Source organism: Rhodobacter capsulatus (genome assembly GCF_052363185.1).
Lineage (GTDB): Bacteria > Pseudomonadota > Alphaproteobacteria > Rhodobacterales > Rhodobacteraceae > Rhodobacter > Rhodobacter capsulatus_E.
On record NZ_CP198955.1, the window covers coordinates 111415 to 222368 of the forward strand.

General features: G+C 66.3%; 105 protein-coding genes, 2 tRNA genes and 1 pseudogene (1 of these 108 running past the window's edge). 59 read left to right on the forward strand and 49 right to left on the reverse strand.

Going from position 1 to position 110954, the window contains the following annotated elements:
• The 9 genes from ACTTAG_RS00535 to ACTTAG_RS00575 form a co-directional block, all read left to right on the forward strand.
• On the forward strand, positions 1 to 1002 hold the 3' portion of the coding sequence (locus ACTTAG_RS00535) for an acyl carrier protein (RefSeq protein WP_444463701.1). 84 nt of this gene lie to the left of the window's left edge; only the last 1002 of its 1086 coding nucleotides appear in the window; the start codon falls outside the window, past its left edge; it ends in the stop codon at positions 1000 to 1002.
• A gap of 258 nt (positions 1003 to 1260) precedes the next feature.
• Positions 1261 to 1758 carry a malonate decarboxylase holo-[acyl-carrier-protein] synthase gene (gene mdcG / locus ACTTAG_RS00540; protein WP_444463702.1) on the forward strand — a complete coding sequence of 166 codons (498 nt, stop codon included), beginning with the start codon at positions 1261 to 1263 and terminating at the stop codon, positions 1756 to 1758.
• Complete coding sequence (locus tag ACTTAG_RS00545; protein WP_444463703.1) at positions 1749 to 1958, forward strand: biotin/lipoyl-containing protein; 210 nt, start codon at positions 1749 to 1751, stop codon at positions 1956 to 1958. Before mdcG ends, ACTTAG_RS00545 begins: the two co-directional genes overlap by 10 nt.
• A gap of 66 nt (positions 1959 to 2024) precedes the next feature.
• Complete coding sequence (gene madL / locus ACTTAG_RS00550) at positions 2025 to 2426, forward strand: malonate transporter subunit MadL (RefSeq protein ID WP_444463704.1); 402 nt, start codon at positions 2025 to 2027, stop codon at positions 2424 to 2426.
• Between the two features lies 1 nt (position 2427).
• Entirely contained in the window at positions 2428 to 3189 is a 762-nt protein-coding gene (gene madM / locus ACTTAG_RS00555) for a malonate transporter subunit MadM (RefSeq protein ID WP_444463705.1), read from the forward strand.
• A gap of 67 nt (positions 3190 to 3256) precedes the next feature.
• Positions 3257 to 4018, forward strand: coding sequence for an energy-coupling factor ABC transporter ATP-binding protein (locus ACTTAG_RS00560; RefSeq protein WP_444463706.1), 762 nt, complete (start codon positions 3257 to 3259; stop codon positions 4016 to 4018).
• Positions 4015 to 4608: an energy-coupling factor transporter transmembrane component T family protein gene (locus ACTTAG_RS00565; RefSeq protein WP_444463707.1), complete on the forward strand. Its 594-nt coding sequence runs from the start codon at positions 4015 to 4017 to the stop codon at positions 4606 to 4608. The genes ACTTAG_RS00560 and ACTTAG_RS00565 overlap by 4 nt, the downstream gene beginning before the upstream one ends.
• A gap of 22 nt (positions 4609 to 4630) precedes the next feature.
• A complete protein-coding gene (locus tag ACTTAG_RS00570) occupies positions 4631 to 5200 on the forward strand; it encodes a biotin transporter BioY (protein WP_444463708.1) in 570 nt (189 codons plus the stop codon).
• A 73-nt stretch (positions 5201 to 5273) separates the two neighbouring features.
• Positions 5274 to 6233, forward strand: coding sequence for a bile acid:sodium symporter family protein (locus ACTTAG_RS00575; protein WP_444463709.1), 960 nt, complete (start codon positions 5274 to 5276; stop codon positions 6231 to 6233).
• Positions 6234 to 6319: 86 nt separating this feature from the next.
• Here ACTTAG_RS00575 and ACTTAG_RS00580 read toward each other — a convergent pair.
• From ACTTAG_RS00580 to ACTTAG_RS00595, 4 genes are all read right to left on the reverse strand, one after another.
• Positions 6320 to 6395: transfer RNA gene (locus tag ACTTAG_RS00580), tRNA-Thr, on the reverse strand.
• A 43-nt stretch (positions 6396 to 6438) separates the two neighbouring features.
• The gene (locus ACTTAG_RS00585) at positions 6439 to 7881 is read right to left on the reverse strand and encodes a heme biosynthesis protein HemY (RefSeq protein ID WP_444463710.1); all 1443 of its coding nucleotides are present in this window, start codon (positions 7879 to 7881) and stop codon (positions 6439 to 6441) included.
• A 10-nt stretch (positions 7882 to 7891) separates the two neighbouring features.
• Positions 7892 to 8986 carry a COG4223 family protein gene (locus ACTTAG_RS00590; protein ID WP_444463711.1) on the reverse strand — a complete coding sequence of 365 codons (1095 nt, stop codon included), beginning with the start codon at positions 8984 to 8986 and terminating at the stop codon, positions 7892 to 7894.
• Between the two features lie 154 nt (positions 8987 to 9140).
• Entirely contained in the window at positions 9141 to 9839 is a 699-nt protein-coding gene (locus ACTTAG_RS00595; RefSeq protein ID WP_444463712.1) for a uroporphyrinogen-III synthase, read from the reverse strand.
• A gap of 70 nt (positions 9840 to 9909) precedes the next feature.
• Here ACTTAG_RS00595 and tsaD point away from each other — a divergent pair, with 70 nt between their 5' ends.
• The 11 genes from tsaD (at position 9910) to phoB (ending at position 19842) form a co-directional block, all read left to right on the forward strand.
• On the forward strand, positions 9910 to 10995 hold the full coding sequence (gene tsaD / locus ACTTAG_RS00600; protein WP_444463713.1) for a tRNA (adenosine(37)-N6)-threonylcarbamoyltransferase complex transferase subunit TsaD: 1086 nt from the start codon (positions 9910 to 9912) through the stop codon (positions 10993 to 10995).
• Complete coding sequence (locus ACTTAG_RS00605) at positions 10992 to 11948, forward strand: NAD(P)H-dependent glycerol-3-phosphate dehydrogenase (RefSeq protein ID WP_444463714.1); 957 nt, start codon at positions 10992 to 10994, stop codon at positions 11946 to 11948. The genes tsaD and ACTTAG_RS00605 overlap by 4 nt, the downstream gene beginning before the upstream one ends.
• Positions 11949 to 12218 (forward strand): YciI family protein, encoded by a 270-nt coding sequence (locus tag ACTTAG_RS00610; protein ID WP_444463715.1) that lies wholly within the window; start codon positions 11949 to 11951, stop codon positions 12216 to 12218. It begins immediately after the preceding gene.
• On the forward strand, positions 12218 to 12637 hold the full coding sequence (locus ACTTAG_RS00615) for an EVE domain-containing protein (protein WP_444463716.1): 420 nt from the start codon (positions 12218 to 12220) through the stop codon (positions 12635 to 12637). The genes ACTTAG_RS00610 and ACTTAG_RS00615 overlap by 1 nt, the downstream gene beginning before the upstream one ends.
• Positions 12638 to 12932: 295 nt before the next feature.
• A complete protein-coding gene (locus tag ACTTAG_RS00620; protein ID WP_444463717.1) occupies positions 12933 to 13595 on the forward strand; it encodes a CbiX/SirB N-terminal domain-containing protein in 663 nt (220 codons plus the stop codon).
• A gap of 110 nt (positions 13596 to 13705) precedes the next feature.
• Positions 13706 to 14761, forward strand: coding sequence for a substrate-binding domain-containing protein (locus ACTTAG_RS00625; protein ID WP_444463718.1), 1056 nt, complete (start codon positions 13706 to 13708; stop codon positions 14759 to 14761).
• Between the two features lie 70 nt (positions 14762 to 14831).
• On the forward strand, positions 14832 to 16292 hold the full coding sequence (gene pstC, locus ACTTAG_RS00630) for a phosphate ABC transporter permease subunit PstC (RefSeq protein ID WP_444463719.1): 1461 nt from the start codon (positions 14832 to 14834) through the stop codon (positions 16290 to 16292).
• Positions 16289 to 17620, forward strand: coding sequence for a phosphate ABC transporter permease PstA (gene pstA, locus ACTTAG_RS00635; protein WP_444463720.1), 1332 nt, complete (start codon positions 16289 to 16291; stop codon positions 17618 to 17620). The genes pstC and pstA overlap by 4 nt, the downstream gene beginning before the upstream one ends.
• A 15-nt stretch (positions 17621 to 17635) precedes the next feature.
• Positions 17636 to 18424: a phosphate ABC transporter ATP-binding protein PstB gene (pstB, locus tag ACTTAG_RS00640; RefSeq protein WP_444463721.1), complete on the forward strand. Its 789-nt coding sequence runs from the start codon at positions 17636 to 17638 to the stop codon at positions 18422 to 18424.
• Between the two features lie 11 nt (positions 18425 to 18435).
• Entirely contained in the window at positions 18436 to 19146 is a 711-nt protein-coding gene (gene phoU / locus ACTTAG_RS00645; protein WP_444463722.1) for a phosphate signaling complex protein PhoU, read from the forward strand.
• Between the two features lie 3 nt (positions 19147 to 19149).
• Entirely contained in the window at positions 19150 to 19842 is a 693-nt protein-coding gene (gene phoB, locus ACTTAG_RS00650) for a phosphate regulon transcriptional regulator PhoB (protein WP_444463723.1), read from the forward strand.
• Here the strand turns inward: phoB and ACTTAG_RS00655 are convergent.
• Together ACTTAG_RS00655 and ACTTAG_RS00660 are read right to left on the reverse strand one after the other, a co-directional pair.
• A complete protein-coding gene (locus ACTTAG_RS00655; protein ID WP_444463724.1) occupies positions 19839 to 20717 on the reverse strand; it encodes a ribokinase in 879 nt (292 codons plus the stop codon). The genes phoB and ACTTAG_RS00655 overlap by 4 nt on opposite strands.
• Positions 20718 to 20770: 53 nt before the next feature.
• Positions 20771 to 23038 (reverse strand): NADP-dependent malic enzyme, encoded by a 2268-nt coding sequence (locus ACTTAG_RS00660; protein ID WP_444463725.1) that lies wholly within the window; start codon positions 23036 to 23038, stop codon positions 20771 to 20773.
• A 111-nt stretch (positions 23039 to 23149) separates the two neighbouring features.
• On the opposite strand from ACTTAG_RS00660, the gene mutS reads away from it, so the two are divergent.
• Positions 23150 to 25789 (forward strand): DNA mismatch repair protein MutS, encoded by a 2640-nt coding sequence (gene mutS / locus ACTTAG_RS00665; protein ID WP_444463726.1) that lies wholly within the window; start codon positions 23150 to 23152, stop codon positions 25787 to 25789.
• A 55-nt stretch (positions 25790 to 25844) separates the two neighbouring features.
• On the opposite strand, the gene ACTTAG_RS00670 is transcribed toward mutS, so the two are convergent.
• Together ACTTAG_RS00670 and hrcA are read right to left on the reverse strand one after the other, a co-directional pair.
• Positions 25845 to 26393, reverse strand: coding sequence for a nucleotide exchange factor GrpE (locus ACTTAG_RS00670; RefSeq protein ID WP_444463727.1), 549 nt, complete (start codon positions 26391 to 26393; stop codon positions 25845 to 25847).
• Between the two features lie 4 nt (positions 26394 to 26397).
• Positions 26398 to 27459 (reverse strand): heat-inducible transcriptional repressor HrcA, encoded by a 1062-nt coding sequence (gene hrcA, locus ACTTAG_RS00675; RefSeq protein WP_444463728.1) that lies wholly within the window; start codon positions 27457 to 27459, stop codon positions 26398 to 26400.
• A 111-nt stretch (positions 27460 to 27570) separates the two neighbouring features.
• On the opposite strand from hrcA, the gene rph reads away from it, so the two are divergent.
• The 4 genes from rph to hemW are packed head-to-tail and all read left to right on the forward strand — an operon-like array spanning position 27571 to position 30423.
• On the forward strand, positions 27571 to 28284 hold the full coding sequence (gene rph / locus ACTTAG_RS00680) for a ribonuclease PH (RefSeq protein ID WP_444463729.1): 714 nt from the start codon (positions 27571 to 27573) through the stop codon (positions 28282 to 28284).
• The gene (gene rdgB, locus ACTTAG_RS00685) at positions 28281 to 28892 is read left to right on the forward strand and encodes an RdgB/HAM1 family non-canonical purine NTP pyrophosphatase (RefSeq protein WP_444463730.1); all 612 of its coding nucleotides are present in this window, start codon (positions 28281 to 28283) and stop codon (positions 28890 to 28892) included. Before rph ends, rdgB begins: the two co-directional genes overlap by 4 nt.
• On the forward strand, positions 28889 to 29269 hold the full coding sequence (locus ACTTAG_RS00690) for a RidA family protein (RefSeq protein WP_444463731.1): 381 nt from the start codon (positions 28889 to 28891) through the stop codon (positions 29267 to 29269). The genes rdgB and ACTTAG_RS00690 overlap by 4 nt, the downstream gene beginning before the upstream one ends.
• A complete protein-coding gene (hemW, locus tag ACTTAG_RS00695; protein ID WP_444463732.1) occupies positions 29266 to 30423 on the forward strand; it encodes a radical SAM family heme chaperone HemW in 1158 nt (385 codons plus the stop codon). The genes ACTTAG_RS00690 and hemW overlap by 4 nt, the downstream gene beginning before the upstream one ends.
• A gap of 3 nt (positions 30424 to 30426) precedes the next feature.
• On the opposite strand, the gene ACTTAG_RS00700 is transcribed toward hemW, so the two are convergent.
• From ACTTAG_RS00700 to ACTTAG_RS00725, 6 genes are all read right to left on the reverse strand, one after another.
• Positions 30427 to 31317 carry a ChuX/HutX family heme-like substrate-binding protein gene (locus ACTTAG_RS00700; RefSeq protein WP_444463733.1) on the reverse strand — a complete coding sequence of 297 codons (891 nt, stop codon included), beginning with the start codon at positions 31315 to 31317 and terminating at the stop codon, positions 30427 to 30429.
• Between the two features lie 115 nt (positions 31318 to 31432).
• Positions 31433 to 33679, reverse strand: a complete 2247-nt coding sequence (locus ACTTAG_RS00705) for a hypothetical protein (protein ID WP_444463734.1) — start codon at positions 33677 to 33679, stop codon at positions 31433 to 31435.
• The gene (gene motA, locus ACTTAG_RS00710; RefSeq protein ID WP_444463735.1) at positions 33676 to 34545 is read right to left on the reverse strand and encodes a flagellar motor stator protein MotA; all 870 of its coding nucleotides are present in this window, start codon (positions 34543 to 34545) and stop codon (positions 33676 to 33678) included. The genes ACTTAG_RS00705 and motA overlap by 4 nt, the downstream gene beginning before the upstream one ends.
• 61 nt (positions 34546 to 34606) lie before the next feature.
• Positions 34607 to 35209, reverse strand: a complete 603-nt coding sequence (locus ACTTAG_RS00715; protein ID WP_444463736.1) for a MotE family protein — start codon at positions 35207 to 35209, stop codon at positions 34607 to 34609.
• Positions 35206 to 35595: a hypothetical protein gene (locus ACTTAG_RS00720; protein ID WP_444463737.1), complete on the reverse strand. Its 390-nt coding sequence runs from the start codon at positions 35593 to 35595 to the stop codon at positions 35206 to 35208. The genes ACTTAG_RS00715 and ACTTAG_RS00720 overlap by 4 nt, the downstream gene beginning before the upstream one ends.
• 10 nt (positions 35596 to 35605) lie before the next feature.
• A complete protein-coding gene (locus ACTTAG_RS00725) occupies positions 35606 to 36097 on the reverse strand; it encodes a flagellar basal body-associated FliL family protein (protein WP_444463738.1) in 492 nt (163 codons plus the stop codon).
• Positions 36098 to 36232: 135 nt separating this feature from the next.
• Between ACTTAG_RS00725 and fliF the strand changes: the two genes are divergently transcribed.
• From fliF to fliP, 4 genes are read left to right on the forward strand one after another with little or no spacing between them, the layout of a single operon-like run.
• Positions 36233 to 37873, forward strand: a complete 1641-nt coding sequence (gene fliF, locus ACTTAG_RS00730; protein WP_444463739.1) for a flagellar basal-body MS-ring/collar protein FliF — start codon at positions 36233 to 36235, stop codon at positions 37871 to 37873.
• The gene (locus tag ACTTAG_RS00735) at positions 37870 to 38475 is read left to right on the forward strand and encodes a FliH/SctL family protein (protein ID WP_444463740.1); all 606 of its coding nucleotides are present in this window, start codon (positions 37870 to 37872) and stop codon (positions 38473 to 38475) included. The genes fliF and ACTTAG_RS00735 overlap by 4 nt, the downstream gene beginning before the upstream one ends.
• Entirely contained in the window at positions 38468 to 38740 is a 273-nt protein-coding gene (locus ACTTAG_RS00740; protein ID WP_444463742.1) for a FliM/FliN family flagellar motor switch protein, read from the forward strand. The genes ACTTAG_RS00735 and ACTTAG_RS00740 overlap by 8 nt, the downstream gene beginning before the upstream one ends.
• A 1-nt stretch (position 38741) precedes the next feature.
• Positions 38742 to 39464: a flagellar type III secretion system pore protein FliP gene (fliP, locus tag ACTTAG_RS00745; RefSeq protein WP_444463743.1), complete on the forward strand. Its 723-nt coding sequence runs from the start codon at positions 38742 to 38744 to the stop codon at positions 39462 to 39464.
• Here the strand turns inward: fliP and msrA are convergent.
• The 3 genes from msrA to ACTTAG_RS00760 form a co-directional block, all read right to left on the reverse strand.
• Complete coding sequence (gene msrA, locus ACTTAG_RS00750; RefSeq protein ID WP_444463744.1) at positions 39455 to 39952, reverse strand: peptide-methionine (S)-S-oxide reductase MsrA; 498 nt, start codon at positions 39950 to 39952, stop codon at positions 39455 to 39457. The two genes, fliP and msrA, sit on opposite strands and share 10 nt — an antisense overlap.
• 4 nt (positions 39953 to 39956) lie before the next feature.
• On the reverse strand, positions 39957 to 40403 hold the full coding sequence (gene msrB, locus ACTTAG_RS00755; protein WP_444463745.1) for a peptide-methionine (R)-S-oxide reductase MsrB: 447 nt from the start codon (positions 40401 to 40403) through the stop codon (positions 39957 to 39959).
• 91 nt (positions 40404 to 40494) lie between these two features.
• A tRNA-Lys gene (locus ACTTAG_RS00760) sits at positions 40495 to 40570 on the reverse strand.
• 105 nt (positions 40571 to 40675) lie between these two features.
• Here ACTTAG_RS00760 and dapF point away from each other — a divergent pair.
• The 7 genes from dapF (at position 40676) to ACTTAG_RS00795 (ending at position 47523) form a co-directional block, all read left to right on the forward strand.
• Complete coding sequence (gene dapF, locus ACTTAG_RS00765) at positions 40676 to 41512, forward strand: diaminopimelate epimerase (RefSeq protein WP_444463746.1); 837 nt, start codon at positions 40676 to 40678, stop codon at positions 41510 to 41512.
• Positions 41509 to 42768 (forward strand): tRNA (N(6)-L-threonylcarbamoyladenosine(37)-C(2))-methylthiotransferase MtaB, encoded by a 1260-nt coding sequence (mtaB, locus tag ACTTAG_RS00770; protein WP_444463747.1) that lies wholly within the window; start codon positions 41509 to 41511, stop codon positions 42766 to 42768. The genes dapF and mtaB overlap by 4 nt, the downstream gene beginning before the upstream one ends.
• Before the next feature lie 91 nt (positions 42769 to 42859).
• Entirely contained in the window at positions 42860 to 43282 is a 423-nt protein-coding gene (gene arfB / locus ACTTAG_RS00775; RefSeq protein WP_444463748.1) for an alternative ribosome rescue aminoacyl-tRNA hydrolase ArfB, read from the forward strand.
• Positions 43275 to 44537, forward strand: coding sequence for an aspartate aminotransferase family protein (locus tag ACTTAG_RS00780; RefSeq protein ID WP_444463749.1), 1263 nt, complete (start codon positions 43275 to 43277; stop codon positions 44535 to 44537). The genes arfB and ACTTAG_RS00780 overlap by 8 nt, the downstream gene beginning before the upstream one ends.
• Positions 44534 to 45508, forward strand: a complete 975-nt coding sequence (locus tag ACTTAG_RS00785; protein WP_444463750.1) for a phosphotransferase enzyme family protein — start codon at positions 44534 to 44536, stop codon at positions 45506 to 45508. The genes ACTTAG_RS00780 and ACTTAG_RS00785 overlap by 4 nt, the downstream gene beginning before the upstream one ends.
• Positions 45505 to 45951, forward strand: coding sequence for an NUDIX hydrolase (locus ACTTAG_RS00790; protein WP_444463751.1), 447 nt, complete (start codon positions 45505 to 45507; stop codon positions 45949 to 45951). The genes ACTTAG_RS00785 and ACTTAG_RS00790 overlap by 4 nt, the downstream gene beginning before the upstream one ends.
• Positions 45952 to 46050: 99 nt before the next feature.
• A complete protein-coding gene (locus ACTTAG_RS00795; protein WP_444463752.1) occupies positions 46051 to 47523 on the forward strand; it encodes an inorganic phosphate transporter in 1473 nt (490 codons plus the stop codon).
• On the opposite strand, the gene pncB is transcribed toward ACTTAG_RS00795, so the two are convergent.
• The 3 genes from pncB to ACTTAG_RS00810 form a co-directional block, all read right to left on the reverse strand.
• Positions 47520 to 48827, reverse strand: a complete 1308-nt coding sequence (pncB, locus tag ACTTAG_RS00800; protein WP_444463753.1) for a nicotinate phosphoribosyltransferase — start codon at positions 48825 to 48827, stop codon at positions 47520 to 47522. The two genes, ACTTAG_RS00795 and pncB, sit on opposite strands and share 4 nt — an antisense overlap.
• Position 48828: 1 nt before the next feature.
• On the reverse strand, positions 48829 to 49434 hold the full coding sequence (gene pncA, locus ACTTAG_RS00805; protein WP_444463754.1) for a bifunctional nicotinamidase/pyrazinamidase: 606 nt from the start codon (positions 49432 to 49434) through the stop codon (positions 48829 to 48831).
• A 101-nt stretch (positions 49435 to 49535) separates the two neighbouring features.
• Entirely contained in the window at positions 49536 to 49694 is a 159-nt protein-coding gene (locus ACTTAG_RS00810; RefSeq protein ID WP_444463755.1) for a hypothetical protein, read from the reverse strand.
• Positions 49695 to 49848: 154 nt separating this feature from the next.
• Here ACTTAG_RS00810 and mbfA point away from each other — a divergent pair, with 154 nt between their 5' ends.
• From mbfA to ACTTAG_RS00830, 4 genes are all read left to right on the forward strand, one after another.
• Positions 49849 to 50826 (forward strand): iron exporter MbfA, encoded by a 978-nt coding sequence (mbfA, locus tag ACTTAG_RS00815; RefSeq protein ID WP_444463756.1) that lies wholly within the window; start codon positions 49849 to 49851, stop codon positions 50824 to 50826.
• A 102-nt stretch (positions 50827 to 50928) separates the two neighbouring features.
• Positions 50929 to 51846 (forward strand): AEC family transporter, encoded by a 918-nt coding sequence (locus tag ACTTAG_RS00820; RefSeq protein WP_444463757.1) that lies wholly within the window; start codon positions 50929 to 50931, stop codon positions 51844 to 51846.
• Positions 51843 to 52460 (forward strand): HAD family hydrolase, encoded by a 618-nt coding sequence (locus tag ACTTAG_RS00825; protein WP_444463758.1) that lies wholly within the window; start codon positions 51843 to 51845, stop codon positions 52458 to 52460. The genes ACTTAG_RS00820 and ACTTAG_RS00825 overlap by 4 nt, the downstream gene beginning before the upstream one ends.
• Positions 52457 to 53374 (forward strand): ornithine cyclodeaminase family protein, encoded by a 918-nt coding sequence (locus ACTTAG_RS00830; RefSeq protein WP_444463759.1) that lies wholly within the window; start codon positions 52457 to 52459, stop codon positions 53372 to 53374. The genes ACTTAG_RS00825 and ACTTAG_RS00830 overlap by 4 nt, the downstream gene beginning before the upstream one ends.
• Positions 53375 to 53476: 102 nt before the next feature.
• On the opposite strand, the gene dxs is transcribed toward ACTTAG_RS00830, so the two are convergent.
• From dxs to ACTTAG_RS00870, 8 genes and pseudogenes are all read right to left on the reverse strand, one after another.
• Positions 53477 to 55387, reverse strand: a complete 1911-nt coding sequence (gene dxs / locus ACTTAG_RS00835) for a 1-deoxy-D-xylulose-5-phosphate synthase (RefSeq protein WP_444463760.1) — start codon at positions 55385 to 55387, stop codon at positions 53477 to 53479.
• 10 nt (positions 55388 to 55397) lie between these two features.
• Positions 55398 to 56264 (reverse strand): polyprenyl synthetase family protein, encoded by an 867-nt coding sequence (locus tag ACTTAG_RS00840; protein WP_444463761.1) that lies wholly within the window; start codon positions 56262 to 56264, stop codon positions 55398 to 55400.
• Positions 56264 to 56506: an exodeoxyribonuclease VII small subunit gene (locus ACTTAG_RS00845; protein WP_013069156.1), complete on the reverse strand. Its 243-nt coding sequence runs from the start codon at positions 56504 to 56506 to the stop codon at positions 56264 to 56266. The genes ACTTAG_RS00840 and ACTTAG_RS00845 overlap by 1 nt, the downstream gene beginning before the upstream one ends.
• Before the next feature lie 357 nt (positions 56507 to 56863).
• Positions 56864 to 57484: a queuosine precursor transporter gene (locus ACTTAG_RS00850; protein WP_444463762.1), complete on the reverse strand. Its 621-nt coding sequence runs from the start codon at positions 57482 to 57484 to the stop codon at positions 56864 to 56866.
• Positions 57485 to 57580: 96 nt separating this feature from the next.
• The gene (locus ACTTAG_RS00855) at positions 57581 to 58498 is read right to left on the reverse strand and encodes an esterase-like activity of phytase family protein (RefSeq protein WP_444463763.1); all 918 of its coding nucleotides are present in this window, start codon (positions 58496 to 58498) and stop codon (positions 57581 to 57583) included.
• Positions 58471 to 59373, reverse strand: coding sequence for a penicillin-insensitive murein endopeptidase (mepA, locus tag ACTTAG_RS00860; RefSeq protein WP_444463764.1), 903 nt, complete (start codon positions 59371 to 59373; stop codon positions 58471 to 58473). Before mepA ends, ACTTAG_RS00855 begins: the two co-directional genes overlap by 28 nt.
• Positions 59374 to 59396: 23 nt before the next feature.
• Positions 59397 to 60736 (reverse strand): annotated as a pseudogene (locus ACTTAG_RS00865) (MFS transporter).
• A gap of 54 nt (positions 60737 to 60790) precedes the next feature.
• A complete protein-coding gene (locus ACTTAG_RS00870) occupies positions 60791 to 61330 on the reverse strand; it encodes an acyl-CoA thioesterase (protein ID WP_444463765.1) in 540 nt (179 codons plus the stop codon).
• Between the two features lie 151 nt (positions 61331 to 61481).
• Between ACTTAG_RS00870 and ACTTAG_RS00875 the strand changes: the two genes are divergently transcribed.
• Both ACTTAG_RS00875 and recQ read left to right on the forward strand, forming a co-directional pair.
• Positions 61482 to 61769 carry a YggT family protein gene (locus ACTTAG_RS00875; protein WP_444463766.1) on the forward strand — a complete coding sequence of 96 codons (288 nt, stop codon included), beginning with the start codon at positions 61482 to 61484 and terminating at the stop codon, positions 61767 to 61769.
• Positions 61770 to 61773: 4 nt separating this feature from the next.
• On the forward strand, positions 61774 to 63837 hold the full coding sequence (gene recQ / locus ACTTAG_RS00880) for a DNA helicase RecQ (protein ID WP_444463767.1): 2064 nt from the start codon (positions 61774 to 61776) through the stop codon (positions 63835 to 63837).
• Here recQ and ACTTAG_RS00885 read toward each other — a convergent pair whose 3' ends face one another.
• Complete coding sequence (locus tag ACTTAG_RS00885; RefSeq protein WP_444463768.1) at positions 63838 to 66066, reverse strand: response regulator; 2229 nt, start codon at positions 66064 to 66066, stop codon at positions 63838 to 63840.
• 140 nt (positions 66067 to 66206) lie between these two features.
• Between ACTTAG_RS00885 and ACTTAG_RS00890 the strand changes: the two genes are divergently transcribed.
• The gene (locus ACTTAG_RS00890) at positions 66207 to 71651 is read left to right on the forward strand and encodes an alpha-2-macroglobulin family protein (protein ID WP_444463769.1); all 5445 of its coding nucleotides are present in this window, start codon (positions 66207 to 66209) and stop codon (positions 71649 to 71651) included.
• A complete protein-coding gene (gene pbpC, locus ACTTAG_RS00895; protein ID WP_444463770.1) occupies positions 71648 to 73702 on the forward strand; it encodes a penicillin-binding protein 1C in 2055 nt (684 codons plus the stop codon). Before ACTTAG_RS00890 ends, pbpC begins: the two co-directional genes overlap by 4 nt.
• Positions 73703 to 73771: 69 nt before the next feature.
• Here the strand turns inward: pbpC and ACTTAG_RS00900 are convergent, their stop codons facing one another.
• The 4 genes from ACTTAG_RS00900 to ACTTAG_RS00915 form a co-directional block, all read right to left on the reverse strand.
• On the reverse strand, positions 73772 to 74947 hold the full coding sequence (locus tag ACTTAG_RS00900) for an acetyl-CoA C-acyltransferase family protein (protein ID WP_444463771.1): 1176 nt from the start codon (positions 74945 to 74947) through the stop codon (positions 73772 to 73774).
• Between the two features lie 138 nt (positions 74948 to 75085).
• Positions 75086 to 75817, reverse strand: a complete 732-nt coding sequence (locus tag ACTTAG_RS00905; RefSeq protein WP_444463772.1) for a metallophosphoesterase family protein — start codon at positions 75815 to 75817, stop codon at positions 75086 to 75088.
• Positions 75818 to 75881: 64 nt separating this feature from the next.
• Positions 75882 to 77477, reverse strand: a complete 1596-nt coding sequence (gene serA, locus ACTTAG_RS00910; protein WP_444463773.1) for a phosphoglycerate dehydrogenase — start codon at positions 77475 to 77477, stop codon at positions 75882 to 75884.
• Between the two features lie 71 nt (positions 77478 to 77548).
• Entirely contained in the window at positions 77549 to 78694 is a 1146-nt protein-coding gene (locus ACTTAG_RS00915; RefSeq protein WP_444463774.1) for a phosphoserine transaminase, read from the reverse strand.
• A 156-nt stretch (positions 78695 to 78850) separates the two neighbouring features.
• Between ACTTAG_RS00915 and serB the strand changes: the two genes are divergently transcribed.
• Complete coding sequence (serB, locus tag ACTTAG_RS00920; protein ID WP_444463775.1) at positions 78851 to 79723, forward strand: phosphoserine phosphatase SerB; 873 nt, start codon at positions 78851 to 78853, stop codon at positions 79721 to 79723.
• Here the strand turns inward: serB and nagA are convergent.
• Positions 79699 to 80844, reverse strand: coding sequence for an N-acetylglucosamine-6-phosphate deacetylase (nagA, locus tag ACTTAG_RS00925; protein ID WP_444463776.1), 1146 nt, complete (start codon positions 80842 to 80844; stop codon positions 79699 to 79701). The genes serB and nagA overlap by 25 nt on opposite strands.
• Entirely contained in the window at positions 80832 to 81656 is an 825-nt protein-coding gene (locus ACTTAG_RS00930; RefSeq protein ID WP_444463777.1) for a BadF/BadG/BcrA/BcrD ATPase family protein, read from the reverse strand. The genes nagA and ACTTAG_RS00930 overlap by 13 nt, the downstream gene beginning before the upstream one ends.
• Before the next feature lie 131 nt (positions 81657 to 81787).
• On the opposite strand from ACTTAG_RS00930, the gene ACTTAG_RS00935 reads away from it, so the two are divergent.
• The 3 genes from ACTTAG_RS00935 to ACTTAG_RS00945 all read left to right on the forward strand — a co-directional run bounded on the left by ACTTAG_RS00935 (position 81788) and on the right by ACTTAG_RS00945 (position 83718).
• On the forward strand, positions 81788 to 82417 hold the full coding sequence (locus ACTTAG_RS00935; protein WP_444463778.1) for a hypothetical protein: 630 nt from the start codon (positions 81788 to 81790) through the stop codon (positions 82415 to 82417).
• A gap of 164 nt (positions 82418 to 82581) precedes the next feature.
• Positions 82582 to 83361, forward strand: a complete 780-nt coding sequence (locus tag ACTTAG_RS00940) for a DUF6478 family protein (RefSeq protein WP_444463779.1) — start codon at positions 82582 to 82584, stop codon at positions 83359 to 83361.
• Positions 83362 to 83370: 9 nt separating this feature from the next.
• Positions 83371 to 83718, forward strand: a complete 348-nt coding sequence (locus ACTTAG_RS00945) for a hypothetical protein (RefSeq protein ID WP_444463780.1) — start codon at positions 83371 to 83373, stop codon at positions 83716 to 83718.
• Between the two features lie 83 nt (positions 83719 to 83801).
• On the opposite strand, the gene ACTTAG_RS00950 is transcribed toward ACTTAG_RS00945, so the two are convergent.
• Complete coding sequence (locus ACTTAG_RS00950; RefSeq protein WP_444463781.1) at positions 83802 to 85814, reverse strand: oxidoreductase; 2013 nt, start codon at positions 85812 to 85814, stop codon at positions 83802 to 83804.
• A 282-nt stretch (positions 85815 to 86096) separates the two neighbouring features.
• On the opposite strand from ACTTAG_RS00950, the gene ACTTAG_RS00955 reads away from it, so the two are divergent.
• On the forward strand, positions 86097 to 87002 hold the full coding sequence (locus ACTTAG_RS00955; RefSeq protein WP_444463782.1) for a LysR family transcriptional regulator: 906 nt from the start codon (positions 86097 to 86099) through the stop codon (positions 87000 to 87002).
• Between the two features lie 39 nt (positions 87003 to 87041).
• Here the strand turns inward: ACTTAG_RS00955 and ACTTAG_RS00960 are convergent, their stop codons facing one another.
• The 3 genes from ACTTAG_RS00960 to ACTTAG_RS00970 are packed head-to-tail and all read right to left on the reverse strand — an operon-like array spanning position 87042 to position 89412.
• A complete protein-coding gene (locus ACTTAG_RS00960) occupies positions 87042 to 87977 on the reverse strand; it encodes an OmpA family protein (RefSeq protein ID WP_444463783.1) in 936 nt (311 codons plus the stop codon).
• Positions 87974 to 88687 (reverse strand): GNAT family N-acetyltransferase, encoded by a 714-nt coding sequence (locus tag ACTTAG_RS00965; protein ID WP_444463784.1) that lies wholly within the window; start codon positions 88685 to 88687, stop codon positions 87974 to 87976. The genes ACTTAG_RS00960 and ACTTAG_RS00965 overlap by 4 nt, the downstream gene beginning before the upstream one ends.
• Positions 88684 to 89412, reverse strand: coding sequence for a competence/damage-inducible protein A (locus ACTTAG_RS00970; RefSeq protein WP_444463785.1), 729 nt, complete (start codon positions 89410 to 89412; stop codon positions 88684 to 88686). The genes ACTTAG_RS00965 and ACTTAG_RS00970 overlap by 4 nt, the downstream gene beginning before the upstream one ends.
• Before the next feature lie 111 nt (positions 89413 to 89523).
• On the opposite strand from ACTTAG_RS00970, the gene map reads away from it, so the two are divergent.
• Positions 89524 to 90333, forward strand: a complete 810-nt coding sequence (gene map, locus ACTTAG_RS00975; protein WP_444463786.1) for a type I methionyl aminopeptidase — start codon at positions 89524 to 89526, stop codon at positions 90331 to 90333.
• An 83-nt stretch (positions 90334 to 90416) separates the two neighbouring features.
• On the opposite strand, the gene ACTTAG_RS00980 is transcribed toward map, so the two are convergent.
• The 8 genes from ACTTAG_RS00980 to ACTTAG_RS01015 form a co-directional block, all read right to left on the reverse strand.
• Positions 90417 to 91637, reverse strand: coding sequence for a phenylacetate--CoA ligase family protein (locus ACTTAG_RS00980; RefSeq protein WP_444463787.1), 1221 nt, complete (start codon positions 91635 to 91637; stop codon positions 90417 to 90419).
• Between the two features lie 80 nt (positions 91638 to 91717).
• Positions 91718 to 92539 carry an ABC transporter ATP-binding protein gene (locus ACTTAG_RS00985; protein ID WP_444463788.1) on the reverse strand — a complete coding sequence of 274 codons (822 nt, stop codon included), beginning with the start codon at positions 92537 to 92539 and terminating at the stop codon, positions 91718 to 91720.
• 50 nt (positions 92540 to 92589) lie between these two features.
• A complete protein-coding gene (locus ACTTAG_RS00990; protein ID WP_444463789.1) occupies positions 92590 to 93876 on the reverse strand; it encodes an ABC transporter substrate-binding protein in 1287 nt (428 codons plus the stop codon).
• 64 nt (positions 93877 to 93940) lie between these two features.
• Positions 93941 to 95017 carry a branched-chain amino acid ABC transporter permease gene (locus ACTTAG_RS00995; RefSeq protein ID WP_444463790.1) on the reverse strand — a complete coding sequence of 359 codons (1077 nt, stop codon included), beginning with the start codon at positions 95015 to 95017 and terminating at the stop codon, positions 93941 to 93943.
• A gap of 49 nt (positions 95018 to 95066) precedes the next feature.
• Positions 95067 to 95252 (reverse strand): hypothetical protein, encoded by a 186-nt coding sequence (locus ACTTAG_RS01000; RefSeq protein WP_444463791.1) that lies wholly within the window; start codon positions 95250 to 95252, stop codon positions 95067 to 95069.
• Positions 95253 to 95415: 163 nt separating this feature from the next.
• On the reverse strand, positions 95416 to 96402 hold the full coding sequence (locus ACTTAG_RS01005) for a branched-chain amino acid ABC transporter permease (RefSeq protein ID WP_444463792.1): 987 nt from the start codon (positions 96400 to 96402) through the stop codon (positions 95416 to 95418).
• Positions 96395 to 97213: an ABC transporter ATP-binding protein gene (locus tag ACTTAG_RS01010; RefSeq protein ID WP_444463793.1), complete on the reverse strand. Its 819-nt coding sequence runs from the start codon at positions 97211 to 97213 to the stop codon at positions 96395 to 96397. The genes ACTTAG_RS01005 and ACTTAG_RS01010 overlap by 8 nt, the downstream gene beginning before the upstream one ends.
• A complete protein-coding gene (locus ACTTAG_RS01015) occupies positions 97210 to 99372 on the reverse strand; it encodes an AMP-binding protein (RefSeq protein WP_444463794.1) in 2163 nt (720 codons plus the stop codon). Before ACTTAG_RS01015 ends, ACTTAG_RS01010 begins: the two co-directional genes overlap by 4 nt.
• A 187-nt stretch (positions 99373 to 99559) precedes the next feature.
• Between ACTTAG_RS01015 and ACTTAG_RS01020 the strand changes: the two genes are divergently transcribed.
• From ACTTAG_RS01020 to rnhA, 5 genes are all read left to right on the forward strand, one after another.
• On the forward strand, positions 99560 to 101464 hold the full coding sequence (locus ACTTAG_RS01020; protein ID WP_444463795.1) for a PAS-domain containing protein: 1905 nt from the start codon (positions 99560 to 99562) through the stop codon (positions 101462 to 101464).
• Entirely contained in the window at positions 101461 to 102174 is a 714-nt protein-coding gene (locus ACTTAG_RS01025) for a response regulator transcription factor (protein ID WP_444463796.1), read from the forward strand. Before ACTTAG_RS01020 ends, ACTTAG_RS01025 begins: the two co-directional genes overlap by 4 nt.
• A gap of 62 nt (positions 102175 to 102236) precedes the next feature.
• The gene (gene ispH / locus ACTTAG_RS01030) at positions 102237 to 103187 is read left to right on the forward strand and encodes a 4-hydroxy-3-methylbut-2-enyl diphosphate reductase (RefSeq protein ID WP_444465285.1); all 951 of its coding nucleotides are present in this window, start codon (positions 102237 to 102239) and stop codon (positions 103185 to 103187) included.
• Positions 103188 to 103193: 6 nt separating this feature from the next.
• Complete coding sequence (locus ACTTAG_RS01035) at positions 103194 to 103796, forward strand: LysE family translocator (RefSeq protein ID WP_444463797.1); 603 nt, start codon at positions 103194 to 103196, stop codon at positions 103794 to 103796.
• Entirely contained in the window at positions 103796 to 104257 is a 462-nt protein-coding gene (gene rnhA / locus ACTTAG_RS01040) for a ribonuclease HI (RefSeq protein ID WP_444463798.1), read from the forward strand. The genes ACTTAG_RS01035 and rnhA overlap by 1 nt, the downstream gene beginning before the upstream one ends.
• A gap of 234 nt (positions 104258 to 104491) precedes the next feature.
• On the opposite strand, the gene ACTTAG_RS01045 is transcribed toward rnhA, so the two are convergent.
• Together ACTTAG_RS01045 and ACTTAG_RS01050 are read right to left on the reverse strand one after the other, a co-directional pair.
• On the reverse strand, positions 104492 to 105208 hold the full coding sequence (locus ACTTAG_RS01045; RefSeq protein WP_444463799.1) for an LrgB family protein: 717 nt from the start codon (positions 105206 to 105208) through the stop codon (positions 104492 to 104494).
• Positions 105201 to 105557: a CidA/LrgA family protein gene (locus ACTTAG_RS01050; protein WP_444463800.1), complete on the reverse strand. Its 357-nt coding sequence runs from the start codon at positions 105555 to 105557 to the stop codon at positions 105201 to 105203. The genes ACTTAG_RS01045 and ACTTAG_RS01050 overlap by 8 nt, the downstream gene beginning before the upstream one ends.
• 186 nt (positions 105558 to 105743) lie before the next feature.
• Here ACTTAG_RS01050 and smc point away from each other — a divergent pair, with 186 nt between their 5' ends.
• The 4 genes from smc to ACTTAG_RS01070 are packed head-to-tail and all read left to right on the forward strand — an operon-like array spanning position 105744 to position 110941.
• Positions 105744 to 109202 carry a chromosome segregation protein SMC gene (gene smc, locus ACTTAG_RS01055; RefSeq protein ID WP_444463801.1) on the forward strand — a complete coding sequence of 1153 codons (3459 nt, stop codon included), beginning with the start codon at positions 105744 to 105746 and terminating at the stop codon, positions 109200 to 109202.
• Between the two features lie 54 nt (positions 109203 to 109256).
• On the forward strand, positions 109257 to 109715 hold the full coding sequence (locus ACTTAG_RS01060) for a YbjN domain-containing protein (RefSeq protein ID WP_444463802.1): 459 nt from the start codon (positions 109257 to 109259) through the stop codon (positions 109713 to 109715).
• A gap of 9 nt (positions 109716 to 109724) precedes the next feature.
• On the forward strand, positions 109725 to 110186 hold the full coding sequence (locus tag ACTTAG_RS01065; protein WP_444463803.1) for a RidA family protein: 462 nt from the start codon (positions 109725 to 109727) through the stop codon (positions 110184 to 110186).
• Positions 110183 to 110941: a glycerophosphodiester phosphodiesterase family protein gene (locus ACTTAG_RS01070; protein ID WP_444463804.1), complete on the forward strand. Its 759-nt coding sequence runs from the start codon at positions 110183 to 110185 to the stop codon at positions 110939 to 110941. Before ACTTAG_RS01065 ends, ACTTAG_RS01070 begins: the two co-directional genes overlap by 4 nt.
• Positions 110942 to 110954: the final 13 nt, after the last annotated feature.

Below are 110954 nucleotides of genomic sequence, written 5' to 3' on the forward strand. Positions count from 1 at the left end.
CTGGCGCAAAAGGGCATCGCGGGCCCCACCGCGGCGCATGTGATCGAGGAGGTCCACACCCCCTTCAATCTGGCCTATCTGACCTTCACCACTGGATCGTCGGCCTTTCAGACCATCGTCGGCGTGACCCATGCCGAGTTGGAAAATCGCAGCGCAGTCGCCCGGGAGATTTTCGGGCGACTGCAGATCCCGGCGGGCGAACGGATGCTTGTCACCTATCCGCCGCTGGTGAATGTGTTTTCGAAACAGGCGCTTGAGGGTTGCGGCCTGATCTGGTCGCATCTGGACCGTTCCAGCCGCGATGCGCTGTTGCTGGCCGCCTGTCGCGATCAGCCGCGGCTGATCCTGGGCGAATCCTCTTTCCTGCGCGCGACGCTGGAACAGGCCTTGCGGCTCAACTTGAAACCGCAAATGCCGAAGGGCTGCGTGCTTTTATGCGCCGGAACGCCGCTGGATGCCGAGCTTTTGCCGGTGGCCGAGGCCTTTGGCTATGCGGTGCACGATCTTTACGGCTGTCAGGAATTCGGCTGGCTGACGCTGGATGGCCGCCCGCTGCGCGCCGATATTTCGCTGGTGCCCTCGCCCTTGGGCGATCCGTGGCGGGAACTGGTCGTGGGCGGTCTGCCGATGGGCGACAGTTTCGTCGTTTCCGACGCCGGGCATGTCTGCGACCGCAAGGGGCGGATCATCACCTATCGCCGCGCCCGGACCTACCCGGAATACGAGGTGATCGTCACCCACACCCCCGCCACCTCGGCCGAGGTGATCGAAAAAACCGCCCGCACCATCCTGCGCATCAAGAGCCGGGTGGTGAAGGTGGCGCCGGATCTGACGGTGGGGGCCAAGGCAACGCGGCTGGAACTTCTGCCCGCGCTTGGCCGGGCCGAACCAATCGTGATCGAAGGCCCGGAGGCGACGGTGCTTTTCGACACGCTTGTGACCGCGCAGCGCGAGATGGCGCAAAGCGCCAAGACCGACCCCGCCTGGATCAAGAGGCGCTGAGATGTTCCGCATCCGTCACAGCCTTGCCCATGTCTCGCCCGCCTCGCGCCCGGGCATCCTTGCCGCCGTTCTTGATGCGCTGCCCGAGCAGATGCGCGACCCCGGCACCCGCAAGCTGGTGCGCGACGCGATGTCCAAGGCGCATATCCCCGGCATCGTCTGCCGCCCCACCGGCCCCTGCCCGGACGGCGGCGGCCAGCTTGGGGGTTCTCCTTCCCGTTCCGCCACGGCGCCGAACGGGTGCGGGCGGCGGTGCCGGTGCGGCGCGGCCAGGTCTCGGCCTTCTTCACCCCCTGGGAGGTGATGGACCGCGCCCTGATCCTCGGCCCGAACCTGCATCCGGCGCTGCCGGAAATCGCCCGCGCGGGCGCGCTCGCCGGGGTCGAGATCGGCCTGATCGGCTCGGCCGCGCTGCAGACGGTGACCGGCCTGCCCTATCTGCGCCCGGAGTCCGATCTTGATCTGGTGGTCCGCGCCGAGAGCTTGCGCGCGCTGGAACAGCTGGCCGCGATGCTGGCCAGGCTGGCGAAACGGCGCAGCCTTGCGATTGATGTTGAGATCGCCCTGCCCGGCGGCCTCGGCGTCAAGCTGACCGAGCTTCTGTCGGGCGCGCGCACGGTGCTGGGCAAGACCATCACCGGCGTCGAGCTGATCGAGCGCCCCCGCCTGATCTCCCTTTTCGAGGCCCCGCCCCCGGCGCGGCCCGACCCGCAACACCCAATCAAACAGCCCGAAAGGAAAAGGCAATGGATGTGAAAGTGAAGATGCCCTCGGTGATCGTCTCGATCGAGGTCGCGGTGGGCGCCACCGTCACCAAGGGGCAATGCGTCGCCGTCGTCGAAGCGATGAAGATGAAGAACGAGACCCCCGCGCCGATCGACGGCACGGTGACGTCGATCACCGTCAACCCGGGCGACCGTCTGAAACCCGGTGCGGTGATCATGAGCATCGAATAAGGACAGGCGGACGGGCGCCTGCACGGGGCAGGCACCCTTCTCCGCCGATCAAGGAGGACACAAGACATGTTGATTTACGGGGTCTCTCTGATGAGCGGCTGCCTGATCGTGGGGACGATCATCGGCAAGCTGATCGGGCACATGGTCGGGATCGACGCCGATGTCGGCGGCGTCGGCATCGCGATGCTGCTGCTTGTCATCATCTCGCGCTGGTTCATGGATCGCGACCAGCTTTCGGCGCTGGCGCAGGACGGCATCAAGTTCTGGTCGGCGATGTATATCCCGATCGTCGTGGCCATGGCGGCCAGCCAGAACGTGCTGGCGGCCTTCAACGCCGGCACGCTGGCCTTCATCGCCGGGTTCCTGCCCGTCGTCGCGGGCTTTTTGCTGATCCGTCCGCTGGCGGCGCTTGGTGGCACCGCCGAAACCGAAGACGCGGCCAAACGCGCTGCGCAAGGAGCAAAATGACATGCTCGACATCATCGTGGGAACGCTGGAAAAACTGCCGCTGATCACCGCCTTCGCCGTTGTCGGCGTGATCATGTGGATTTCCTATGCGATCGGCAAACTGGTCAACAACCGCATCCACGGCTCGGCCATCGCCATCGTCGCGGGGCTGGTGCTCGCCTATGTCGGCGGCAAGATCACCGGCGGCAACAAGGGCATTTCGGACATCTCGCTCTTTGCCGGTTTCGGGCTGATGGGCGGCGCGATGCTGCGCGATTTCGCCATCGTCTCGACCGCCTTCGGGGTGAAGCTGGAAGAGGTGAAGAAAGCCGGTCTGGCCGGTGTCGTCGCGCTGGTGGTCTCGGTCATCCTGTCGACCGCGATCGGCGCGGCGGTGGCCTATGCGTTTGGCTATACGAGCGTGACCGACATGGCGACGATCGGCGGCGGGGCGGTGACCTTCATCGTCGGTCCGGTGACCGGCGCGGCGCTGGGCGCTTCGTCGGAGGTGATCGCGCTTTCGGTGGCGGCCGGTGTGGTGAAATCCATCGCCGTGATGATCCTGACGCCGCTTCTGGCGAAACCCGCGGGGCTGACGACGCCGGCTGCGGCGGCGGTTTACGGCGGCCTGATGGGCACCACGAGCGGCGTCAGCGCGGGCCTTGCCGCGACCGATCCGAAACTGGTGCCTTATGGCGCGCTGACAGCGACCTTCTACACCGGCTTTGGCTGCCTGATGGTGCCTTCGGTCGGTTACATGACCCTCGCCGCTCTCTTCGGTTGATTTTCTTGGCGGAACGTCCAACCGAGTGACCAGAACCATGCAACCACAAGCGAAATGGGCCAATCCGATGACGTTTTCAAGGGTCATCCCCCGCCGCGCGCGGTTGCAAGGGGCCGCGGGCAGTGCCCTTCCTTCCCTGCCTGCGGCCGCCACCACCATCGAAATTTCCGATGTTTTCCAAAGTTTTGACGGGCGCGAAGTGCTTTGCGGCCTGACTTTGACCCTGACCGAGCGGCGCATCGGCATCGTCGGCGCGAATGGCTCGGGCAAAAGCACGTTTGCGCGATTGCTGAACGGGTTGATGCGGCCCGACCGCGGCACGGTGCGCATCGACGGGCTTGATACCGCCCGCGAGGCCAAGGCGGTGCGGCGCAAGGTCGGCTTCGTGTTTCAGAACCCCGATACCCAGATCGTCCTGCCCACGGTCGAGGAAGACATCGCCTTCGGCCTGAGGGGGCATACCTCCAGCGCGGCGGACCGCGCCGCGAACGTGACTGCGACGCTGGATCGCTTCGGCCTTGGCGCCCTGCGTCACGCCCCCGCGCATCGGCTTTCGGGCGGGCAGAAACAGCTTCTGGCGATTGCGGGCGTGCTGATCACCGGCCCCGACTGCATCGTCTTCGACGAGCCGACGACGCTTCTGGATCTGCGCAACGCCCGCCGGATCGGGCAGGTGATCGCGGACCTGGCGCAGACCGCCATCGTCGTCACCCATGACCTGCCGCTTCTGGCCGATTTCGACCGCGTTCTGGTCTTCGATCAGGGCCGGATCGTTGCCGATGATGAACCCGGCCCGGCGCTGCGGGCCTATGTGGAGCGGATGACATGAGCCCGCTGCACCGCTGCCCCGCGGGGCTGAAACTGGCCGTGCTGGCCAGTGCCGGAACCGGGCTGATGGCGGTGGCAAGCCCCGTCTTGATGCTGGGCTGTCTGGCGCTGACGCTGCTTGGCTTCCGGCTGGCAGGCTTCGGCCCGAGGCTGATCTGGCGGCAGATCCGCCCGATGCTCTGGATGCTGGCGGTGCTTTTGCTGGTTCAGGGCTGGCTGGCGGGCTGGACCCTGGCCGCGCTGATCGTCTTGCGCATCCTGACGCTGATGCTTCTGGCCGCGCTGGTCACCCTGACCACCCGCAGCGAGGTGCTGATCGCCACCTTCGAACATGTGCTGACCCCGCTGGCCCCTTTGGGCGTCAACCCGGCCAAGGTCGGGCTGGCGCTGGCGCTGGCGCTGCGCTTTCTGCCGGTGATCGCCGAGGAGGCCGCGCGCGTGCGCGAGGCGCAGGCAGCGCGCGGTCTGGGCAGCCATCCGCTGGCGCTGATCCTGCCCTTGATCGTGCGTGTCCTGAAAGCCGCCGAAGAGGTCGCCGAGGCGATCGAGGCGCGTTCGGGTCATGATGACGGCACCGCCCTTTCCCGATAACCCCTGCGAAGGACCCCCGACGATGACTGCCCTTTCCACCCGCGACATCGTTCTGATCGCGCTTTTCGCGGCGCTGACGGCCGCTTTGGCGGTGTTTCCGCCGATCACCCTGCCGCTGATCGGTGTGCCGATCACCGCGCAATCCATGGGGCCGATGCTGGCCGGGGCCGTTCTGGGCGCGCGGCGCGGCGCACTGGCCATGGGCCTTGTCGTCGTGCTGGTGGCGCTGGGCCTGCCGATCCTGTCGGGCGGGCGCGGCGGCCTTGGCGTCTTTGCCGGGCCGACGGCGGGCTTCCTGCTGGGCTGGATCCCGGCCGCCTATGTGACGGGGCTGCTGCACGAACTGGGCTGGCGGAAGCTGACCGCGATCCGCTCCTTCGTCTTTGCCGCGCTGGGCGGCATCGTCGTGCTTTACGGTCTTGGCATCCCGGTTCTGGCGGTTCAGGCGGGGCTCTCGCTCAAGGCGGCGGCGCTGGGCTCCGCGCCCTTCATCCCGGGCGATCTGGTCAAGGCCGGGATCACCGCCGCCATCGCCCTGTCGGTCAAGCGCGCCTGGCCGATCATCGGCGCCCGCGACAGCGCGACAGCCTGAGCCACCATCGCGGAAACCACCCGCCGGGCCCGCCGCAAGGAGGGGCCCGGCCCTTGCATTGAAAGGACGACAGATGAACCCGCTCAAACGGTTCGGCATCGACGGTTACATGGTTCTTCTGCTCGCCATGGTGCTGGCGGGCGTATTGCTGCCCGCACAGGGCGCGCTGGCGGCGGGGCTCAAGCAGGTCACCTGGGGGGCGGTGGCGCTGCTGTTCTTTCTTTACGGTGCGAAACTCGATCCCGGGGCCTTGCGGGCAGAGTTGCTGAACTGGCGGCTGCAAGGCCTGACCTTTGGCGCGACCTATCTGCTGTTTCCGCTGCTGGGCCTTGGTTTCGCCGCGGTTTTCGGGCCGCTTCTGGGCGGGACGGTGACGCTGGGGCTGCTGTTTCTGGCGGTGCTGCCCTCGACCGTGCAATCCTCGATCGCCTTCACCGCGCTTGCGGGCGGCAATGTTCCGGCGGCGATCTGCGCGGCCTCGTTGTCGAACCTGATCGGGGTGGTGCTGACGCCGCTGCTGGTCGCCCTGCTCTTGCACCGCGAGGGCGGCGGCGGCGGTCTTGGCGCGTTTATGGGCATCGCGACGCAGATCCTGCTGCCCTTCGCGCTGGGCCAGATCCTGCGGCCCCGCATCGGCGGTTTCGTCAGCCGTCACAAGCGCCTGACGCTGGCGGTGGACCGGGGCGCGATCCTGCTCATCGTCTATGCCGCCTTCAGCGCGGGCACGGTTTCGGGGCTGTGGCAGGCGATTCCCGCACCGCGGCTGATCCTGCTTGCGGCGGTCATTGCGCTGTTCCTGGCGTCCGGCATGCTGGCGATGAGCGCTGCGGGGCGGCTGTTCCGTCTGCCCCGCGCCGATCGGGCCGCGCTGTTCTATTGCGGCGCCACCAAGAGCATCGCCACCGGCCTGCCGATTGCGGCGGCGCTGTTTCCACCCGCGCAGGTGGGGGCCATCGTGCTGCCCGCGATGCTCTACCACATGAGCCAACTGCTGGTCTGCGCCTTTCTGGCGCAAAGACAACGCGGCGCGTGAGTCCCGCGCCTGCCGGTGCGGAAGCTGCGCATTGACAAATAAGAAACCCCGCAATCCATCGGGATTGCGGGGTTTCTTGCTGGAAGTGGTGCCGGTGAAGGGACTCGAACCCCCGACCCCATCATTACGAATGACGTGCTCTACCAGCTGAGCTACACCGGCACTGTGGCGCGCAGTTAGCACGCTCTTGCGGGGATGTGTAGCCCTATTTTTCGCGTTCGCTCAAAGCTGCCGCCGTTCCGTCGAGGGTCTGTGCCGCAGCGCCTTTCGTGCCCTTGGCCACGATCAGCGGCAGCATCTCGGCGCCATTGGGCAGGGGCATGTTGGTATGCGCCGGTTCGCGCCAGCTCAGCGTGTCGAAGCCGCCGCAATTGTCGCAGACCGGGCCCCATTGCGCCTGGATGTTCTGGCACTTGTCGCAGCACCATTGCTTGCCGCGCGGCGCCGTCAGCGCCTTGGCGAGCCAGCCGCGCACCACCGCATCATCCTCGCCCTCGCCGCGTTCGATCGCCGCCATCAGCGTCAGCACGCGCGAGGTCGGGTTCGCCTCGACCAGATTGCCCAGCGCCCGCCGCGCCGCCGGGAAATCCTCGGCCGCGATGCAAAGTTCGGCGCGCAGAAGCCGGGTTTCCTCGTGATCGGGGCGCAGCGACAGCAGTTTTTCGAACCGCTTCAGCCGTTCGGTCGCTGATTCGCCCGGCACCATCGAGGCGAAGACCGCCGCCAGATCCGGATGCGGCTGCGCCTCCCAGGCCTTCAGCAGCACGCGGGTCGCCGATTTCGCATCGCCCTTGTCGTAATGCGCCTTGGCCGCCATCGCCGCGGCGGGAATGAGGTCCGGCGAGGCCTTGGCCGCGGCAATCGCCGCTTCCTGCGCCTCGATCGAAGTGCCGCCATCCAGCACCGCCTTGGCCTCCTGCAGCGCCAGCACCGCATCGCGGCGCTTGTGCACATCCTTCGGCAGCTGCCCCTGACGCATCTTGGCGAGCAGCACGTCGCGCGCGCCCTTCCAGTCGCCCACCTCGGTCTGCAGCTTGAAGAGCGTGTTCTGCACCTCGAGGTTCTTCGGATTGAGCGCAAAGGCCTTTTGCGCCAGCTTCACCGCGGTATCGGTGTCACCCTCGGCCAGTTTTTGCGACAAAGGCCCCTGCACGCCCACAAAGCGGGTGCGCTGATCGGCGAGAAGCTTGCGATAGACCTCCTCGGCCTTGCGGGTATCGCCGTTCATCATCGCCGCCTGCGCGGTCAGAAGGTTGGTCAGTTCCGGCCGGCGCAGGTAGCGCTCGGCCCGGTTCGCCTTCGAGGCCGCCAGCTTCGCCTCGCCCGAGGCGACGGCCAGCATCCCCTCGGCCAGGGCTTCATAGCCCTTGCGTTCGCGGTTGCGGTCGAAATAGCGGCTGATCGCGGTTTCGTCGCCGGTCACGAAGCGGATGAAGGCGAAGACGAAGCCCAGCACCTTCAGCGCCAGCCAGATCGCCACGACAAGAAGCCCGATCAGGATCACCACCTGCAGCGCGCCCAGGTTCAGCTCGATCCCGAAGGCGATGATGCGGATGGTTTCGCCCAGATCCGAGAGCCAGGCGGCGCCAAAGGCGAGCCCGACGACGACGGCGACGAACAGCGAGATTTTAATGAAAGACCAGATCATCGCCGTCCCCTCATTGCACGGATTGCGTCAGGTCGGCGATGGCAGCCTGCGCGCTCGCGCGCTGGGCCACCATGTCCTTCCAGGATTGCAGATCGGCCTGCGCCGCTTCGGGCAGGGCCGCGATTTCGGCCAGAGCCGCGTCGAATTGTGCCGCATCGACCGCGGTTTGCGCCCGCGACAGCACCGCATCCGGGCCGGTGCCGTCCTGCGCCGTCAGCGACCGGGCCCCGGTCTGCGCCAGCAGGAACGATCCGAGCCGGTCCTTCATCGTCTCGCCCGCGGTCGCCTTGCGCGCCGTGGTCAGCGCCTTGCGCGCCCCCTCGGGGAAGGCCGCCTTGAGCGCCGCGATCGAGGGCAGATCGCCCTTCAGCGCCGCGGGCACCGAAACGCCCGCCGCCGCCACATCGCCCAGCGCGCCATCGATCGGCGCATCGGTTTCAAACGCCGCCGCCAGCCGGGCCACGGCCGCCTGGGCGATCGCCTTTTTCGCCGCGGCTTCCGATTCGGCGCGGATCTTCGCGGTTTCGGCCTCGGCTTCGGCGATCTTCGCCTTGGCCTCGGCGGTCGCAACTTCCAGCTGCTGCTGCGAGGCAAAGGCCGGGCTCTTCTCGACCATCGCCTTCAGCGCGTCGATCTGCCCCTGCACGCCCGACAGATCGACCGGCGCGGCCGGGGCGGTGCCGCCCTGCGCTTCCAGCGCCTGAACCTTGCCGGAAAGCTCGCCCACCGCGGTCTGCAGCGCCGCGACGCCGGCATTGCCCGCCTGCAGCTCGGCCATCGTTTTCACCACGGCCTCAAGTTTCGCCGCCTGTGCGGCCAGATCCTGTTCCACCGTGCTTTGCGCGCCCGGCAGCACCTTTTCACGCAGCTCCGGCGGCAGTTTCGGCAACACGACCAGCGTGCCCACCGAGCCGATCACCGCGGCGATGATGCCCCCCCAAACGACCGACATCCCCCCGCGCGGCGGCTGCGGCACGGGCTTCGGTTTCGCCGGGGCTGATTCGGTCGCAGGCTTCGACACCTGTTCGGGCGCTGGCCGCGCTGCCGCCTCGGTCTTGGCCCCGGTCACGTCCGTGCCCGGACCGCCCGCGTCTTTGTCAGACATTTCAGGGGTTTGCGCAGCGGTCTGAGCTGTGCTGTCACGCTCCGTCTCGTCCGGGTTCGCCATGGACACTCCTCCAAGTCGCGCAACGCGGCGCGATGTCTTCATTTTGCCGCAGTCTATTGAGCGGCTTCGGCCTGCTCAACCTCAACCGCTCTCAGGCCCGTGCGACAAGTGCGTCCAGCAGCGCTTCGGCATCGGGACGCGCCGCAATCTGCAGCTTTGTCGCAGGCAGCGCGGAACAGGCCCGCGCCGCCTTTTCGGAAATCGCCACCAGCCGCAATTCGGCGCGCGCCCCTTGCGCGGCCTCGGCCAGCAAGCGGCCGCTGTTGGGCGAAAAGATCGGCACCAGAACCGGGCCGGGCTGCGCGAAAAGCGCCAGCATCTCGGGCGCGGGGGGCTGGGGCAGCTGCGCATAGACGATCGCTTCGGCGACCTGCCGCCCGGCAGCGCAAAGCCGCTCGGCCAGCGGAAAGGCGCTTTCGCTGCCGCGCGCATGCAGGATCGGCCCCGGATCGGGGGCGGTCCGGATCACCTCGAACAGGTGCTCGGCATCGGGGGCAACGGCCAGCACCGGGAAACCCGCCTGCCGCACCACCGCCGCCGTGCGGGTGCCGACGCAAAAGGCCGGACAGCCCGCCAAGGCGCTGTCGGCCAGCGGTTTCACCGCCTGTTCCGAGGTGAAGATGAGCGCATTTGCCGCGGGCAGATCGGCCCCCGTCGGCGTGGTTTCCAGAAGCGGCGCGATCACCACGGGCCAATCCGCCCCCATCCGGGCGCGGAACTGCGCGGCGAAACGCTCGGACCCGGCGCGGGGACGGGTCAGCAAAAGCGGCGGTCGGGAAGCGGTGCTCATCGGCGCCTCGGGTTGTGCGATGCCTGAGCCGGTGTTACCTGCAGGAAGGACCCCGCGCAACGACATCGGCATGACCAGACCCCTGACCTTCCTTGGCCTTGAATCGAGCTGCGACGACACCGCCGCCGCGGTGGTGCGGTCGGATGGCACGGTTCTGGCCTCGGTCGTGGCGGGGCAGACCGCCTTGCATGCGCCCTTTGGCGGTGTCGTCCCCGAAATCGCCGCGCGGGCCCATGCCGAAAAGCTGGATAGCTGTGTCGAGGAGGCCCTGGCCGAGGCCGGGCTTTCATTCGCCGATCTGGATGGCATCGCCGTGACCTCGGGGCCGGGGCTCATTGGCGGGGTGATGTCGGGGGTGATGTGCGCGCGCGGGCTGGCGGCGGGGACCGGGCTGCCGCTGGTTGGCGTGAACCATCTGGCGGGCCATGCGCTGACGCCGCGGCTGACCGACGGGCTGGCCTTCCCCTATCTGATGCTGCTCGTCTCAGGCGGGCATTGCCAGTTTCTGCTTGTGCGCGGGCCGGACAGTTTTTCGCGTCTGGGCGGCACGATCGACGATGCCCCGGGCGAGGCTTTTGACAAGGCGGCGAAGCTTCTCGGCCTGCCGCAGCCCGGCGGCCCCGCGGTCGAGGCCGAGGCCGCCAAGGGCAATCCGAAAGCCTTCCGGTTTCCGCGCCCGCTGCTGGATCGCCCCGGCTGCGATCTGTCCTTTTCCGGGCTGAAGACCGCGCTTTTGCGCGCCCGCGATACGGAAATTGCAGCGCAGGGAGGGCTTTACCGGCAGACCCGCGCGGATTTGTGCGCCGGGTTTCAGCAGGCGATTGCCGATGCGCTGGCGGAAAAGACCCGCCGGGCGCTGGCGGTTTATCTCGACACCGCGCCCGCGGAACCCGCTTTGGCGGTGGCCGGGGGGGTGGCGGCGAACCAGTCGATCCGGGGCGCCTTGGAACAGCTTTGTGCCGCGCAGGGCGTGCGCTTCACCGCGCCGCCCTTGCGGCTTTGCACCGACAATGCGGCGATGATCGCCTGGGCGGGGATCGAGCGGTTCCGTCTGGGGCTGGCCACCGAGGCCGATCTGATCGCCCGGCCGCGCTGGCCGCTGGATGCCACGGCGCCGGCGATGCTTGGCTCGGGCAAGAAGGGGGCCAAGGCATGACGATTGCGGTTCTGGGGGCAGGGGCGTTCGGCACGGCTTTGGCGATTTCGCTGGCCCAGCGCGGGCCGGTGCTGCTCTGGGCCCGCGATGCCGCCCATGTCGCCGAGATGCGGGACAGCCGCCGCAATGAACGCCGTCTGCCGGGGGCCGTGCTGCCCGAGGCCCTGACCGTGACCGACCGGATCGAAGATGCCGCGGGCTGCGATATCGTGCTGCTCGGCGTGCCGATGCAGAAGATGGGCGGCTTTCTGGCCGAAAATGCCGGGTTGCTTGACGGCAAGGTGCTGGTCTCCTGCTCGAAGGGGATTGATCTGGCGACCGGGCGGGGCTCGGTCGCGCTGATCGAGGCGGCCTGTCCCGGGGCCAGTGCGGCCGTTCTGACCGGCCCGAGTTTTGCCGCCGACATCGCCCGCGGCCTGCCCACGGCGCTGACGCTGGCCTGCCGGACCGATTCGCCCGATCTGCAGGCGCGGCTCTGCACCCCGACCTTGCGGCTTTACCGCACCACCGACACGATCGGCGCCGAACTGGGCGGGGCGCTGAAAAACGTCATCGCCATTGCGGCGGGGGTGGTGATCGGCGCGGAACTGGGCGATTCCGCCCGCGCCGCGCTGATGACCCGTGGCTTTGCCGAGATGAACCGGCTGGCGATGAAACTGGGTGCCCGGCCCGAGACGCTGATGGGCCTTTCCGGGTTCGGCGATCTGGTGCTGACCTGCACCTCGTTGCAATCGCGCAACTTCCGTTACGGGATCGCGCTGGGCAGTGGGGCGGCCTTTGATCCGGGCGTGACGGTCGAGGGCGCGGCCACCGCGCGGGCCGTCACCAGACTGGCGCGGGACCATGGCCTCGACATGCCGATCGCCGCAATGATCGCCGCGCTCTGCGCGCAAAAGATTTCCGTTGCCGACGCCGTTACGGCGCTGCTCTCTCGCCCGCTGAAGGAGGAATGAATGCTTTACGCCGTGATCTGCAAGGACAAGCCCGGGGCGCTGCAAACGCGGCTTGAGACCCGCGCCGCGCATCTGGCCTATATCGAGGCCACCGGCATCGTCAAAATGGCCGGGCCGTTTCTGGAGGCGGGGCAGATGTGCGGTTCGCTGGTCATTCTGGACTGTGACAGCCTGGACGCCGCGCAGGCCTGGGCCGCGGGCGATCCCTATGCGCATGCGGGGCTGTTCGAATCGGTCAGCGTCACCGAATGGAAAAAGGTGATCGGCTGATGGCAAAATGGCTCTTCAAATCCGAGCCCGATGTCTGGTCCTGGGACATGCAGGTGGCCAAGGGCGCGGTCGGCGAAGAGTGGCATGGGGTGCGCAACTATCTGGCGCGCAACAACATGCGGGCGATGAAGCTGGGCGATCAGGGCTTCTTCTACCATTCGAACATCGGCAAGGAGGTCGTCGGCATCGTCGAGGTCTGCGCGCTGAGCCACCCCGATTCGACCACCGAGGACCCGCGCTGGGATTGCGTCGACATCCGTGCGGTGCGGCCGCTGGCCCGGCCGGTGACGCTGGCCACGGTCAAGGCCGATCCGCGTCTGGCGCAGATGGCGCTGGTCACCTCGATGCGGCTGTCGGTGCAGCCAGTGACGGAAGAGGAATGGAAGATCGTCTGCGAATTGGGCGGCGTCGATCCCTGATCCCGCGGCACCGTTCGGACATGGGATAACGTCATGGCCCCCGGAAAAAACCGGAGGGTCCCGGCACCCCTACCAGGACCCTCCTTCACCCCACGTGCTCCCCTACGCACCACACGTGAAACTGTAATCGGGTCCTGGCCATACTGGCCGTTGCCCCATCACTACGCGAGGGGATGATTCCCCGCAACCGATCAATCCGAACAATATGACGCAATTCCAGAAGCTTGATTGCAACCCTTGGTTAACCGGACTGCCGCCGACTTGCCGGGACGGGCTTTTGCGCTAAGTGACGAAGATGCCCGGTTTCATCCTCGTCGCCCATGGTTTTCCCTCCAATCCCGATCCGGCCGAAGCCGCGCTGGCGGCGCTGGCGGCGCGGGTCGGCGCCTTTTTGCCCGAAGCGCGGGTGATCTCGGCGACGCTGGCGAAACCGGGATCGCTGGCGCAGGCGCTGGAAACCCTGCCGCGGGCGCGGATCTATCCGTTCTTCATGGCCGAGGGCTGGTTCACCGCGCGGCAATTGCCGCGGCGTCTGGCCGATCTGGGCAGCCGGGCCGAGATTCTCTCGCCCTTCGGCGCCGATCCGGCCCTGCCTGCGCTGGTGATCAAGACCGTGGCCGAGGCCGGTCCGGGCGATCTGATCCTGTGCGCGCATGGCTCGCAGGTGGCGCGCAGTTCGCGGATGGCGGCGATGGCGATGGCGGAACGGATCGGGGCAAGCCTGCCCGGTCGGCGCATCGTGACCGCCTTTCTGGAGGAAGACCCGCATCTGCGCGACATTGCGGCGCAGCATCCGCGGGCGATCTGCCTGCCCTTTTTCGCCCTGCGGGCCGGTCATGTCGCGCAGGACATTCCCGAAGCCCTTGCCCAGGCGGGCTTTCACGGCCGCCTTCTGCCCGCCATCGGCGAGCGCCCCGAGGCCGCCGATCTGATCGCCGCCGCCCTGCGCCGGGCCTGACCCGCGTTTGTCACGCAGCTGTCACATATCTTTTGCATAAGCGTCACGACCCGAGCCTAGGAGGGTTGCCGAGGCCTTGACGGGCCCTCCCAGATCTTCAGGAGTGATCCATGACTTTCGTGAAATTCGGCGTCTCGGCGCTTGCCATCATCGCCGCCTCGGCCACTGGCGCTGCCGCGCGTGACCAGATCCAGGCCGCCGGTTCCTCGACCGTGCTGCCCTATGCCACCATCGTCGCCGAAGCCTTCGGCGAAAACTTCGATTTCAAGACCCCGGTCGTCGAAGGCGGCGGTTCGGGCGCGGGCCGCAAGAAACTGTGCGAAGGCGTCGGCGAAAACACCATCGACATCGCCAACTCCTCCTCGCGCATCAAGCAGTCGGACATCGACACCTGCAAGGCGAACGGCGTCGAAGAGATCATGGAAGTCCGCATCGGCTATGACGGCATCGTCTTCGCCAGCGACATCAACGGCCCGGACTTCGCTTTCACCCCCGCCGACATCTTCGGCGCGCTCTCGGCCAAGGTGGCCAAGGACGGCGCGCTGGTCGACAACACCGTCAAGACCTGGGCCGAGGTGAACGCCGCGCTGCCCGCGCAAGACATCCTGACCTTCATCCCGGGCACCAAACATGGCACCCGCGAAGTGTTCGACGTCGAAGTGCTGGAAGAAGGCTGCAAGACCACCGGCGCCTATGACCTGTTCCTTGCCGCCTCGACCGGCGCCGATGACGACGCCAAGAAAAAGGACGCGGTCAAGTCCTGCCTGACGCTGCGCACCGATGGCGTGTCGGTCGATATCGACGGCGACTACACCGAGACGCTCTCGCGCATCGACGCCAACAAGAACGCCATCGGCGTCTTCGGCCTGTCGTTCTACCAAAACAACACCGACAAGCTGCGCGTCGCCACCATCGACGGCATCGTCCCCACGGTCGAGTCGATCGCCAAGGGCGACTATCCGGTGTCGCGTCCGCTGTTCTTCTACGTCAAGAAAGCCCACCTTGGCGTGATCCCGGGTCTGAAGGAATTCATCACCTTCTTCGTCTCGGACGAGATGGCCGGTCCGGAAGGCCCGCTGGCGGCTTACGGCCTTGTGTCCGATCCGGAACTGGCCGCGACCCAGGCGATGGTCGAGGCGGAAACCCCGATGGGGCCGCTGAAGTAATCGAACCTCGGGGGGCGCCTTCGGGCGCCTCCCGTCCCTTGTTGCGCCTTCCCCTGTTGCGGATGAACACATGACCCCCGGTCTTCTTGCGCTGATCGTGCTCGCCCTTGCCTGTGGCGGCTTTTTTCTGGGCCGCTTCCGGGCGCTGCAACTGGTGGCCAAGGATCTGCGCCTGCTGCATTCCCTTCCCGGCTATTATGGTCAGACGGTGGCGCTGTTCACCGCCGTGCCCGCGCTGGCGCTGATGGCGCTTTGGCTGCTGGCGCAACCGGTGGTGATCGAAAACCGGATCTCTGCGATGATCCCGGCCGAGGATCTGCCGCAGGGCTCCAGCCGCAATCTGGTGATGGCCGATGTGCGGCGCATCGCGGGCGGGCTTGACCTGATCCTGGCCGACGGCTCCCTGTCCGAAACCGATCTGAGCCAGATGCGCGCCGATTTCAGCGACATCCGCTCGCGCATGGCCAGTGTCGGCGTCGCGCTGGGGGCGAATGTGCGCCCCTCGGTCTTCGAGGCCGCCAAGGCCTGGCGCGATATGAACGGCCTCGCCCGGATGGCGATGACGGCGGCGACGCTGGCGGCGGCGCTGGCGGGCTTCGCCTTTGCCGCGCTGCGCATCCGCCCCGAGTTCCGCGCCCGCAACGTGTCCGAGACCTTCCTGCGCTGGCTGCTCATCGCCGCCTCGCTTGTCGCGATCGGAACCACGATCGGCATCGTGCTGTCACTGGTCTTCCAGACCGTGCATTTTTTCCAGCTTTACCCGGCCGAGGAATTCTTCTTCTCGCTGACCTGGAATCCGAAATTCGGCGGCGGCTCGGAACTGTCGATCTGGCCGCTGGTCTGGGGCACGCTTTATGTCTCCTTCATCGCGCTGGCCGTGGCGGTGCCGGTGGGCCTTTTCGCCGCGATCTATCTGGCCGAATATGCCTCCAAGCGCGTGCGCGGCATCGCCAAACCGCTTCTGGAAGTGCTGGCGGGCATCCCGACCATCGTTTACGGCCTTTTCGCGCTGATCACCGTCGGGCCGCTCTTGCGCGACTGGATCGCCCAGCCGCTGGGCCTTGGCTCCTCGTCTTCGTCGGTGATGACGGCCGGTCTGGTGATGGGGGTGATGATCATTCCCTTCGTCTCCTCGCTGTCGGACGACATCATCAACGCCGTGCCGCAATCGCTGCGCGATGGCTCTTTCGCCATGGGCGCGACGCAATCCGAGACGGTGAAACAGGTGATCCTGCCCGCCGCGCTGCCGGGGATTGTCGGCGCCATCCTGCTCGCCGCCTCGCGCGCCATCGGGGAAACGATGATCGTGGTGCTGGGGCCGGGGGCGGCCGCCAAACTCTCGATGAACCCGTTCGAGGCGATGACCACCGTCACGGTGAAGATCGTCAGCCAGCTGACCGGTGACACCGAATTCGCCTCGCCCGAGACGCTGGTGGCCTTTGCGCTGGGCCTGACGCTCTTTGTCTTCACGCTGGTGCTGAACGTCCTGGCGCTGGTGATCGTGCGCAAATACCGGGAGCAATACGAATGACCATGGTCGAAACCCCTGCGCCGCGGTCGCTTTACACCGCCGATGCCCGCACCAAGGCGCGCAATGCTTCCGAAAAGCGCTTCCGCATCTATGGCATCGTGGCCGTGGCCATCGGCCTTCTGGCGCTTGTCGTGCTGCTCTCCTCGGTGCTGGGCTCGGGTCTGGGCGCCTTTCGCCAGACCGTGCTGAGCCTGCCGATCACGCTGGACGCCAAGGCGCTTGACCCCAAGGGCAACCGCGATCCGGCCGAAATGGCCAAGGCCACCACCGTCACCTATGGCAAGCTGATCACCAAGGCGCTTGAAGCCGCGGTGATCGACAAGAACCTTGCCCCCCAGATGAGCACCAAGGACATCGGCGCGCTGGTCTCCAAGGAAGCCCCGGCGGGTCTGCGCGATCTGGTCCTCTCCGATCCCGATCTGGTCGGAACGACGATCACCTTTGACGTGCTGACCTCGGGCCGGGTCGATGGCTTCTTCAAGGGCCGGGTGACGATGGAAAGCGCGGCGCTCGACAGCAACATCACCCCCGAACAGCTGCAGCTGGCCGAAAAGCTGCGCGATGCGGGGATGCTGAAACTGGCCTTCAACCCCGGCTTCCTGACCAACCCCGATGCCTCGGAACTGCGGCCGGAATCGGCGGGTCTGGGCGTTGCCATCCTCGGCTCGCTTTACATGATGGTGATGGTGCTGTGCATGGCGTTGCCGATCGGCGTGGCCGCCTCGATCTACCTTGAGGAATTCGCGCCGAAGAACCGCTTCACCGACCTGATCGAAGTGAATATCGCGAACCTCGCCGCCGTGCCCTCGATCGTCTATGGCATCCTCGGCCTTGCCGCCTTCATCAACTTTGCCGGCATGCCGCAAAGCTCGCCCTTGGTCGGTGCGCTGGTGCTGACGCTGATGACGCTGCCGCGGATCATCATTCCGACCCGGGCCGCGCTGAATGCCGTGCCGCCCTCGATCCGCGAAGCCGCGCTGGGGGTTGGCGCCTCGAAGACGCAGACGATCTTTCACCATGTCCTGCCGCTCGCTGTGCCCGGCATCCTGACCGGGGCGATCATCGGGCTGGCGCAGGCTTTGGGCGAAACCGCGCCGCTGCTTCTGATCGGCATGGTCGCCTTCGTGAAAGACTACCCCGGCGCCCCGCCCGAGGGTATCCTCGATCCGGCCTCGGCGATCCCGGTGCAGATCTACAACTGGACCCAGCGCGCCGACCCGGCCTTTGTCGAACGGGCTTCGGGGGCGATCATCGTGCTGCTGGTCTTCCTTCTGGTGATGAACTCCCTTGCCGTGATCTTGCGGCGCAAATTCGAACGGCGGTGGTAAGGAATCATGAACAACATGCGTTTGACGGAGAGAGCCGTGTCCACCGATGTGACGAAATTCACCGCCCGCAAGGTGCAGGTCTATTATGGGGCCTCGCATGCGATCAAGGATGTGGACATCGACATCCTCGACAAGACGGTCACGGCCTTCATCGGCCCCTCGGGCTGCGGGAAGTCGACCTTCCTGCGCTGTCTGAACCGGATGAACGACACCATCGACATCTGCCGCGTCGAAGGCGCGATCCAGCTGGATGGCGAGGATATCTACGACAAGAAGGTCGATCCGGTGCAGCTGCGCGCCCGGGTGGGGATGGTGTTCCAGAAGCCGAACCCCTTCCCGAAGTCGATCTATGACAACGTCGCTTACGGGCCGAAGATCCACGGGCTGGTCCGCAACAAGGCCGAGCTGGACGAGGTCGTTGAAAGTGCGCTGCGAAAGGCCGCGCTCTGGAACGAGGTCAAGGACCGTCTGGCCGCCCCCGGCACCGGGCTTTCGGGCGGCCAGCAGCAGCGCCTGTGCATCGCCCGCGCCGTCGCCACCTCGCCCGAGGTGCTGCTGATGGACGAACCCTGTTCGGCGCTTGACCCGATCGCCACCGCCCAGGTCGAAGAGCTGATCGACGAGCTGCGCAGCAATTTCTCGGTCGTCATCGTCACCCATTCGATGCAGCAGGCGGCCCGGGTCAGCCAGCGCACGGCCTTCTTCCACCTTGGAAATCTGGTCGAGTTCGGCGAGACCGGGCAGATCTTCACCAATCCGCGCGATCCCCGCACGGAAAGCTACATCACCGGCCGCATCGGTTGAGGAAAGATCCCATGTCACAGCATATCGTTTCATCCTTCGACCGGGATCTCGAGTCGGTTCAGGCGATGGTCGTCAAAATGGGGGGCCTTGTCGAAACCCAGGTTCTGGACGCCGCCCAGGCGCTGGAAGAACGCGACGAGGATCTGGCCGAAACCGTCCGTCAACGCGACAAGCAGGTGGATGCGCTGGAAGAGCAGATCAACACCGAAGCCGCCCGGCTGATCGCGCTGCGCGCGCCGCATGCCACCGATCTGCGCATCGCGCTGACGGTGATCAAGATCTCGGGCAATCTGGAACGCGTGGGCGACTATGCCAAGAACATCGCGAAACGCTCCAAGGTGATTGCGGAACTGCCCTCGATCAACGGGTCTTCGGGGGCGATCCGGCGCATGGCCGCCGAGGTCGAGGGGATGCTGAAGGATTCGATCGACAGCTTCATTCAGCGCGATGCGAAGCTGGCGGCCGATGTGCGCGCCCGCGATGTGGCGATCGACCAGATGTATAATGCGCTCTTTCGCGAATTCCTGACCTACATGATGGAAGATCCGCGCAACATCACCCCCTGCATGCATCTGCATTTCATCGCCAAGAACATCGAGCGGATGGGCGATCTGTGCACCTCGATCGCGGAACAGGTGACCTATCTGGTCACCGGCCAGATGCCCGAGGAGCCGCGGCCGAAATCCGACAGCGTCAGCACCTTCAAGCCGGGGGAGAGTTGATAGATGAGTCCGGCGCAACAGCCCTGTGTTCTGGTGGTCGAGGACGAGTCGGCGCAGCGCGAAGTTCTGCAATACAACCTTGAAGCCGAGGGGTTCCGGGTGGTGATGGCGGTCAATGGCGACGAGGCGCTGTTGCTGCTGCGCGAGGAAAAGCCCGATCTGGTGGTGCTGGACTGGATGCTGCCCAATGTCTCGGGGATCGAGATCTGCCGCCGCGCCAAGGCCAATCCGGAAACGCGCTCGATTCCGATCATCATGCTCTCGGCCCGGTCCGAGGAAACCGACCGCGTGCGGGGGCTGGAAACCGGCGCCGATGATTATGTGGTGAAGCCCTATTCGGTGGTGGAGCTGATGGCGCGTCTGCGCACGCAGCTGCGCCGGACGCGCCCGGCCACGATGGGCGAGCGGCTGGTGTTCGACGACATCATTCTGGATGCCGCCGAGCACCGCGTCTTCCGCGATGGTCAGCCGCTGAAGCTGGGCCCGACCGAGTTCCGGCTGCTGTCCACGCTGATGGAAAAGCCGGGCCGGGTCTGGACGCGCGATCAGCTGCTCGACCGGGTCTGGGGGCGGGATATCTATGTCGACACCCGCACCATCGACGTGCATGTGGGGCGGCTGCGCAAGGCGCTGATGGTGAATGGCGGCGCCGATCCCGTGCGCACCGTGCGCGGAACCGGCTACAGCCTCGGTTAACGATCCTGCAGAAAAGCATCGACCTCGGCGCGGGTCGGGATGGCGGCGGCCGTTCCGGCCCGCGTCACCTTCAGCGCCGAAGCCCCGGCGGCCAGCCGCAGCGCCTGCGGCGGCGTCATCCCCTCGGCCAGACCGGCGACCAGATAGCCCGCGAACGTATCCCCCGCGGCGGTGGTGTCGACGGGCGTCACCTTGAAGGCCGGTTGCTCCTGCGCGGTCTTGGCCGCCAGATCATGCCAGACCGCCCCCTTGGCGCCATGGGTCACGCAGACCGCCTTGACCGGCAGCGCGTCCAGCGTCGTGCCGAGCGCTTCGCACAGCTGCGCCGCCTCGACCGCGTTCAAAAGCAGAAGGTCCAGATCTTTCAGCACCTTGCGCACGGCCTCGGCCTCAAACGGCGCGGCGGAATAGGCGACCTTGACACCGCGGGCTTTCGCCAGCGCCACCGCCTCGACCTGGGCCGAGGTTTCGTTCTGCATCAGCAGCCAGTCACCCGCTGCGGCCTTGGCCATCGCGTCTTCCAGCACATTCAGCGGCACCGCCCGGTTTGCCCCCGGAAACAGCACGATCGAATTTTCCCCCGACGCATCGACCATGATGATCGCATGACCCGAGGCCACGTCCACCTCGGCCACATGGGCGCAATCGACGCCATCGGCGGCCAGTTCCGCCCGCATCCAGGCGCCATCCACCCCGGTCGCGCCGATGTGGCGCACGACCGCCCCGGCCCGCGCCGCCGCCACCGACTGGTTCGCCCCCTTGCCGCCCAGACCGCGGCCATAGGCGGTCGCGGCCAGCGTTTCCCCGGGCAGGGTCAGATGCGGCAGGCGGTAAAAGTGGTCGGCATTGATCGAGCCGAGGTTGAAGATGGTCATGGGTCTTCTCCGGGGTCTTGACCCGGGCCGAGAGCCCCGGCCCGGAGGGAACTTCAGCGTTTCAGCCCCAGACGGCTGGCCGACAGGGCCGCCATATGCAGGATGTCGTTCACCGTGGCCCGGTTCGAGCAGATCTGCACCGAATGCTGGATGCCGGTCAGGATCGGGCCGATCACCGTCGCCCCGGCCATTTCCTGCATCAGCTTCACCGAGATCGAGGCCGAATGCCGCGCGGGCACCACAAGGATGTTCGCGGGCCCGGTCAGACGGCAGAACGGGTAATGCTTCATCTGCTCGGGGTTCAGCGCGACATCGACGGCCATTTCGCCATCATATTCGAAATCGACGCCGCGTTCATCCAGCACCTGCGGCGCGATGTGCATTTTCATCGCGCGTTCCGACACCGGATAGCCGAAGGTCGAGAACGAGGCGAAAGCCACCCGCGGATCAATGCCCAGACCGCGGGCCACCCGCGCCCCGGCCATGGCGATATCGGCCAGGTCGTTTTCATCGGGCCATTCATGCACCAGCGTATCGCCGATGAAGACGACCTTGCCCTTGTGCAGAAGCGCGGTGATCCCCACGGCCCCATCCGAGGGCTTGGCGTCGATCACCTTGTTGATCAGCTCGAGCACATGCGCCGATTTCCGGGTGGCCCCGGTGATCATGCCATCGCCATGGCCATGCACCAGCATCAGCGCGGCGAAGACATGCCGGTCCCGGGTGGCCAGCTTGTGCGCATCTTCCCGGTCCATCCCCTGCCGCTGCAGGCGACGATAGAGGAAGTCCTTGTAGGTATCCATGTGCTTGCAATTCGTCGAATTGACGATCTGCAATTCGCGGAAGGCATCGCCGATCCCGGCGGCTTCCAGCTGTTCGCGCACATGCGACTCGCGGCCCACCACCAGCGCCGTGCCCATGCCGCCGCGCTGATAGGCGACCGCGGCGCGCAGCACCCGCGGGTCGTCGCCCTCGGCAAAGATCATCCGCGCCTGTGCCTGACGGGCGCGGGCATGAATGCCCTGCAGGATCGCCGCCGTCGGGTCCATCCGCGCCTTCAGGCTTTGCGCATAGCCCTCCATGTCGATGATCGGACGTCGCGCCACCCCGGTATCCATCCCGGCCTTGGCCACGGCGGGCGGGATCACATGGATCAGCCGCGGGTCAAAAGGCGTCGGAATGATGTAATCGCGCCCGAAGGTCAGCTTGCGGCCATAGGCCATCGCCACCTCGTCCGGCACATCCTCGCGCGCCAGCGCCGCCAGCGCCTTGGCACAGGCGATCTTCATCTCGTCATTGATCGCGCGGGCATGAATGTCCAAAGCGCCACGGAAGAGATAGGGGAAGCCCAGCACGTTGTTGACCTGGTTCGGATAGTCCGACCGGCCAGTGGCCACGATCGCATCGGGGCGGACCGAATGCGCCTCCTCGGGGGTGATTTCCGGGTCCGGGTTCGCCATCGCGAAGATCACCGGATTGTCCGCCATCGAGGCGACCATCTCCGGCGTCACCGCCCCCTTGGCCGAGACGCCCAGGAACACATCGGCGCCCACCATCGCCTCTTCCAGCGTGCGCGCGTCGGTCTTCGCCGCATGGGCCGATTTCCACTGGTTCATGCCCTCGGTCCGGCCCTGCCAGATCACGCCCTTGGTGTCGCACATGATGCAATTGTCATGCTTGGCGCCCATGGTCTTGATCAGTTCCAGACAGGCGATCCCGGCGGCGCCGGCGCCATTCAGCACGATCTTGCAGTCTTCGATCTTCTTGCCCGAGATTTCGAGCGCGTTCAGCAGCCCCGCCGCACAGATCACCGCCGTGCCGTGCTGGTCGTCATGGAACACCGGAATGTCCATCATCTCTTTCAGCCGCTGCTCGATGATGAAGCATTCGGGGGCCTTGATGTCCTCAAGGTTGATACCGCCAAAGGTCGGGCCCATCAGGCTGACGGCCTTGATGATTTCTTCCGGGTCTTCGGTGGCCAGTTCGATGTCGATGGCGTTCACATCGGCGAAGCGCTTGAACAGCACCGCCTTGCCCTCCATCACCGGCTTGGAGGCCAGCGCGCCAAGGTTGCCCAGACCCAGGATCGCCGTGCCGTTCGAGATCACCGCCACCATGTTGCCCTTGTTGGTGTAGTCATAGGCGGTCTCGGGGCGTTCGGCGATGGCTTCGACCGGAACCGCAACGCCGGGGGAATAGGCCAGGCTCAGATCCCTCTGCGTGGTCATCGGCTTCGAGGCGACGACCTCGTATTTCCCCGGCACGGGGTCGAGGTGATAGGCCAGCGCCTCTTCGGGCGTGACGCGGTTCTTGGTGGACATGGGCCAGACTCCTCCAGTGGGCGCTTTTTCCTTATCCCCCTTGCGGCGCTGCCTCAATCGGTTTGCACGGGGGTGCGGCGTTTAATAAGTTGCGCGCGGCAGGGGGAAACCATGACAAGCGAAACCGTGACGCCGATGATGGCGCAATATCTGGCGATCAAGCAGGCGAACCCGGGGGCGCTGCTGTTCTACCGGATGGGCGATTTCTACGAGATGTTCTTTGACGATGCCGTGGCGGCGGCGGCGGCGCTGGATATCGCGCTGACCAAACGCGGCCTGCATCTGGGCGAGGAAATCCCGATGTGCGGCGTGCCGATCCATGCCGCCGAGGGCTATCTCTTGACGCTGATCCGCAAGGGCTTCCGCGTGGCGATCGCCGAGCAGCTGGAAGATCCGGCCGAGGCGAAGAAGCGCGGCGCGAAATCGGTGGTGAAGCGCGATGTGGTGCGGCTGGTGACGCCCGGCACCCTGACCGAGGAAAGCCTGCTTGAGGCGCGGCGGCACAACTACCTTGCCGCCTGGGCCGAGCTGCGCGACGAGGGCGCTCTGGCCTGGGCCGATATTTCCACGGGCGAGTTCCGGGTGATGCCCTGTCCGCTTGCGCGTCTGGGGCCCGAGCTGGCCCGTCTTGCGCCCCGCGAGGTGCTGGTAAGCGAGACGAAAGAGGCCGATTGTGCCGGAATCGTCTCTGATTTGCGGGCCTCGCTGACGCCTTTGGCGCGGTCGAGCTTCGACAGTCAGGGGGCGGAAAAGCGGCTCTGCGATCTCTTCGCGGTGGGGTCTCTGGATGCGTTCGGCGCGTTTTCGCGCGCCGAAGTCTCTGCGATGGGGGCTTTGGTCGATTATCTGGACCTCACGCAACGGGGGAAACTGCCGCTTCTGGCCCGACCCCTGCGGGAAGAGGCGGGCAGCCTCGTGCAGATCGACGCCGCCACCCGGCGCAATCTGGAACTGACGCAGGCGCTTTCGGGCGGGCGCGAGGGCTCGCTTCTGGCCACGATCGACCGCACCGTGACGGCGGGGGGGGCGCGGCTGCTGGAACGGCGGATCTCGGCGCCCTCGCGCGATCTTGCGCAGATCCATGCGCGGCATGATGCGGTGCGTTTTCTGGTGCAACAGGGTCGATTTGCCGAAGATCTGCGTGATGCCCTGCGGCGCTGCCCCGATATCGACCGGGCGCTCAGCCGCCTGGCGCTCGACCGCGGCGGCCCCCGCGATCTGGCCGCGATCCGCAACGGTCTGGAACAGGCGGGCCGGATTGCCGAGCGTCTGGCCGAGACCGAAGCCCCCGCGCTTCTGGCCGACGCCGGGCAAAGGCTTCTGGGCCACGAAGATCTTGTCGCTCTGCTCGATGCCGCGTTGGTCGCGGAACCGCCGCTTCTGGCCCGCGATGGCGGTTTCATCGCGACGGGTTACGAGCCGGAACTCGATGACACCCGGCAGCTGCGCGACGAGGGCCGCGGCGTCATCGCCCGGATGCAGGCCGATTACATCAGCGAGACCGGGATTTCGTCGCTGAAGATCAAGCACAACAACGTGCTGGGCTATTTCATCGAAACGACCTCGACCCATGCCGAAAAGATGCTGGCCCCGCCGCTTTCGGCCCGCTTCATCCACCGGCAGACGACGGCCAATCAGGTCCGCTTCACGACGCTGGAATTGAGCGAACTTGAAACCCGCATCCTGAACGCGGGCAATCACGCGCTGGAGATCGAAAAGCGGCTCTATGACAGCCTGAAAGGCGCGATTCTGGCCGCCGCCGGACCGATTTCCGAAACCGCGCGGGCGCTTTCGGAAATCGACCTGACCGCCGCCTTCGCCGATCTGGCTGCCGCCGAGGATTGGGTCGAACCGACCGTCGATCAAAGCCACGCCTTCGAGATCGAGGGCGGTCGCCATCCGGTCGTGGAAGCCGCGCTCAAACGCCAGGGCGAGCCCTTCATCGCCAATGACTGCGCCCTGACCAGTGGCCCCACGCCTGCGATCTGGCTGCTGACCGGCCCGAACATGGCGGGCAAATCAACCTTCCTGCGCCAGAACGCGCTGATCGCGCTTCTGGCACAGGCGGGTAGTTTCGTTCCCGCGCGGCGCGCCCATATCGGCCTGGTCAGCCAGCTCTTCAGCCGCGTCGGCGCCGCCGACGATCTGGCCCGCGGCCGGTCCACCTTCATGGTCGAGATGGTCGAAACCGCCGCGATCCTCAATCAGGCCGACGACCGGGCGCTGGTGATCCTCGACGAAATCGGCCGCGGCACCGCGACTTATGACGGGCTTTCGATCGCCTGGGCGGTGATGGAACACCTGCACGGGGTGAACCGCTGCCGCGCGCTTTTCGCCACGCATTACCACGAAATGACCGCGCTTTCGGCCAAGCTGGAGGGCGTCGAAAACGCCACCGTCTCGGTCAAGGAATGGCACGGCGAGGTGATCTTCCTGCACGAGGTGAAAAAGGGCGCAGCCGACCGCTCCTATGGCGTGCAGGTGGCGAAACTGGCGGGCCTGCCCGAAAGCGTCGTCGCCCGTGCCCGTGTCGTGCTGGATGCGCTCGAAAAGGGCGAACGCGAAGGCGGCAAGAAACAGGCGATCATCGACGATCTGCCCTTGTTCGCGCTGGCCCCGCCGCCCGCGCCCGCGGCCCCGCCGGCGAAATCCGCGGTCGAGGAGCAGCTGCGCGGCCTGCATCCCGACGAGATGACGCCACGCGAAGCGATGGACGCGCTTTACGCCCTGCGCGCCCTTCTCAAGGACTGATCTTCATCTTGCTGCAAATATCCTGGGGGTCCGGGGGCAAAGCCCCCGGCCTGTCTTACGCTTTCGGCATGGAACTGACGCCGACTTTCGCCGGGCGCAGCAGACGGTCGTGCAGCAAGAACCCGTCGTCCATCACCTGAATGATGTCGCCCGCCACCGTGCCCGGCAGCGGCGCTTCGAACATCGCTTCATGCAGCAGCGGGTCGAATTTGTCGCCCACTTTCGGCTGGATCGCCACGATCCCGTGCCGCGCAAACACGTTCAGCAGCTCGCGCTGGGTCAGCTCGACCCCTTCGATCAGCGCGGGCGCTGCGGCGCGGACCTCTTCGCCCGCCGCATCCAGCGCGCGTTTGAGCGCATCGAACACCGGCAGCATGTCGCGCGAGAGTTTCGAGCCGCCATATTGCTCGGCCTCGCGCCGGTCCCGCTCCGCCCGCTTGCGCGAATTCTCGGCATCGGCGAGCGCCCGCATGAAGCGGTCGCGCAGCTCGTCGCGTTCGGCGCGCAGCATTTCGATCTCGTCCTGCTCGTCGCCCAAAGCCGCGGCCAGCGCCTCGTCCAGCTGCGCCTGATCCTCTGCCATCTCGTCCTTCTTCTCGGTCATCCGTTCACCCTTTGCCCCGGCCGGCCAGCATCCGCCCGACCAGTTGCGCCGTATAATCCACGATCGGCACGATCCGCCCGTAGTTGAGCCGGGTGGGGCCGATGACCCCCACCGCGCCGATGATCTTTCGATCCGCGTTCATATAGGGAGAGACCACCAAAGAGGAACCCGAAAGTGAGAAGAGTTTGTTCTCGGAGCCGATAAAAATGCGCACGCCTTCGCCGGTTTCGGTCAGATCAAGGAATTCGGCGATGTCGCGTTTGCGTTCCAGATCGTCGAAAAGCGTGCGGATGCGGTCCAGATCGCCCTCGGGCTCCAGCAGATTCGACCGGCCGCGGACGATCAGCCGCTCCCAAGGCTCGCCCTGATCGGCCCATTGCGCCAGCCCGCTTTCGACCATCTCGGCCGCCAAGGCATCCAGTTCCTGTCGCCGCGCGGAGATTTCCACCGCGATTTCGCGGCGCAGATCGGACAGCGTCTTGCCCTCGGCCAGCGCGTTCAGAAAATTCGCCGCCTCGCGCATCGACGACGGCGTCTGCCCGGCGGGGGGCGTGAAGACGCGGTTTTCCACCTGACCATCGGCCATCACAAGCACGACCAAGGCCCGGTCCGGCGCGAGCGAGACGAATTCGATATGGCGGATCGGCGCCTCGGTCTTGGGCGCCAGAACAAGGCTGGCCCCATGCGTCAGCCCCGAGAGCGCCGCCCCCACCCGGTCCAGCAGCGACCCCACATCGGGTTCCGCCGCGCCCACCGTGGCTTCCAGCGCGGCGCGGTCGGTGGCCTGAACCTCGCTCACCTCCATGAAACCATCGACGAACATCCGCAGCCCCATCTGCGTCGGCACGCGGCCCGCGGAGACATGCGGGCTGCCCAGGAGCCCCAGATATTCCAGATCCTGCATCACGTTGCGGATCGTCGCCGCCGACAGCTTCTCGCTCATCAGCCGGGTCAGCGTGCGCGAGCCCACCGGATCGCCGGTTTCCAGATAGCCCTCGACCACCCGGCGAAACACCTCGCGGGAGCGGTCGTTCAAGTCCGAGATCAACTGGTTCTGGTTCGTCATGGCCACGCTTTGCATTATTGCGGGGAAAGCTTTTCCGTCAATCGTGCCTTCGGGGTTGCATCGGGTCTTCTGCCGTTTCAAATGGGGTCAAATCCAGCGAAAGGACAGCCCATGCGCCCCTCTGGCCGCAATCTTGCCGATATCCGTTCCATTTCCATCGAAACCGGCGTGACGAAACATGCCGAAGGCTCGGTGCTGATCAAGATGGGGGACACCCATGTTCTGTGCACCGCGACGATCGAGGACAAGGCGCCCTCGTTCCTCAAGGGCTCGGGCCTCGGTTGGGTGACGGCGGAATACGGGATGCTGCCGCGCGCGACGAATTCGCGCAATCGGCGCGAGGCGGCGGCGGGCAAGCAATCGGGCCGCACGCAGGAAATCCAGCGTCTGATCGGCCGGGCTTTGCGTGCGGGGATCGACCGGTCCGCGCTGGGCGAGCGGCAGATCGTGGTGGACTGTGACGTGCTGCAGGCCGATGGCGGCACCCGTTGCGCCTCGATCACCGGCGGTTGGGTGGCGCTGCGCATTGCGGTGAACAAGCTTCTGAAATCGGGGCTGATCGTGTCCGATCCGATCATCGACCATGTGGCGGCGATTTCCTGCGGCATCTATGCCGGGCAGCCGATCGCCGATCTGGATTATGCCGAGGATTCCGAGGCCGGCGTGGATGGCAACTTCATCCTGACCGGGCGCGGCCGTCTGGTCGAGGTGCAGATGACCGCCGAGGGCTCGACCTTCTCGCGCGAGCAGATGGGGAAATTGCTCGATCTGGCCGAGGCCGGGGTGGCGCAGCTGGTGGCGGCGCAAAAGGCGGCGATCGCATGAGGGCTTTCACCGAAAAGCGCCTTCTGGTCGCGACCCACAACAAGGGCAAGCTGGCGGAAATGAGCGATCTTCTGGCCCCTTACGGGGTCGAGGTCGTCGGTGCTGGGGAAATGAACCTGCCCGAACCGGCCGAGACCGAGACGACCTTTGTCGGCAATGCGCGGATCAAGGCGCATGCGGCGGCGAAGGCGACCGGGCTGCCCGCGCTGTCCGATGACAGCGGGATCGAGGTTGACGCGCTGGATGGCGCCCCGGGCGTTTACACCGCGGATTGGGCGGAGACGCCGAATGGCCGCGATTTCGTCCAGGCGATGACCCGGACCTGGGCGGAATGCGAGGCGAAGAATGCCCCCTTCCCGCGCAAGGCCCGGTTCCGCTCAACCCTGGTTCTGGCCTGGCCTGATGGCCATGACGAGGTGTTCGAGGGCAAAGCCGAGGGGCAGCTGGTCTGGCCGATGCGCGGCGCGCAGGGGCACGGCTATGATCCGATGTTCCAGCCCGAGGGGTTCGACGTGACCTTCGCGGAAATGGACCCCGCGCAAAAGAACGAGATTTCCCACCGTGCGGATGCGTTCCGCAAATTCGTCAAGGTCATGGAGGCAAAATGACTCGTGTCAATATCTCGGGCGGCTCGCCCTATGAACCGAAGCTTGGCTATTCCCGCGCCGTGGTGCAGGGCGACTGGTGCTTTGTCGCGGGCACGACCGGCGTTGATCCGGTGACGAAGACCTTCCCCGAGTCGGTGCTGGAACAGGCGCAGAATACGCTGGCCACGATCAAATCGGTGCTGGAAGGCGCGGGCTTCGGGCTCGAGAACGTCGTGCGGGCGAATTACATCATCACCGATGCCGCCTATATGGAAGAGATCATCCCGGCGCTTTCGGCCACCTTCGGCGAGATCCGTCCGGCGGCAACGATGATCGTGGCGGGACTGGTCAATCCGGCGATGAAGATCGAGATCGAAGTCACGGCCTTCAAAGGATGAGTGACGACTGGCGGCACGGGGGCTTTGGCCTTTACCTCCATTGGCCCTTTTGTGCCGCCAAATGCCCCTATTGCGACTTCAACAGCCATGTTGCGGCGACGATCGACCATGATCGCTGGCTGCGGGCTTACCTCGCGGAAATCGACCGGATCGGCGCCGAAACGCCGGGCCGCGTGCTGAACACGGTGTTTTTCGGGGGGGGCACGCCGTCCTTGATGGCGCCCGAGACGGTGGCGGCGGTGATCGACCGGCTGCGCGCCACCTGGCCCACGGCGAATGATCTGGAAATCACGCTTGAAGCCAATCCGACCAGCATCGACGCGGGCAAGTTTCGCGCCTTTGCGCAGGCGGGGGTGACCCGGCTGTCGATGGGCATGCAGGCGATGGAGGACGAAAGCCTGCGCCGTCTGGGTCGGATGCATACCGCGGCCGAGGGCCGGGCGGCCTTTGATATCGCCCGGGCGCATTTTCCCCGCGTCAGCTTCGATCTGATCTATGCGCGGCAGGGGCAAAGCTTGGACGATTGGGCGCGCGAATTGCGCGGGGCGCTCTCGATGGCCGTCGATCACTTCTCGCTTTACCAGCTGACGATCGAGGACGGCACGGCTTTCGGGCGGCTTTTTGCGGCGGGCAAGTTGCGGGATCTGCCCGAGGATGATCTGGCCGCCGACATGTATCTGAAAACGCAGGAGATCTGCGATGCGGCCGGGCTGCCCGCCTATGAGGTGTCGAACCATGCCCGGCCCGGCGCCGAATGTCGGCACAACCTCGTTTACTGGCGCTATGGCGATTATGCCGGGATCGGCCCCGGCGCGCATGGGCGGCTGACGCTGGGCGGTCTCCGTCACGCGACAGAGGCGCCGAAAGCTCCCGCGGACTGGCTGGACCGGGTCGAGGGCCGGGGTAACGGCGAATTGCCGCGGGAGCCGCTGGACCGGCAGGAACAGGCGACGGAATTCCTGCTGTTCGGGCTGCGGCTGGCCGAGGGGATCGACCCGGCCCGCTATGAACGGCTTTCCGGGCAGGCGCTGCCCGCGCAGGCCCTGGCCGATCTGGAGGCGATGGGGATGATCGCCCGGGAAGGCGGGCGTATCCGGGCGACGGCACAGGGGCGTGCGGTGCTCAATGCGGTGATTCGCGAGCTGATGCCCTGAGGCTCAGGGCTGGAAATCGCCCTCGGCTGCCAAGAGATCGGCCCAGCCTTCCGTCCCCGACATCCGCACGATCAGCTGCCCCCGATCCCCGAAGGCATCCACCGCACCATCGGGATGGGCCCAGATTTCGGCCATGTGATCCATGCGCAGATGCAGTTCCAGCCCCGGATCGAGGACGTTGATCCAGGGCCCGGCCTCCAGCACCCGGACAATCACACCGGAATGATGCTCGATGCAGCCGGGATTGCCGACGGCGAACCGCACCGGCACGGCGGTTTCGGCGGCGCGCAGCATCAGCCGCTCGATCGCGCCTTTGGTCAGCCGACGCGCGGGAAGGCGGCCGTCGTGCAGGGGGGCAACCGGGCTCAGATCCGCCCAGAGATCGACGCCCGGATCGGTGGACGCGGGATCGAAGGTCTGCGCCTGATCCGCCAGCCGCAGCGAAGCGACCAGCGGCGCCCAGGCCTCGGCCTTCGTTTCCTCGCGCAGATGGATCTTGTGCACCGCCGCGCCCGCCGCGTCAAAGATCTGGATCGAGCGTTTCGGCCCCTTCGGCCCGGCCTCGTCACAGGCGAAAGCATGTTGCCAATGCGCAGGCGCCATCTCCAGGTCGATCGGCGGGTTGACGATCCGGGGGATCTTGCCGGGCTGGTAGCTGTCATAGCAGCCGACCTTTTCCAGAACGCAACTGTCATTGCGGGTCAAGGCCATGACCTGACCCAGCGCGGCCAGACCCGGCATGATCCGATCCGGATCGGCCGTGATTCGGGTGGCGGAGATGCCGACGAAGGCGGCGCAAAGCGCGGCTTCGCAAAGGCCGTGCGCCTCGGCGAAGTCCCGGGCATAGATCCTCGGTTTCTTGGCGCGGGCGGTGCGGATCTGCTCTGGGGTCATGGCGGGCCTTCCGATGGACGACGGATCGCGTCCAGAGCTAGCCCAGTCGCGCGCCGATCGAAAGCTCCGTCTGGGTGTCGCGGGCGGGGCGCGGCAATTCGCACCCTGCGCCGCGTCACTGCGGTTGCAACTCCTGCATCAGCTTGTCGAACGCCTCCCGTTCGGATTGGCTTTGGGTGATCAATTGCTGCGCCCGCGCCAGCGGGCCAAGCGGCGCCACCTCTTCGGATTGCGCGGGGGGGACCGTTTCCGGCGCAAAGAGTTCGACGAATCGTTTCTGGTTTTCCGAGCCGTATTGCGCGACGGTGGTCCAGTCCCCCGCGCGCCAGGATTCCTCGATCTGTGCCTGCGGCTTTCCGGCATCGGCGAATTCGCCTGCGGCGGTGTTATGCTTGCCCAGCATGCTCATCGCCTCGCCGCGGAGGGTCGCGGCCTCTTCGCCGGGCAGATCGCCGATGTAGGAATAGGCTGCCGCCGCATCCCGGCCGACCAGCGCCGCCCGCGCCAGCGCCAGCCGCCCGTCGGGGCTGCGACGCGTCTCGACCGACAGGATGTCGCGCGCCGATTGCCAGAACCCGGTCGCCGAGAGCCGGTTGGCCAAGGCGATCTGCACGCTTTCCGCAAGCGCCCCCGGGTCGATCTGGTCGCGATGCCGGAAGAAGGTCTCGATGAAGATCCCGTCATCGGGAACCTTGCCCAGAAGGGCGGCAAGGCCATCCACCGCCGAGCGCTTGACCGTTCCGAAGTCTGACGCATCCCAGCTTTGCAGGGCGCGGAAGGCTTCGTCGAAACGCGCGGTCGAGCCCAGCCCGAGAACTTCCGCCCGCATCAGCCGTGCCCCGGTTTCGGACCCGCGCATTTGTCGCCCGAGCGCGCCGGCATTGTCGACATCGGCCGCGGGAATCGCCGCGCCCAGCGACAGCTTCGTCTCGATCGACGTGATCAGGGAGTCCGCCGCGACGGGCGTGTCCGATTGCGCCAGCCCGTCAAGCAGCCGTGTGGCCTCTTCCTTGCGTCCGGCGCTCAGTTCGATCTGCGCGTCGATCTGTGCAAGCGTCGCCTGATGGTTTTCCGGAGCGCGGGCCAGCATCGAGCGCACGGTGGTCGCCACATCGGGCGCGCCCATGTCGATCAGCCGGGCGCTGAGCGCGGGACCGACGAGCGCGCGGATATTGGGCGGCAAGGCGGAATAGGCGCGCAGGACCGCGCCGAAGTTCACATCCTGCTTGCGCGGCGCTTCCTTGAGCGCCAGCACCGCCCAGAGCGCGACCTTGCCGTCGCAGGCGGCAAGACCCGACAGGCCGGTTTCCGGCGGCGGCGGCGTGCCGTCGACGATATCCGCCATGATCGGCAACATCCCCGCCTCCTCGGGGCTTATGCCGAAGCTGCGCAGGGCGGCCTTGGCTTCGGCGCCGAAGCCGAAGGCGATGTAGACCCGTGCCAGGTTCAGCACGGCCTCGGTGCGGGGGCGGTCGAATTCCCCCACCAGATCGCGGCGCGCCTCGGTAAGCTGATCCACGACGGGCTTGTCGTTTTGCCACGACAGCACGTCGAACTCCTGATCCGGGGGGCAACTGTGCCCGGTGTCGGACAGCTGATGCCGGGCAAAGACCGAGGCCGTGTCACGATCGATCACCGTTTCCGATTGCAGCGCCAGGCTCGGGGCTTCCTCTGCCGTGGCGTCCTCAGGTGCTTGCGGCCCGGTCTGGTCCGGGGTCTCGGCGGGGGCGGCCTGGGGTCTCGGCAATTCCATCGTGATCAGCCCCTGCGAGGCGGCCCGCCCGAGCTGGTCGATGAGGCTTTGCTCCGCCGTCGTCACCCGTGCATCCGGCAAGGCGAGCGGCGCGGTGGGGGATGCGGGCGTTGTCCGGGCGATCGGTTGCGCCGGGTCTTCCGGTGCCTCCGGCAGCGGTTTCGACCAGTAGAGGTCCAGATAAGTGCGATTCGGCGTGGGACGGAAGCTTTGCGGCGCCGGGGGCATCGGAGCGGGGGCATCCGGTTCGGCCCCGTCCACGATGTCGATCACCGCGGCGCCGATCGGCAAAGGGAAGGATTCAAGACGCACCGATGGCGACGTTTCGATGAACACCGAGCGCGCGTCCACATCTGCCGTGACCGACAGGATCCGCGTTTTCGGGATCAGGTCGAAGACCCGCGACAGATCGAACCGGGTCTCCCGCCCCGGTGTCGTCAGCCGATAGCCACCGGCCACCCGCTCCGTGCTCCAGGCGGTGCCCGGCGGCAGCATGAAGACGAGACGGGAGAAAGTGTCATGTTCGCCGGAGCGGACCGCGATCTGCTGCGCCGCGGCCGGTGCCCCGGCGATCAGCATCGCCGCGAGGGCGAGGATGAACCGCGTCATGCCGCCTCCGTCTTCACCGCCTTGAGGGCCTCTTCAAGTTCCGAGAAACTGGGGCGGATGTGATGCGGGGTGTTCTGACGCCCCACCTCGATGCAGATGTTGGTGGCGTGGTTGTGCAGGTTGGCCACCAGAACCTCGCGGATCAGCTTGTAGAAATGGCTGTCCTCGTCGACCACCGCCTTGATCCGGGTCGCGAAGGGGCCGATGAAACCATAGGCGAGGAACACGCCGAGGAAGGTCCCCACCAGCGCGCCGCCGATCATCTTGCCCAGGATTTCCGGCGGCTGGTCGATCGAGGCCATGGTCTTGATCACCCCGAGCACCGCGGCCACGATGCCAAGCGCGGGCATGGCATCCGCCACCGACTGCATCGCATGGCTTGAATGCATCGCATGGTGATAATTCGCCTCGAGCTGCTTTTCGAGCACTTCCTCGACCTGATGGGGATCATCATAGTTCATCGAGGCCGAGCGCATCGTGTCGCAGATCATCTCCACCGCTTCATGGTCATGCAGGATCTTCGGGTATTTTCCGAAAATCGAAGAATTTTCAGGGGCTTCGATATGTTCTTCGATGGCGACGGGATTTTGCCGGGCCAGCCGGATCAGTTCGAACAGCAGACACAGCAGGTCGCGGTAATCGCTGGGCTTCCATTTCGGCCCCTTGAAGACCTTGCCGATGTCCTTGACCGTGTGCTTGATCGACGGCAGGTCATTGGACAGCACGAAAGCGCCGACCGCCGCCCCGCCGATCATGATCATCTCGAAAGGCAGGGCTTTGAGGATGATCCCCATCTTGCCGCCCGCGGCGACGTAGCCGCCGAACACCATTGCGAAGATGATGACGATCCCGACGATGCCTATCATTGCAGTTCTCCATGCTCTTGCCGAGACACTGGCAGAGTTCGCTTAACAAATGCTGTTCGAATCAGTTTTGCGGGGCTCCGGCATTGCGGCCGGCCATGATGACGCTGATCGTATAGGCTACCTTGGGGTCCAGCGCCGCCATCACCGCCGCAGAGGTTTCCGGGCGCATGCGCGACAGGAAGCCCGCCGCGAATTCGGGCGCCATCGCCGAGAACAGCGGCGCGGCCTCTTTCGGCTTCATGTTTTCATAGACGGTGACCAGCCGGGTCACGTCTTCGTCGGCGGCCTTGTCGGCGATGGTCACGGTCTGCGCCAGATTCTGTTCGGCCTCGACCAGCGAGGCAAGACGTTGCTCGATCCGCTTTTCGGCCAGGGCGATCGCCTTGGACCGGTCCGACAGCACCGTTTCGCGCTCCGCCAGTTTGCGCTCGCGCGTCTGCACTTCGGTGTAAAGCGCCATCACGCCCTGATCGTCGATGCAGGCGGCGGTTTCGGTCGCGGGCTCTGTCGCTTCGGCACTGTCGAGCGCCAAAGCGAAGCCCGATCCGAATCGCACCAGGGCCGAGCTCGCGAACAGCGCGGCGATCAGCATCAGCGCGCCGCGACCAATTCTTCTGCGCGGCTTCCGGGGCGCGGGGCCGGGGGCCGGACGGGGCGCTTTCATTCCGCCGCCTCCAGATCGGACGGACGCACCCGGCGCCGCAGAACCCGGTGGCGCTGCGGTTCGGGCTCGGGCTCGGCCCGGGCCACGGGCGCGGCGGCAGGGGCGGGGGGGTGAGACGGCATTGCCAGAAGCAGTTCCAGCCGCTGGGCGCCCTGTTCCGCCCGTTCGGTCAGACTGCGCAGCTGCTCGGCCGAGGCGGCTGCCGTGGCCTGGGCCCGGTTCAGCGCCTTTGTCATGTCGTCGACCTGGGCCGACAGCACGGCAATCGCCCCGCCCATGCCGCTTTCAAGCTGGTTGAAGCGCTTCAGCCTGCGCGCCAGCACCATGCAGTAGACGCTGGCGCCCAAGGCGCCAAGACCCATGAGAATATCCGCAATCAGCTGCATTTCGCTCTCCCTAGTTCATCACGAATTCGATCACGAGCAGGTCGTTCACCATGCCCTCGCCGACAACGATCTGGACCCGGCGCAACATCTGCGCGCGCAGCCGCAAAAGCGCCGCGGGGTCTTCCAGATCCTTCACTTCCACCGCCCGCAGGAAGCCGTTCAGCACGTCCATCACCCGCGGCTTGAGCAGCTCGACCTCTTTCTGCTTCAGGATCGGCACTTCAAGCTGGGCCGAGAATCGCAGGTGCCGCGCCGGACCTTCGGGCAGCGAGATCACCATCGGGTCCAGCGCAACGAAGGCGATCTTCGGCTCGGTGGGTTCGACATGGGTTTCCTCCTCGGCCGCGGCGCCTTCGGGATGCGCGGGCGCAAGAATCATGCCGGAATAGACGGCATAGAATCCCCCCCCGCCAAGCAGGAGCATCAGCACCAGCCCGATCAGGATCGGCAGCTTCGATTTCTTCTTTGGCGTTTCTTCGCCTGCAGCTTCTGGCTCGGCCATGGCGGTCCCCGATTTCTTCGATCTCCCCTGCTATACCCTTGCACCCACTAACCGATTGTTAAGGGCGATCGGAGAAAGATGCGCAGGACGACGGGGCAGAAGTCCGCTCGAAGGAGGTGCGTCTTGCAGCAACTGATGGCCATTTGGCAGGGATTGGACACGACGCGACGCGTGCTTGTGGCCGGGGCGACGATGCTCATGTTTGCAGCCATATTGGCGCTTTCAAGCTTTGCCTCGCGCTCGGAAATGGCACTGCTTTACGCGGGTCTTGAAGGTCCGCGGGCCGGTGAAGTGGTGACGGCGCTTGAAGCGCGCAGCGTGCCCTATGAGGTCCGGGGCGATTCGATCTATGTCGAGGCGGGACGCCGCGACGAATTGCGCATGGCGCTGGCGGGCGAAGGGCTGCCCGCAACGGGCGGCGCGGGCTATGAGCTGCTCGACGGGCTGTCGGGCTTTGGCACCACCTCGCAGATGTTCGATGCCGCCTATTGGCGCGCGAAAGAGGGCGAGCTGGCCCGCACCATCGTCGCCAATCCGATGATCCGCGCGGCGCGGGTGCATATTGCCGCGCCCTCGGGGCAGTCGTTCCGCAAGGAAAATCACCCGACCGCCTCGGTCACCGTGACGACGGCTTCGGGCGGCTTGTCGCCGACCCATGCCAAGGCCTTGAAATTCCTTGTCTCTTCCGCGGTTCAGGGGATGAGCCCGGATGATGTCTCGATCATCGATTCGGTGGCGGGGCTGATCTCGACCGGCGATGACGCCTTCAATCCGGCGGCGAATGACCGCGCCGAGGAGCTGCGCCGCAATGTCGAGCGGCTGCTGGAGGCGCGGGTCGGCTATGGCAATGCGGTGGTCGAAGTCTCGGTGCAGACCGTGACCGAGCGCGAGGCGATCACCGAAAAGCGGATCGAACCGGACAGCCGGGTGGCGATTTCGACCGAAACGCAGGAGCGTTCCGAGAAATCCGACGACACCAAGCCGGGTCCGGTGACGGTGGCCTCGAATCTGCCGCAGGGCGATGCCGCCAATGGCGGGAAATCGCAAAGCCAGGCCTCGGAGACCCGCGAGCAGGTCAATTTCGAGGTTTCGGAAACCACCCGGGAGATCTTGCGCAATCCGGGCGATATCAAGCGCTTGACCGTGGCCGTTCTGGTCGATGGCGTCGAGGGCAAGGATGCCAATGGCGTCAGTGCGATCACCCCGCGCACCGACGAGGAACTGGCGGCGCTGAAGGAGCTTGTGGCCTCGGCCGTGGGCTTCGACGAGAAACGCGGCGATGTCATCACCATCCGCTCGATGGCCTTCGAGCCGATCGCCGAGACCGGCACCGAAGCGACAAGCAGCCTCTTTGCCGCGACGCCGCTTGATGCGATGCAGCTGATCAAGATTGCGATCCTTGCGGTCGTGGCGCTGATCCTCGGCCTGTTCGTGATGCGGCCGATCCTGGCGCAACGCGCCGCCGCGGCCGAGGCCGAACGGGCGATGAACCTGCCCGGCGGCATGATCGGTTCGGACGAAGGCACCGGCCGGGCGCTGACCGGCGAGATTGCCGATGCCGACATGCCGATCGGGTCGATGAACGTGGTCTCCGATTTCGATCTGGGCGACATGCCGATGACGATGGGCACCGGCAATTTCGGCGACATCGGCATGGGCGGGTCCGACCAGCCCGGCGATCCGGTGGCGCGTCTGAAGAAGCTGATCGAGGAACGTCAGGCCGAATCGGTCGAGATCCTGCGCAGCTGGATGGATGAGACGGAGGAACGGGCATGATCCGGAGCAGGCTCCAACTGGAATCCTTCGAGGCGGAACCGGCCCCGCCGCCGCCGCCGCAGATCGAGATCGACCCGGGCGCCTTCGAGGAAGAACGTCTGGCGGCCTTTGAAAAGGGCTACACCGCCGGCTGGGACGATGCGATTGCGGCGCAGGAGGCCGAGGGCACCAAGCTGCGCTCGGACCTCGGGCAGAACCTGCAGGAGCTGTCCTTCACCTATCACGAGGCGCGGCAGGAGATCCTGATGGCCTTGCGCCCGCTGCTGGTCGATATCGCGGCCAAGCTGCTGCCCGCGATGGCGCGGCAGACGCTGGCGCAGATGGTGGCCGAACAGCTGCAGCCGCTTGCCGAATCGGCGACTTCGGTGCCGATCACCATTCTGGCCAGCCCGCTCAGCCTGCCGCTGATCGAGGAGGTTCTGGGAAATCGGTCCAGCCTGCCCCTTGTCTTCGCAGGCGATCCGACCCTTGGCGAGGGTCAGGTCTATCTCAAATTCGCCGAGACCGAGACCCGGATCGACCTTGACGGGGTGATCCGGCTGATCGCGGAAGCCATCGACACCTATTTCAGCGCCAGCCAGCAGGAGGCCGCTCATGGATGACACCCCCCAGTCCAGCAACCCGTTCTCGCAAGTTCCGATCGAGATCACCATTTCGGTGGGCAAGGCCCGGCCGCTGGTGCGCGATCTGCTGCGGATGAAGCGCGATTCGATCCTGCCGCTGGATCGTCGGGTCGAGGACCCGGTCGAGCTTTATGTCGGCGACAAGCTGATTGCCCGCGGCGAGCTGACCGAAATGGAAGGCGAATCGAACGGCCAGCTGGCTGTCCGCCTGACCGAGGTCGTCGATCTGCAGAACGGGCTGTGACATGCGCGCTCTTGCCCTTGTATTAACGTTAATGATCCTTGCGGCGCCTGCGGGCGCGCAGGAGATCACGCTCGACATGGGCGGGAACGGAAGCCTGACGAATTCCTCGCTGCTGCTGATCGTGGGGATCACGCTGCTCAGCCTGGCGCCGGGTCTGGCGATCATGGTGACCTGTTTTCCCTTCATCGTCACCGTGCTGTCGATTCTGCGCCAGGCGATGGGGTTGCAGCAATCGCCGCCGAACATGCTGATCATCAGCCTGGCGCTGTTTCTGACCTGGTTCGTGATGGAGCCGACCTTCATGGCCAGCTATCAGGCCGGGATCGAGCCGCTGATCGCGCAAAAGATCGACATCGCCACCGCCTTTGAACGGGGGGCGGAGCCGTTCCGCATTTTCATGGCGGGCCGCACCGATCCCGAGACCTTCACCCAACTGGCCGCGATCCGCGAAGGCGCGAGTTACAGCGGCACCGCGCGCGAGGCGCCGCTGTCGATTCTGGTTCCGTCCTTCATGCTGTCGGAAATCACCCGCGCCTTCGAGATCGGCTTTCTGGTCTTCCTGCCGTTCCTGATCATCGACCTTGTCGTTTCGGCGATCCTGATGTCGATGGGGATGATGATGGTGCCGCCCGCCGTGGTGGCCCTGCCGTTCAAGCTGGCCTTCTTCGTGGTGGCGAACGGCTGGGTCCTGCTTTCGGGCGCGCTGGTGCGCAGTTATTCCTGACGCTTCGGCAGCACCCAGTTCGTGCGGATCCGGTGGCAGGTATAGCCGTTCGGGATCCGCTCCAGATAATCCTGATGCTCCGGCTCGGCCTGCCAGAACGGCCCGGCCGGGGCGACCTCGGTCACCACCTTGCCCGGCCAGAGGCCCGAGGCATCGACATCGGCAATCGTGTCCCGCGCGATCCGTTCCTGCTCTGCATCCACAAAAAAGATCGCCGAGCGGTAAGACGGGCCGATGTCATTGCCCTGCCGGTTCGGCGTCGTCGGGTCATGGATCTGAAAGAAGAATTCGAGCAGCCGCCGATAGCTGATCTGCGCCGGGTCAAAGATGATCTCGATCGCCTCGGCATGGGTGCCGTGGTTGCGATAGGTGGCCTGCGCCACATCGCCGCCCGAATAGCCGACCCGGGTCGACATCACGCCCTTCAGCTTGCGGATCAGATCCTGCATGCCCCAGAAGCAGCCGCCCGCCAGAATTGCCTTTTCCATCGTCTCAGCCCTCCAGTTCCGCCAGCCAGTCGCCGTACCCCTCGGCCTCCATGCGATCTTTCGGAATGAACCGCAAGCTGGCCGAGTTGATGCAATAGCGCAGACCGCCGCGGTCGCGCGGGCCATCGGGGAAGACATGGCCCAGATGGCTGTCCCCATGGGCCGAGCGCACCTCGGTGCGGATCATGCCGTGGCTGATGTCGCGATGCTCGGTCACATGCGCGGGCACGACCGGCCGGGTGAACGAGGGCCAGCCGCAGCCGCTTTCGAACTTGTCGCGCGAGGAAAACAGCGGCTCGCCCGAGACCACATCGACATAAAGCCCGGGGTCGGTGGTGTTCCAGAATGCCCCGGTAAAGGCGCGCTCGGTGCCGCTTTCCTGCGTCACGCGGAATTGTTCCGGCGTCAGCCGCGCCAGCGCTTCGGGGGTCTTGCGATACGTCTTGTCCATCTTTGGCCTCCTGCGGCCCAGATGGTCCGAGGGCGCGAAAAGTCCAGCCCCCGAGGGGGTTGTTTCTTTTCATACGCGGCAGGGAGAGTGATGGTGAGCCGTGCAGGATTCGAACCTGCGACCCGCTGATTAAAAGTCAGCTGCTCTACCAACTGAGCTAACGGCCCATCACTGGCGGGGTCTCTACTGGCCTCTGCCGGGGGGGTCAAGGGCCAAAGCGTGAAAAAATCGCATGACTGGAAAAAACTCTGCACCGGGTGTAGAGGGCGCACATGAACCAGAGTGCTCTCCCCCCCGAAACCGGCCTGCGTTTTTTGAAGATGCACGGCCTTGGCAATGATTTCGTCGTGATCGACGCGCGGACGGGGGAAAACCCCGTCACGGCAGCGCTGGCGCGGGCGCTGGGTGACCGGCACCGCGGTGTCGGCTTTGATCAGCTTGCGGTGATCCTGCCCGCCGAAGGGGCGGATTTCACGCTGGAATTCTGGAATTCCGATGGATCGAAGGCGGGCGCCTGCGGCAATGCCACGCGCTGCGTTTCCGATCTGATGATGCGCGATCTGGGCAAGACCTCGGTCACGCTGACCACAGCGCGCGGGCGGCTTGCGGCCGAGCGCCGGGCGGATGGGCTGGTGTCGGTGAACATGGGCGCCCCGATTCTGGAGGCGGCGGCGATTCCCGTGGCCGCCGATCCGATGGCGCTGCCGCTTGCCGGGGACCCTGTCGCCGTCGGCATGGGCAATCCGCATTGCGTTTTCTTCGTCGAGGATGCCGAGGCCGCCGATGTTTCGGGCCTTGGCCCGAAGATCGAGCATCATCCGCTTTTCCCCGAGCGCACCAATGTCGAGTTTGCCTCGCTTGTCGGTCCCGATCATCTGCGGATGCGGGTGTGGGAACGCGGCGCGGGAATCACGCTGGCCTGCGGCTCTGGAACCTGTGCGACGGCGGTGGCGGCGCATCTGCGCGGGCTGACCGGGCGGCAGGTGATCGTCGATGTCGATGGCGGGCGACTGGAGATCGACTGGCGCGCGGATGGCGTCTGGATGACCGGCCCGACGGCGCTTGTCTTCGAGGCGCAGCTGTCCCCCGCCTTCCTTGCCGCGCTATGAAACCGCCGGTCTTTTCCACGCTGGGCTGCAGGCTGAACGCCTATGAGACCGAGGCGATGAAGGAACTGGCCGCGAAGGCCGGTCTGTCGGGGGCGGTCGTGGTGAACACCTGTGCCGTGACGGCGGAAGCCGTGCGCAAGGCGAAGCAGGAGATCCGCAAGCTCGCGCGCGAAAACCCCGGCGCGGCGATCATCGTGACCGGCTGCGCCGCGCAGACCGAGCCCGAGACCTTTGCCGCGATGACCGAAGTCACCCGCGTCGTCGGCAACCATGAAAAGATGCAGCCCGAGACCTGGGCGGCGCTGACGCCGAAAGGGGCTGATTTCATTGGTGAAACCGAGCGGATGATGGTCGATGACATCCTCTCGGTCAAGGAAACCGCGGGCCATCTGATCGACGGCTTCGGCCGGCACCGCGCCTATGTGCAGGTGCAAAACGGCTGCGATCATCGCTGCACTTTCTGCATCATCCCCTTTGGCCGCGGCAATTCTCGCTCTGTGCCCGCGGGGGTGGTGGTCGAGCAGATCAAGCGGCTGGTGGATCGCGGCTTTGCCGAAGTGGTGCTGACCGGGGTCGATCTGACGTCGTGGGGGGCGGATCTGCCGGGGGCGCCCCGGCTTGGCGATCTGGTGATGCGGATCTTGCGGCTGGTGCCGGATCTGGCGCGGCTGCGGATATCGTCCATCGACAGCATCGAGGCCGACGAGAACCTGATGCTGGCGATCGCGACCGAGCCCCGGCTGATGCCGCATCTGCATCTGTCGCTCCAGCATGGCGATGACATGATTCTGAAGCGGATGAAGCGGCGGCACCTGCGCGACGATGCGATTGCCTTTTGCGAGGAGGCGCGGCGGCTGCGGCCCGGCATCGTCTTTGGCGCCGACATCATCGCCGGGTTCCCGACCGAAACCGAGGAGATGTTCGAAAACTCCCTGCGGCTGGTGGACGACTGCGGCCTGACCTTCCTGCATGTCTTCCCCTATTCGGCCCGCAAGGGCACGCCCGCCGCGCGGATGCCGCGGGTGGCGGGGCCCGTGATCAAGGACCGGGCGGCGCGGCTGCGCGCGGCGGGTGATGCGGCGCTTGTCCGGCATCTGACGGCCGAGGTGGGGCAGCTGCGGCAGGTGCTGACCGAGGGGCCGCGGCTTGGCAGAACGGAATATTTCACCGAAGTGTCGTTCGACCGTGATATGCCTGAGGGTACGGTGATGTCCTTGCGCATTTCCGGGCAGGATGGTGCCCGTTTGCTGGCCTGAGAGCGGGGCTCTGCCCCGCACCCCGGGATATTTTCGGCAAGATAAAGGGCCGGGGGCTTTTGTTTTCCGAATCGGTGGTTAGGTTGGGCCCATGCTGTGGATTGATGACACATTGGCGATTGCCGACTGGGAACTGTCGGAAAGCTTCACGCGCTCGCAGGGGCCGGGGGGGCAGAATGTCAACAAGGTCTCGACCGCGGTCGAATTGCGCTTCGAGGCCGCGCGCAGCCCGCATCTGACGCCCCCGGTGAAGGCGCGGTTGCAGCGGCTGGCGGGGCGGAAATGGACGCTGGATGGCGCCATCGTGATCCGGGCCGAGGAAACCCGCAGCCAGTTGCGCAACCGCGAATTGGCGCGGGAACGGCTGGTGGAGCTGATCCGCGCCGCGCTGGTGGCGCCGAAGCGGCGGGTGGCGACGAAGCCGACCCTGGGCAGCCAGCGGCGGCGGCTGGCGGCGAAGACGGTGCGCGGCGAGGTGAAGGCGCTGCGGGGCAGGGTGGGCGAGGATGAGTGATCTGCTGGCCCGGCGCACGCGGCTTCTGGGGCCGAATGTGCCCACGTTTTACGAGCGCCCCTTGCAGATTGTCCGCGGCGAGGGCGTCTGGCTGTTCGATGAAACCGGGCGGCGCTATCTGGATTGCTACAACAACGTCGCCCATGTCGGTCATTGTCATCCGCGCGCGGTCGCGGCGATTGCCGCGCAGGCGGCGGTTCTGAACACCCACACCCGCTATCTGCACGAAGGCATCCTGACCTACGGCGAGCGGCTGGTGGCGAAATTTTCCCACGATCTCAGCCAGATGCTGATGACCTGCACCGGGTCCGAGGCGAATGACGTGGCGCTGCGGATGGCGCAGGCGGCGACCGGCAAGACTGGGCTCATTGCCACCGACAACACCTATCACGGCAACACCACGGCCGTTGCGCATCTGTCGACCCGCCGCCCGCCGATTGGCGGCTATCCGCCCCATATCCGCCGCGTGCCCGCGCCCGACAGTCTGGCGCCGCTGGGCGGATCGCTGGCCGCGCAGCCGCAGGCCTTTGCCGCGGGCGTCGCGGCGGCCATCGCCGATCTGGAGGCCTCCGGCCACGGGTTCGCCGGGATCATGCTCTGCCCGATCTTTGCGAACGAGGGCACGCCGGGCATCGGCCCCGGCTTTCTGGACCCGACCGTCGAGGTGGTGCGCAGGGCCGGGGGTCTGATCCTGTGCGACGAGGTGCAGCCGGGCTTTGGCCGGGTGGGGTCGCATTGGTGGGGGCACGACTTCCTCGGCTTTGCCCCCGATGTGGTGACTTTGGGCAAGCCGATGGGCAATGGCCATCCGGTCGCCGCGGTGATCGCCCGGCCCGAGGTGATGGCGGCCTTTCGCAATGCCTTTGGTTACTTCAACACTTTCGCAGGCAACCCCGTTTCCTGCGCCGCGGCCAGTGCCGTGCTGGACGTGATCGAAGAGGAGGGGCTGGTCGAAAACGCCCGCGATGTCGGCGCCTACGCGCTGGGCCTGTTGCGGGACTTGCGCCATCCGCTGATCGCCGACACCCGCGGCTTCGGCCTGTTCTTCGGCATCGAATTTGCCCGCGATGGCCAGCCCGAAACCGAGTTCTGCGGCCGGGTGGTCGAGGCGGCCAAGGATGCAGGCATCCTTCTGGGCCGGGTCGGGCGCGGTCAGCATATCCTCAAGATGCGGCCCCCGATGCCGTTTTCGCGCGAAAACGCCGCGCAACTGGTCGCGACGCTGGACACCATTTTGCGAAAGATGCCCGCATGATGGACGATGCCGCCGCCTATGAGATCGCGACCGAGGCGCAACGCGCCTGGCTTTGCCGGGGGGCGCCCTTGCAGCTGGTCTGGCGGTCGGAAAACATCGTCTTCGGCACCATCCTGCCCACCGGCACCAAGGCGGCGCTGCGGCTGCATCGGCCCGGCTATCAGGACGCGCCCGCGATTGCGGCGGAACTGGCCTGGTCGGCGCGGCTCTGCGATGCCGGGGTGGCGGTGGCCGAGCCGATCCCGGCGGCGAATGGCGCCTGGGTGGTGCAGGCGCGCGGGCTGACCTTTTCCTGCCTGCGCTGGATCGAGGGGCGGCCGCTGGGCGAGGCCGTCGCGCCTTTGGAAGACAGCGCCGTGCTGGCCCGGGCCGAGGATTTCGGCGCGCTGATCGCCGATCTGCACAATGCCACCGATGCGGGCGCCTGCCCCGAGACCTTTCCGCGCGCGGGCTGGGATGCCGAGGCGCTTCTGGGCGAGACCCCGCGGCTGGGCCGGTTCTGGGAGGCGCCGACGCTGAGCCCCGAGGAAAGCGCGCTCCTGCGGGCGGCGCGCGACAGGGCCCGGCAGATGCTGCCGCGCGCCACGGATTTCGGGCCGATCCATGCCGATACGTTGCGCTCGAACGTGATGGTCACCCGCCAGGGCCTGCGGCTGATCGACTTTGACGATTGCGGCCCGGGCTGGCGGCTTTATGATCTCGCCTCGGCGCTGGTGCAAAGCTGGGGGGACCCGCTGTTGCCCGAACACGCCCGGCGGCTGGTGGCGGGCTATCGCAGCCGTAGGCAATTGACTGTTGATCAACTGGACCTGCTGCCGCTGTTCCTGGCGCTGCGCAGCTTCGTTTCCGCCGGTTGGGTGGTGACCCGCGCGCCCGAGGACCGCCGCCGTCAGCGCGCCTATGCCTATCGGGCAGTGGCGCTGGCGCGGATGCTTCTGGATGGCGGCAGCCCCTGGGGGGATCTCGGATGATGGGCCTGCCCCCCTTTTTGCGCAATCTTCTGGGCCACCGCCCCGAGGCCTTGCAGGTGGCGGCGCTGTGCCGTCGCGGCACCGGCAAGGACACCGAGGTGTTGCTGGTCTCCTCGCTTGACACCAAGCGCTGCATCGTGCCGAAGGGTTGGCCGATGCGCGGCAGGACGCTGGCCGAGGCGGCGCTGCGCGAAGCCTGGGAAGAGGCGGGGGTGCTGGGCCATGTCCAGGCCGACCCGGTCGGGGCCTTCCACTATGACAAGCGGCGCAAGACCGGGCTGGTGCAACGCTGCAAGGTGCTGTGCTTTGTCGTCGATGTGACCGGGCTTGACGCCGATTTTCCCGAACGGGGCCGACGCGACCGGCATTGGCTGAGCCCGAAGGCCGCCGCGAAATGCGTCAAGGAGCGGGAGCTGAAAGCGCTTCTGCGCCGTCTGGCGTAATGCGTCGTTGAACTGCGGGCCCAAACAGGCTAGTCCCCCGGCCCGAATGTAACAGAGTCGTGACGCCATCTTGACGGCGCGACGATCAGGGGAAAAGCCGTGGCCGCACCGCCCGTCAACCAGTGGAAAACCCTCGACAAGGATCTCAAGCGGATCACCCTGCTGGAGGATGCGACGCAATTCGTGGCGCGTCCGCTGGTCGCCCCCGGGATCGCGCTGGCCTTCATCGTGCTGGCGGGGGTCTTTGCGGCGATCCTGATGGGGGCGCAGCCCGGCGGCCTGATCGTCGTCTTTGCCGCGGCGATCGGCGCCTATATGGCGCTCAACATCGGCGCCAATGACGTCGCCAACAACATGGGCCCGGCGGTGGGGGCGAATGCGCTGACGCTGGGCGGCGCGCTGATCATTGCCGCGATCTTCGAGGTCTCGGGCTCGCTGATTGCCGGGGGCGATGTGGTCAAGACCGTCTCGACCGGGATTCTGGCGCCTGATGCGGTGACGGATGCGGCGCATTTCATCTGGGCGATGATGGCGGCGCTGCTTGCCTCGGCACTGTGGCTGCATGTGGCGACCTGGATGGGGGCGCCGGTCTCCACCACGCATTCGATCGTCGGCGGCGTCGTCGGTGCGGGCGTGGCGGCGGCAGGCTTTGGCGCGGTCAATTGGCCCGCGATCCTGAAGATTTCCGCCAGCTGGGTGATTTCCCCGGTCATGGGCGGGATCTTTGCGGCGCTTTTCCTCGCCTTCATCAAGGCGAAGATCATCTATGTCGAGGACAAGATCGCCGCCGCCCGCAAATGGGTGCCGATGCTGATCGGCTTCATGTCGGGCACCTTCGCCGCCTATCTGGCGCTCAAGGGGTTGAAGAAGGTCCTTGATCTCTCGCTGGGTTCCTCGCTGCTGATCGGGGTTTTCGTCGGGCTTGTCGCCTGGGGCATTTCGGTGCCGCTGGTGCGCGCGCAATCCGAGGGCCAGGAAAACCGCAAGAAGACGCTGAAGAAGCTGTTCACGATTCCGCTGATCGTCTCCGCGGCGCTTTTGTCCTTTGCCCATGGCGCCAATGACGTGGCCAATGCGGTGGGGCCGCTCGCGGCGATCGTCCATGCGGTCAAGGAAGGCGCACTGACCGACAGCGTAGAGGTGCCGTTCTGGATCATGGCCGTCGGCGCCTTCGGGATTTCGGTCGGGCTGACGCTGTTCGGGCCGCGGCTGATCAAGCTGGTGGGCTCGGAAATCACCAAGCTGAACGCGATGCGGGCCTATTGCGTCGCGCTTTCGGCGGCGATCACCGTCATCGTCGCCTCCTGGCTGGGGCTGCCGGTGTCCTCGACCCATATCGCGGTGGGCGGCGTCTTCGGCGTCGGCTTTTACCGCGAATGGCATGCGGAACGCCGGGCGCGGATGCTGGGCCTGCAAAAGGGCAAGATCGTCCCGCCCGAGGAACGCTCGCGCCGGCTTCTGGTGCGGCGGTCGCATATCACCACGGTCGTCGCGGCCTGGGTCATCACCGTGCCCGCCTCGGCGGTGCTCTCGGCCGGGCTTTACTGGCTGATGAACGCGCTCGACGGTTAAACGACGACGGGCGTCGCGGTTTGCGCGCCCACGTCGAAAACGCGCCGATAGCGGGCGATTTCCTCGGCCGGGCCGGTGGCCTTTTCCGGGTTGTCCGACAGTTTCACCGTCGGGCGCCCGTTCGCCGCCACCGCCTTGCAGACAAGGCTGAAGGGGGACAGCTCGTCCTCCTCCACCAGACCGCGGAAATCATTGGTCAAAAGCGTGCCCCAGCCGAAGCTGACCTTGACCCGGCCGCGAAACTGCGCGTGCAGCGCCTCGATCTGCGCGACATCAAGCCCGTCGGAAAAGATCACCAGCTTCTGCGTCGGGTCCTCGCCACGCGATTGCCACCAGGAAATTGCCGTCTCGGCGCTTTCGAAAGGGTTGCCGGAATCGATCCGGATCCCCGTCCAGGCGGCCAGCCAGTCGGGGGCGCGTTGCAAAAACCCCTTTGTGCCATAGGTGTCGGGCAGGATGATGCGCAGATTGCCGTCATGTTCTTCGTGCCAGTCTTCCAGCACGCGATAGGGCGCCTGCCGCAGCTCTTCCTCGGTCTCGGCCAGCGCGGCCATCACCATCGGCAGTTCGTGCGCATTGGTGCCGACGGCCTCCAGATCGCGGCGCATCGCGATCAGACAATTCGAGGTGCCGGTGAAACGGCCCCCCTGCGCGGCATCGCCCAGACCTTCGACCATCGCCTGAACGCACCAGTCCTGCCACAGGAAGCCATGCCGCCTGCGCGTGCCGAAATCGGCGATCTTCAGCCCCTCGATCCGCTTCAGCCGCTCGATCTTTTCCCAGACCCGGGTCATCGCGCGGGCATAAAGCACCTGCAGTTCGAACCGCTTCATGCCCCGCAGCACCGCGCGCGAGCGCAGCTCCATCAAGATCGCCAGCGCCGGAATTTCCCACATCATCACCTCGGGCCAGGCGCCTTCAAAGGTCAGCTCATACTGGCCGTCGCGCTTTTCGAGGTGATAGGGCGGCAGGCGAAAGGCCTCGAACCACTCCATGAAATCGGGGCGGAACATCTGCCGCTTGCCGTAAAAGGTATTGCCGCGCAGCCAGGTGCTTTCGCCGCGCGTCAGTCGCAGGCCACGGGCGTAATCCAGCTGCTCGCGCAGCTCACCCTCGTCGATCAGATCGGCCAGGCGGATGGATTTCGTGCGGTTGATCAGGCTGAAGGTGACCTGCGTTGCGGGCCGGTGCCGGAATACCGACTGGCACATCAGCAGCTTGTAGAAATCGGTGTCGATCAGCGAGCGGATGATCGGGTCGATCTGCCAGCGGTGATTGTAGACGCGGGTGGCGATATCGACCATTTCAGGGCTCCAGCCCCACGCCCGCCGCCAGCATCTCGGCCCGCGCGGCCGCAAGCGAGCCGTTCAGGTCGATGGCCCGGCAGGCGCCCTCCAGAACCCGGGTGGTGAAGCCCAGCTTCGCCGCGTCGATCGCCGACCAGCCCACGCAGAAATCCAGCGCCAGCCCGACAAGGGTCACCTGCGTGATGCCGCGCTCGCGCAGATAGCCCGCAAGGCCGGTGGGGGTGCTGCGGTCGTTCTCGAAGAAGGCCGAATAGCTGTCGATGGCGCGCCGAAACCCCTTGCGCAGGATCAGATCGGCATCGGTGCGCAGCCCCGGGTGAAAGGCCGCCCCCGGCGTGCCCTGCACGCAATGCGCAGGCCACAGCGTCTGCGCGCCATAGGGCATGTCGATTTGCGAAAACGGCGCCGCCCCCGGATGGTTCTCCGCGAAAGAGGCGTGATCGGCCGGGTGCCAGTCCTGTGTCAGCACGGTGACGGGAAACTCTGCCATCAGCGCATTGACGCGGGGGATGATCGCGTCGCCCGCCGCAACGGCCAAGGCCCCGCCCGGGCAGAAGTCGTTCTGAATGTCGATGACGATCAGCGCGTCTTGCGGTCCGGCCATGGCTTCCCCCGTTCGGTGACCCTGTCCGCCCATGCGTAGGGTGCAGGGGCGGCAGGGTCAACCACTCGCGGCCGCTGCCGGGCACGGCGCTTGCGCCGGACTTATTGGCTGCAGCTTTGCGTCAGCAGGTTGCAGGTCTGGGCGACCTCGGCGTCCGTCCCCGGAAAGTCGAGCCGCGGCAAATCGAAGCTCATGCCTCCGGCCGCGGCGGCAGACGCGGTCATCGTGACAAGCGCAAGGCCAAGGAAGAAGCGTTTCATGTCGGTCTCCAATCTGAACCAATCGGTTTACATGCAGGTATATGAACCGAGTCGTTCAGATTTTCAAGGGCAAATTGAACTGGACGGTTCACATCAATCGGTTGCAAGATGCGACACAGCGTCTATGTTGGAATCATTCTAAAACGGGGCCGCCATGTTTTCCGCACTCGCCAACCGCCGCCGCTTTTCCGACCTCTCCGAACGCGAGGTTCTGGCCCTTGCCATCTCCTCCGAAGAAGACGACGCCCGGATCTATCGCAGCTTTGCCGAGCGTTTGCGCGCCGACTATCCCGCCACCGCGGCGGTCTTCGACGGCATGGCCGAGGAGGAAGACGGCCATCGCAAGGCCCTGATCGAGCGCCATCGGGCCCGGTTCGGCGAGGTGATCCCGCTCATTCGCCGCGAACATGTGGCGGGGTTTTACGCCCGCAAGCCGATGTGGCTTTCGGCGAACCTCTCGCTGGCGGCGATCCGGGCCGAGGCCGAAGAGATGGAACGGACCGCCGGGGCTTTCTATGTTCAGGCGGCAAAAAGCACCACCGATGCGGCGACGCGCAAGCTTCTGGGCGATCTGGCGGCGGCCGAGGCCCGGCACGAACGCCATGCCGAAAACCTGACCGAGGACAATCTGGGCGACGCGGCGCGATCCGAGGAAGACACTTCGGCGCATCGGCAATTTGTGCTGACCTGGGTGCAGCCCGGGCTGGCGGGGCTGATGGATGGCTCGGTCTCGACGCTGGCGCCGATCTTCGCCACCGCCTTCGCGACGCAGGATACCCATACGACGCTGCTGGTGGGTCTGGCCGCTTCGGTCGGCGCGGGGATCTCGATGGGCTTCACCGAGGCCGCGCATGATGATGGCGTGATCTCGGGGCGCGGCAGTCCGCTCAAGCGCGGGCTGGCTTCGGGGGTGATGACGACGCTGGGGGGCCTTGGCCACGCGCTGCCCTATCTGATTCCGGATTTCTGGACCGCAACGGCGATCGCCATGGTGATCGTCTTCGTCGAATTGTGGGCGATCGCCTGGATCCAGAACAAATACATGGAAACGCCCTTCTTCCGCGCCGTGCTGCAGGTGGTGGTGGGCGGCGCGCTGGTCTTTGCGGCGGGGGCGCTGATTGGCGGCGGTTGAAAGGGCGTATTTGGACCAAGAAAAAGCCGCGCGTTTCTTCTTGGCGCAAATACGCAAATGCCCTCGCTGGTGCCGATTGCCGCGGCATGTTAGCCCTGCACCATGATCGAGATCTTCCTGAAGACACTGCCCTTCTTCGCGCTGATCGGGCTTGGCTGGGCGGCGGGGCGGCTGCGGGTCTTCCCGCCCGAGGCGACGGCCTGGCTGACGAAATTCGTCTTCTACTTCGCCCTTTCGGCGATGCTGTTTCGCTTCACCGCGACGCTGCCGATCGAAGATCTCTTCGATCCCGCCTTCTTTGCCGCCTATCTGACGGCCTCGATCGCGGTCTGGGTTCTGGGCTTTGCGGCGGCGAAGCTGCGCGCCCGCCCCCTGGCCGAGGCCGCGATGGAGGCCCATACCGCAATGACCGGCAACACCGGGTTTCTGGGCGTGCCGATGCTTGTCGTGCTTCTGGGGCCGAAGGCGGCGGGGCCGGTGCTGATGGTTCTGGCCGCCGACATGATCGTGTTTTCGACGCTGATCACGCTCATCGTCACCTATGCCCGGCATGGCCGCGTGGCGCTCGCGCCGCTGGCGCTGGGGCTGGCGAAGAACCCGATGATCGTTTCGATGCTGGCGGGGCTCGCCTGGGCGCTGCTGCACCTGCCGATGCCCGGCCCGCTTGAGGAGTTCATGAAGATCCTCGGCGGCGCCGCCACGCCCGGGGCGCTTTTCGCCATCGGCGCCTCGCTGGCCGGGCGCTCGGCCGAGACCCTTGGCCCCGCGCTTTGGCTTTCAGCGGCAAAGCTGGTGCTGCATCCGCTGGCCGTGGCGATTGCCGCCTTCCTGATTTTTCCGGTCGAGCCCTTCGCCGCGGGGGTCATGGTCGCCGCCGCCGCCCTGCCGGTGGCGGGCAATGTCTATATCCTGGCCGCCCATTTCGGCGTCGCGCCCCAACGCGTTTCGACCGCGATCCTGATCTCGACCGCGGTTTCCATCCTTTCCATCCCCGCCGTCATCGCATGGGTGCACACATGACAAGAGCCGTGGTTTTCGACATCGGAATGGTGCTGGTCGAATGGCACCCCGAGGCGTTTTATGACCGCCGCATCGGCCCCGAGCGTCGCCGCGCCTTCTGGGCGGAAACCGGCATCGCCGCGATGAACGAACGCCTCGATCTGGGGGCGCCCTTTGCCGAAACCGTCCGCGCCCATGCCGATCTGCACCCCGACTGGCGGGCCGAGGTGATGGCCTGGCACGACCACTGGCTTGACATGTGTACCCCCGCCATTCCCCATTCCGTGCGGTTGCTTTCGGCCCTGCGTGCGAAAGGGGTTCCGGTCTTCGCGCTGTCGAATTTCGGCGTGGGCACGTTTGAGCTGGCCTGCCGCGCTTACCCGTTCCTGACCAATTTCGACCGGCTTTTCGTCTCGGGCTATCTGGGCCTGATCAAGCCCGATCCGCGCTTCTACGCGGCGCTGGAGGAGGGCACGGGCTATAGCGGCGCCGATCTGCTTTTCACCGACGACCGGCCCGAAAACATCGCCGCTGCCGCCGAACGCGGCTGGCAGACGCATCTGTTCACCACCCCCGCAGGCTGGGCCGCGCGCCTTGTGTCCGAAGGGTTTCTGACCGAAGGAGAGGCCGCATGACCCCCGCCCTGATCGGCCCCGAGGCCGAAGCGCAGCTGGACTGGATCGGCCTGACCGAGGCCTTCCGCGCCGGGCACCGCCTGCCCCGCGCCGAGGTGGCGGACAGCTTTCTTTACCGCGGCGCCGACACGTTGCTGACCCGCTCGGCGCTGATTGACGGGCTGGGCATGCTGGTGAAGGCGGCGACGATCGTGCCCGGAAATGCCCCGGATCTGGGCACGGTCAACGGCGGTGTGATGCTGATGGAGGACCGGACGGGGGTGTTGTCAGCCGTGCTTGATTTCGCGCTGGTGACGAAATGGAAGACCGCAGGGGACAGCCTGCTCGCGGCGCGGTTACTGGCGCGGCCCGAGGCGCGCGAGATCCTGATCTGTGGTGCGGGCAAGGTGGCAGCCTCAATGATCGAGGCCTATCGCGCGGCCTTTCCCGCCGCCCGCTTCACCATCTGGAACCGCTCGCAGGCCGGTGCGGAGGCGCTGGCCGCGGCCACCGGCGCCCGGGTCGAGAGGGACCTTGAAACCGCGCTGGGGCAAGCCGAGATCGTCGCAGGCACGACGATGGCCAAGGACCCCTGGCTGCGCGGCGACTGGCTGCAGCCGGGAACCCACATCGACCTGATCGGCGCCTTCCGCCCCGACATGCGCGAGGCCGACGACGCGACCTTGCGCCGGGCGCGGCTGTTCTGCGATTCTAGGGCGACGGTGCTGCACCATATCGGCGAATTCCGCGACCCTCTGGCGCGCGGCGTGATCGCCGAGACCGATGTGGTGGCCGATTTCTACGACATCGCCGCCGGGCTGTTCCGTCGCAACAGCGCCGAGGAGATCACGCTGTGCAAGAACGGCGGTGGCGCGCATCTGGATCTGATGACCGCCAATTTCATTCGCAAGTGTTGGCAGGCCCGGCCTGTCTGACCGCCGCGCCTCGCCGGAAGGAAGGAGGCGTATTTGCACCAGGAAAAAACACCTGCTTTTTCTTGGCTCAAATACGCCCTTTGCGACGGTTCGGCCCGCGCCTCAGGCGCGTTTTGCGACCGCGATGCCCAGCAGATCGAGCACTTTCGCCTCGATATCCGCCGCGTTCATCCTGGCCGAGGCATACATGTCCTCGGGGTTCGCATGGTCGATGAAGGTGTCGGGCAGCACCATCGAGCGGAACTTGTAGCCGCGGTCGAAGACGCCCTCTTCCGACAAGAATTGCGCCACATGGCTGCCAAAGCCGCCCACCGCGCCTTCCTCGATGCAGATCAGCGCCTCGTGTTCCGCCACCAGCCGCAAGATCAGATCTTTGTCGAGCGGTTTGGCGAAGCGGGCATCGGCCACGGTCGGCGCCATGCCGCGGGCGGCGAGCGCCTCGCGGGCTTTCAGCACCTCGGCCAGACGGGTGCCAAAGGACAGGATCGCGACCCGGGCGCCTTCGGAAATGATCCGGCCCTTGCCGATTTCGAGCGGCACGCCCTGGGCGGGCATGTCCACCCCCATCCCCTCGCCTCGGGGATAGCGGAAGGCGATCGGGCCTTCGTCATGCGCGGCGGCGGTGGCGACCATATGCACCAGGTCGGCCTCGTCGGCGGCGGCCATCACCACCATGCCGGGCAGGTTCGCCATGAAGCCGATGTCAAACGCCCCCGCATGGGTCGCGCCATCGGCCCCCACCAGCCCGGCGCGGTCGATGGCAAAGCGCACCGGCAGGCGCTGGATCGCCACGTCATGCACGATCTGATCGTAGCCGCGTTGCAGGAAGGTCGAATAGATCGCACAGAAGGGTTTCATCCCCCCCGCCGCCAGCCCGGCCGAGAAGGTCACGCCATGCTGTTCGGCGATGCCGACATCGAAGCAGCGGCGCGGAAAGCGCTCGGCGAAAAGGTTCAGCCCGGTGCCCTCGGGCATCGCCGCCGTCACCGCGACGATCTTTTCGTCGCGCGCGGCTTCATTGATCAGGCTTTCGGCGAAGACCTTGGTGTAGCTGGGCGCATTCGAGGCGGCCTTGACCTGCGCCCCGGTCAGCACGTCGAACCGCGCCGTGGCATGGCCGCGGTCGGGGCGGTTTTCGGCGGGGGCATAGCCCTTGCCCTTTTTCGTCAGCGCATGGATCAGCACCGGCCCGGTCGCCCGCGCCTTCAGCGTGCGGAAGAGATGCAGAAGCGTATCGAGATCATGGCCGTCAACCGGGCCGACATAATCGAAGCCCAGTTCCTCGAACAGGGTGCCGCCAATCGCCATGCCCTTGAGCATTTCCTTGGCCCGCCGCGCGCCTTCCTGCAGCGTTTCCGGCAGCAGGCTGACGGCGCCCTTGGCCATCGCCTTCAGATCCTGCATCGGCGCTTCGGCATAAAGCCGCGTCAGATAGGACGAGAGCGCACCCACGGGGGGCGAGATCGACATTTCATTGTCGTTCAGGATGACGAACATCCGCTTGCCCAGATGGCCGCCGTGGTTCAGCGCCTCGAAGGCCATGCCGCCGGTCATCGCGCCGTCGCCGATCACCGCGATGGCATCGCCGCATTCGGACCCCAGTTCGCGGGCCATGGTGAAGCCCACCGCCGCGGAAATCGAGGTGGAGGAATGCCCGGCCCCGAAGGCGTCATAGGGGCTTTCGGACCGTTTGGTGAAGCCCGAGAGGCCCCCCTTGGTGCGCAGGGTGCGGATGCGGTCGCGCCGTCCGGTCAGGATCTTGTGCGGGTAGCATTGGTGCCCCACGTCCCAGATGATCTTGTCGCGCGGGCAGTCGAAGACCGCATGCAGCGCCACGGTCAGTTCGACCACCCCCAGCCCCGCGCCCAGATGCCCGCCGGTGACCGACACGGCCGAGATCGTCTCGGCGCGCAATTCATCGGCCAGGCGGTGCAGGTCGCGGTCGCTCAGCCCCTTCATGTCGGAGGGCAGACGCACGCGGTCGAGGATCGGGGTCACTGGGGGCTGGCTCATGGGGCTCGCTTCACTTGTCGCGTTCGATCACATAGCGCGCGCAGGCGCGAAGGGTAGAGGCGGCCGCGCCATAGGGGGCAAGGGCGGCTTCGGCCTCGGCCACCAGATCGGCGGCGCGGGATTTCGCCCCCGCCAGACCCAGCAGCGAGACGAAAGTGGCCTTGTGCGCCTCGGCATCCTTGCCCAGCCGCTTGCCCGCCGCTTCCTCGTTGCCTTCGACATCGAGGATGTCGTCGGCGATCTGGAAGGCGAGGCCCAGCGCCTTGGCATAAGCGGCAAGCGGCGCGCGGTCAGCACCGGCGATGATGGCGCCCGCCTGCGCGGCAAAGGAGATCAGCGCGCCGGTCTTGCCCGCCTGCAGGCGGATGATTTCGTCAAGCGTCAGCGGGACAGCGGCGGTTTCGGCGGCAATATCAAGGGCCTGGCCATAGACCATCCCCTCGGCCCCCGAGGCCTGCGCCAGCGCGGCCACCAGCGCGACGCGATTTTCGGCCGATCCCAGCACCGGATCGGTGCAGAGTTCAAAGGCGAGGGTCTGCAGCGCATCGCCCGCCAGAACGGCCGTGGCGTCATCCCATTTCTTGTGAACGGTCGGCAGGCCGCGGCGCAGATCGTCATTGTCCATGCAGGGCATGTCGTCATGGACAAGGCTGTAGGCGTGCAGCGCCTCGACCGCCAGCGCCGCGGGCATCGCCTGTTCCATCGAAATCCCGTGGATCGCGGCGGATTCAATCGCAAGGAAAGCGCGCAGCCGCTTGCCGCCCTGCGCCGCATAGGCCATCGCATCGCGCAGATCGCCTTCGGGCAGGCGCCCGATCGCCGCCGCCATCGCCGTTTCCACGGCGTCCTGAATCTCTTTCAAACGTTCGGAAAACATCAGAGTCCTTCCACCGCAACGGTGCCCGCGGGCACCCCGCCTTCGCCCAGCAGGATCTTTTCGACCCGCTCCTCGGCTTCCTTCAGAAGCATCGCGCAGCGCTCTTTCAGCTTTGCCCCGCGCTCGGAGAGCCGGACGGATTGGTCCAGCGCCACCTCGCCGCGTTCCAGCTGGTTGACCACCTGTTCCAGCGCGGCCATCGCCTGCTCGAATGTCATGCCGGAAATGTCGCTGTCGTCCATCGCGCCCTCCCGCCGCCTTGGATGCCCGTTCCGGATTGCCACGGGTGGCCCCGCAATTCCAGCCCCCGCAATGAAAAAGCGGGCCGATTGGCCCGCCGCGGTCGAAAAGTCGCAAAGTAAAAGGGTCGCGGGCATGGCCTGCGACCCCCGAGATCTACGGAGATGGTCCGGTTAGGGTCTGGATCAGATCCTCCGTCCCAGCCAGGGTCTGCGACCCTTGGGGTTGCCCTCAGGCCTCGGCCCCCCTGACTGTCCCGACACCTCTCTCCAATATCACTCTAGACACTGGACCACCTCCTTTCATGCGTGTTGCCGATAGGGAAAGGGTGGCACAGATTTGGTGTATGGCAAGTTAAATTACGCAATCCTTGGCGAAAAGCGCCAGACGATTGCCCGGAAAGGCAGCAGCGCGATGACTGCAAGCGTAATTTTTACGCACCAATCGGCCAGAGCCAGCGAGATCCACAGCGGCAGGGCCGGGCCAAAGCCCAGAAGCGGCAGGCTTTCATTGGCCCAGCTCACGTCATTGGCCGGTTCAAGAAAGCTCAGGGCGGCGGCAAAGGCGGTGGTGAAGAAGATCACCGTGTCGAGGCTCGCGCTGATCAGGGTGGAGACCAGCGGCGCCCGCCACCAGCCGCCGCGATGGCGCAGCCGGTTGAAGATGGTGACATCGGTCAGCTGCGCGGCAAGGAAGGCAAGACCCGAGGCCAGAGCGACGCGGAAGCTGACCAGCGGGCCGAACTCGCCCACGATCTGCGAGCCGATCAGCGAACAGATCACGCCGACGACGAAGCCCGAGACGACGACGATCCGGGCGGCCCGCGGGCCCTGCAGCCGGTTCGTCAGATCGGTGACAAGGAAGGCGAAAGGATAGGTGAAAGCCCCGAGCGTCAGCCATTGGCCGTAAAGGAATTGCACGAGGATGTTGGAGGCCACGACAATGGCGGCCATGGCAAGGATGCCGGGCAGGTAGCGCATGCAGGATCACCGTTTTTACATGGTAGCGGAGACATGGCCCGCGACAGGCGGACGCGGGGGCCATACGCCCCGGGCCCTTTCGGGTCAAGGAAAACCTCAGCGGTTCAGCCGGTATTCGACGATTTCGGTGCGCTGAAAGGCGTTGAAATTGTCATCCGCGATCATCGTCAGCCGGATGGCGCCCTGCGCGTCGCGCCAGACCGCAAGGCCTTCGAGATTGTCATGCAGCCCTGCGGTGGTGCGCAAAAGCTCGGTGCCGGGGCCGATGCGGTCGCCCGCGATGTCGAAGACCTGCACCCGGCTGCGAAAGCCCAGAAGGCCCCAGAAATCGCGTTCAAGCAGATAAAGTCGGCCGTCGGGGCCGATATCGGCGCCCACGGGCAGCCAGTCGCCCTCGCGCGGGATGGCAAAGGGCTGTGTCCATTCCCCGTTGCGAAAGCGCCAGACCGGAAACGGCGCGCTGCGGCTGCCCGACCGTTCGGGCATCGTGTAAAGCGTGTCGTCGGGGGCGAGGGCCAGCGCTTCCAGCGCGCTGTTGGACTGGAACTGCTTGAAGGCCGCGGGCCGGGGCAGCGGTTTCGCCGGGCCGTCGTCGCGCGGATAGCGCACGACCCGCGCCATCCCCTCGAAAGAGATGAAGACGCTGCCATCACGCGCCAGCGCCAAGCCTTCGGAATCGCCGCTGTAGCGGGCGAGCGGCCTGCCCTTGCTGTCGTGCAGCAGCGCCGGGCCGGTGCTGGTGACCCCGGTGATCCGGCCCTCGGCGTCGCGCAGGATCCGGCCCCGCCAGATCGTGGCGCGGTCCGAAACGGTGACGAAGGTCCCGCCGTCCGCGGTCAGGTCAATGCCGGAAAAGCCGCCGAATGCGGGCCGCGGATCGCTCCAGCGGAAGCTTTGCAACAGCACGGCCCGATCCTGCCCCGCGCGGGCGGCGCCGATCAGCAACGTCGACATTGCCGCGAGTGCCATCAGCCCAAGGCCGAGGATCAGGGCGCGGACAGGACGTTTCGGCATTGGACGGGCAGATCGGACATCACATAGGTTTTCGCGTTTTTCGGCGCCGGGCCCGAGGGTTTCGGCCGTTTCGGCGGGTGGCGCAATTCTTCAAGATAAGTCGTCACCCACCATGTCAGGCTGTCGTCGCAGCCGTTGCCGCCATTTGACAGCTCGGCCACCGTGGGTTTTTGCCTGTCGCAAAGCGTCGCCCCGGGCGGGCATTTCAGCCGGACGTGGAAATGCGTGTTGTGGCCATAGATCGGCCGGATCTTCTGCAGCCAGGCGGTATCGGCCCGGGTCGCGGTCGCGCACATGGCAAGCTTCGCCGCCGCCGCGACAAAGACCCGGTCCACCCGCGGGTCCGAGGCCGCCGCCCGCAACAGCGCCGCATGCTGCGGGGTCCAGTTGCCGTTCACCCGGGTCTGATCCTCGGTGCGGATCGAGATCGAGGATATCTTCTCGCGCTGCTTCGCCGACAGATCAAGCCGTGTCGCGGGCAGCATCCAGATATCGGCATCGAGCCCGATCTGGTGGCTGGCGTGCCCGCCCGTCATCGGCCCGCCGCGCGGTTGGCTCAGATCGCCGATGTAAAGCCCGCGCCAGCCGGGCAGGCGGGCGGCAAAGGCCGACAGGTCCTGCAGAAAGGCCACCAGTTCCGGCTGCCCCCAGTTGCGGTTGCGCTTGAGCCGCATTGCCTGCCAGGTCGGCCCGCTTTCCGGCAGCGCCACCAGACCGGCGGCACAGCCCCGGGAATAGGCGCCGATCGGCTCCGACGCGCCCGTGGTCGGGCGGGCCTGCGCGCCGAACAGCTGCCGCGCCAGCGGCTCGGCCGCGGCGCCCAGCGGGATCGCCGCGATGGCGGCGGCGGCAAGGACAAGACGGATCGGCGTCATACTTTCTTCCTTCTTCCTTTGCGTCACGCCGCGGCGTGGTCTCCCTCGGATTTGACGAAGGCTATCAGGATCAGCCCCAGAACGAAAAGCACGATGACGGGAGTGATGCCGAGGGTCTGGCTTTGCGTCATCGCCGTCACCGCCCCGATCGAGAGCGGCGCGATGAAGGCGGTGGCCTTGCCGGTCAGCGCGTAAAGGCCGAAGCATTCGGTGATCTTGGCCGGGTCGGACTGGCGCACCATCATCGTGCGCGAGGCCGATTGCAGCGCCCCCCGCCCGCGCCGATCAGCCCGCCAAGGAGGTAAAAGGCGATGTCGGGCAGGGTGCTTTCGGGGGCGACGGCCAGACCGAAGACGCTCTCGCGCGAGATGAAGACGACGCCGAGGGTGATCAGTGCCAGCGCGATCAGGGTGCAGACGATCACCGCTTTCGGGCCGAAGCGGTCATCGGCCTTGCCTCCCAGCCAGGAAAAGGTCGCCCCGGTGATCGTGCCCAGAATGCCGAACAGCCCGATCTGGGTGATCGACCAGTCCAGCACCCCCGCGGCATAAAGGCCGCCGAAGGTGAAGATGCCATTGAGCGCATCGCGGTAGAACATCGAGGACACCAGATAGGCGAAAAGGCTGGGCCGTTTCGGCAGCGATTTCAGGGTGCTGCGCAGCTCCGGCCAGGCCTCGCGGGTGGCCTGTGCCACCGGCACGGCGCCCGGATGGCGCGGCTCGCGCACCCACAGGAAAAACGGGATCATGAAAACCGCATACCATACGGCGGTCAGCGGGCCGACGATGCGGGTATCCTCGCCCGTCGCTGGATCAAGGCCGAAGAGCGGCGTCAGCCCGATCAGCGTCTTGCCGGTGGTGGGGCTGGCCTGCAACAGCGTCAGCATCAGGATCAGCGACACCATTCCGCCGACATAGCCGAAGGCCCAGCCAGAGCCCGAAACCTTGCCGATATGTTCGCGGCCGGTCAGGTCGGGCAGCATCGCATTGGTGAAGGAGGTGGCGAATTCCATGCCGATCATGCCGACGGCAAAGGCGATCATCACCAGCCAGAGGTTGAAATTCCCCGGCTCGGCCGTCCAGAGGAGCGCCGCCCCCGCCACATACATCAGTGAAAACAACCAGATGAAGGGCATGCGCCGACCCGAGCGGTCGGCGATGGCGCCCAGCCAGGGGGCCGCCAGCGCGATGAAGAGACCCGACAGGCCGATGCCGAAGCCCCAGACCGTCTGCGCCGTGGTGCCATCTCCCAGAAGCCGCTCCATGAAGGGGGCGAAGATGAAGGTCAGCAAAAGCGTGTTGTAGGGCTGGCTGGCCCAGTCGAAGAACCACCAGCCCCAGATGCGCTTGCGTTCGGTGATCATGTCGCCCCCCGTGTTTGCCCGGATCAAGCCCGAAACCGGGGGACAGCGCAACATTTACCTTGAAGGCGGCATTTCGGGGGGCCAGGGGCGGGTGTGATCGGCGGCGATCCAGCCCTGCACCCAGTCGGGCAGGGCGGGGCTTTCCGCGCGGTGGCCCATGTCCTCGACCACCTTTTGCGGCGGCACGATCCCGGCTTTCGAGGTGACGGCGCCGCGGATCAGGATGTGGTTGCAGCAGTCGCCCCCGCGCCACATCCCCTGTTCCATGTAGAAGAACCGGGCATCCCAGCCCAGACAGCGGGTCCGCATCTCGAAGCTTTGCATCATGGTGATGCGTTTTCTGTAGCGCGTGGTGTTGCCCGCGACGACGATGCCCCAGCGGTTGCGGATCAGACAGGCGTTCAGCCCCGTCTGTTGCGCCAGGGCGATCCGGCCCAGATCGAACAGCGTCACGATGCGGCCGTTGTTCAGATCCTTCCACGGGTCGATGTCCCAGGGCCAGGCGCGGTGAAAGGTGGAAATCGGCTCCAGGATGTCGATCCTTTGGCCCCGCGACGACAGGATCGCCTTGCCCATGCGGATGATCGGATACATGCACGCCCCCCCTTGCTGCCCCGTCGTGCCGCGCTGCAGCGGGGGCGTCAAGGACGACCTTGCGGCAAATGCCCCGCGAAATGGCGCGCTCGGGCAGTTGCAAGCAAGACCGGCGTGGCTTACCTGTGAGGCGCATCCGACGGAGGTCCGAATGAACCCTAACATGCTGCTCGACGGGGTCCATGTGGCCCTTGCCCTCGTGTTTCAGCTTCTGTGGCTGGTGATCCTGGCCCAGGTGATCATGAGCTGGCTGGTCAATTTCAACGTGCTGAACCTGCGTCAGCCGCTGGTCTACAAGCTTTGGGATCTGCTGAACCGGCTGCTGGAGCCGATCTATGCGCCGATCCGCAAGATCCTGCCGTCCTTTCAGGGCGTCGATTTCACGCCCATGGTGGTGATCATCGCGATGATCTTCCTGCAACGGCTGCTTGGCCTCTGAGCGCATGACCCTGCCCGACCCCAGCCCCGAGGCAATGCTTGCCTCGGTTTTCGGATTCCACGCCTTCCGACCGGGGCAGGAGGAAATCGTGCGGGCGGTTCTGGCGGGGCGCAACACCTTGGCGATCATGCCGACGGGTGGCGGGAAATCTTTGTGTTTCCAATTGCCTGCTTTGTGTCTGCCGGGGCTGACGGTGGTGATCTCGCCGCTCATTGCGCTGATGCGCGATCAGGTGCGGTCTTTGCGCGAAGCCGGGGTCGAGGCCGGGGCGCTGACATCGGGCAATACCGAGGAGGAGACCGAGGCGGTCTTCGCCGCGATCGACGCCGGGCGGCTGAAACTGCTTTACATCGCACCCGAGCGGCTGGCGGCATCGGGGACGCTGGCGCTGCTTCGTCGCGCAAAAACCGGGCTGATCGCGGTCGATGAGGCACATTGCGTCAGCCAGTGGGGCCATGATTTCCGCCCCGATTACCTGCGCATCGGCGATCTGCGCCGCGCGCTGGATGTGCCGCTGGCGGCCTTTACCGCGACGGCGGACGAGGAAACCCGGGCCGAGATCGTCACCCGGCTGTTTGACGGCATCCCCCCCGCGACCTTTCTGCGCGGCTTTGACCGGCCGAACATTTCCTTGGCCTTCGAGCCCAAGGACCAGCCGCGCAAGCAGATCCTTGACTATGTCGCGGCGCGGCGGGGGCAATCGGGCATCGTCTATTGTGCCTCGCGCGCGAAGACCGAACAACTGGCCGCGGCGCTGATCGAGGCGGGTCATCCCGCCTGTTACTATCACGGCGGCATGGAGGCCGAAGACCGCCGCCGCGTCGAGATGCGGTTTCAGCGCGAAGACGGGCTGATCGTGGTGGCGACGGTGGCCTTTGGCATGGGGATCGACAAGCCCGATATCCGCTGGGTCGCCCATGCCGATCTGCCGAAGTCGATCGAGAGCTATTATCAGGAAATCGGCCGGGCGGGCCGCGATGGCGCGCCTGCCGAGACGCTGACGCTCTATGGCGCCGATGACGTGCGCTATCGGCGCCAGCAGATCGACGAGGGTCTGGCGCCGCCCGAACGCAAGGCCGCCGATCATGGGCGGCTGAATGCGCTTCTGGGTCTGGCCGAGGCGACGGGCTGTCGGCGGCAGCGGCTGCTGGCCTATTTCGGGGAAACATCAGGCCCTTGCGGCAATTGCGATCTGTGCGAGACGCCGCCCGATCTGTTTGATGGTACCGAGGCGGTGCGCAAGGCGCTTTCCGCGGCGCTGCGCACCGACGAAAGCTACGGCGCCGGGCATCTGATCGAAATTCTGCTCGGCCAGACGAATGACCGGATCACCGCGCGCGGCCATGACCGGCTGCCGACCTTTGGGGTTGGCCGCGATCTGAGCCGCACCGAATGGCAGGCGGTGTTCCGGCAGATGCAGGGCCATGATCTGATCCGCCCCGATGCGGCACGGCACGGGGCGCTGGTGATGACCGAGCGCGCCCGGCCGATCCTGCGCGGCGAGGAACGGATCACGCTGCGCCGCGATCTGGTGCGCAAGGCCAAGGTCAAGCATGTGCCGAAGGCGCTGGTGTCCGACGAAGATGCGCCGCTCTTGTCGGCGCTCAAGGCGAAACGGCGGGCTTTGGCCGAGGCGGCGGGTCTGCCCGCCTACATGATCTTCCCCGACCGCACCCTGATCGAGATGGCCGAGTTGCGGCCGACGACGCTGGATCAGTTCGCGCAGGTGAACGGGGTGGGGGCGAAGAAGCTGGAAAGCTATGGCCGCGCCTTTCTTGAGGTGATCGCGGGGGCGGGCGCGGCCGAGCCGGTGCATCCGGCGCGGCGCAAGCTGGCGGGGACCGCGGCGGCCAGTCTTTACGATGCGCTGGAGGAGGCGCAGCGGCAATTGGCGCGCGGCGCGGATGGGCATGACCGGTTTCTGTCCTGCACGGCAACGATGCTGCGCCGGATCGCCGAGGTGAAGCCGAAAACCCGCGCCGATCTGGAGCGGATCGCGGGAATGGGCGCGGCGAAACTGGACCGTTTCGCCGACACCTTCCTGTCGCTGATCGCCGAACACGGCTGATCAGATCTCGAACCCCTCGGGCAGCACCGGCCGCGCGTCCTCGGGGTGATGCGCCTGGATCCGTTCCGCGATCGAGGCCTTGCGCAGCGGTTTCGTCAGATAGAAATCGACGCCCGCCGCAAAGATCGAGTCGCTGTCGCCCTCCATCGCATGGGCGGTCAGCGCGCAGATCGGCACCCTTGTGCCCTTTTCCTGTTCGTGCAGCCGGATCGTCCGGGTCGCCTCGCGCCCGTCCATCTCGGGCATCGAAATGTCCATGAAGATCAGATCGGGCTGAAAGCGCCGCCATTCCTCGACCGCTTCCAGACCATTCGCGGCAAAACGCAGCTCGATGTCGAAATCCTTCACCATCTTGCCGAAGACAAGCTGGTTGGTCCGGTTGTCCTCGGCCGCCAGAATGCGCATCTGCCGTTTCTGTTTCGGCGGGGGCGGCGGCGGGGGCGGCGGGGGCACCACCGCTTTCGGTTCGGACGGCAGCGAGAGTTTCTGCAGCATCCGGAACAGATCCGAACGCAGCACCGGCTTTTCCAGACAGCCGAACAGGTCGCAATTGCCCTGCGCCGCATCCAGCGCCGCGCTGTCCGAGGTCAGAAGCAGGATCGGCGTCTCGTTGCCCATCGCCCGCAGCCGCCGCGTCAGTTCCAGCCCGTCAAGGTCGGGCATGTGATGATCGGTCAGCACCAGATCGAAGCGGGTGCCGTCATCCAGAACCTTCAGCGCCTCGGTGCCCGAGCGGCACAGCGTCACGTCCAGCCCGTAGGTCTGCAGCTGACGTTCCAGAATCACCCGGTTCACCAGCAGGTCATCCACGACGAGCGCCGCGCGCAAGGTCACCGGCGGCGTCGGCCGGTCGATCGGCTGCGCCGGTTCCGCACGGGGCAGGATCACGCGGAAGCCGAAACACGACCCCTCGCCCAGCTGGCTGTCGACCCAGACCGACCCGCCCATCAGATGCACCAGCTGCCGGGTGATGGCGAGACCAAGCCCGGTGCCCTCGAACCGCCGGTTCGAAGCGGCTTCGACCTGATTGAACTCGCCGAAGACGTGATCGAGATTGTCGGGCGAGATGCCGATCCCGGTATCCTCGACGGTGACATGCAGCTCGTAGTTTTCGGTGTCGCGCTCGAAGCCGACGACACGTGCCAGCACATGGCCGGAATGGGTGAACTTGACCGCATTCCCAAGCAGGTTGGTCAGAATCTGCCGCATCCGCCCCGGATCGGCGATGAAACGGGTGGGCAGGAACAGGTCGTAATCGACCAGCAGCTTGACGCCCTTGTCCTTGGCCGAGGGCTGCAGCAGCACCATGATCTCGTGCAGGCAGCGTTCCAGATCGAAGATTTCCGGGTAAAGCTTCAGCCGCTCCGCCTCGATCTTCGAATAATCCAGCACGTCGTTGATGATCGTCAGCAAAGCCTCGCCCGAGGAGCGGATGGTTTCGACGTAAAGCTGCTGTTCCTCGTTCAGGTCGGTTTCGCCCAGCAATTCCGCCATGCCGACGACGCCATTCATCGGCGTGCGGATCTCATGGCTCATGTTCGCAAGGAAGGCCGATTTCGCGCGATTCGCGGCCTCGGCCTTGTTGCGGGCCTCCTCCAGTTCCTGTTCGCGCTCGATGATATGGGTGATGTCCTGCGCCAGACAGACCAGATCGCCATCCTCGCCCCAGCGGTCGATCAGCTTGATGTGACGCCCCTCGCGGGTGCGCAAGACGATCGGTTCGATATGTTCGCGCCGGATCCGGGCGATCATCTCGTGGTGCCAGTCGAGCGGATCACGGCCCGCCATGTCCACCATTTCGTGCTTCGCGACGATCTTCAGCACGGCGTCATAGGTGACGCCCGCGGTGATCGCCACCTCGCCATGAAAGAAGGAGAGATAGGCCCGGTTCGCCACCACAAGCCGCAGATCGCCATCATAGACCGCAAAGCCGTCGCGGATGGTTTCGAGCGCGTCCCACAGCCGCCGCTGCGCGATCATCGCCACCGATTCCGCCCGTTGCAGGTCGCCCCGCACGCGCGAATTCTCGCCCTTGAGCGAGGCCGCCTCGGTCAGCGCCTGCTGCAGCCCGTGGCGCTGCTGCACGATCTGTTCCGAAAGCGCCCGCGCATGCAGGGCAAGCTTCTGGTTCGCCGCAAACAGCTCGCGTTTCTTCTGCTCCAGCAGGCGTTCCGCCGCCAGCCGAGCCCGCCGCTCCTGCGCCAATTTTTCTGCCAAGACGGCGTCCATTCCCGGCACCTGTCAAAAATCCTTGTGGCACAATCTCAGCCTTCGGTGAAAATCGCCTTAACAGCCTTAACTTGCTTGCTTCCCCGTTGAATGAATCCTTTCGGCATGAGACGATCCGCGCATTCAGCCCGGAGGTTACCATGCGTCTGTCCTCGGCCTTTCTTTCCTTGTGTGCAGTGATTTGCGGCTCTGCCCCCCTGCTGGCGCAGGAGGCCCCCCTTGTTCCCGAACGACGGTTGTCGATCGCCGAAGGCATGGACCTGTCCGGCCGCGATCTGAAACAGATTTTCGACACCAGCCTTGAAGCTTGCGAGGCTGCCTGTCTGGCCGATTCGGCCTGCGAGGCGGTGACCTTCAACGCCCGCAACAATTCCTGTTTCCCGAAGGCCGGGGTGACGGCGATGGCGCCTTATCAGGGCGCCTTCTCGGGCGTGGTGGTGGCGGCGACCAAGGGCGCCGAGGCGCGGGCGCAGACCCGGGCCGCCGATCTTGCGTTTCTGGCCGAGGGCAGTCTGGCCGAGGCGACCTACCTTGCGTCGCAGATGTCGCGGCTGCATCTGACGAATTTCGCCAGTCCCGAGGAACTGGCCGCGGGGCTGAAACAGGCCCGGGCGCAGTCGGACTGGACGCGGGCGCAGGCGCTGGAGGGCGCGATGATCGTGCTCTCCGATGCCTCGGACCTGTGGACGGATTACGCGGCGCTGGGCCTGCGGCTTGAGGAGGCCGAGGCGGTCGGCCGCTCGGTTTCGGCGGCGCTGAACGGCTATCTGCGCGCGGCCAAGCCCGCCGGTCAGGCCGAGGCGCTGTTCGTTCTGGCGCAGGCGCTGGAAAAGGCCGACCGCACCCGCGAGACGCTGGCGGCGCTGCAGCTGGCTGCGACGCTTTCCGCGCGCGAGGATATCGCCGCCGCACTGAAGGAGGCCGAGGGCAAATACGGCTTCCGCATCGCCGATCACGCGGTCGAGGCCGACAGCGCAAGCCCCCGGATCTGTGCGAATTTCAACGCCGATCTGGTGAGGACCGGGGTCGATTACGCGCCCTATGTGCAGCTGCCCGAAACCGGGCTTTCGGTCGAGGCCGAGGCGAACCAGATCTGCGTCGGCGGGGTGAAGCACGGCAGCCGTTACGCGCTGACCTTCCGCAAGGGCCTGCCCGCCGCGACGGGGGAAACGCTGGGCAAGGATGTGACCATCACCGCCTATGTGCGGGATCGGGCGCCCGCGGTCAGCTTCCCCGGCCGGGCCTATATCCTGCCGCGCGGGGAAGACAATGGCGTGCCGGTGCAGACGGTGAACCTCAAGGGGCTCGATCTGAAGATCCTGCGGGTGTCGGATCGCAATCTGGTCGCCGCGATGCGCGAGGATTACTTTGCCCGTTCGATGGACAGCTGGTCGGTCGATTACTTCAACAGCCAATATGCCGAGGAAGTCTGGCACGGCAGCGCCGAGGTGAAGATGGAGGTCAACCGCGACATGACCACCCGTCTGCCGGTGCAGGAGGTGACCGGGCCGCTCGGGTCGGGCATCTATGTGCTGAGCGCGGCGGTGCCGGGGGCCGATCCCTATGAAAAGCCGCCCGCGGCGCAGTGGTTCATGATCTCTGATCTGGGGCTGACCAGCTATTCGGGCGCTGATGGGCTGACCGTGGCCGTGCGCGGCCTTTCCGATGCGGGCGCGGTCGCGGGCGCCGAGGTGCAGCTGGTGTCCAAGGCCAATGCGGTGATCGCGACGGCCAAGACCGATGCCGAGGGTGTGGTGCATTTCACCCCCGAACAGGCCGCGGGCAAGGACAATGCCGCCCCGGCGCTGATCGCGGTCACCCGCGGCGAAGATCTGGCTTATCTGTCGCTGACCGATGCGGAATTCGATCTGTCGGATCGGGGCGTCGAGGGGATGCCCCCCGCGCCCGCGATCGACGTTTTCCTGACCACCGACCGCGGCGCCTATCGTGCGGGCGAGACGGTGCATGCGACGGTTCTGGCCCGGGATGCCACGACGCAGGCGATTGATGGCCTGCCGCTGACCGCCGTTCTGCTGCGGCCCGATGGCGTCGAATATTCCCGTGCGCTGACCGAAGATGCGGGGGCAGGCGGGCATACCATCGCGCTGCCGATCGGGGCGCAGGCGCCGCGCGGCACCTGGCGGCTCGACATCTTCGCCGATCCCAAAGGGGAACCGCTGGCTTCCGGCAAGTTCTTGGTCGAGGATTTCCTGCCCGAACGGATCGACGCCACCCTGACCCTGCCCGAAGGCGTTCTGGCCGGGGATGACATGCCGCTGATCGGGGTTGAGGCGCGCTATCTTTTCGGCGCCCCGGGGGCCGGTCTGGGCACCGAGGGCAGCTTCGCGCTGCGCACCGCCGCGGAGGTTCCGGGCTTTGCGGGCTATGTCTTTGGCCGTCACGACACGACCTTCGAGACGCTTTTTGACAGTCTGGAGGCGGGCGAGACCGACGAGACCGGCGCGGCCGAGATCGCCGTCGCCCTGCCCGAGGACGCGCTGAGTGCCGACCGGCCGCTTGAGGCGACCTTTGCGGTGGAAGTCCGCGAAGGCTCGGGCCGTCCGATCAGCCGCGAGATCAAGCGTCTGGTGATGCCCGCGGCGCCGGTTCTGGGGATCAAGCCGCAATTCGCCGAGGGCGCCGTGCCCGAGGGATCGCAGGCGGGCTTCGAGGTCACGGCGCTGGGGCCGGATCTGCAGCCCGTGCCGATGGCACTGCATTGGGTGGTGAACAAGGTCGAGACCAGCTACCAGTGGTATGCGGTCGATGGCTATTGGAACTGGGAGCCGATCACCCGGCGGACCCGCGTGGCCGAGGGCAAGGGCGATCTGACCGCGGCCGGTCCGCTGCAGATCGCGGCCAAGGTCGATTGGGGCCAATACGAACTGGTGGTCGAGGATGAAAGCGGCGCGATTGCCGCCAGCATGGCCTTTGACGCGGGCTGGTATGCGCCTGCCGATGTGCTGGCCAGCCCCGACCGGCTGCAACTCGCGCTCGACAAGCCCGCCTATGCGCTGGGCGACACGGCGCATCTGCGCATCGTCGCCCCGGCGAACGGGGTGGCGCTGGTCTCGGTCCTGTCGAACCGGGTGGTGGCGCTGAAATCGGTCGAAGTCGAGGCCGGTGAAAACAGCATCGACCTGCCGGTGACGCAGGAATGGGGGGCGGGGGCCTATGTGACGGCCTCGGTGCTGCGGCCCTTGGCCGAGGAGGCGCCGAACCGGGCTCCGAACCGGGCGATGGGGCTGGCCTATGCCACGGTCGATCCGGGTGAACGGGCGCTGAAGGCGGCCTTCGACGTGCCCGCCGCTTCCGATCCGCGCGCGGCTTTGCCGGTGGCGCTGAAGGTCGAAGGCGTGAAGAAAGGCGAGACCGTTTACGCGACGATTGCGGCGGTGGATCTGGGCATTCTGAACCTGACCGGGTTCAAGGCGCCCGACCCTTCGGCGCATTATTTCGGGCAGCGCCGTTTGGGCGTCGGGCTGCGCGATGTTTACGGGCGGCTGATCGACGGCCGCAGCGGCGAGATGGGTGTGATCCGTTCCGGCGGCGATGCCGGGCGGGACATGACGCTGCAGGCGCCGCCGCCCACGGAAGAGCTGGTGGCCTATTTCTCGGGCGCGCTGACGGCGGATGAAGAGGGCGTCATTCGCACCAGTTTCGACATGCCTGCCTTCAACGGCACCGTGCGGCTCTCGGCGGTGGTCTGGTCGAAGACCGGTGTCGGGCAGGCCTCGTCCGACGTGCTGGTGCGCGATCCGGTGGTGGTGACGGCCTCGGTGCCGCGGTTCCTGGCGCCCGGCGACAGCTCGCGGCTGCTGCTGGAAATCGTCCATGCCACCGGGCCTTCGGGGCGGATGGGGCTGGATGTGACCTCGGCCGGGTTGAGCCTTGGGGAGCGGCCTTCGGGTCTCGATCTGGCGGATCTTGGCAAGGCGGAAATCGCCGTGCCGGTCACCGCGCCCAAGGCCGAAGGGGTGCAGGAGATCCGGGTGGCGCTGACGACGCCCGATGGCAAGCTGCTGGAAAAGGTGCTGAAAATCCCCGTGCAGGACAACAGCCCCGAAGTGGCGCGGCAGTCGCGCTTTGATCTGGCCGCGGGCAAGAGCTTCACCTTTGACGCCAATGTCTTTGCGGGCTTCCTGCCCGGATCGGCGCGGGCGACGCTGGCGGCGGGGCCGATCGCGCGTTTCGACACGCCCGGCCTCTTGCAGGCGCTTGACCGCTATCCCTACGGCTGCACCGAGCAGATCACCTCGACCGCGATGCCGCTTCTCTATCTGTCGTCCGTGGCCGAGGCGATGGAACTGGGCACGCCCAAGGACATCGACGCGCGCATCGAGGCGGCGATTTCCAAGGTGCTGATCAATCAGGATGCCACGGGCGCCTTCGGGCTTTGGGGGCCGATCTCGGGCGATGGCTGGCTGGATGCCTATGTCACCGATTTCCTCAGCCGCGCCCGCAAGGCCGGGCATGCGGTGCCGGACATGGCCTTCCGCAACGCGCTCGACAACCTGCGCAATCAGGTGAATTACGCGCCCGATTTCGACCGGACCAGCAATGGCGGCGGTCGGGTTCTGGCCTATCAGCTGATGGTGCTGGCGCGCGAAGGGGCGGCCTCGATCGGCGATCTGCGCTATTTCGCCGATGTGAAGGGCGACGATTTCGCAACGCCCTTGGCGATGGCGCAACTGGGGGCGGCGCTGGCCTCTTATGGCGATCAGACCCGGGCCGATGCGATGTTTGCCCGGGCGGCGAAATCGGTCTCGGCGCTGGGCGATGAAAAGCCGGTCTGGCGGGATGACTATGGCACCGATCTGCGTGATGTGGCGGCGGTGCTGGCGCTGGCGTCGGAATCGGGCTCGACCGCGGTCAACCCCGAGACGGTGGGCCAATCGGTGATCGCACGGCTGGGCGCCACGCCGCTTTCGACACAGGAGGCGAGCTGGACGCTTCTGGCCGCCCATGCGCAGATCGACCGGCCCGGGGCCGAGACCCTGACGGTGGATGGCGCGGCGGTTACCGGCCCGCTGGTCAAGGTGATCGATGCCGACACCGCCGGGCGGTCGCTGGCGATTGCGAACACCGGCGATACCCCGCAGACGCTGACCCTGACCACGGTCGGCGTGCCTGAAGTGGCGGAACCGGCCGGCGGCAAGGGCTGGGCGATTGCGCGCAGCTACTACACGCTGGAGGGCGAGGAGGTCGATGCCACCAAGGTTGCCCAGGGCACGCGGCTGGTGACGGTGCTGGAAATCAAGCCGCTTGGCCGTCAGGAGGCGCGGCTGATGGTCAACGATCCGCTGCCCGCGGGCTTCGAGATCGACAACCCGAACCTCCTCCGCTCGGGCGATCTGGCGGCGCTGGAGTGGCTCTCGGTCGAGGAAAACCCGCTGACGACCGAGTTCCGGCAGGATCGGTTCCTGGCGGCGCTCGATTGGCAAAGCGATCAGCCGTTCCGGCTGGCCTATGTCGTGCGCGCGGTCAGCCCCGGGACTTTCGTCCATCCGGCGGCCTCGGTCGAAGACATGTATCGCCCCGAGATGCGGGCGCATGGCGAAACCGGGATGGTGACGGTGGAATGACACTGCGCCCACGGGCGGCGGGGGTTTTCACCGCCGCCCTTGTTCTGCTGTCGGTGGCGGGCCTGCGCGACGCGCTGGATCGCTGGGTCGCCACCGCGCCGCTGCCCCCTTTGGCAGTTGATGTCGGCACCGAGGTTCTGGCCCGTGACGGCACGATCCTGCGGGCATTTCCGGTCGCCGATGGTCGCTGGCGCCTGGCCCCCGGCCCGGTCGATCCGGCCTATCTGACCGCGCTGGTCGCCTATGAGGACGGCCGGTTTTTCCGCCATCCCGGCGTGGACCCCATCGCGGTGCTGCGGGCCGGGGGGCAAATGCTTTGGAACCGACAGGTGGTCTCGGGCGCTTCGACGCTGACGATGCAGGTGGCGCGACTTCTGGAGGAAGGCACCACCGGCCGGCTGGCGGGAAAGCTGCGGCAGGCGCGGCTGGCTTTGGCGCTGGAACGGCATCTGACCAAGGCCCAAATCCTTGATCTCTATCTGCGATTGGCCCCCTTTGGCGGCAATGTCGAGGGCGTCCGCGCTGCGTCGCTCGCCTGGTTCGGCAAGGAACCGCGGCGGCTGTCCCCGGCCGAGGCGGCGCTGCTGATCGCCCTGCCGCAATCGCCAGAGACCCGCCGCCCGGATCGGTTCCCGCAGGCGGCGAAAGCCGCCCGCGACCGGGTTCTGGACCGTCTCGCCGCCGAAGGCGCGCTGGCCCCCGATGCGGCTCAGGCGGCCAAGGCCGAGCCGATCCCGACCCGGCGGCGCGATTTTCCCGCGCTCGCCCCGCATCTGACCGAACGGCTTGCGGCCGCCGCGCCGCGGGGCGCCCGGATCGAGACGACGCTCAATCCCGGGCTGCAACGCGCGGCCGAGGCGCTGGCGGGTCGGGCCGTGGCAGGTCAGGCGGGGCAGGTCTCGGTGGCGCTTCTGGTGGCCGATCACCGGACGGGTGAAATCCTCGCCTCGGTCGGCGGCGCGGCCTGGACAGATGCAAAACGGGCGGGGTTTCTGGACCTGACCCAGGCGCCGCGCTCGCCCGGATCGACGCTGAAACCCTTTGTCTATGCGCTGGCCTTCGACGACGGTCTGGCCCATCCCGAAACCCTGATCGAGGATCGCCCGGTGGCGTTCGGCCCGTGGCGCCCGCAGAATTTCGACCGCAGTTTTCGCGGCACGCTGCCGGTGCGGCAGGCTTTGTCGCTGTCGCTCAACATCCCCGTCGTCAGCCTGACCGAGGCCTTGGGGCCGGAACGGCTGCTCTCGGTCCTGCGCAAGGCCGGGGCGAAGGTGCTGTTGCCAAGCGATGCGCCGCCCGGTCTGGCGGTCAGTCTGGGCGGGGTGGGGATCAGCCTGCAGGATCTGGTGCAGGCCTATGCGGCGCTCGCCCGGCTGGGCCGCCCCTTGCGGCTTTCGGCAGAGGCGGCCAAGGCCGGACCGCGCGATGGCGCGCTTTTCGGGCCGGTTGCGGCTTGGCAAGTTGTGGAAATCCTGTCGCGCATCCCGCCACCGCCCGGGGCCGCGCCGAACCGGATCGCCTTCAAGACCGGCACCTCTTACGGGCATCGCGACGCGCTGGCGCTGGGCTTTGACGGCGCCCATGTGGCGGGCGTCTGGATGGGCCGCGCCGATGGCACGCCGGTGCCGGGCGCCTTTGGCGGCGAACTCGCGGCGCCGGTGCTGTTTGAACTTTTCGACCGGATCGGCGCGACCCGCGCCCCCCTGCCGCCGCCGCCGCCCGCGACGCTGATCCTGCCCAATGCCCGCCTGCCGCAACCGCTGCAGCGCTTCCGCCCGCGCGATGCGGCTTTTGCAACGGCGGTCGAGGGCGCCCCGGAAGTGACCTTCCCGCCCGAGGGCGCCGAGATCGAGACGGCAGGGCAGGGGCTGACGGTGAAGCTGCGCGGCGGCGCGCCGCCCTTCACCTGGCTGGCGAATGGCGCGCCGCTGCTGGTGGGCAGCCGCACGCGCGAAACCGTGCTGGACCTGACCGGCCCGGGCTTCGTGTCGCTGACCGTGCTTGATGCGCAAGGGCGCAGCGACCACCGGCAGATCGTGCTGAAGCCGTGACAAGGGCGTATTTGTGCCAAGAAAAAACAGCTGCTTTTGCTTGGTCCAAATACGCCCTTGCGACGCCTGTCAGAGGCGCTCGATCGCCAGTGCAATCCCCTGACCGCCCCCGATGCACATGGTGATCAGGCCAAGGCGGCCGCCGGTGCGGTGCAGGTGATAAAGCGTCTTCACCGTCAGGATCGCCCCGGTGGCGCCGACCGGATGGCCCATCGCGATGGCGCCGCCGTTCGGGTTCACCCGCGCCGGGTCAAGGTCAAGCGCGCGTGAAACCGCCAGCGCCTGCGCCGCGAAAGCCTCGTTGCTTTCGATCACGTCGAAATCGCCGGTCTTCAGCCCGGTCCTTTCGCACAGCAGCCGCACCGCCGGGATCGGGCCAAGGCCCATCACCTCGGGGCGCACGCCCGCCACCGCAAAGCCGCGGATGCGCGCCATCGGTTTCAGCCCGGTCGCCATCGCCGCATCCTCGCGCGCGATCACCAGAGCGGCGGCGCCGTCATTGATGCCCGAGGCGTTCCCCGCCGTCACCGAGCCGCCCTTGAGGAAAGCCGGTTTCAGCGCGGCGAGTTTGTCCAGCGTCGTCGCTTTGGGGTGTTCGTCGGTGTCGAAAATCACCGTGCCCTTGCGCGAGGCGATCTCGACGGGCACGATTTCCTCCTTGAAGGCGCCCGCCGCAATCGCCGCCGCGGCGCGGATCTGGCTTTCCAGCGCGAAGGCGTCCTGATCCGCGCGACTGATCCCGCATTCGGTGGCGACGTTTTCCGCCGTCACCCCCATGTGGCCAGTGCCGAAGGGGCAGGACAGCGCCCCCACCATCATGTCGATCACGCTGGCATCGCCCATCTTCTGGCCAAAGCGCGCGGCGGGCAGGATGTAGGGGGCGCGGCTCATCACATCGACCCCGCCCGCCAGCGCGAAATCGCCCTCGCCCAGCATCAGCGCCTGTGCGGCCGAAACGATCGCCTGCACGCCCGAGCCGCAAAGCCGGTTCACGTTCATCGCGGGCGTTTCGACCGGCACGCCCGCCTGCACGGCAGCGACGCGGCTGACATACATGTCGCGCGGTTCGGTGTTCAGGATATGGCCCATGACCACCTGATTGATCTGCTCGGGCGCGACGCCCGCGCGCTCCAGCGCCGCCCGCGCGGCGATCGTGGTCAGATCGACGGGCGCAAGGCCCGCAAGGCTGCCGCCAAAGCCGCCGATGGCGGTCCGTGCGCCCGAAAGAATGACAATGCCGGTCATGGTTCCCCTCCGCTGCAATGCGGAAAGGTTACCTCTGCCAAGGGGGCGGGGAACAGGGCTTTGGCCTTGCGTGACGGAACGTCACGTCCTCGGGCGCCGAAAGCCCGGACCGGCCGCAATTCCGTGCGCCCGGCGTGCTCAGCCCAGGGGCACCCGGCCCCGGTCGGTCAGAAGCCAGGCCTGCCGCCCCTCGATCACCGCGGCGGAGAGCGGCCCGCCATAGCCGGCCGAGCTGTCAAGGTTCAGCCGGTTGCCGTAATGGGTGGGGGCGTCCAGCGCGGTATGGCCATGCACGATCAGCGCGCCGTGATCGCGGGGGTCTTCCAGAAAATCGGCACGGATCCAGAGCAGGTCATCCTCGGTCTGCGCCTCGAGCGGCACCCCGGGGCGAATCCCCGCATGCACGAAGATCGCCGCGTCGCGGCGATAAAACCCCGGCAGTTGGGCCAACCAGGTGCGATGGGCGGGGGGCATGGCGGCCAGCGCCTCGGCATGGACCTGCGCTGTGGGGCGGTTGGCCGGTTCGCGGATGCCATAGGAGGCCAATGTCTCGGGCCCGCCCAGCCGCGGATGCATCCAGGTGTATTCGGCGCGCAGCCGCGGATCGCGGCCGAAGGGATCATCGAGGAAGATCGAGAACATCCGGTCGTGATTGCCCTTGAGCACGATCAGAGTGTCATCGGTCTGCTGCCGGTCGAACAGATGGGCGATCACCCCGGCCGAATTCGGACCGCGGTCGACGAGATCGCCCAGAACCACCACGGGGCTGTCGGGGGTGCCTTCCCGGGCGCGGTCGGCCTCGATCCGGTCGAAGGCGCGCATCATCAGGTCATATTGGCCGTGGATGTCGCCGATGGCATAGCTTTGCATGGTCTCTCCAACGAAAAGGCCCCCCGCGGTCGCGGAGGGCCTTGGTAACGCCTTGAACCTAGGGTCAGGCGATGTTGAATTCCAGCGGTTTCACCTGCTGGAAGAGGCCCGTCGCTTCCAGTTCGGACACAACCTTGGCATCCAGCGCCTCGTCGAGATAGGCGATGGCGATGGCCTCGCCGCCCGCGGCCGCGCGGCCAAGGGTGAAGTTCGCGAGGTTGACATTGTGTTCGCCCAAGAGCGTGCCCAGTTTGCCGATGATGCCGGGCACGTCCTTGTTGGTCGTGTAAAGCATGTGGCGGCCGACTTCGGCATCGACATTGATGCCCTTGATCTGGATGAAGCGCGGCTTGCCATCCGAGAAGCAGGTGCCGGCGATCGAACGTTCGCGCTTGTCGGTGACGACGGTGATCTTGATGTAACCGTCGAACACGCCCGACTTGTCTTGCGTGGTGGTCGACAGCTGGATGCCGCGTTCCTTGGCGATCACCGGGGCCGAGACCATGTTCACGTCCGGGTTCGAGCGGCTCATGATCCCGGCGATGACGGCGCATTCCAGCGCGCGCAGGTTCATCGTCGAGGCGGTGCCGTCATAGGTGACGTTGATCGCGGTGATCGGCTCGTCGGTCATCTGGCCGATGAAGGCGCCCAGATATTCGGCGAGCTTCACCCACGGCCCCATGACACGGGCTTCGTCGGCGGTCATCGAGGGCATGTTCAGCGCGTTTTCAACGGCGCCATCGAGCAGGTAGTTCGCCATCTGCTCGGCCACCTGCAGCGCGACGTTTTCCTGAGCTTCCGAGGTCGAGGCGCCCAGATGCGGCGTGCAGACGACGTTCGGCAGGTTGAAAAGCGGGTTGGTTTCCGCCGGTTCCACCGAGAACACGTCAAAGGCCGCGCCCGCGACATGGCCCGATTTCAGCATGTCGGCGAGGGCTTCTTCATCGACCAGACCGCCGCGGGCACAGTTGATGATCCGCACGCCGGGCTTGGTCTTGGCCAGATTTTCGCGGCTCAGGATGTTGCGGGTGCTGTCGGTCAGCGGCACGTGCAGCGTGATGAAATCGGCGCGGCGGAGCAGCTCTTCCAGCTCGACCTTGTCCACGCCCATCTTCTCGGCCTTTTCTTCCGACAGGAAGGGATCGTAGGCGATCACTTTCATCTTCAGGCCTTTGGCGCGGTCGCAGACGATCCCGCCGATGTTGCCCGCGCCGATAACGCCCAGCGTCTTGGCCGTCAGTTCGACGCCCATGAATTTCGACTTTTCCCATTTGCCCGCATGGGTCGAGGCCGAGGCCTCGGGGATCTGGCGGGCGACGGCGAACATCATCGCGATCGCATGTTCGGCGGTGGTGATCATGTTGCCAAAGGGCGTGTTCATCACGATCACGCCTTTTTTGGACGCCGCTTCCTTGTCGACGTTGTCGACACCGATCCCGGCGCGGCCGACGACCTTCAGATTGGTCGCCTTTTCCAGAAGCGCCGCGGTGACCTTGGTCGCCGAGCGGATGGCGAGACCGTCGTAATTGCCGATGATCTCGGCCAGTTTTTCCTTGTCCTTGCCGAGCTTGGGCTGGAAATCCACCTCGATGCCACGATCGCGGAAGATCTGCACGGCGGCATCGGAGAGTTCGTCAGAGATCAGAACCTTGGGGGCCATTTCATGGGCTCCTGAAATTTCGGAAATGTGGGAAAGGATGGGCGCGGCCTGCGCCCATCGCTGTTCTGAAATCAGGCTTGCGCCGCGATTTCGGCCTCGAAGGCATAGGCGAGCCAGGGCATCAGGGCTTCGACATCGGCTTTTTCGATGGTCGAGCCGCACCAGATCCGCAGACCGGCCGGGGCATCGCGATAGGCGCCGATATCCAGCGCAACCCCTTCTTTTTCAAGGCGTTTGGCAACGGCCTTGGCAAAGGCGGCGCCGTCCTTGATGCGGGCGTCATTGAACTTGAGGCAGACCGAGGTGGTCGAGGCCGTCGCCGGGTCGTTCGCCAGATTGGCAATCCACGGATTGGCGGCGCAGAAGTCCCAGACCACTTTGGCGTTCGCGGCGGCACGGTCGACAAGGCCCTTCAGCCCGCCGATGCTCTTGGCCCATTTCATCGCCACCAGATAATCTTCGACGCAGAGCATCGAGGGCGTGTTGATGGTTTCGCCGACAAAGATGCCTTCGATCAGCTTGCCCTTCGACGTCAGGCGGAAGATCTTCGGCAGCGGCCAGGCGGGGGTGTAGCTTTCCAGCCGTTCCACCGCGCGGGGGCTCAGGATCAGCACGCCATGGCCGCCTTCACCGCCCAGCACTTTCTGCCAGGAGAAGGTGGTGACGTCGAGCTTGTCCCAGGGCAGGTCCATCGCGAAAGCGGCCGAGGTCGCGTCGCAGATGGTCAGGCCTTCGCGGTCGGCCGGGATCTTGTCGCCGTTCGGCACGCGCACGCCAGAGGTGGTGCCGTTCCAGGTGAAGACGACATCGGTGTTGAAATCGACACTGGCGAAATCGACGATATCGCCGTAGCCCGCCTCTTTCACCTCGGCGTCAAGTTTCAGTTGCTTGACCACATCGGTAACCCAGCCCGAACCGAAGCTTTCCCAGGCGCACATCGTCACCTTGCGGGCGCCCAGCAGCGACCAGAGCGCCATTTCGACCGCGCCGGTGTCCGAGGCGGGCACGATGCCGATGCGGTAATCCGCCGGAACGCCCAGAATTTCGCGGGTCAGGTCGATCGCCTCTTTCAGCTTGTTCTTGCCGATGGCGGCACGGTGCGACCGGCCAAGCGGCGCATCCGAGAGCATGTCGAGGGAGAAACCGGGGATCTTCGCGCAGGGGCCCGAAGAGAAACGTGCATTCGCCGGACGGTTGGCCGGGGCAGTATTCGTCATGTCGCTATCCTTCCAGATAAACGCCCTTCGTTGGGGAAGGGTGTCCCGCCGTCGCTGCTACTAGCTTTGCCCCTCTGGCACAAGATGGAAAATCACGCTAAAGCGCCGCATCGGATATCAAAAGCGACATCCCTTCAGCCCCGGGACCCCTGATCCATGTTCATCGCCACGCTTCTCGCCGACCCGAAAGCCGCCAATCTGGAGGCGGTCACGGTCACCTCGCTGCGCAATGCCTGGGGGGGCGGAGAGGTCCGCTGGCTGGCCCCGGGCATCGCCGCCGAATTCCCGATGGACAGGATGCCCGAGAACCGTTGGCAGGTCTGGGACGATCTGCAGAAGCTCGGCTTCGACCTTGTGGTGCAGGGGGCCGAGGGGCGGAAGAAGAAGATGCTGCTGGCCGATATGGACAGCACGATGATCCAGCAGGAATGCATCGACGAGCTGGCCGATGTGGCGGGCGTGGGGGCGCAGGTGAGTGCGATCACCGCCCGCGCGATGAATGGGGAACTCGATTTCGAAGGCGCGCTGACCGAGCGTCTGGGGCTTTTGCGCGGTCTGCCCGAAAGCGTCATCGGCCGGGTGATTTCGGAACGGATCACCTTCATGCCGGGCGGTCATGACCTGTTGCGAACGATGAAGGCAAACGGCGCCTATTGTGCGCTGGTGTCGGGCGGATTTACCGCTTTCACCGGCTATGTCTCTGAAACGCTTGGCTTTGACGAGAACCGGGCCAATGTTCTGGGGATCGAGAACGGAAAGCTGACCGGGGTTCCGGTGCTGCCCATCCTGGGGCGGGAAGCCAAGGTTCAGACATTTCTGGAAATTTCGGAAAGACTGAAACTGGCGCATTCCGAGGTGATGGCGGTGGGCGATGGCGCCAATGATCTGGGCATGTTGCAGCTGGCCGGGGCGGGGGTGGCGCTGCATGCCAAACCCTCGGTCGCGGCGCAATGCGAGATCCGCATCAATCACGGCGATCTTTCGGCGCTGCTTTACATTCAGGGCTATGCGGTGGGCGATTTCGCCTGAAGCGCACCGCCCTGCCAGACCCGGGTCAGTTCCCAGTCGTCGTTGAGATGCACCAGATCGGCGGGCAGGCCGGGGGCGATCCGTCCCCGGTCGGACCCGACCAGCGCCGCGGGGCGTGCGGTGGCCATGGTCAGCACCTGTTCGGGCGGCAGTCCCAGCGTTTCGACGCAGAATCGGATCGCCTGCGGCAGGCTCAGATCCGCCCCGGCCAGCGTGTCGTTTTCCGTCCGCAAGGCGCGGTTGGCACGATGGATGCGCTGCCCCGCCAGATCGAACCCGGTCAGATCGGTGCCTGCAACCGCCATCGCATCGCTGACCAGATAGATCCGCTCCCCCGCCAGCCGCAGGGCGAGCCGGGCTGATTCGGCCGAGACATGGATCCCGTCGGCGATCAGCCCGCAGGCAAAGGGCAGCGACAAAGCGGCGCCGACCAGCCCCGGCTCGCGCGACCCAAGCGGACTCATCGCGTTGTAAAGATGCGTCACCCCCCGGGCCCCCGCGTCGAAAGCGGCCTGCGCCTGCGCAAAGCTGCAGTCGGCGTGACCCAAAGCCACCACCACCCCGGCGTCCGTCAGCCGGGCGATCTGATCGGGCGTCACCGAGGCGGGGGCAACGGTCAGCAGCAGGGCGGGCAGACCGGCGCGGGCTTCGCAGAGCGTCAGCAGATCATCCTCGGTCATCGGGCGGATGTGCTCGGCCGGATGGCAGCCCGGCCGTTTCGGGTCGAGATGCGGGCCCTCAAGATGCAGGCCCAGGAAGCCCGGCACCCGGCCGACCGCCGCCACCCCGGCCGCCAGAACCGCCCGTGTCTGCCGGGCCGAGGTGGTGATCAGCGTGGGCAAAAGCCCGGTCGTGCCAAGGCCCGCATGGGCGGCGCAGATCGTGGCGATCTCGGACAAGGGGTCGTCGCCCGTCAGCATCACCCCGCCGCCGCCGTTCACCTGCAAATCAATCAGCCCGGGCGCCAGAAGGCCGCCGTCCAGGTCGATCCGCTCGCCTTCGGGCGCGTCCTGCGCCGGAAGGATCGCGGCGATCCGGTCCCCCTCGATCACCAGCGCCTGTCCGTCGTGACACCGGGCCCCGTCAAAGAGCCGCGCCCCGGTCAGGATCATGCGGCCCATGTTGCCGGGTCCCGCGCCATCGCCATCGCCCCGTCGAGCGCCGTGCCCAAAGGCTCGGCCCGCGGCCAGTCGGTCAGGGCGATGGTCGGGCCCAGCCCACCCATCCAGACGACGGGCAGGGGCGGGTCGGTCTGCAGCAGGCCAATGGCCGCGCGCAACTCGGCCCGGGTCTCGGTCAGCACGAAGCGCGACAGCGGATCTTCCAGCGCGCGGGCGAGCCGATGCACCAAGGCGGCGTGATCGGCGGGGGTCTTTTGCAGCGTGAAGGCGACCAGCCCCGGTCCGCCACCGAGATCATCAAGCACCTCGCGCGCCAGCGGCGAGAGCGGCGCATAGCCATCCAGCATCCGGGTGATCCGGTTCAGCATCAGCCGCCCCATCCAGGCCCCCGAGGCCTCGTCGCCCAGCCGGAACCCCCAGCCGCCGATCGCGGTGACCTGCCCGCCCAGCTGCCGCGCAAAGACCGAGCCGGTGCCGATCGCCGCCAGGATCCCGTCCGCCGTTCCCAACGCGCCGCGCAGCGAGGTGGTCACATCCTGCACCACCTTTGCCCGGAACGGCAGCGCCGCTTCAAGCCGGGGGCCCGCACCCGAGAGGTTCGCCCCGGCCACGCCCAGCACCGCGCGCAGCTGATCCAGCGGCCGGTCGCCGATCGCCTGTGCCGCCAGTCCGCGCAGGCTGTCCAGCGCGGCGTCGAAATCCGTGGCGATATTCGCGGGCCCGCCCTCGGCCCGGGCCAGCACCTGCCCGGCACCGTCGCACAGCAGCGCCCGGCAGCCGCTGCCGCCGCCGTCAATCGCAAGATAGACCATGTTTGCCTCCGTTCGGCCCAAGATGCCGTGGCAGCCCCCCTCGGGCAAGGCGAAACCGCCCGGGCGCGCAACTCGGCGCTTGTCGCGGGGCGGGCGGCCTTGCTAGGAAGGCGCCGCAGCAGGGAGGGGCGATGCGGCGGGTCATGATCATTCTGTGCCTGAGCCTGGCCCTGTCAGGCTGCGTCAAGGCGTTGCCGTTCAAGCTTGACCTGCCTTTGCCGTTGCGCAAGCCGGTCACCGGCCGCGTCGCGGTGCAGGAGGGGGCGGTGACGCTGCGGGCCCCGGACGGGTTTTGCGTCGATCCCGGTTCGACCCGCGACGGGCCCGAGGGCGCCTTCGTGCTTTGGGGCAGCTGTGCCGCGATCGGTGGCGATGCCCGGGCGCCGAAACCGGCGCAAAAGGCGCTGTTGAGCGCGACGATCGGCCCGGAAAGCCCCGATCCGGTCGAAACCGCCTTCGACAGCTATGAGAGGTTCTTCAAGACCCGGGCCGGACGGGCGGCGCTGGCGCGGTCGGGCAAGGCGCAGGATGTCGAGATTCTGGCCGTCAAGCGCGAGGAACAGCGGTTGCTGCTGAAGATTTCCGATCATTCCGCCCCGACGACGGCCCCGGTCGATCCGGTCTACTGGCGCGAGATCACCGGGGTGCGTGGACATGTTTCGGCGCTTTCGGTGCTGCCGCTGGCAGGCAGCGGCTTGCCGGACGAAACCCAGCTGGACCTGCTTTCGGCCTTTGACGAGACGATCCGGGAGGCGAATTGAGCGCGGGCGCACAGGGCTGGGCGCCGTTCTCCCGGCAGGGTTGAAACGGGCGGAAATGCGTGGTTTTCGATGGATTTCGCGCTTCATTTTCCACCGCATGCAGTGCAAAAGGAAACGGATGTGGCGCATTGTTTCCGAATTGGTGACATCGTCGGATGGTCGTGATGAAAATGTCTGGAAAGCGCAGTTCATTCGTTGACCGGCTGGTGCAGGGCCGGACGCTTGCACGCTGGTCGCGGGCGGCCCGGCTGGCTGCGGCGCTGGGGCCGGGGCCGTTGCGCCAGCTGCGCGATGATGCCCGGGCGCTGCGGCGCGAACTGGACCGGGTGCTGTTTCTGGCCGAGGGACGGCTGGCGATGCCACCCGATGGCGCCGATGGAATCCTGCGGCCTCTGGGCTGCGACTGGGTCTGGCGGCCCGATCTTTGGTGCGGGCCGGTGGTGCCCTCGGGGCTGGTCGGGGCGGAAAGCCGCAGCCGGATCGGCGCCGATGTGACGCTGTTTCACGATTGCCGCGACAGCGAGATCACCTTGCGCCAGATCCGCAACACCCGGCCGCAGGACAGGGCGCCCTTCGGGCTGCGGCTGGACGTGTTCCGCTTCGAGGGCTCGTTCCTGTCGCTGGTGCTCGATCTGCCCGAGGACGGCGTGGCCGGTCTGAAGCGCACCCATCTGATCCGGCTGGCGATGTCGGTGGAGCTGGAACGGCCGATCGAGATTTTCTGTCGGCTGAACGTCAAGCACGGGCCGAACACCGATCAGCTGGTGCGGGAGATGCCGCTGGGGAGCGGCACGGATTTCGTCGAATTCGACCTGGCCTATACGAAGATGAACGAAAAGCGGGTCGAGAAGATCTGGGTCGATCTGATCTTCGAAGGGCCGCAGATGAACCAGATCCAGCTGCGGGATCTGACCTTTGCGCGCCATCCGCGCGCCGATATCTGAGGGGGCGGGATGCTGGAAGGATCGCGGATCGCGGCGGGGCATTGGGAAGGGGTCTGGACCGGGGCGGCGGAACCGGCGTTTCAGGTCCTGCATCAGGAGCGGGCGCTGCCCGGTCTTTCTTGTGAAGCTCTGGGCGAGGGGCGATGGCGGCTGCGCCTGCCGATCCCGGCCGCGTTGCTGTCGGACGGGGTGCAGACGTTCCTGCTGCGCGCGGGCGACGACACGGTGGGGCATTTCACCATCGTCAGCGGCCAGCCGCTCGAGGCGGATCTGCGCGCCGAAATCGACCTGCTGCGGGCGGAACTGGATCTGCTGAAGCGGGCGTTCCGGCGCCATTGCGTCGAGACTGCGGGCTGAGACCGGGGCCTGAGGCCGGGGGGGCGCTGCCCCCCCTCTTGGCCTCCTCCCCCGAGGTCTTTCAGGCCAGATGAAAGGGCGGATCAGAGGCAGGCGCCGAGCCTTGTGCCCTGATCAATGGCCCGTTTCGCATCCAGTTCGCCCGCGACATCGGCGCCGCCGATGATATGGGGGGTGATGCCCTGCCGGCGCAGCGCCTCGGCCAGGCTGCGCTGGCTTTCCTGACCGGAGCAAAGCACCACCGTATCGGCCTCGATCAGGGTCGGGTTTTCGCGCGCGGGACCGAAGCTGATGTGCAGGCCTTCGGGGGTGATGCGGTCATAATTCACCCCGCCCAGCATCTTCACACCTTTCGCGGCCAGCGCGGCGCGGTGGATCCAGCCTGTCGTCTTGCCCAGATGGCGGCCAGGTTTTTCCGGTTTCCGTTGCAACAGCGTCACTGCCCGCGCGGGCGGGCCGGGGGCAGGTGCGGCCAGCCCGCCCGGGCTTTGCGCCGGATCGCCGACACCCCATTCGCGCATCCAGTCTTCCGGGTGCAGCGTCGGGCTTTCGGTCACGGTCAGGAATTCGGCGACGTCAAAGCCGATGCCGCCCGCGCCCACAACCGCGACGCGCGGCCCGGCCACGGCCTTGCCCGAGAGCAGATCGGCATAGCTGATCGCCAGCTCCTCGCCCGGGATGCCGGGGCGGCGGGGGCTGACGCCGGTGGCGATCACGACCTCGTCAAAGCCGCCAAGCGACGCCACCGTCGCCTCGGTATTGAGCCGCAGGCTGACGCCCGCGCGGGCCAGCATGGTGGCGAACCAGTCGGTCAGGCCGTGGAACTCTTCCTTGCCCGGGATCGTTCGGGCCAGCCGCAATTGCCCGCCGATTTCCGGGTCCTTCTCGAACAGCTTCACCGCATGGCCGCGCTCGGCCGCGGCGATGGCGCAGGCCATGCCCGCCGGGCCCGCGCCGACGACGGCGATGCGTTTCGGGCTTTCGGTGGCGGTCAGCAGCAATTCGGTCTCATGGCCCGCCCGCGGATTGACCAGGCAGGACGAAATCTTGCCCGAGAAAGTGTGGTCAAGGCAGGCCTGGTTGCAGCCGATGCAGGGCGCGATTTCCGCCGCGCGGCCGCTGGCGGCCTTGGCGACGAAATCGGGATCGGCGAGGAACGGCCGCGCCATCGAGACCATGTCGGCCTGTCCCGCGGCCAGAATCCCCTCGGCCACCTCGGGCGTGTTGATCCGGTTCGAGGTGATGACCGGAATGCCCACTTCGGGGCGCAGCCGCGCCGTCAGCCAGGAAAACGCCGCCCGCGGCACCGAGGTGGCGATGGTGGGCACCCGCGCCTCGTGCCAGCCGATCCCGGTATTGAGCAGGCTGGCCCCGGCGGCCTCGATGGCCTTGGCCAGAGCCACCACCTCGTCCCAGGTCGAGCCCTCGGGGACGAGGTCGATCAGCGAAATGCGGAAGATCACGATGAAATCCGGCCCCACCGCGGCGCGGACGCGGCGCATCACCTCCACCGGCAGGCGCATCCGGTTTTCGTAAGACCCGCCCCAGTCGTCGGTGCGTCGGTTCACATGGCGGACCAGGAACTGGTTGAGGAAATAACCTTCCGAGCCCATCACCTCGACACCGTCATAGCCCGCCTCGCGGGCGCGGGCGCTAGCGGTGGCAATGTCATTGATCTGCTTTTCGATCCCCGCCGCATCCAGTTCCCGGGGCGCAAAGGGCGAGATCGGCGATTTCACCGCCGAGGCCGAAACGCACTCCGGCCCATAGGCATAGCGGCCCGCATGCAGGATCTGCATCGCGATCCGCCCGCCCGCATCATGCACCCGATCCGTCACCAGCCGGTGATGGGCGATGTCCTCGGCCGTGAACAACCCGGCCGCGCCCGGAAACACCCCGCCTTCGCGGTTCGGCGCCATGCCCCCCGTCACCATCAGCCCGACCCCGCCGCGCGCCCGCGTCGCATAGAACTCGGCCACCCGGTTCCAGTCGCCGGTCTCTTCAAGATTGGTGTGCATCGAGCCCATCAGCACGCGGTTGGGCAACACCACATGACCGAGATCGAGCGGCGCCAGCAGATGCGGATAATGGCTCATCACGTCCTCGCGTTTTGGCTCTCATTTTCGGCCACCTTACAAGCGCCGCCCCCCCTGTCACGGCAAACGCGACGTCATTGTCTTCATCTTGCCCGAAATATCTCGGGGTGAGCCCGCAAGGGCGAGGGGCAGCGCCCCTCTCTCGCCGCACCGGGCAACAATCGTTTCCCCGCCTTAACCGAACCGCGCAATTTCCCCGGTATTGTCCTCTCAAGGTCCAAATTGCGCCCGAATTGAAGCCGATCACCAAAGCCAACGCGAAACATTCCGCATGGGTGAACGATGGACCGCCTCACTGAAATGGAAGCCTTTGCCACGGTGGTGGATCAAGGTGGCTTCACCGATGCCGCCAAGAAGATGGGAATTTCCAAATCGGCCGTGTCCAAGCATGTCTCGGCGCTGGAGGCGCGGTTGGGGGCAAGGTTGCTCAACCGCACCACGCGACGGGTCTCGCCCACCGAAATCGGGCTGGCCTATTACGACCGCGCCCGGCGCGTTCTGAACGATGCCGGAGAGGCTGACGCGCTGGTCACTTCGATGCAGGTGGCGCCTTCGGGGCTTTTGCGGATTTCGGTGGCGACCGATTTCGGGGTGAACCTGCTGTCGCCGGTTCTGGGGGAATTCCTGCAGGAATATCCCGAAATCACCGTCAACATGGTGCTGAACAACCGCTATGTCGAGCTGATCTCGGAAGGGTTCGACATGGCGATCCGCGTGGGCGAGCTGGAAGACAGCACGCTGCGCGCCCGCAAGCTGACCGAAACCGCGAAACGCATGATCGCCGCGCCGCGCTATTTCGAGAAATACGGCCGCCCGACGAAGATCGACGATCTGAACGATCACAAGCTTCTGCATTATTCGAACCAGTCAAACGGCAATGTCTGGAAGATCACCGCGCCTTCGGGCGAGCGGCGGCAGGTGCGCTCGGCCGGGTGGCTGACGGTGAATGATGGCCAGTCGCTGCTGCATGCCGCCATTGCGGGGCTTGGCATCGCCTATCTGCCCAGCTTCCTTTACGCCGATGCGATGAAAAAGGGTCTGGTCGAGGAAGCGATGCCGGAGCTGCCGATGGAGACGCTCGGCATTTATGCCGTCTATCCGCCCGGGCGCTTCACCCAGCCCAAGGTGCGGGCCTTCATCGACTTTCTGGCCGTGACCTTTGCCGAAAAAGGCCCCGACAACTGGTGAACCGACTTCCTCCCACGGTGTCCCTTCCGTCCGGCGCCGTCACCTTGGGGTCGAGGCCAATACGGCTTCGACCCTTCTGTTTTTCTCGCGCCCCTCGGGGGTGAGGTTGCTCGCCCGCGGCGAAAGCCAGCCCGCCCCCTCGGCCGTCAGCTGCCCGGCCGGAACCCCCAGCCTTTCGATCAGCCGTTTGCGCACCGCCGCCGCGCGATCGCGCGACAGCGCCACATTCGCGGCGAGCGCCCCGGAATTGTCGGTATGCCCGACCAGCGCGATCCGCGCCTCGGGCCGGGTGGCCAGATAATCGGCCAGCGCCGAGAGCGTTGCGAAATCGCCCTCGGCCAGTTGCGAGGCGCCGCTGGCAAAGACCAGATCATCCAGCGCCACCTTGCCCGTCTGTTCCAGCGCCTTGGCCAGATCGCCCGCCGGATGGTCCGGTTCCGGGCGGGGTTGCGGCCGGGCCAGATCGTTGTCGGGCTGCGCCGGGGTCGCATCTTCGGCGGTCATCGTCGTCAGATGCACGAAGCCCGATTCCGACGAGCGCGACACCGTCAGCGCGATCCAGTCCTGGCCGTTCTGCGCCGCCAGATAGCGGAAATCGCCCAGATCGACATGCATCTCGGGTTCCGGAAGCAGATCGAGCGCATAGCGGAAATCGAAGCCGCCGCAGGTCTCGGTTTCGCATTGATAGATCAGGATGTAGCCCGCCCCAACGATCTGCGCACGCAGCGGCGCCAGGATCTGCAGGCTGGTCTCCTGATTGCCGCGCAGCCGCCAGGCGGTGTCGGCGCGGGTGCCCTCCAGCATGTTGCGCGCCATCGTGTCGTTGCGCCAGGGGCCGATCGGCAAGCCGTAAGATGTCGCCGCCTGCGTCCGTTCGGCCGAGACGGTGGCGCCCGGCGGCAGGGTCAGCACGGGCGGCTCGGCCAGACCGGGCAGCGGGCAAAGCAGAAATGCTGCGCAGAAAAAACGTCTCATGGACGGGCCTCGCGGCGGTAATGATAGGCGCAGACGGGCTGCAGGCCGATATCCCGGTAAAGCGCCAATGCCGCCGCATTGGCCTTGGTGACGACCAGCGCCATCCGGGTTGCGCCCGCGTCATGGGCCCAGCGGCAGGCCTCGGCCATGATCGCGCGCCCAAGGCCAAGGCGGCGAAACTCCGGGGCGACGACCAGCGCATGCAGCATCGCGGTCCGGTCGTGAAGGGCGACGAAGGCGGCCCCCGCGGCGCGGTCCCGGGTGCGGCCAAGGACGACGGCTTTCGGGCCGCGGGCGCGCTCGATGATCGCCTGCCGTTCGGCGCCGATGCCGTTTTCGGCCCAGATCTCGCGGGCAATGGCAAGCGGCGGCCAATGCGCAAAGGCGGTGACGGGGGGCACCTCGCGGGGCAGGGCGGCCAGATCTGCCGTCAGGATCACCACCGGGTCGAAGGCCTCGAAGCCGCGATCGGCCAAGGCGGCATCAAGGGCATCCTCGCCGGGGCGGAGCATGAATTTCGGTTCCTGCCCAAGGCTTCGCTGCGCAGCGATGGCCGTGTCGATATCGGCCTCTTCCAGTCGTCCGATCAGGCTGGCCGCACTGACGCGCGAGCCGCCGCCCCGGCCTTCGCGGATCAGGAAGCCGCCCGCCTGCCGGACCGAGGCGGCGGGCCAGGTGGCGTCGATGACCTCGAACAGGGGATCGGTCATCGACCCTCCGGGAAGGCGGCCTGCAGCGCGGCAAAGGCGGCTTCAAGCGCCTGCGGGTCGGTCGTGCGGGCGACAAGGTTGGTGCCATATTGCCCTTCGGTGATGAAGGGATAGGAGCCGAAGGACACGGCCGGATGCGCCGCGGCCAGAGCGCGCAGGGCATCGGCGATGGCGGCTTCGGCCACCATCATCTGCCAGTTGCGCGACAACAGTGGCTGCCCGCCGGAAAGCCGCGGCAAGAGCCCCGCCACCATCGCCTGAAAGATATTGGGCACGCCCGCCATGACGTGACAATTCCCGACGCTGAAGCCCGGGGCACCCGAGACCGGGTTGTCGATCAGACTGGCGCCCTCGGGGATGCGGGCCATGCGCAGCCGGGCCTCGGTGAACTCCACCCCGCGGGCGGCGTAATGGGCGGCAAGGATCGCCCGCGCATCTTCGCGCACGCCGATGGGGCGCCCGAAAGCCTCGGCCACGGCATCTGCGGTGATGTCGTCATGCGTCGGCCCGATGCCGCCCGAGGTGAACAGGTGCTCATGCGTCCCGGCCAGGTCCCGCACCGCGGCGACGATGGTCGGGTGATCATCCGAAATCACCCGGATCTGCCGCAGATCGAAGCCCGCCTTGACCAGTTCCCCCGCCAGATGATGGGCGTTCCCCTCGCGGGTGCGGCCGGTCAGGATCTCGTCGCCAATGATCAGGATCGCGCAGGTGGGATTGGGCATGGGGCTCCTCCTTCGCCACGGTATAAGGGGCGCGGGCCTTGCGGAAAAGCCCGGGTCTGGCCAAGCCGCGGATTTGTGACTATCTAGGGGCCAGCGAACAGGAGAGTGCCCGTGAACGACGCAAAACCCCGCCTGACCAAGGATGGCATCCGCATTTACGACCGTGCCGATTTCGCGGGGATGCAGGCGGCGGGCAAGATCGCGTCGCAGATCCTGGACGAGGTCGCGCCGCTGGTGGCCCCCGGGGTCACGACCGGGGCGCTTGATGATTTCATCCGCAACCGGGTGACGGAGCTGGGCGCGGTCTCGGCGACGATCGGCTATCGCGGCTACAAGCATGCGTCCTGCATTTCGGTGAACCATGTGGTGTGCCACGGCATCCCGGGGGCAAAGGTCCTGACCGATGGCGACATCCTGAACATCGACGTGACGGTGATCCTGGACGGCTGGTTCGGCGATACCTCGCGGATGTATGTGGCGGGCAATCTGACCCGCAAGGCGGAGCGGCTCATTCAGGTCACCCATGATGCGCTGATGCTGGGGATCGAGCAGGTGAAGCCCGGCAATACCTTTGGTGACATCGGCCATGCGATTCAGGCCTATGTCGAGGCGCAGCGGATGAGCGTCGTGCGCGATTTCTGTGGCCATGGGCTGGGGCGGGTCTTCCACGCGCCGCCGAACGTGCTGCATTACGGCCGCAAGGGCGCGGGCGCGGTGCTGGAGGAAGGCATGATGTTCACCATCGAGCCGATGGTGAACCTGGGCCGCCCGGAAACCAAGGTGCTGTCGGATGACTGGACCGCGGTCACCCGCGACAAGTCGCTCTCGGCGCAGTTCGAACATTCGGTGGGCGTGACCGCCGACGGCTGCGAGATCTTCACGCTGAGCCCCGCGAACCGGTTCCACCCGACCTGGGGCTGAACCTGTGACGGGCCGGGGAGGGGGCGCTGCCCCCGCTGCTGCGCAGCCCCCCGGGATATTTGCACCAAGGTGAAATCAGCGGGTCAGTCGTATTTGCGCAAATCGTCGATCACCTTGCCGTCATTGGGCAGGCTGCCCGGCGCGACAAGCTCGATCGTGCCCTTGAGTTTCAGCGCCTCGATGACGCCCGCGGCGTAGCGGTCGGGCTCGCAGGTCTCGGTTTCGATCCGCACCGTCATCGCGTCCATCTCGCCTTCGCGGGTGGCGATGACGCGGGCGCGTTTGACTTCTGGGTGGGCGGCGACGAAGGCCGCGACCTGTTCAGGGCGCACGAACATGCCCTTGATCTTCGTCGTCTGATCGGCGCGGCCCATCCAGCCCTTGATGCGCAGATTGCTGCGCCCGCAGGGCGAGACCCCGGGCAGGACGGCGCTGAGATCGCCGGTCGCGAAGCGGATCAGCGGGTAATCGGGGTTGAGCGTGGTGACGACGACTTCGCCCACCTCGCCCGGCGGGACCGGATCGCCGGTGCCGGGGCGGACGATTTCGACAATCACGCCCTCGTCGACGATCATCCCCTCCAGCGCCGGGCTTTCATAGGCGATGTTGCCCAGATCGGCGGTGGCATAGCATTGCAGGCAGGTGATGCCGCGGTCGGCATATTCCTTGCGCAGGCTCGGGAACAGCGCCCCGCCGCCGACGACGGCGCGGCTGATCGTCAGCGCCTCGTTCATCTCGGCCGCCTTGTCGAGGATGACCTTGAGGTAATCGGGCGTGCCCGCATAGACGGTGGTGCCGATGTCGACGGCGGCGCGGACCTGCAATTCGGTCTGGCCGGTGCCCGCGGGCAGGACGGCGGCGCCCACGGCCCGGGCCCCGGATTCGAAGATCATCCCGGCGGGGGTCAGGTGGTAACCAAAGCAGTTCTGCACGATGTCGCCCGGGCCCACCCCCGCCGCATGCAGGAAGCGGCCCATCCGCCACCAGTCAAGACGGGTTTCGCCGGGCTCATAGATCGGGCCGGGGCTTTGGAAAATATGGGCGAAGCCGCGCGCGGTGCGGGGGGTCATGCCGCCAAAGGGGGGCGATTTCTTCTGCGCCGCGCTGAGGTCGGATTTGCGCAGCACCGGCAGTTTCGCAAGCTCGGTCAGGTCGGTGATCGACGCCGCCTCGACCGCGCCCAGATGTTCGGCCAATCCCGGCGCCGAGAGCGCCCGCGCCACGGCCTGCGGCAGATCCCGCGTCAGCGCGGCGGCGCGTTCATCGGCCGAACGGGTTTCCAGAACATCGTAATAGCGGCTCATCGGGGGGCCTTTCTGCGGCGCATGCGGGTTATGCTGCGGTGCAGAATGCTGCGCAGCAAATGTTATAAATCAAGGGTTTATCAGGCCAGCCAACGCTTGCGGCGGCGATAGGAGCGGACGTCGCGGAAGCTTTTGCGCCCGTCGTCCGACATGCCCAGATAGAATTCCTTCACATCCGGGTTTTCGCGCAGCTGCGCGGCGGGGCCGTCCATCACCACCCGGCCGCTTTCCAGAATATAGCCGTAATGCGCATAGCGCAGCGCGACGTTGGTGTTCTGCTCGGCCAGAAGGAAGGTCACGCCTTCGCCCTCGTTCACCGCTTTCACGATCTCGAAGATCTGCTCGACCAGCTGCGGCGCAAGCCCCATCGAGGGTTCGTCGAGCAGGATCGTTTCCGGCCGCGACATCAGCGCCCGGCCCATCGCCACCATCTGCTGCTCGCCGCCCGAGGTGTAACCGGCCTGCGATTTGCGCCGTTCCTTCAGGCGCGGGAAATAGGTGTAGACCATCTCGAGATCGCGCGCGATCGCGGCGCGGCCGTCCTTGCGGGTATAGGCGCCGGTCAGAAGGTTTTCCTCGACCGTCAGATGTTCGAAGCAGTGCCGCCCCTCCATCACCTGGATCACGCCCTTGCGCACCAGATCGGCGGGGGACATGTCCTGCACCCGCTCGCCGCGGTAAAGGATCGCGCCCTTCGTCACCTCGCCGCGTTCGGAATGCAGAAGGTTCGAGATCGCCTTCAGCGTCGTCGTCTTGCCCGCGCCATTGCCGCCCAGAAGCGCGGTGATGCCGCCCTTGGGCACCGACAGGCTGACGCCTTTCAGCACAAGGATGACGTGGTTGTAGATCACCTCGATGTTGTTCACTTCAAGGAGCGTCTCGGTCTTGGCGGCATCGAACATGGTCATCCTCCGGGGCGAAATCCCCCGGCCCGAAGGCCGGGGGCAGGGGCTTACTTGCAGCGCTCGGCGATGCCGGATTCGGCCGCGAAGGCCGCCGAATCTTCGGCGATCAGCGGATCGAGCACTTCGGCATCAGCCTCGATCCAGTCCGAGACGGCGGACCATTTCTTGGCCGAGGCATCCCATTGCAGGATCATCGCCGTGCCCGGGCCGCCGTGATCGGCGCAGCTGGCGGCGATCGGCTGGGCAAAGCCCGGCAGGCCCAGTTCGGTCAGACGCGCTTCGGTCAGGTTCAGGTTCTCAAACCCGTCACGCACTTCCTCGGGCGTCACCGCCGCCTTGCCGGCCTTTTCCTGCGCGGTGCGGATCGCTTCGGAAATGATCATCGCCGCATACATCCCGCGCGAGTAAAGCACGGTGCCGAGCTGATCGCCCGCCCCCGCCGCCTTGCCCGCGTCGAAGACATATTTCTTCAGATCGGCATAGATCGGATAGTCGGCGCCGACGCCGTGGAAGCTGATCGACTTGTAGCCATTGGCGCCATCGCCCGCCGGGCCGACGTCGTTTTCAGAACCCGACCACCAGATCCCCATCATGTGATCCATCGGGAATTTGATGTTCACCGCCTCCTGGATCGCGACCTGGTTCATCACGCCCCAGCCATACATGATCACATAATCGGGCTTGTCGCGGCGGATCTGCAGCCATTGCGATTTCTGCTCTTGTCCGGGCGGATCGACCGGCAGCAGCGTCAGGGTGAAGCCGTGCTTTTTCGCCAGCTCTTCCAGCGTGCGGATCGGCTCCTTGCCATAGGCCGAGTTGTGATAGACCAGCGCGATCTTCTTGCCGGTCAGATCGCCGCCGTTTTCGCCCAGCATGTATTTCACCGCGACCGAGGCGCCGTCCCAGTAGTTGGCCGGATAGTTGAACACCCATTCGAACACCGCGCCATTGGCCGAGGACGTGCGGCCATAGCCCGGGGTATAGAGCACATGCTTGTCCGCCGTGACCTTCGGGATCAGCTGATAGGTGATCCCGGTCGAAAGCGGGTTATAGGCCAGCGCCCCGGCGCCCTTGGTGCTTTCATAGCATTCGACGCCCTTTTCGGTGTTGTAGGCGGTCTCGCATTCCGGCACGGCCACCTTTTCACCGCCGATGCCGCCGTCCCGCTCGTTCAGAAGCGTGAAGTAATCGGCGAAACCATCGGCATAGGGAATGCCGTTCGCGGCATAGGAGCCGGTGCGATAGCTCAGGTTCGGCACCGTCAGATCGGCCAATGCGGGAACGGTCGTGGCCAGCATGGCCGCCGCCGCAAGGGCTGCAAAGCTCTTCTTCATACGTCTATCCTCCCAGTAACGTATTGTTTCTTTTCAACCGGTTGCCCGGGTCTTTCCCGGCCCCTCAATGCGGAAAGGGCCAAAGTCTCAGTTTTTCCTTGGCAATGCGCCACAGCTGCGCCAGCCCGTGCGGCTCGACGATCAGGAAGACCACGATCAGCGCGCCGACGATCATCAGTTCCAGATGCGCGGCCACATCGGTGGGCCAGCCCAGGCCGCCGACCAGCACGTTCTTCAGGAACACCGGCAGCAGCACCAGGAACGCCGCCCCGGCAAAGGACCCGAAGATCGAGCCCAGCCCGCCGATGATCACCATGAACAGCACCAGGAAGGATTTGTTGATCCCGAAGGCCTCGCCCACCTCGGCCGCGCCCAGATAGACCGAGAACAGAAGCGCCCCGGCGATGCCGATGAAGAAGGACGAGACGGCAAAGGCGGTGACCTTGGCAGAGAGCGGATTGACCCCGATGATCTCGGCCGCGATGTCCATGTCGCGGATCGCCATCCATTTGCGCCCGATCGTGCCGCGCGTCAGATTGCGCGCCATCAGCGCCACAAGTGTCAGGATGACGAGACAGAACAGATATTTCGCTGCCGCCGTCGTCTGTGCCCCGGTGATGAAGACGCCGAACATGGTGCGGTCAGGCGCGGTGATCTGGCCGGACGCGGAATAGTTGTAAAACCACGGCACCTTGTTGAAGAGCCAGACAAGGAAGAACTGCGCAGCAAGTGTTGCCACGGCCAGATAGAAGCCCTTGATCCGCAAGGACGGCAGGCCGAACAGCACGCCGACGCAGGCGGTGATGCCCCCCGCCAGGATGACATGCAGGAAGATCGGCACATCGGGGAAGGCGGTCATCAGCTTGTAGACCGCATAGGCGCCGACGGCCATGAAGCCGCCGGTGCCAAGGCTGACCTGCCCGGCATAGCCCACAAGGATGTTGAGCCCGATCGCCGCGATCGCATAGATCAGGAAGGGCACGAAGACCGCATTCGCCCAGTAATCGTCGATGACGAAGGGAACGACGCAGTAAGCTATTGCCAGTGCAGCGAAATAGCCGATGCGGTCCAGACGGATCGGAAAGGTCTGGCTGTCGGCGCGGTAGCTTGTCTTGAAATCGCCTGCTTCACGGTAGAACATCAGCCCCTCCCCCCCGTGCAATCGCGGGGAAGGGACGGTTCCGCCGGTGTCAGATGTCGCGGCGCACGCGCATCCAGGACCAGAGACCGGCCCCGGCCCCGAAGGCCGCGAGGATCATGTTGATGGTGCGGATGGAGGTCGGCTCCTCCGGCGGTGCGGCCAGCGCGATCCACCCGAAGGTGAGGGCCGAGGCCCAGCCGATGGTGAAGGCGACGGAACAGGCTTTTCTGGTCATCGAAATGGGGCCCCCCTTCCCCGGGCGCCTCCTCAACCACAAGGGGCGCGCGATGCAGTGCTTGTCCCCGGCAGGAATCATCCCAGCGCGCCGGATCGCTGACAGAATGTCGCACCTTGCCCCTCCATTCAACCCTAATCTGCGTCAAAGTGTCCATTTTAGTTTACACCCTCTCGATGATCCGCTCGCCGAACAGGCCCTGCGGCCGGAACACGAGGAAGATCAGGGCCAGCACATAGGCGAACCAGTTTTCGGTGGCGCCGCCGATCATCGGACCGATGAAGAACTCGAACAGCTTCTCGCCCATGCCGATGATCAGCCCGCCGACGATGGCGCCGGGGATCGAGGTGAAGCCACCCAGCATCAAGACCGGCAGCGCCTTCAGCGCGATCAGCGACAGCGAGAACTGCACCCCGGATTTGGAGCCCCACATGATCCCGGCGACCAGTGCCACGAAGCCCGCGATCGACCAGACCAGGATCCATATGAAGCGCAGCGAGATGCCGACCGACAGCGCCGCCTGATGGTCATCGGCGACGGCGCGCAAAGCCCGGCCCTGTTTCGAATACTGGCTGAACACGGTCAGCGCCGCCACCAGCGCCACGGAAACCACGGCGGCCACGATGTCGAGATTGTCGATGAAGAAGCCATAGCCGAACCAGGCGCCGGTCAGGCTTTCCACCGTCTCGTTGATGCCCTGCGGCAGGCCGACATCCAGTGTCTTGATGTCGGCGCCCCACATCACGTCGCCGAATCCTTCGAGGAAATAGGCCAGCCCGATCGTCGCCATGAACAGGATGATCGGCGCCTGATTGACCAGATGCTTCAGCACCAGTTTCTCGATCACGATCGCCATCAGAACCATCACGCCGACGGTCAGAAGGATCGCCAGCACGGCGGGCACCTGCCAGCCGAATGTCTCCAGATGGCCGCCGGTCATCGCGTTGATCAGATGCGCGAAGGGCACCTGTCCGTTCTGGATGCCCACCAGCGTCAGCGCCGCGAACAGCGCCATCACCCCTTGCGCATAGTTGAACACGCCCGAGGATTTGTAGATCAGCACGAACCCCAGCGCGACAAGCGAATACATCACCCCGGCCATCAGCCCGTTCAGCGCGGCCTCCGAGGCATAGGTCAACTGGTCAAGCATGGGCCACCCCCAGATAGGCGTCGATGACGTCCTGATTGTTGCGGACTTCCTCGGGCGGGCCGTCGCCGATCTTGCGGCCGTAATCCATCACCACCACCCGGTCGGACAGATCCATCACAACGCCCATGTCATGTTCGATCAGCACCGTCGTCGTGCCGAATTCGTCGTTCACATCCAGGATGAAGCGGCACATGTCCTCTTTTTCCTCGACGTTCATCCCGGCCATCGGTTCATCCAGCAGCAGGATCTTCGGTTCCGCCGCCAGCGCCCGGGCCAGTTCCACGCGCTTCTTCAACCCATAGGGCAGACGCCCGACCGGAGTTTTCCGAATATTCTGAATTTCAAGGAAGTCGATGATTTTTTCGACTTTTTCGCGATGCTCGTCTTCCTCGGCGGCGGCCTTGCCCCACCAGAGCGCCTGGCTGAACAGGCCCGAATGCATCAGCGTCAGCCGCCCGGTCATGATGTTGTCCAGAACCGACATGCCGTCAAAAAGCGCGATGTTCTGGAAGGTGCGGGCAATGCCCAGTCGCGCCACCTGATAGGGCCGCATCGGGCCGCGTCTTTCGCCGCGGAACCAGACCTCGCCCTCGGTCGGCACATAAAAGCCCGAGATCACGTTCAGCATCGAGCTTTTGCCGGCGCCGTTCGGGCCGATGATCGCGCGGATCTCGCCTTCGCGGATGTCGAAGCTGATGTCCTTGATCGCCACCACGCCACCAAAGCGCAGCGTGATGTTGCGCAGCTCCATCAGCACCGGGCCGATCTGGCGCCCGTCCGGGGTGGTGTAGCCTTCGCCCATGTCCTTCATTCCGCGGCCTCCCTGTGGATGCGCGCCTCGGGCGCAACGGTGGCGTCCTCGATCCGGAGCGTGGCCTTGATCGCCCCCTTGCGTCCGTCTTCGTAGGTCACTTCGGTTTCGGTGTAGATGCTGGCGCGCCCGTCATAGAGCGCGGCGATCAGATCGGCGTATTTCTCGGCGATGACATTGCGGCGAACCTTGCGGGTGCGGGTCATCTCGCCGTCATCGGCATCCAGTTCCTTGTGCAGGATCAGGAAGCGGTGGATCTGGCAGCCGGACAGCATCGGGTCCTGCGCGACCGAGCGGTTCACCTCGTCGATATGCTCGCGGATCATGCCATAGACCTGCGGGTGACCGGCCAGTTCCTGATAGGACGCATAGGCGATGTTGTTGCGTTCCGCCCAGTTGCCCACCGCCGTCAGGTCGATGTTGATGAAGGCGGTGCAGCGGTCGCGATCCTTGCCGAAAACCACCGCCTCAAGGATCGAGGGATAGAATTTCAGTTTGTTTTCAACGTATTTCGGTGCGAACAGCCGCCCGTCCGCCATTTTCCCCACGTCTTTCGCGCGGTCGATGATGCGCAGATGCCCGGTGTCCGGTTCAAAGAAACCGGCGTCGCCCGTGGCCACCCAGCCCTCGGCATCCTTGGTCGAAGCGGTGCTTTCGGGATTCTTGAAATATTCGACAAAGGTTCCGGGCGAGCGATAGAAGACCTCGCCGGTCTCGCCGATCTTCACCTCGACGCCGGGGCTGGGCACGCCCACCGTATCGGCCCGCACCTGTCCGTCGGGCTGCTGGGTGATGAAGACCGAGGCCTCGGTCTGGCCGTAAAGCTGTTTCAGGTTGATGCCGAGCGAGCGATAGAATTCGAAGATCTCGGGGCCGATCGCCTCGCCCGCGGTATAGGCGACGCGGACGCGGCTGAGGCCAAGCGTGTTTTTCAGCGGCGAAAAGATCGTCACCTCGCCGGTGCGATAATCGAAGTAGTCGCGCAGGGGCTGCGGATAAAGGTTCAGCAAAGGCCCCCGGGCGTGGAAATGCTTGCGATGCTCCAGCGGGTGGCGCAGCCGCACCAGCGCCAGCCGCAGCGCGTTTTCCACCATCGTCTCGACCGAAAAGCCGATCCCCATCGCATAGCGCCAAGCCCAGCGCCAGCGCCGCCGCAAGGTCGGCTTCGAGCGTTTCACCCGATACCGCGGCATCCCGTAGGTTTCCCCGGTGGTCTTGGCGAAGTCCATGAAATGCTTGAACATCCCATGTTTCAGATCGCCCGCGTCCTCCATCCGGATCATCACGTTCGTCAGCATGGTTTCAAAGATGCGGGGCGGGGCAAAGAAATACGTCGGCCCGATTTCGCGCAGGTCGGTCATCATCGTCGCCGGGCTTTCCGGGCAGTTCACGCAGAAGCCCGCCACCATCGCCTGACCGATGGAAAAGATGAAATCGCCCACCCAGGCCATCGGCAGATAGGCCAGCACATCCTCGTCGCAGCCCAGATGGTCGAAGGCGACCGAGGCGCGGGCGGTCTCGATGATGTTGCGGTTCGACAGCACCACGCCCTTCGGCTTGCCCGTCGTCCCCGAGGTGTAAAGCATCACGCAGGTGCTGTCCGCGGTCAGCTCGGCGATGCGCTTGTCCAGCTCGCCTTCGTAGCGGAAATGCCCGGCTTTCCCCTCGGCCACGATATCGGCCAGATGGTTCATCCGGGAATGGTCGTATTTCCGCATGCCGCGCTTGTCGGTATACATGACATGCTGGATGTGATGGATGCGATCCTCGACCTCGACCACCTTGTCGACCTGTTCCTGATCGCCGCAGACCACGAAGCGGGCGCCGCAGTGATCCAGCACATAGGCCATCTCCTCGGCCACGGCGTCCTGATAGAGCGGCACCGGCACCGCGCCGCACATCTGCGCCGCCACCATCGCCCAGTAATGCGCCGGACGGTTGCGGCCGATGATGGCGATGTGATCGCCGCGTTCCACCCCGAGGCTGAGGAACCCCATCGCCATCGCCCGGATTTCCTCGGCCGCTTCGGCCCAGGTCCAGACCTGCCAGATGCCGAATTCCTTTTCGCGATAGGCGGGGCGGGTGCCATACCTTTCGACGTTCAGCGCCAGAAGCGCCGGGATCGACTGCGCCGCCGTCCCCTGATCCTGATCTGCCATTCTTCCTCCCCTGCGCCGGGTCTCCGGCATCGGGCGCCGCGACTCTCTCCCGGCGCGGCGCCCTGAAAGGAAACTTGCCGTTAATAGTTTCGGGACTTTTACCCAAACCTTGCGAATCCTTTCCGGTTGACTCCGGTGCTTGCACTGCCCGGCAAAGGTGTTAGCGATGGGGGAGGGAGGACGGGCGATGACCGAAGATGCGCGGGCGCGGCTGACGCAGGCGGGGCTCAATCTGATCGGGCAGGCGCTGTCGATCTTTGACAGCGATCTGCGGCTGGCGGTGTCGAACCGGCAGTATCAGCTGATGTTCGATCTGCCCGAACATCTGACGCGGCCGGGCACGACCTTTGCCGACACGATCCGCTGGCTGGCCGAGCGTGGCGATTACGGCGCCGTGGGCGAGATCGACGCCTGGGTGGCGGCGCGGGTCGAACAGGCGCGGGCCTTCACCCCGCATTACATGGAGCGGCAGCGCGCCAATGGCCGGACGATCGCCGTCGAAGGGGCGCCTCTGGCCGAGGGTGGCTGGATCACCGTTTACACCGACATCACCGAGACGAAGCGGCAAGAGGCGCTTTTGCATGCCCGCTCCGAGGAATTGTCGGAACAGGTTCTGACCCATGCCGAACAGCTGGCGGCGGCGAACCGGGAGCTGGCGGCGACGAATGCCGCGCTCGAGGAAGCGCAGCGCGAATTGCGCCGCACCGCCGCGCGGATCCGGCAGGTGACCGAGATGATGCCCGCCCATATCGCGCATATGGGCGCGGATTTCGTCTATACGTTTTCGAACCGTCGCGTCACCTCGGTGATGCCGGGCTCGCTTGACGATCCGGTCGGCCAATCCGCCCCCGAGGTGCTGGGCGAGGAGACCTTCCGCCGCATCCTGCCCGGGTTCGAGCGCGCCTTCGCGGGCGAGGCGAATGTGATCGAGATCACCCATGAACCCTCCGGACGGCGCATCCGCATCGCGCTGACGCCCGATCGGGGGCCAGGCAACGGGGTGCAGGGGGTCTATATCCTGTCCACCGACGTGACGCAGGAAAGTCAGGCCCGGGCGGCGCTGGCGCAGGCTTCCAAGCGCGAATTGGCGGCGCAGATCACCTCGGGGATGGCGCATGATTTCGCCAACCTTCTGACGATCATCCTCGGCCTGCAGGGGCGGATGATGCGCCTTGAGGGCCTGCCGCCCGAGGGCCGCGATGCCGTGCGGGCGACGCTGTCGGCGGCGCGGCGGGGCGGCACGCTGCTTGACCGGATCGCGGCGATTTCCGGCAAGCGCGAATTGCGGCCGCAGGCGGTGAACCTGCCCGCGCTGATCGCCGATCTGGTGACGATGGCGGCGCCGACGCTTGGCCCCGCGGTGCTGGTCGATATCGAGATCGAGGGGTTGGCCGCGCCGCTGGTCCTTGACCCCGGGCCGTTGCAGGACAGCCTGCTCAATCTGCTTTTGAACGCCCGCGACGCGATGGGCCCGCGCGGCGGGGCGATCCGCATTGCCGCCCATCCGGTGCGCGACACCTGGGTCGAAATCCATGTCAGTGACACCGGCCCCGGCTTTTCCCCCGAGGCTTTGGCCCATGCGCTTGATCCCTTTTTCACCACCAAGGGCGGGCAGGGCTCGGGGCTTGGGCTCTCGATGGTCTATGACCAGACGAAGCTGGCGGGCGGCACGGTGCGGATCGAGAATTGCGAACCGGGCGCCTGCGTGACCCTGCGCCTGCCGCTGCGTCTGGCGGAAACCGATGCGACGCCGATGCTGGTCCTGCTGGTCGAGGATGACCCCGATATCCGGCTTTCGGTGCGCGAGATGCTGCGCGGTCTGGGTCATTCGGTGCTGGAGGCGGGCAGTCTGGCCGAGGCCGAGACGCTGGCGGTGCTGCCCGAAATCGGTCTGGTGCTGTCCGATATCCAGCTTTCGGGCGCGGGGACCGGGATCGACCTTGCGCATCATCTGTCGGGTCGGGTGCCGATGCTGTTGATGACCTCGCTGCCGCCGGGCAGTCGGCTGCGCGCCGCCGCGCCCTGCCCCGTTTTGCAAAAACCCTTTGTTGCGGCGGAACTGGCCGCGCTGATTGCCGGAGTGCGCCGATGACTGCCCCCCAAGCCCCGCTTGTCGCCGTGCTGGACGACGAACCCGAGATCCGCCGCATGCTGGTCGATGCGCTGGAGGAAGCCGGGTTTCGCACCAGCGCCTATGCCCGGGCGACGGAATTCGAGGCCGGGCTGAAACGCTGCCAGCCCGATGTCTGTCTGGTGGACCTTGGCCTGCCCGACCGCGACGGTCTGGCGCTGGTGCATCGGTTGGCGCTCGAATCGGGGGCGGCGATCATCATCATCTCGGGCCGCGCACAGGTGCAGGACCGGGTGACGGGGCTGGAACTGGGCGCCGATGACTACATCATCAAGCCCTTTGATCCGGCCGAGGTGGTGGCCCGCATCCGCGCCCGTCTGCGCCGCCCGCGCTCCGAGGCCGCACCGGCGGCGCAGGTCGCGGTCTTTGCGGGCTGGAAGGCCGCCTTCGATCGCTATGTGCTGATCGACGAGCGCGGCGCCGAGACGCCCTTTTCCCATGCCGAGGGAGAGGTCTTGCGGCTTTTCCTGGAAAGCCCGAACCGGCTGATTTCGCGGGCGCAAATGCAGGAGAGCCTGGGCGGTGCGGCGGGGGAAAGTTTCGACCGGGCGATGGATGTGCGGATTTCGCGGCTGCGCACGAAGCTCGGCGAAGACCCGAAGAACCCGCGGTTGATCAAGACGATCTATGGCGCGGGCTACATCTTTCTGGGCGAGGTGCGCTGGGCGTAAACGGGTCGCACTTTACGGCGGGGCTGCGCGGCATTACCTCTGGACCCGTGAATACGGAGCGCATCATGAAACCTGCCCTTACCCTTTACCTTGCCGCCCCCCGTGGCTTCTGCGCGGGCGTCGACCGGGCCGTGAAGATCGTCGAGATGTCGCTCGAGAAATGGGGGGCACCGGTCTATGTGCGCCACGAGATCGTGCACAACAAATTCGTCGTGGACACGCTCGCGGCCAAGGGCGCGGTTTTCGTGGAAGAACTGGATGAATGCCCGGTCGACCGGCCGGTGATCTTCTCGGCCCATGGCGTGCCGAAGACGGTCCCCGCCGAGGCCGAGCGGCGCAACATGATCTATGTCGATGCGACCTGTCCGCTGGTGTCGAAGGTGCATCTGGAAGCCGAACGCCATGCCGAGGAAGGCCTGCAGATCGTAATGATCGGCCATGCCGGCCACCCCGAGGTGATCGGCACCATGGGGCAACTGCCCGAGGGCGAGGTGCTGTTGATCGAGACCGCCGCCGATGTGGCGACGCTTGAGGTCCGCGACCCGGAAAAACTCGCCTGGATCACCCAGACGACGCTCTCGGTCGATGACACGGCCGAGGTGGTGGCGGCGCTGCAGGCGCGGTTCCCCTCGCTCGTCGGTCCGGGCAAGGATGACATCTGCTATGCGACGACGAACCGGCAGGCGGCGGTGAAGGTGCTGGCCGAAAAGATCGAGGCTTTGCTGGTCATCGGTGCCCCGAATTCGTCGAACTCGAAGCGTCTGGTGGAAGTGGGGCGGAACGCCGGGTGTGCCGTCTCGCATCTGGTAGAACGCGCGTCCGAGATCAAATGGGAGGCGCTCGACGGGCTGACGAAAGTGGGCCTGACCGCAGGCGCCTCGGCCCCCGAAGTGCTGGTCGACGAGGTGATCGAAGCCTTCCGTGACCGCTACGATCTGACGGTGGAGCTTGTGGAGACCGCGAAAGAGCGGATAGAATTCAAGACCCCGCGGATCTTCCGCCACGACAGCTGAGGTATCATGTCCCCCGAGTTCCTGTTCACGGCTTTCATCGTCTGTCTGGTTCCGGGGATCGGGGTCGTCTACACGCTCTCTTCGACGCTGGGGCAGGGGTTCCGGGCGGGGGTCTGGGCCTCGCTTGGCTGCACTATCGCGACGCTGGTGCATCTGGCCGTCGCGCTGGGGGGCCTTGCGGCGGTTCTGCACACCTCGGCGCTGCTGTTTCAGACGATCAAATATGCGGGCGTGGCCTATCTGCTTTACATGGCCTGGGGCACGCTGAAGGGCACGGGCGGGCTGGCGCTGGAAGCCGCGGCGCCGCAATCGGTGGCGCAGCTGGTGTGGCGGGGGATCATCTTGAACCTGCTCAATCCGAAGCTGCCGCTGTTCTTCGTGGCTTTCCTGCCGCAATTCATGGCGGTGAATGACGGGCCCTATGTGATGGCGGAACTGGGCGTCGTTTTTGCCGTCCTCACCTTCCTGACCTTCCTTGGCTACACTGCGTTGGCGGCCTCGGGTCGTCAGGCGATCCTGTCGCGTCCCGCGGTGATGGCCTGGATGCGGCGGGCCTTCGCGGCCTCTTTCGCGGCGCTGGGCGTCCGTCTGGCGTTCGAGCGCGCGTGATGGCCGATCTTTACGCATGGACGGACGGGGCCTGCAGCGGCAACCCGGGGCCGGGGGGCTGGGGCGTGTTGATGCGCGCGATGGAGGGCGCCACCATCGTCAAGGAAAAGGAGTTGTGCGGCGGCGAGGCCGACACGACCAACAACCGCATGGAGTTGATGGCGGCGATTTCCGCGCTGGAGGCTTTGACGCGGCCCACAGCGCTGACGATCACCACCGACTCGGCCTATGTGAAGAACGGCATCCAGTCCTGGATGCACGGCTGGAAGCGCAACGGCTGGAAGACGGCGGACAAGAAGCCGGTGAAGAATGTCGATCTGTGGCAAAGGCTTGATGCGGCGCAGGCGCGCCATCAGGTGGTCTGGAAATGGATCAAGGGCCACGCCGGGCATGCGGAAAACGAACGCGCCGATGAATTGGCCCGGGCGGGCATGGCGCCCTACAAGCCCGCAAAGGGCTGAACGAGACGGTCTTTCGGGCGGATCAGGAAAAGCACCGCTTTTCCCCGCCCGTTGCGATCCCGTTTGCGGCAAGACCGCATCCCCAAGCGTGACAGAGGCCAGCGCCCAGCCCCGGCGGGCGAGAAGCGCCCGCCATGGGCGGGGCGGGCGCTGGCCGGCGGCCTTCGGGCCGCGGCCTGACAAGGGGACATGTTCCGCGTGACCTCGGCAATGGCCTCGGTCAGGGATACCCCCTCACAAGAACCACGGCAGCACCAGCGGCGCCAGAAACGCCGTCAGCACCGCATTCAGCCCCATCCCGATCGAGGCGAAGGCCCCCGCCGTGTCATGCACCTGAAAGGCCCGCGCCGTGCCGATCCCATGCGCGGCGACCCCGGTTGCAAAGCCGCGCGCGCGCCAGTCCCGCAGCCCCAGCCCGTTCAGCATCGGCGTCACGAAAATCGCCCCGATCATGCCCGTCAGCAGCACCAGAACCGCGGTCAGCGTCGGTTGCCCGCCCAAGGCCTCGGAAATCCCGATCGCCACCGGCGCGGTGGCCGATTTCGGCGCCAAGGTCGCCAAAAGCCCGGCCTCCGCGCCGAACATCTTCGCAATCGCCAAGGCCGAGACGATGGCGGTGAACGACCCTGCGAAAAGCGCCGCCGCAATCGGCACCACCGCCTTGCGGATCGCCTTCAGGTTCGCCTGCAGCGGCACGGCCAGACACACCGTCGCCGGGCCGAGCATGAAATGGACGAATTGCGCGCCCTCGAAATAGTCGCGGTAGGGCGTGCCGGTGATCCCAAGCAGCCCGGCCAGAAAAATCACCGCCAGCATCACCGGATTGGCGACCGGATTGCGCCGGGCAAGGCGATAAAGACTGTCGCCCGCCCAATAGGCAAAGAGCGTCGCCGTCAGCCATAAAAGCGGCTGCGAGGCGAGATAGGACCAGATCAGCGCCGCGTCAGTCATCGGGCAGGCTCCGCACCAGTTTCGCGACAAGGGTGAAGGTCACCGCGCCAACGATGATGGCGAGAAGCGTCGAGACGACAAGCGCCACCGCCAGCGCCGGACCCTGCGCGGCCAGCACCGGCAGATGCGCCACCACCCCCACACCGGCAGGCACGAACAAGAGCGACAGATGGCCAAGCAGCCCCTGCGCCACGGGCCGGATCATCGCGCGCAGCCGCTCGCTGGCCGATAACGCCGCGACCATCGCCAGCATCCCCAGAACCGGCCCCGGCAGCGGCAGATGCAATGCGCGCGAGATCACCTCGCCCGCCAATTGGAACGCCAGAATGATCGCCAGAGCCGGAACCATGCGATGCTTCCTTGATATTGGTTAGAATTTTGAACCAGATTAGGCTTGCTGCCCCGCCATGCAAGCGAAAACCCCCGTGTTCTTGTGGATAAGCCCGGGGGGATCGCGGCAAGGTGAGGGGCGCACGTTGACTTGGCCGGTGCCAAAACCGACACTGGCGGACCCCTGACCTGGAATCGGTGCCCCTTGCGTTTCACCCGCCTGCGACTGAACGGCTTCAAGAGCTTCGTCGATCCGACCGACCTTGTGATCCACGACGGCCTGACCGGCGTCGTGGGCCCGAATGGCTGCGGCAAGTCGAACCTGCTGGAAGCGCTGCGCTGGGTGATGGGCGAAACCCGCGCCAGCGCGATGCGCGGCGGCGGGATGGAGGATGTGATCTTTGCCGGCGCCGCCACCCGCGGCGCGCGGCATTTCGCGGAAGTCTCGTTGAGTATCGACAACAGCGAGCGGCTGGCGCCCTCGGGCTTCAATGACAGTGACGTGCTGGAAATCGTGCGCCGGATCACCCGCGACGCAGGCTCGGCCTACAAGGTCAACACAAAGGATGTCCGCGCCCGCGATGTGCAGATGCTCTTTGCCGATGCCTCGACCGGGGCGCATAGCCCGGCTTTGGTGCGGCAGGGGCAGATTTCGGAACTGATCAACGCCAAGCCGAAGGCCCGGCGCCGGATTCTGGAAGAAGCTGCGGGGATCTCGGGTCTTTATCAGCGTCGCCACGAGGCGGAACTGAAGCTGTCCGGTGCCGAGCAGAATCTGGCCCGCGTCGATGACGTGCTGGAACAACTGGGCACGCAGCTGGCGTCGCTGTCGCGGCAGGTGCGGCAGGCGGTGCGCTATCGCGAGATCGGCAATGAGCTGCGCCGGGCCGAGGGAATGCTTTTGTATCGGCGCTGGCGCGAGGCCGATCTGGCCCGGGCCGAGGCGGAAAACGCGCTGCGTTCGGCGATGATGGGGGCGGCGCAGGCGGAACTGGCCTCGCGCGCGGCGGCAAAGGCGCGGGCGGCGCAGGAAGATGCGCTGCCCCCCTTGCGCGAGGAAGAGGCGATTGCCGGGGCGATCCTGCAACGGCTGGTGCTGCAACGCGATGCGCTCTCGGATGCCGAGGCGCAGGCGGCGGCGCGGATTGACAGTCTGAAATCGCGCATCGCGCAGCTGGATCGCGACATGGAGCGCGAGGCCGGGTTGAACCGCGATGCGGGCGAAACCATTGCCCGGCTTGAGTGGGAAATGGGCCAGCTGCTCAAGGCGGCCGAGGGGCACGAGGACAAGCTGGAAGCGGCGGCCGAGGCGTCCGCCGAGGCGGCGGCGGTTCTGGCCGAGCGCGAGGCGAACCTGTCCGAGGGCACCGAAGATGTGGCCCGGCTGGCGGCGCGGCATGGCTCGGTGACGCGGCTGGTGTCCGACAATCGCGCGACCGTGGCCAAGGCCGAGGCCGAGGCGGAACGGGCGTCCGATGCCGCCGAAGCCGCCGCCGAAGCCCTTGAACGCGCCGAGGAGGCGTTCGAGGCCGCCCAGACCGCGCAGGAAGAGGCGCAGGATCAGGCCGAAGCGGCCGAGGAAGCGCTGATTGCGGCGGATGAGGCGCGCGGCGTCGTGCAGGCGCGCGAAAGTGCGGCCCGCGCCGCGCGGTCCGAGGCCGAGGGCGAGGCCGGGGCGCTGCGGGCCGAGGTGGCGGCTTTGGCCCGTTTGGTCGAACGCGAAGCGGCGAGCGGGCATCAGCTCTTGGATCGGGTCCGGGTGAAAAGCGGCTACGAGGCGGCCTTGGGCGCGGCCCTCGCCGATGATCTCCGCGCGCCGGAGGTGGAGGCAGGGGCCCGGTCCGGCTGGGGCGTGCTGCCGGATTACGACGCGGTGCAGCCTTTGCCTGCGGGGGTGGAGCCGCTCTCGGATCATGTCGAGGTGCCCGCCGTGCTGCGCCGTCGCATCGCGCAGATCGGGCTGGTGGCCGATGCGGCCAAGGGGGCGCGGCTGCAACCAGCGCTGTTGCCCGGGCAGCGGCTGGTGTCGCTTCAGGGCGATCTGTGGCGCTGGGACGGGTTCCGCGCCGGGGCCGAGGATGCGCCGACGGCGGCGGCCTTGCGGCTGCGGCAGCTCAACCGTCTGGTGGAGTTGAAACGCGATCTGGAAGAGGTCGCAGCCCGGGCCGATGGCGCGCGGCAGGCGCATGAGGCGCTGAGCCGGACGCTGGCCGAGGCGACGGCGGCCGATGCCCGCGCCCGCGATGCCCGCCGCGCAGCCGATACGCGCTTGGCCGAGGCTGGGCGGGCGCTCAGCCGCGCCGAGGCGGATCGGTCGATTTCCGCGGGCAAGCTGGAAGCGGCGCGGATGGCGGTGAAGCGTTACGGCGACGAGGCCGGATCGGCGCGGCTCGCGCTGGCCGAGGCCGAGGCGCAACTGGCCGCGCTGCCCGATCTGGACGCCGCGCGCGGGGCCGTCGAAGCGATCAAGCTGACGGTGGAAGCCGCGCGGGTGACGATGCTGACCCGTCGCGCGGCCCATGACGAGATCCGCCGCGAGGGCGAGGCCCGGCTGCGGCGGCGGCAGGAAATCACCAAGGAAATCTCGGGCTGGCGGCACCGGTTGGAGACGGCCGAGAAACGCTCGGCCGAACTGGCCTCGCGGCGCGAAGAGGCGGTGGGGGAACTCGAAGATGCCGCCGCCGCGCCCGAGGAACTGGCGGCCAAGCGCGACGAGTTGAATTCCGCGATCGAGGCGGCCGAGGAGCGGCGGGCCAAAGCCTCGGACCGGCTGGCCGAGGCCGAGGGCGCTTTGCGGCAGGCGCAGATGGCCGAGCGCGATGCCGAACGTGCCGCCGGTGAAGCGCGCGAGGGCAAGGCCCGGGCCGAGGCGCGGCTCGATGCCGCCCGCGAAACGCAAGCCCATGCCGCCGAGCGGATCGCGGAGGCGATGGATCTGACGCCGCAGGCCTTGTTTGACACGCTGGATGCCGACCCGGACAAGATGCCCGGTGCCGAGGCGCTGGAAATCGAGGTCGCGCGGCTCAAACGCGCCCGCGAGGCGCTCGGCGCCGTGAACCTGCGTGCCGAGGAAGACCTGCGTGAGGTGCAGGGCGAACATGATGGGCTGGCCAAGGAAAAGACCGATCTGGAAGAAGCGATCCGCAAGCTGCGCTCGGGCATCGCCGGGCTGAACCGCGAGGGGCGCGAGCGGCTTCTGACCGCCTTTGAACAGGTCAACGAAAGCTTCCGCACGCTTTTCACCCATCTGTTCGGCGGCGGTTCGGCCAGCCTGCAGCTCGTGGAAAGCGATGATCCGCTGGAAGCGGGGCTGGAGATCATGTGCCAGCCGCCGGGCAAGAAGCTCTCTACCCTCAGCCTGCTTTCGGGCGGGGAACAGACGCTGACCGCGATGGCGCTGATCTTTGCCGTCTTCCTTGCCAATCCGGCGCCGATCTGCGTGCTCGACGAGGTCGACGCGCCCTTGGACGATGCCAACGTCACCCGCTTCTGCGACCTGCTCGATGAAATGACCCGCCGCACCGACACGCGGTTCCTGATCATCACCCACCATGCGGTGACGATGAGCCGGATGGACCGGCTGTTCGGCGTGACGATGCAGGAACAGGGCGTCAGCCAGCTTGTGTCCGTCGATCTGAAAAAGGCCGAGCAACTGGTGGCCTGACGGGGCTTGATGCGGGCCGGACAATCGGACAATCCTTGGCAAAAGGAGGCCCCGATGATCCGTCTGCTCGTCCCCGCTTTTGTTGCCCTTCTGGCCGCGCTGCCCGCGCAGGCGCAGGTGATGGCCGATCCGGATGTGGTGGCCGCCTTTTTGCAGGACTACGGGTTGAAGCCGCAGCCGGGCACCGACGATCAGGGCGATCCGATGCTGTCAAGCTCGGTCGACGACACGACATTCGACGTCTATTTCTACGGCTGCACCAAGGCGCGGGACTGTTCCTCGGTGGCGTTTTCGGCGGTGTTCCTGACCCCGGAACCGCTGAAATATGCCGTGCTGAACGGCTGGAACCAGAAGGCCCGCTTTGGCCGCGCCTATGTGGATGGTGACGGCAATGCGGTGCTTGAATATGACGTCAATCTCGACAAGGACGGGGTGGGCGGCAAGAATTTCATCGACACCATCGACATCTGGCGCCGCTTGCTGGATGACTTCCGCACTCACATCAACTGGTAAGAGGCTAGCATGGCATCCGCAATCGAAGCGCGTCTGAGCGCGCTCAACATCACGCTTCCCGACGCCCCCGCCCCGGCGGCGAACTATGTGCCCTTTGTCCGCACCGGCAATCAGATCTTCGTTTCGGGGCAGGTCTCCGCGGGGCCTGACGGGTTCATCAAGGGCAAGCTGGGCGCCGACATGACCGTGGAGGACGGCGCCGCCGCCGCGCGTCGCTGTGGCCTCGCGCTGATCGCGCAGGCCCGCGCCGCGGTGGGCGATCTGGACAAGATCAAGCGGGTGGTGAAGCTGGTTGGCTTCGTCAATTCGACCGTCGATTTCACCGACCAGCCCAAGGTGGTGAACGGCTGCTCGGATCTCATGGTCGAGGTCTTTGGCGACGCTGGCCGCCACGCCCGTTCCGCCGTCTCCGCGGCCTCTCTGCCCTTTGGCGTCGCGGTCGAGATCGAGGCGATCTTCGAGGTGGAATGATGCAGCCCCTGCCCGCGGCCTTTCTGACCCGTCCGATCGCGCATCGCGCGCTGCATGACGTCTCGCAGGGGCGGCCGGAAAACAGCCGTGCCGCGGTGCGGGCGGCGGTGGCTGCGGGCTACGGCATCGAGATCGACCTGCAGCCCTCGGCCGATGGCGTGCCGATGGTGTTTCACGATTACGACCTGCGCCGCCTGACCGGGGTTCCCGGTCGGCTGCGCGGTCTGACGGCGGCGGAACTGTCCGAGATCGCGCTCTCGGGCGGGGACGAGGGCATTCCGACGCTGGCCGAGGTATTGGCGATCGTCGATGGCCGGGTGCCGCTGCTGATCGAGATCAAGGATCAGGATGGCGCGATGGGGCCGGATGTCGGCCCGCTCGAGGCCGCCACGGCGCAGGTTCTGGCGGGCTATGCCGGGCCGGTCGCGGTGATGTCCTTCAACCCGCATGCGGTGGCGGCCTTTCATCTGGCGGCGCCCGGGGTGCCGGTGGGGCTGACGACCTCGGCTTATACGGCGGCGGACTGGCCGCTTTTGCCCGCGAAGGTCCGCACGCATCTGGCGGGCATTCCTGATTTCGACCGGGTGGGGGCGTCCTTCATTTCGCACGAAGCCGCGGATCTGGGCGCGGCCCGGGTGGCCGCGCTGAAGGCGCAGGGCGCGGCGATCCTGTGCTGGACGATCCGCTCGCCCGAAGCCGAGGCCGAAGCGCGCAAGATCGCGCAAAACATCACCTTCGAGGGTTACGAAGCTTGACCCTTTCCCCCCG

Excerpts from the sequence above, each read along its gene's own strand:
- ACTTAG_RS00545 (WP_444463703.1), top strand. The coding sequence starts at position 1,749 with ATGGATGTGAAAGTGAAGATGCCCTCGGTGATCGTCTCGATCGAGGTC.
- madL (WP_444463704.1), top strand. The coding sequence starts at position 2,025 with ATGTTGATTTACGGGGTCTCTCTGATGAGCGGCTGCCTGATCGTGGGG.
- madM (WP_444463705.1), top strand. The coding sequence starts at position 2,428 with ATGCTCGACATCATCGTGGGAACGCTGGAAAAACTGCCGCTGATCACC.
- ACTTAG_RS00560 (WP_444463706.1), top strand. The coding sequence starts at position 3,257 with ATGACGTTTTCAAGGGTCATCCCCCGCCGCGCGCGGTTGCAAGGGGCC.
- ACTTAG_RS00565 (WP_444463707.1), top strand. The coding sequence starts at position 4,015 with ATGAGCCCGCTGCACCGCTGCCCCGCGGGGCTGAAACTGGCCGTGCTG.
- ACTTAG_RS00570 (WP_444463708.1), top strand. The coding sequence starts at position 4,631 with ATGACTGCCCTTTCCACCCGCGACATCGTTCTGATCGCGCTTTTCGCG.
- ACTTAG_RS00575 (WP_444463709.1), top strand. The coding sequence starts at position 5,274 with ATGAACCCGCTCAAACGGTTCGGCATCGACGGTTACATGGTTCTTCTG.
- ACTTAG_RS00585 (WP_444463710.1), bottom strand. The coding sequence starts at position 7,881 with ATGATCTGGTCTTTCATTAAAATCTCGCTGTTCGTCGCCGTCGTCGTC.
- ACTTAG_RS00590 (WP_444463711.1), bottom strand. The coding sequence starts at position 8,986 with ATGTCTGACAAAGACGCGGGCGGTCCGGGCACGGACGTGACCGGGGCC.
- ACTTAG_RS00595 (WP_444463712.1), bottom strand. The coding sequence starts at position 9,839 with ATGAGCACCGCTTCCCGACCGCCGCTTTTGCTGACCCGTCCCCGCGCC.
- tsaD (WP_444463713.1), top strand. The coding sequence starts at position 9,910 with ATGACCAGACCCCTGACCTTCCTTGGCCTTGAATCGAGCTGCGACGAC.
- ACTTAG_RS00605 (WP_444463714.1), top strand. The coding sequence starts at position 10,992 with ATGACGATTGCGGTTCTGGGGGCAGGGGCGTTCGGCACGGCTTTGGCG.
- ACTTAG_RS00610 (WP_444463715.1), top strand. The coding sequence starts at position 11,949 with ATGCTTTACGCCGTGATCTGCAAGGACAAGCCCGGGGCGCTGCAAACG.
- ACTTAG_RS00615 (WP_444463716.1), top strand. The coding sequence starts at position 12,218 with ATGGCAAAATGGCTCTTCAAATCCGAGCCCGATGTCTGGTCCTGGGAC.
- ACTTAG_RS00620 (WP_444463717.1), top strand. The coding sequence starts at position 12,933 with ATGCCCGGTTTCATCCTCGTCGCCCATGGTTTTCCCTCCAATCCCGAT.
- ACTTAG_RS00625 (WP_444463718.1), top strand. The coding sequence starts at position 13,706 with ATGACTTTCGTGAAATTCGGCGTCTCGGCGCTTGCCATCATCGCCGCC.
- pstC (WP_444463719.1), top strand. The coding sequence starts at position 14,832 with ATGACCCCCGGTCTTCTTGCGCTGATCGTGCTCGCCCTTGCCTGTGGC.
- pstA (WP_444463720.1), top strand. The coding sequence starts at position 16,289 with ATGACCATGGTCGAAACCCCTGCGCCGCGGTCGCTTTACACCGCCGAT.
- pstB (WP_444463721.1), top strand. The coding sequence starts at position 17,636 with ATGCGTTTGACGGAGAGAGCCGTGTCCACCGATGTGACGAAATTCACC.
- phoU (WP_444463722.1), top strand. The coding sequence starts at position 18,436 with ATGTCACAGCATATCGTTTCATCCTTCGACCGGGATCTCGAGTCGGTT.
- phoB (WP_444463723.1), top strand. The coding sequence starts at position 19,150 with ATGAGTCCGGCGCAACAGCCCTGTGTTCTGGTGGTCGAGGACGAGTCG.
- ACTTAG_RS00655 (WP_444463724.1), bottom strand. The coding sequence starts at position 20,717 with ATGACCATCTTCAACCTCGGCTCGATCAATGCCGACCACTTTTACCGC.
- ACTTAG_RS00660 (WP_444463725.1), bottom strand. The coding sequence starts at position 23,038 with ATGTCCACCAAGAACCGCGTCACGCCCGAAGAGGCGCTGGCCTATCAC.
- mutS (WP_444463726.1), top strand. The coding sequence starts at position 23,150 with ATGACAAGCGAAACCGTGACGCCGATGATGGCGCAATATCTGGCGATC.
- ACTTAG_RS00670 (WP_444463727.1), bottom strand. The coding sequence starts at position 26,393 with ATGACCGAGAAGAAGGACGAGATGGCAGAGGATCAGGCGCAGCTGGAC.
- hrcA (WP_444463728.1), bottom strand. The coding sequence starts at position 27,459 with ATGACGAACCAGAACCAGTTGATCTCGGACTTGAACGACCGCTCCCGC.
- rph (WP_444463729.1), top strand. The coding sequence starts at position 27,571 with ATGCGCCCCTCTGGCCGCAATCTTGCCGATATCCGTTCCATTTCCATC.
- rdgB (WP_444463730.1), top strand. The coding sequence starts at position 28,281 with ATGAGGGCTTTCACCGAAAAGCGCCTTCTGGTCGCGACCCACAACAAG.
- ACTTAG_RS00690 (WP_444463731.1), top strand. The coding sequence starts at position 28,889 with ATGACTCGTGTCAATATCTCGGGCGGCTCGCCCTATGAACCGAAGCTT.
- hemW (WP_444463732.1), top strand. The coding sequence starts at position 29,266 with ATGAGTGACGACTGGCGGCACGGGGGCTTTGGCCTTTACCTCCATTGG.
- ACTTAG_RS00700 (WP_444463733.1), bottom strand. The coding sequence starts at position 31,317 with ATGACCCCAGAGCAGATCCGCACCGCCCGCGCCAAGAAACCGAGGATC.
- ACTTAG_RS00705 (WP_444463734.1), bottom strand. The coding sequence starts at position 33,679 with ATGACGCGGTTCATCCTCGCCCTCGCGGCGATGCTGATCGCCGGGGCA.
- motA (WP_444463735.1), bottom strand. The coding sequence starts at position 34,545 with ATGATAGGCATCGTCGGGATCGTCATCATCTTCGCAATGGTGTTCGGC.
- ACTTAG_RS00715 (WP_444463736.1), bottom strand. The coding sequence starts at position 35,209 with ATGAAAGCGCCCCGTCCGGCCCCCGGCCCCGCGCCCCGGAAGCCGCGC.
- ACTTAG_RS00720 (WP_444463737.1), bottom strand. The coding sequence starts at position 35,595 with ATGCAGCTGATTGCGGATATTCTCATGGGTCTTGGCGCCTTGGGCGCC.
- ACTTAG_RS00725 (WP_444463738.1), bottom strand. The coding sequence starts at position 36,097 with ATGGCCGAGCCAGAAGCTGCAGGCGAAGAAACGCCAAAGAAGAAATCG.
- fliF (WP_444463739.1), top strand. The coding sequence starts at position 36,233 with ATGGCCATTTGGCAGGGATTGGACACGACGCGACGCGTGCTTGTGGCC.
- ACTTAG_RS00735 (WP_444463740.1), top strand. The coding sequence starts at position 37,870 with ATGATCCGGAGCAGGCTCCAACTGGAATCCTTCGAGGCGGAACCGGCC.
- ACTTAG_RS00740 (WP_444463742.1), top strand. The coding sequence starts at position 38,468 with ATGGATGACACCCCCCAGTCCAGCAACCCGTTCTCGCAAGTTCCGATC.
- fliP (WP_444463743.1), top strand. The coding sequence starts at position 38,742 with ATGCGCGCTCTTGCCCTTGTATTAACGTTAATGATCCTTGCGGCGCCT.
- msrA (WP_444463744.1), bottom strand. The coding sequence starts at position 39,952 with ATGGAAAAGGCAATTCTGGCGGGCGGCTGCTTCTGGGGCATGCAGGAT.
- msrB (WP_444463745.1), bottom strand. The coding sequence starts at position 40,403 with ATGGACAAGACGTATCGCAAGACCCCCGAAGCGCTGGCGCGGCTGACG.
- dapF (WP_444463746.1), top strand. The coding sequence starts at position 40,676 with ATGAACCAGAGTGCTCTCCCCCCCGAAACCGGCCTGCGTTTTTTGAAG.
- mtaB (WP_444463747.1), top strand. The coding sequence starts at position 41,509 with ATGAAACCGCCGGTCTTTTCCACGCTGGGCTGCAGGCTGAACGCCTAT.
- arfB (WP_444463748.1), top strand. The coding sequence starts at position 42,860 with ATGCTGTGGATTGATGACACATTGGCGATTGCCGACTGGGAACTGTCG.
- ACTTAG_RS00780 (WP_444463749.1), top strand. The coding sequence starts at position 43,275 with ATGAGTGATCTGCTGGCCCGGCGCACGCGGCTTCTGGGGCCGAATGTG.
- ACTTAG_RS00785 (WP_444463750.1), top strand. The coding sequence starts at position 44,534 with ATGATGGACGATGCCGCCGCCTATGAGATCGCGACCGAGGCGCAACGC.
- ACTTAG_RS00790 (WP_444463751.1), top strand. The coding sequence starts at position 45,505 with ATGATGGGCCTGCCCCCCTTTTTGCGCAATCTTCTGGGCCACCGCCCC.
- pncB (WP_444463753.1), bottom strand. The coding sequence starts at position 48,827 with ATGGTCGATATCGCCACCCGCGTCTACAATCACCGCTGGCAGATCGAC.
- pncA (WP_444463754.1), bottom strand. The coding sequence starts at position 49,434 with ATGGCCGGACCGCAAGACGCGCTGATCGTCATCGACATTCAGAACGAC.
- ACTTAG_RS00810 (WP_444463755.1), bottom strand. The coding sequence starts at position 49,694 with ATGAAACGCTTCTTCCTTGGCCTTGCGCTTGTCACGATGACCGCGTCT.
- mbfA (WP_444463756.1), top strand. The coding sequence starts at position 49,849 with ATGTTTTCCGCACTCGCCAACCGCCGCCGCTTTTCCGACCTCTCCGAA.
- ACTTAG_RS00820 (WP_444463757.1), top strand. The coding sequence starts at position 50,929 with ATGATCGAGATCTTCCTGAAGACACTGCCCTTCTTCGCGCTGATCGGG.
- ACTTAG_RS00825 (WP_444463758.1), top strand. The coding sequence starts at position 51,843 with ATGACAAGAGCCGTGGTTTTCGACATCGGAATGGTGCTGGTCGAATGG.
- ACTTAG_RS00830 (WP_444463759.1), top strand. The coding sequence starts at position 52,457 with ATGACCCCCGCCCTGATCGGCCCCGAGGCCGAAGCGCAGCTGGACTGG.
- dxs (WP_444463760.1), bottom strand. The coding sequence starts at position 55,387 with ATGAGCCAGCCCCCAGTGACCCCGATCCTCGACCGCGTGCGTCTGCCC.
- ACTTAG_RS00840 (WP_444463761.1), bottom strand. The coding sequence starts at position 56,264 with ATGTTTTCCGAACGTTTGAAAGAGATTCAGGACGCCGTGGAAACGGCG.
- ACTTAG_RS00845 (WP_013069156.1), bottom strand. The coding sequence starts at position 56,506 with ATGGACGACAGCGACATTTCCGGCATGACATTCGAGCAGGCGATGGCC.
- ACTTAG_RS00850 (WP_444463762.1), bottom strand. The coding sequence starts at position 57,484 with ATGCGCTACCTGCCCGGCATCCTTGCCATGGCCGCCATTGTCGTGGCC.
- ACTTAG_RS00855 (WP_444463763.1), bottom strand. The coding sequence starts at position 58,498 with ATGCCGAAACGTCCTGTCCGCGCCCTGATCCTCGGCCTTGGGCTGATG.
- mepA (WP_444463764.1), bottom strand. The coding sequence starts at position 59,373 with ATGACGCCGATCCGTCTTGTCCTTGCCGCCGCCGCCATCGCGGCGATC.
- ACTTAG_RS00870 (WP_444463765.1), bottom strand. The coding sequence starts at position 61,330 with ATGTATCCGATCATCCGCATGGGCAAGGCGATCCTGTCGTCGCGGGGC.
- ACTTAG_RS00875 (WP_444463766.1), top strand. The coding sequence starts at position 61,482 with ATGAACCCTAACATGCTGCTCGACGGGGTCCATGTGGCCCTTGCCCTC.
- recQ (WP_444463767.1), top strand. The coding sequence starts at position 61,774 with ATGACCCTGCCCGACCCCAGCCCCGAGGCAATGCTTGCCTCGGTTTTC.
- ACTTAG_RS00885 (WP_444463768.1), bottom strand. The coding sequence starts at position 66,066 with ATGGACGCCGTCTTGGCAGAAAAATTGGCGCAGGAGCGGCGGGCTCGG.
- ACTTAG_RS00890 (WP_444463769.1), top strand. The coding sequence starts at position 66,207 with ATGCGTCTGTCCTCGGCCTTTCTTTCCTTGTGTGCAGTGATTTGCGGC.
- pbpC (WP_444463770.1), top strand. The coding sequence starts at position 71,648 with ATGACACTGCGCCCACGGGCGGCGGGGGTTTTCACCGCCGCCCTTGTT.
- ACTTAG_RS00900 (WP_444463771.1), bottom strand. The coding sequence starts at position 74,947 with ATGACCGGCATTGTCATTCTTTCGGGCGCACGGACCGCCATCGGCGGC.
- ACTTAG_RS00905 (WP_444463772.1), bottom strand. The coding sequence starts at position 75,817 with ATGCAAAGCTATGCCATCGGCGACATCCACGGCCAATATGACCTGATG.
- serA (WP_444463773.1), bottom strand. The coding sequence starts at position 77,477 with ATGGCCCCCAAGGTTCTGATCTCTGACGAACTCTCCGATGCCGCCGTG.
- ACTTAG_RS00915 (WP_444463774.1), bottom strand. The coding sequence starts at position 78,694 with ATGACGAATACTGCCCCGGCCAACCGTCCGGCGAATGCACGTTTCTCT.
- serB (WP_444463775.1), top strand. The coding sequence starts at position 78,851 with ATGTTCATCGCCACGCTTCTCGCCGACCCGAAAGCCGCCAATCTGGAG.
- nagA (WP_444463776.1), bottom strand. The coding sequence starts at position 80,844 with ATGGGCCGCATGATCCTGACCGGGGCGCGGCTCTTTGACGGGGCCCGG.
- ACTTAG_RS00930 (WP_444463777.1), bottom strand. The coding sequence starts at position 81,656 with ATGGTCTATCTTGCGATTGACGGCGGCGGCAGCGGCTGCCGGGCGCTG.
- ACTTAG_RS00935 (WP_444463778.1), top strand. The coding sequence starts at position 81,788 with ATGCGGCGGGTCATGATCATTCTGTGCCTGAGCCTGGCCCTGTCAGGC.
- ACTTAG_RS00940 (WP_444463779.1), top strand. The coding sequence starts at position 82,582 with ATGAAAATGTCTGGAAAGCGCAGTTCATTCGTTGACCGGCTGGTGCAG.
- ACTTAG_RS00945 (WP_444463780.1), top strand. The coding sequence starts at position 83,371 with ATGCTGGAAGGATCGCGGATCGCGGCGGGGCATTGGGAAGGGGTCTGG.
- ACTTAG_RS00950 (WP_444463781.1), bottom strand. The coding sequence starts at position 85,814 with ATGAGCCATTATCCGCATCTGCTGGCGCCGCTCGATCTCGGTCATGTG.
- ACTTAG_RS00955 (WP_444463782.1), top strand. The coding sequence starts at position 86,097 with ATGGACCGCCTCACTGAAATGGAAGCCTTTGCCACGGTGGTGGATCAA.
- ACTTAG_RS00960 (WP_444463783.1), bottom strand. The coding sequence starts at position 87,977 with ATGAGACGTTTTTTCTGCGCAGCATTTCTGCTTTGCCCGCTGCCCGGT.
- ACTTAG_RS00965 (WP_444463784.1), bottom strand. The coding sequence starts at position 88,687 with ATGACCGATCCCCTGTTCGAGGTCATCGACGCCACCTGGCCCGCCGCC.
- ACTTAG_RS00970 (WP_444463785.1), bottom strand. The coding sequence starts at position 89,412 with ATGCCCAATCCCACCTGCGCGATCCTGATCATTGGCGACGAGATCCTG.
- ACTTAG_RS00980 (WP_444463787.1), bottom strand. The coding sequence starts at position 91,637 with ATGAGCCGCTATTACGATGTTCTGGAAACCCGTTCGGCCGATGAACGC.
- ACTTAG_RS00985 (WP_444463788.1), bottom strand. The coding sequence starts at position 92,539 with ATGTTCGATGCCGCCAAGACCGAGACGCTCCTTGAAGTGAACAACATC.
- ACTTAG_RS00990 (WP_444463789.1), bottom strand. The coding sequence starts at position 93,876 with ATGAAGAAGAGCTTTGCAGCCCTTGCGGCGGCGGCCATGCTGGCCACG.
- ACTTAG_RS00995 (WP_444463790.1), bottom strand. The coding sequence starts at position 95,017 with ATGTTCTACCGTGAAGCAGGCGATTTCAAGACAAGCTACCGCGCCGAC.
- ACTTAG_RS01000 (WP_444463791.1), bottom strand. The coding sequence starts at position 95,252 with ATGACCAGAAAAGCCTGTTCCGTCGCCTTCACCATCGGCTGGGCCTCG.
- ACTTAG_RS01005 (WP_444463792.1), bottom strand. The coding sequence starts at position 96,402 with ATGCTTGACCAGTTGACCTATGCCTCGGAGGCCGCGCTGAACGGGCTG.
- ACTTAG_RS01010 (WP_444463793.1), bottom strand. The coding sequence starts at position 97,213 with ATGAAGGACATGGGCGAAGGCTACACCACCCCGGACGGGCGCCAGATC.
- ACTTAG_RS01015 (WP_444463794.1), bottom strand. The coding sequence starts at position 99,372 with ATGGCAGATCAGGATCAGGGGACGGCGGCGCAGTCGATCCCGGCGCTT.
- ACTTAG_RS01020 (WP_444463795.1), top strand. The coding sequence starts at position 99,560 with ATGACCGAAGATGCGCGGGCGCGGCTGACGCAGGCGGGGCTCAATCTG.
- ACTTAG_RS01025 (WP_444463796.1), top strand. The coding sequence starts at position 101,461 with ATGACTGCCCCCCAAGCCCCGCTTGTCGCCGTGCTGGACGACGAACCC.
- ACTTAG_RS01035 (WP_444463797.1), top strand. The coding sequence starts at position 103,194 with ATGTCCCCCGAGTTCCTGTTCACGGCTTTCATCGTCTGTCTGGTTCCG.
- rnhA (WP_444463798.1), top strand. The coding sequence starts at position 103,796 with ATGGCCGATCTTTACGCATGGACGGACGGGGCCTGCAGCGGCAACCCG.
- ACTTAG_RS01045 (WP_444463799.1), bottom strand. The coding sequence starts at position 105,208 with ATGACTGACGCGGCGCTGATCTGGTCCTATCTCGCCTCGCAGCCGCTT.
- ACTTAG_RS01050 (WP_444463800.1), bottom strand. The coding sequence starts at position 105,557 with ATGGTTCCGGCTCTGGCGATCATTCTGGCGTTCCAATTGGCGGGCGAG.
- ACTTAG_RS01060 (WP_444463802.1), top strand. The coding sequence starts at position 109,257 with ATGATCCGTCTGCTCGTCCCCGCTTTTGTTGCCCTTCTGGCCGCGCTG.
- ACTTAG_RS01065 (WP_444463803.1), top strand. The coding sequence starts at position 109,725 with ATGGCATCCGCAATCGAAGCGCGTCTGAGCGCGCTCAACATCACGCTT.
- ACTTAG_RS01070 (WP_444463804.1), top strand. The coding sequence starts at position 110,183 with ATGATGCAGCCCCTGCCCGCGGCCTTTCTGACCCGTCCGATCGCGCAT.